Below are 114,384 nucleotides of genomic sequence, written 5' to 3'. Positions count from 1 at the left end.
GCAAGCTAGCCCCCAGCGAGATGGGCGGCGGCACGATCACGGTAACCTCGCTCGGCCCGCTCGGCGGCATCGCCACGACCCCGGTCATCAACCGCCCCGAAGTCGCGATCATCGGCCCCAACAAGATCGTCGAACGCCCGGTCTTCAAGGGTGACGAGGTGATTCGCGCCAAGCTTATGAACCTGTCGATAAGCTGCGACCACCGCGTCGTCGACGGGTGGGACGCGGCAAGCTTCGTGCAAGGGTTGAAGAAGTACCTCGAAACCCCGGTCCTGCTCTTCGCGGACTGAGTCCGGAAACTGATCGCTCTTCCCTCCCTGAAAGGGAGGGGCCGGGGGTGGGTTGGCTGCTGGGCGGACAAGACGCCTGCCAACTGGGCGACCCACCCCAACCCCTCCCTTCCAGGGGGGGCGAAGAAGCTCAGACGATCTCGAACAACCCCGCCGCGCCCATGCCCCCCGCGGTGCACATTGACACCACCACATAGCGCACGCCGCGTTTGCGCCCCTCTATCAGCGCATGCCCGACCAGCCGCGACCCCGTCATCCCGAACGGATGTCCGACCGCGATCGCGCCGCCGTTGACGTTGTACTTCTCCGGATCGATCCCGAGGAAATCGCGACAATAGAGGCACTGCGACGCGAACGCCTCGTTCAGCTCCCACAGCCCGATGTCGCCAACCGACAGCCCCGCGCGGTCGAGCAGTTTCGGTATCGCGAAGATCGGCCCGATGCCCATTTCCGCCGGGCTGCACCCCGCCGCCTGGAACCCGCGATAGATGCCGAGGATGTCCTTGCCCTCCGCCTCCGCGGTCCTGCGGTCCATCAGCAATTGCGCAGAAGCCCCGTCCGACAACTGGCTCGCATTACCCGCGGTCACGTTCGACCCCGGACCCGAGAATTCACCCCCCGGCCACACCGTCTTCAGTCCGCGCAATCCCTCCAGCGTCGTCCCCGCGCGAATGCCCTCGTCCTGCGACAGGGTGACGCTCTCGATCCCGGCATGCGCGCCCTGCTTGTCGTAGAGCGCCTTCTCCACCGTGATCGGCACGATCTCCTCGGCAAACGCCCCACTCGCCAGCCCGGCGGCAGCACGCTGCTGGCTCATCGCGGCGTATTCGTCCTGCGCCTCGCGGCTGATGCCGTATTTCTCCGCGACGATCTCGGCGGTCTCGATCATCGGGATGTACGCCGCCGACTCCTTGGCGATCACGCTCGCATTGACGTAGCGCGGCGCGTCCTTGGTCACCGTGAAGCTGATCGACTCCATCCCGCCGGCCAGCGCCACGTCGGCTTCGTCGCACATGATCGTCCGCGCCGCGAGCGCCACCGCAGTCAGCCCCGATCCGCACTTCCGGTCGAGCGTGAACGCCGGCACCGACTCCGGCAGCCCGCCCGCGAAGATCGCCATCCGCCCGGCATTGCCACCCTGCGTACCATGCTGGTTGCCGACGCCCCAGAACACCTCATCGATCCGCGCCGGATCGATCCCCGCACGCTCGACCACCGCGTTCATCACATGGCCCGCGAGCACCGGCGCCTCGGTCGCGTTGAACGCGCCGCGATACGCTTTGCCGATGGCGGTACGGGCGGTCGAGACGATGGCGGCTTCACGCATGCTGGAACCTTTCGAGGATCGGGTATGTCGATCCTCTAGGCGGTCCGGCGCCTCCGCGAAACCCCCGTTACGGCACCCGCGCCAGCCATCCCCCGGTAAACCCGGCACGGTCGAGCCCGCGGCGGATATGCGGGTTCTTCCGCATCGTGTTCCACACCATGCCGGTCCGCCAGTTCTCGATCATCGCCACGATCGGCCCCTGGTCGATGCCGAGATAGTCGTTGTCGACCCAGCCGACGTCGGGGACGATCCGGCCGTGCTTCAACGGTTCGCCCATCTCGGTGAGCGTCGGGTTGAACGCATCGAAGAACCCGTATTTGCCGTAGATGCCCTTCCCATAGCGATCGTGCATCGCGGTGATCGCCGGGATGACGAGATCGGGCGCGAACACGATCGATCCGACCGCGGCGGTCGGCGCCAACGTGCCGTCGTCGCGCGCGCCGGGGCCGCGTTCCGAATAGCTGAAGAATTCGCGTTGCCGCCCGCCGATCGTCGCCTTGAAATCGCCCGGCCCGTCGCACGCGGTCAGCCCCCAGATGTCCGGTCCATAGCCCGCGAACCCGGCGCCGTTGGTACCGCCGTTGGCGATCGCATAGTCGCGTTGCGCGATCGTCGCGCGCTTGCTGTTCTCGAAATAATCGATGTCCTTGGTCGCGATATACGCGTCGCGGATGCCGCGGAAATCGACCCAGACATGGCTGTACTGGTGGACGAACAGCGGCGGGTAATGGAGATAGGCCGCGCCGTAGCGATCGGTCCAGCTCGGCTCGAACTTCTCGGTCAGCGCGGTCCAGGTCGACGGCGGCAGCGGATGCGTCGGCGAACCCAGCGCGAGGAGGTACATCAGCATCCCCTCGTTGTAGATGTTCCAGTCGCTTGGGATGAACCCGTTCTCGGGATGCCAGCCCATCGACAGGAACGGCGCGCGCGGCGTGATCCAGGTCCAGTCGACCGCGCCGTAGATCTGGTCGGCCAGCGAGCGGATCCGCTGTTCCTCGGGATGATCCGCATCGAACCAGCTTTGCGCGAACAGCATGCCGGCGAGCATCAGCGCGGTATCGATCGTCGACACTTCCGCACGCGCGAACCGCTGGCCCTTGGTGATGCCGAGGAAGTGGTAGAAGAAGCCCTTGTAGCCGCTGTTGCCGGTGGGTTCCGGCCCCATCCGCGCGTTGGCGAAGAACGACAACGTGGCGAGCGTCCGCTTACGCGCCTGTTCGCGCGTGATCCAGCCGTTGACCACGCCGATCGGATACGCGGTAAGCGCGAAGCCTACCGCGGCGATCGACGAGAAAGACGGCGTCGGCCAGCGATCGAGCGCAAGCCCGGTCACCGGATTCGTCGTATCCCAGAAATACAGGAACGCGCGCTCCTGCAGATTGTCGATGAGCGGGTTGGCGGACGGCGCCGGTGCCGGCGTGAAGCCCGTAACCTCTTGAAACGCTTTGACGATCGGTCGTCCGACCGATGTACACCCTGCTGTCAGTCCGCCAAGTGATAGTGCGCCGGTGCCCAGAAACTGCCGTCTGTCGAGCATGGATACTCCTGATCGGGGACCGCCGATGGCGGCAGGCGACCAACATGGCCGCCCGCCGATTAACGCATCAGAAACGATATCCGACCCTGAACTGGAAGCGACGCGGCAGGGTGAGCAGTCCGGTCGGCAGGTTGGTCGGCCCGCCGAAGCTGTAGGTCTCGCCGACGCCGAGGTTGCCCGAATAGCCGGTATAGTTCTTGTTGTTGAAGGCGTTGAGCAGGTCGACCGCGACGTTGATGTTGTGCGTGTCGAACACCTTGATGTTGTTCTGCAGCGTCAGATTGACCTCGCAGAACGCGAACACGCTGCCGAGGCAGTTCTTCGGCCGGTACAGCGATCGGATGGTCTGCTGGTTGATGCTGGTGCCCGCGGACTGGTCGAGCAGCTGGAACGCGGTGCCGCTGCCGAGCGTCGTCAGCGTCGAGAACTGGAACCCGACCGGCAGGTCGACGATCCCCGACAGGACGATCCGGTGGCGCTCGTCCTGATCGGCGATCGGCCGCCAGCCATATTGATCGGGCGTCACCTTATCGAGGCTGAACAGATCGCCGCCGTCCTGCTCCGCCTTCGACAGCGTGTAGGCGAGGTTGAAGCCCCAGCCCGACGACACGGTGTAATCCTTGTCGATCGTCACCAGCAGCGCCTTGTAGCGCGTCCGCAGGCCATCATAACCGATGAGCACGTTGCCGAAGCCGTTCGCGCGGGGGATCGACGTGTCGCAGCATGATCCGTCCGCGTTGCGCGTTGCGAACAGATGCGTGTAGCCGTTCTGCCCGCGGACATACGACCCGGTCACCGAGGCGCGGAAGATCCCGAACTTCTGGCGCAGGCCGAGGCTGAACTGGTCGGTCGACGGCGCCTTCGCGTTGTTCTTGACGGCGAACAGTTCGGGCAGGCCGGTCTGCGCAGTCTGGCGCAGTGCGAGCAGGCCTTCCCGCGTCTGGTAGCTTTCGTTCCACACCGCGGTGGGGTTGCCGTCGCGAGGCTGGCCATCGCGCGAGAAGTAGAAGACGCCGGTCTGGTATTGCAGGCGGAATTGCTCGTCGAGCGTGTTGTTGAAGACGTTGCGGTCGTAATATTTGCCGTAGCCGCCGAACAGGACGGTGCGCTGGTCGTCGTTGAAGTCGTAGCTGAAGCCGACGCGTGGCTGGAACATGTCCTTGCGCGTCGGGCGATCGGTGCCGTCGGTGATATAGTTCGCAGGATCGAAATAATCGGTCTTGGGCAGCGCGTTCAACGTCGCGACCGCCGCGGCGGGCGTGCGATACTTGTTGTTGAACAGGTTGCTCTCATAGTCCCAGCGCAGGCCGAGGTTGAGTTGCAGCTTGCTGGTGATGTCCCAGTCGTCCTGCAGATACACCCCGAGCTGCGAGTTCGACGCGATGATCCGCGGGTTGCCGACGCCGAGTTGCGCGGTCGCCGGAAAGCTGAAATCCAGCCCTCTTTTGGCGTCGTTCTGGAAAAAGTAGTTCGGCTGGACATAGAAGTTCTTGGTGAAGTCGTAATCCTGGAAGGCGAAGCGGATGCCGCCCTTGATCACGTGGTTGTCCAGGCCGTTATACGTCAGGTCGTCGCGTAGCGTGTAGCTCTGCTGGCTGATCCGCTGCGTCGAATCCTTGCCGCCGAAGGTGATGACGCCCTCATATTGGAAGCTCGGATCGTCGGGGTTTAGCGACGACGGGTTATAGACCGTGTCGAGATAGGTCGCGTTGAATTCGTTGACGAAGCTGTCGCCGGTATAGGTCCATTTGTACGTATAGGTGTCGGTCTTGTTGATCTTGTTGACCGCCGCCGAATACGCGATGTTTGCCGAGCCGAAATTGGCGCCGAACCCGGAGATGTCGGTCTCCTGGCGGCGGCTGAACGACAGGTCGAACACCTGGCGCTCGTCGGGCGTGAAGGTCAGCTTGCCGAAGTAGAAATCGCCGCGGTACGGGCTGACATAGGTGCCTTCATACTGGCCGAAGCGCGCGAGGTTTTGCGGTGTCGGGTTGCCGACGGTCACGCTCGATGCGCGATCCTGGTCGTTGCCTTCGTACGCGCCGAAGAAGAACAGCTTGTCCTTGATGATCGGGCCGCCGAGCGAAATGCCGTACTGCTTGCGCTCGAACTTCGGTTTTTCCCGGCCGGCGCGCTGGTCGATGATGTTGGCGGCGGTCAGGCTGCGATCGGTATATTGGCCGAACATCTCGCCGTGGAAATCGTTGGTGCCCGACTTGGTGATCGCGGTGATGATCGCCGAGCCGGCCTGTTCGTATTCGGCCTTGTAGTTCTGCGTCAGGACGCGGAATTCGCCCACCGCAAGCTGTCCGAACGGGTTGCCGCGGCTGTCGGTCTGGCCGGCGATGCCGCCGAGCGTCTGGCTCTTCAGGCTGGTGCCGTCGATGAAGACGTTGACCTGGCTCGCGGGCGAGGCGCCGGCGGTGATGCCCTTGTTGGTCTCGCTGTCGTTGTAGCGGACGCCGGGTGCGAGCGCGGCAAAGGTCAGGAAGTTGCGATCGCCCTGCGGCAGGATGCGGATCTGCGCCTGGCTGACGTTGGTCGCGACTTCGGAGGTCTTGGTCTCGACCAGCTTGCCCGCGGTGACGACGATCTCGCCGCCTTCGTTGGTGCCGCCGGTGGTGGTGCCACCCTCGGCGGTCGCGCCGGCAGCAGGGGCCGCCGCGGTCGGTGCCGCGAGCACCGCGTCGAGCGTCGCGGACTGGCCGACGCCGACCGAGATCCGCTGCGCCGAAATCTTGCCGTCGGGACCGGTGAACGTGATCGTGTAGGTGGCGGGGCGCAGGCCGTTCAGCACATAGCTGCCGGTCGCGCTGGTGGTCGCGCGGAACGTCTGGTTGGTCCCGTCATTGACCGCGACCACGGTCGCGCCGGCGACCGTCGCTCCGGCCGCGTCACGCACCTGGCCGCGGATCGCCGCGGTCGTGGTCTGCGCCGAAGCGGGGGCAACCAATGCAGCCGCGGTGCCGAGTATCGTCGTCGCCGCCAGTGCGGCGCGCAACGCCGTGGCCATCATCGTCTTCATGTCCCAAAGTCCCCTGTTGGGAAGGCGCATCGGGACAGACGGTACGCGCATCGCACCGTCAGGTCGGGCTGTGCGCCGACTGTCGGTATCCTGCGTCGCGATTTCCCGCGCTTCCATGCCCTGATCCACTCCCGCGAACCGCTCCTCATGGAGACGGTCCCGGCGCCGCGCATGTTTGCGTATGCTGCCGGGAGAGGCGGCTTACGCCGCGTTTTGGCCGGCATCCACCCTTAGGCTAGGGGGCGTGGTCATTGCGCGACAAGACGTGTCTTTTCCGCAACAACCCATGTGTTGCAGGGATTTGCCGCTCACCTGTGACTATCAGGACGGTGATCCGTCGCGACGTTTGCTCGCCGAAAGCAGAGAATCCCTTACTTCATAAGGACTAATTCTTCGGCCATCGTCGGATGCAGTGCGACCGTCGCGTCGAAGTCCGCCTTGGTCAGTCCGGCCTTTACCGCCACCGCGGCGGATTGCAGGATTTCCGGGCAGTCGGGCCCGATCATGTGGATACCCACCACCCGGTCGGTCTCGCCGTCGCAGATCATCTTGTACAGCGAGCGCTCGTTGCGGCCCGCCAGCACGTTCTTCATCGGCCGGAAGTCGGACGTGTAGACCTTCACCGATCCCAGCGCCTGCTTGGCCTGCGATTCGGTCATGCCGACGCCGGCCATCGGCGGGTGGCTGAACACCGCGGCGGGGACGTTGGCGTAATCGACCCGGGTCGGCTTGTTGCCGAAGAACGTGTCTGCGAACGCCTGTCCCTCGCGGATCGCGACCGGGGTCAGCTGGATGCGGTTGGTGACGTCGCCGACCGCAAAGATCGAGTCGCAGCTCGACTTGTTGTCTTCGTCGACGATCACCGCGCCCGCTGCGTCCATCTCGACGCCAGCGGTTTCGAGCCCGAGGCCCTTGGTGTTGGGCAAGCGGCCGGTCGCGAACATCACGAGGTCGACGACGATCGGCTCATGGCCCTTCATGCTGACCGTCAGGCAACCGTCCTCGCCCTGCTCGATGCGCTCGAACGCTGCGTTGAAGCGGAAATCGATGCCCTTGCTCATCGAGATCTGGAGCAACCGGTCGCGGATCGATTCGTCATAGCCGCGCAGGATCACATCGGTCCGGTTGACCAGCGTCACGTGCGACCCGAATTGGTGGAAAATCCCGGCGAACTCGTTGGCGATATAGCCCGCGCCGGCGATCAGCACGCGCTTCGGCACGTCGTCGAGGTGGAACACCTCGTTCGAGGTGATGCCGTGTTCCGAGCCGGGGAACTCCGGGGTCAAGGGATGCGCACCGACCGCGATCAGGATTTTCGCCGCGGTCTTGACGGTGCCATCGGCCAGCGTGACTTCGTTGGGCCCGGAGACGACCGCGCGCTGGTGGATGATGTCGACATGGTTGTTCTGGAGCGTCTGCGTGTAGGCGCCGTTGATCCGGTCGACCTCCTCCATCACGTTGTCGCGCAACGTCGGCCAGCTGAACGCGCAATTGTCGGGCACCTGCCAGCCGAACCGCTTGGCGTCCTTCAAATCCTCGGCGAAATGCGCGCCGTAGATCAGCAGCTTCTTCGGCACGCACCCGCGAATGACGCAGGTCCCACCAACCCGGTATTCTTCGGCGACGGCAACGCGTGCACCGTGCGCAGCGGCGACGCGCGACGCACGCGTGCCACCCGAGCCTGCGCCGATGACGAAGAGGTCATAGTCGAATTGGGTATCGGTCACAGGCAGTCCTTGCAGGTCGCGCGGCGCTTCGCGGCTTTGCATGCCATCTGGGGCAGGGCGGATGCGGCGGCAACCCCGCCGCGGCGATCACACTGATCGGCTGGCTCTATCGTTGGCCCGCCTGGCGCATCGGCATCGCATCGATCGTTGCTTCCAGCGCGGCGGCGGGGAAGGGCTTGGCGCTACGCAGTTTCTCGCCGCCGTCCTTGCCGATCAGGACCGCGGTAAAGGTGGCGGGCAGGTGGTATTTGCGGCGAAGCGCTGCGGCTGGGTCGCTTGCTCCTCGGACCGTGTCACCAACAATCTCGACGACAGTGAGGTCGCGGGCGGCGGCGTGGATTTTCCACCCGACGAGGATGCGCCGTTGCTCGGCGAGCGCGGGGTCTCCGGCTGTCGGGGCGGAGACGATCAACACACGCCGCTCCCACTTCATCTGCGTGACGGTGGGGGAGGCGGCGAGCGCGACGGCGAGAAAGACGGGCATAATCGGCAAACGCTCCGATGGTATCGAAACTCCGTCATCCTGGGCTCGACCCAGGATCCAGAGCCACGCCCGATGCCGCGCGTGGCTCTGGATCCCGGATCAAGTCCGGGATGACGACCGTGTTTTACCCAAACGCGCGCTTGATCAGATCGTCCGTCGAAGGATCGAACGTCTGCCCGCCCTTCTCAGCAGCCTTCGCCATTTCCTTCCCCAGCTCAACCCCGAACTGGTCGAACGAATTGATCCCCAGCAACACGCCGTTCACGAACACCCGGTGCTCGTAAAACGCGATCAACGCGCCCAGCGTTCGCGCATCCAGATCGTTCAGCAGCAGCGTTGAAGACGGCCGATCGCCCGAATAGCTCCGCGCCGGATCCTCGACCTGTTTGCCCGCCATCAGCGCAGCCCCCTGCGCGAACGCGTTGAACAACAGCGCCCGGTGATGCTCCTCGGGTAACGTATCGCCCGGCTCGATTACCGCGATGAACTCGACCGGCACGAGATGCGTGCCCTGGTGGAGCAACTGGAACACCGCATGCTGCGCCTCCGTACCGACCCCACCCCAAGTAATCGCCGCCGAAGGACGCCCGAGCGGCTGGCCGTCGACCGTCACCGACTTGCCGTTCGACTCCATCTCGAGCTGCTGGAGATAGCTCGGCAGCAACCGCAACCGCTCGTCATACGCGAACGGCGCGCGCGTCTCGGCATGGCGGATCTGCGTGTAATAGAGGTCGGCGAACGCCGCGAGCGCCGGCGCATTCTCATGGAGCGCCGACAGCCGGAAATGCCGATCCATCTCGGCCGCACCTTCGAGCAGCTCCTCGAACCGATCCCAACCGAGCGCGATCGCCGCCGGAAAACCGATCGTCGACCACAGCGAATAGCGCCCACCGACGCTCTCCGCGAACGGCAGAATTCGCGTCTCGTCGACGCCCCATTCCATCGCCTTCTCGGGCGACGCGGTCAGCGCGATCACGCGGCCATACGGATCCTCGACATTATGCTCGGTCATCCACTGCAACACGCTTTCGGCGTTCATCAGCGTCTCGGTCGTCGTAAAAGTCTTTGAAGCGACCACCAGCAACGTCGCCGCCGGATCGAACTTCGCGAACACGTCCTCCAGCGCCACGCCGTCGACATTGGCGACGATCGCCACGTCGTACCGTTTGTCGTCACGCCCCAGCGCATCGACCAGCAACTGCGGCCCCAGCGCCGACCCACCGATCCCGACGTGCAGGATGTGCCGCACCGGGCCCAGCGCCTCGGCTTCGATCGCATCGATCAGCGTCCGCATGCGCTGGTGGCTCGCCTGCGCGATCGCGACGCTCTCGGGCTTGCCCTCGCCGCGCTCGGCGGTGTGCTCGACCGCGCGGCCCTCGGTGACGTTGACGATTTCGCCCGAGAACAGCGCCTGCCGCTTGCCCGACAGGTCCTGCGCCTTCGCCATTTCCTCGAACGCAGTGACCATGTCCGTCGTCAGGTGAGTCTTCGACCAGTCGAAGTGGATCCCGGCGACGTCGAGGCTCAGCTTCGAGAGGCGCTCCGAGTCCGCCGCGAACAGGTCGGTCAGCTTGGTGGCGGGCAGGGCTTCGATCTTGGACCAGTCGGCGGTCATGCTGCTTCTCCGAATAGACGTGCGCGCCGGTCATGCTGCAAGCGCGAGACCGCGACAACGCTCTTTCGGTGACACGTATCCCGCACACGCTTGACGATAGGCGCAGGTTGAGCAAACCCGCGCACATGGCAAATGACGTTAAGACCAAACCCCAGCGCTCGGAAACCAGCGAAACGTTCCGCTTCCTGCTGAAGCTCGCGGTGGTCGTGCTGATCCTCCGCAGCTTCATCTTCGCGCCGTTCAGCATCCCGTCCGAGTCGATGCTGCCCCGGCTGCTGATCGGCGACTATCTCTTCGTCTCGAAGTGGAACTACGGCTATTCGCGCTGGTCGCTCCCCGCCGGTATCCCGCTGATCCCCGGCCGCATTTTCGGCAGCACGCCGACGCGCGGCGACGTCGTCGTCTTCCGCGCGCCCGAAGTGCTCGACCACGACGTCATCAAGCGCGTCATCGGCCTGCCCGGCGAGACCATCCAGATGCGTCAGGGCATCGTCTACCTCAACGGCAAGGCGATCCCGAAGCAGCGCATCGCCGACTTCACGATCCCGCTGACCGAGAACTTCACCGCCGAGAAATGCGGCGCGCCGTTCGTCGACGTCGTCGCAAACGTCCAAATTTGCCGCTACCCCCGCTTCCGCGAAACCTTGCCGGGCGGCCGCAGCTACGAAGTGCTCGACCAGGCCGAACTGCCCGACCGCGACGACACCGGGCTCTACACGATCCCCGCCGGACACATCTTCGTAATGGGCGACAACCGCGACGACAGCGGCGACAGCCGGTTCCCCGCACCGCAGGGCATGGGCTACGTCCCGCTCGAGAACGTCGAGGGCAAGGCGGTCGTCAACTTCTTCTCGACCGACGGCAATGCCGAATGGCTGAAGCCCTGGACCTGGGTCAGTGCCGCGCGCTGGAGCCGTATTGGGGAAGGCTTTTGAGCGACCTCGCCAGCTGGCTGGCGACGCTCTTCGGCCGCGCACCGACCAACCTCGCCCCCTATGAGCGCGCGCTGACGCACGGCAGCCAGGCCGCGGCGAACTACGAACGACTCGAGTTCCTCGGCGACCGCGTCCTCGGCCTGATCATCGCTGAGTGGCTCTACGAACTGTTCGCGACCGACCCCGAGGGCTCGCTGTCGAAACGCCTCAACGCGCTCGTCACCGGCCCGGTCTGCGCCGACGTCGCCCGAGAACTCGGCGTCCGCACGCACCTCAAGCTCGGCAAGCAGGCCCGCGACGACGGCGCGAGCGACAGCGACAACGTACTCGGCGACGTAATGGAAGCGCTGATCGGCGCCTGGTACCAGGAAGCCGGCCTAGACGCCGCGCGCGCCTTCGTCCGCGGCGCATGGGGGGACCGCGTCCAGGCCGGCGCAAAAGCCCCGCAACATCCCAAATCAGCCCTCCAGGAATGGGCCGCCGCCCACAACCGCAAGCCCCCCGAATACACCATCGTCGAACGCACCGGCCCCGGCCACGCCCCCAAATTCACGATACTGGTGTCAGTCGGCAAACTCGCCGAAGCGACTGCAACCGGCTCCAGCAAACAGGAAGCCGAGACCGCCGCCGCCAAGGCGCTGCTGGAGAAGCTCGGCTGAGAAGAATGGTTTACGCGGAGACGCGGAGCCGCGGAGGCGGTGCGATTGGAACTCTGGCCTTGCCCCGAACGCCTCCGAGCTAATCGGCGCTGCATAATTGCAGACGGCGCGAGCCCCATCCACACCATCTCCGCGGCTCCGCGCCTCCGCGTGAACCAACTTCTCTTTCCTAAACTGTGAACCGCGCGACGACGGGCAGGGCCGCAGTTTGGCGGGAATGACGCGACAGCGTTTTATCTGTATGACCCGCCTCGAATATCCCGATGCCGAAAAGAGCCTAAGTGACCGAACCTACTATCCCTGAAATCTCTGCCCCCAAGCATTGCGGCCTAGTCGCCATCGTCGGCGCGCCGAACGCGGGCAAGTCGACGCTTGTTAACGCGCTCGTCGGCCAGAAGGTCGCGATCGTCAGCCCCAAGGCGCAGACGACGCGCGCGAAACTGATGGGCGTCGCGATCGAGGGCGATACGCAGATCCTGCTCGTCGACACGCCCGGCATCTTCGAGCCCAAACGCCGCTTCGACCGCGCGATGGTCGCCGCCGCCTGGGGTGGCGCGGAGGGCTCCGACATCGTCGCGCTGGTGGTCGATGCCAAGGGCGGTATCGGTGGCAAGGTCACCACGATCGTCGAATCGCTGGTCGGCCGGACCGAGCCGATCTGGCTGATCCTCAACAAGGTCGATCTCGCCGACAAGACCAAGCTGCTGATCCACGCCGAGAAACTCAACGCACTGCTCCCGTTCGCCGAGACGTTCTTCATCAGCGCCGGCACCGGCGACGGCCTCGCCCACTTCAAGACGCAGCTTGCCAAGGCGATGCCAGAAGGTCCGTGGCACTACCCCGAGGACCAGGTCTCCGACTCGACCGAGCGCGCACTGGCATCCGAAGTCACGCGCGAGCAGCTGTACCTCCAGCTCCACGCCGAGCTCCCCTACGCGAGCACGATCGAGACCGAGCAGTATATCGAACGCCAGGACGGCTCGCTGGAGATCCACCAGCAGATCCTCGTCGAACGCCCCACCCAGCGCGCGATCGTGCTCGGCAAGGGCGGCGTCCGCATCAAGGAGATCGGCGCTCGCTCCCGCATCGAACTCGCCTCGATCACCGGCAAGCCCGTCCACTTGTACCTGCACGTAAAGGTCAAACCCGGCTGGGACGAAGACCGCGAAGTCTACCGCGACATGGGCCTCGACTGGGTGGATTAGGGTTCAACACATACCACCCCGGCGAAGGCCGGGGCCCGATTGGGGCACGTTCGTAACCGCGGCCAGCGCACCGTTACTTTGACCTCTCCAATTGGGCCCCGGCCTTCGCCGGGGTGGGAGCCGAGCTGTGTGGCGTAGCGTTTAAATTAAAGAAGGATGTTCCCCCGCGAAGGCGGGGGGGCAGACTGGGCCCCCGCCTTCGCGGGGGAACATCTCGGGTCAGTATTTCGCGATCCGATCCCGCAATAGTAAACCGTTACTTGATCGCCCGGCCGAAACTGCGCCGTTCTCTCGCCCGCGCATGCTATCGTTCTCACGCCCGCTCAGCCGGACGAGGACCACACGATGCTGACTATGATCGATGCGACCTCAGCGATCCGCTACGACCAGCTTCCTCTTTCCCCGGTCGCCTGGGATTTCGGCCTGTTCCAGCTTAGATGGTACGCGCTCAGTTACATCGCGATGATCGCCTTGAGCTGGTGGTACCTGCGGAAAATGCTTCGGCGATCCGGCGCGCCGATGGCCGAACGCCACGTCGACGACCTCGTCTTCTACCTGACGCTCGGGATCATCATCGGCGGCCGCCTTGGCTATTGCCTGTTCTACCGGCCGGAAATCTGGCGCGATCCGCTGGACGTACTGAAACTCTGGCAGGGCGGGATGTCGCTGCATGGCGGGTTCCTCGGCGTGATCGTCAGCCTCATTGTGTTCACCCGCCGCCATCGCCTCTCGCTGCTCCGCGTCTGCGACTATGTCGCGTGCGCGACGCCGTTTGGGCTCGTGCTGGTACGGATCGCCAATTTCGTGAACGGGGAATTATGGGGCCGGCCGAGTTCGCTGCCCTGGGCGGTGATTTTCCCCGGCACGCAGGACGGCATCCCCCGCCACCCCAGCCAGCTATACGAAGCCGCGCTTGAGGGCGGCGTCACCATGATCGTGCTCGCATATCTGTTCTGGCGCACCGACGCGCGGCTCCGTCCGGGGCGGCTGCTCGGCACCGGACTGATCCTCTACGGCACAGCACGGTTCCTGCTCGAGTTCGTCCGCCAGCCCGACGCCGGGCTGGATCACCTTTGGTGGGGTCTGACGATGGGGCAGACGCTCAGCGTGCCAATGATCGTGGCGGGTATCTGGTTCTGGACGCGGTCCTATACGCGATCGTCCGTCAGGCCCGTGCCTGCCTGACTATCGGCCCAGTACCTCGTCCACCCAGGCCGGCACCAGTACGCCCGCCGCACCGATCCGCGTCTGCTCGAAGAACACGCTCCCCATCGAAGGATCGAGGTTCAGCTCCAGCGTCCGCGCACCATGATACGCCGCGGTCTGCACGAACCCCGCCGCCGGATATACCGCGCCCGACGTGCCGATCGACACGAACAGATCGGCCTTCGCCAGCGCCGCCTCGATCCGCTCCATCTGGTACGGCACCTCGCCGAAGAACACGATGTCCGGCCGCAACGCCGCCGCCCCGCACGCGCCGCAAACCGACCCCTCAGGCAACGCCCCGGTCCAAGCCTTACGTGCCCCACAAACGGCACACAGCGCGGACAACAACTCGCCATGCATATGCAGCATCCGCGTCGCCCCCGCCCGCTCATGCAGGTCGTCGACATTCTGCGTGACGATCAGCAGTTCGCCCGCCCAAGCCGCATCCAGCCGCGCCAGCGCGTGGTGCGCGGCGTTAGGCTCGACCCCCGCCAGAGCCGCGCGCCGCAGATCGTAGAACCGGTGCACCAGTTCCGGATCCGCCGCGAGCGCCTCGGGCGTGCACACGTCTTCGACACGGTGCCCCTCCCACAAGCCGCCCGGCCCGCGAAACGTCGCGATCCCGCTCTCCGCCGAGATGCCCGCGCCCGTCAGGACGACGATGTTTCTGATATCCTGCATCGGCCCATTCTAGGCGGGGCAGCGCCGCGCGGAAAGCCGAAGTCGGCCTGCCGCCGCCGAAATCGCCTTCCGGTCGCCCGCACGCCCTGTTCACGCGATGCGACCGATTGCCCCTTTCGGCGGTGAGCCACATCGACCATATCATCATGGCCGTCTGCGAACCGATCGCCGGTGCCGTCTCGGCGCTACGCTTTGATATTGTGAAGGATTTACTGCGATGTTGACGAAAAAGCTGATGCTGCTGGGCGGCGTGATCGCGGTCCTCGGCGGCTGTGGTCAGACGACTTCGACGGACTCGAACACCACGACCGCGAACATCGCCATGGGCAACACCAGCGCCGCGGCGAGCGCGACCCCGGCGGTCAACCGCGTCCGCGGCGTCATCACCGCGATCGGCACCGATGCGCTGACCGTCCAGACCTATGACGGCAAGTCGGCCACCGTGCCGCTCGACGCCAACACCAAGTTCGCCTGGGTGGTGAAGTCCGACCTGTCGACGCTCAAGGACGGCGACTTCATCGGCACCGCGACCACGGGCCCCGACGACGCCCTGCGCGCGGTCGAACTGGTGATCTTCCCCGAGGCGATGCGCGGCACCGGCGAGGGGCATTATCCCTGGGACGTCCCCGGCGCGGTCGCGGCTGCAGGCGGCGGCACGAACGGGTCCAGCGCGATGACCAACGGCACCGTCGACGGGCAGAGCGCGATGACCAACGGCACCGTCGATGGCCAGAGTGCGATGACCAACGGCACCGTCGATGGCCAGAGTGCGATGACCAACGGCACGGTCGCGCAGCAGAGCGGTATGACGAATGGCACGGTCACAGGTGGCGCAGGCAAGCCCGGCGAGACCAAGCTGAACATCTCGTACAAGGGCGGCAAGGCTCAGGTCGTCGTCCCCGTCGGCACGCCGATCGTCCGGTTCGAGCCAGCCGAGCGCACGGTTCTCGCTAAGGGCCAGAAGCTGTTCGCGATCGTCTCGACCGATGCTTCCGGCGCCAAATCGGTTGCGGTCGGCAAGGACGGCCTGACCCCGCCGATGTAATCGCCCCGACGCACTATGCGTCCCGGCAGTGATGCAGGGTTGCTGGCAATGAAAGCGGGCTGGAATGATCGCAGGGTCATTCCAGCCCGCTCTCGTTTCATACGGTAAGTCTGCCGTGTGCGTGTTGCAGCGCGCATCCGGTCATGACCTCGTCCAGACGTTGGCTGCTTTCCCCGCGCGACCGACGACCAAAAAAACGGCCCGGCGGGAGATCCACCGAGCCGCCGAGGGTCCGTCCAGGGAGCTTCACTTCGCCTTGACGTTGCGACTTTGTAATCCAGATCGACGTGATAGGAATACGCTAAAATATTGATCGGCGACGAGGCGCCTTAAAAACAAGACGAGATTTTGGACGGTCAAGTAGAGGGAAAAGACGTTAGCAAACATTGCTTGCGCAACGACTGAAAACTCCCCCGGTATGGGGGGGTAATATTTCAATTCTGCGAAAAGCCAGCGATCGTCTTGCCCCGCTCGCTGACCGATGCGCTTATTGGGCGTTCGTCGTACCATTCGATAGCTCGGCATTGCCCAGATCGGTATCGTTGGCGGTATCGATGCCATCGACCGCAGAGAAGTTCGCATCCGACTCTTCGACCACCGTGTTCGTCTCGACCGAGCTCGTGTTGGCCGTATCGGCAGTCTTGTTGCAGGCAGCGAGGCCAAGGCCGAGGACTGCAAGTATCGGTACGAATGCGATCTTCTTCATGGATAATCTCCGTGTTGATCCAGGCCGAGCGTTGTGTTGCTGTGTGCAACAGGGTGTTTCGGTAGCAAAGGCTACAAGGGACCGACATCGCGCGCAATACCCCATCGACTGGATGGGATATCGAAGAGCCCGCGCGCTTCCTCCGCGTCGCGAACGCCGTTAAGATGCGCGTATATCCGTATCTTAGAGGCGTTGCATGACCGTCATCACCGAAGCCGACCTGATCGAAAGCGTCGCCGACGCACTCCAGTTCATCAGCTACTACCACCCGATGGATTACATCCGCGCACTGGGCGTCGCGTACGAGGCCGAGCAGAGCCCCGCCGCCAAGGATGCGATCGCGCAGATCCTCACCAACAGCCGGATGTGCGCGGAGGGTCACCGCCCGATCTGCCAGGATACCGGGATCGTCACGATCTTCGTCAAATGGGGCCAGGATTGCCGCCTCGACTCGACCCGCTCGCTCCAGGAAGTGATCGATGAGGGCGTGCGGAAGGCGTATCTCAACCCCGAGAACAAGCTGCGTGCGTCGATCCTCGCCGACCCTGCCTTCACCCGTCGCAACACCAAGGACAACACGCCGAGCGTGATGCATGTCGAGATGGTGCCCGGCAACACCGTCTCGATCGACGTCGCGGCGAAGGGCGGCGGCAGCGAGAACAAGTCGAAGTTCAAGATGATGAACCCATCCGACTCGATCGTCGACTGGGTGCTCGAGATGATCCCGCAGATGGGCGCCGGCTGGTGCCCGCCCGGGATGCTCGGCATCGGCATCGGCGGCACCGCGGAAAAGTCGATGATCCTCGCCAAGCAGTCGCTGATGGGCTCGATCGACATGGCGCAGCTGAAGGCACGGGGCCCCAGGAACGACATCGAGGCGCTGCGGATCGAGATCTACGACAAGGTCAACGCGCTCGGCATCGGCGCGCAGGGCTTGGGCGGCTTGTCCACCATCCTCGACGTGAAGATCTTCGACTGGCCGACGCACGCCGCGTCGAAGCCGGTAGCGATGATCCCCAACTGCGCCGCCACCCGCCACGCGCATTTCGTGCTCGACGGCTCGGGCCCGGTGTATCTGGAGGCGCCGAAGCTGGAGGAATGGCCCGACGTCAGCTGGACGCCCGACAAGGCCGCGATCCGGGTCGATCTCGACACGCTGACGCCCGAAGTCGTGCAGACGTGGAAGCATGGCGACCGCCTGCTGCTCAACGGCAAGATGCTGACCGGGCGCGACGCGGCGCACAAGCGGATCAAGGACATGCTCGACGCGGGCGAGCCGCTGCCGGTCGATTTCAAGGGTCGCGTGATCTATTATGTCGGCCCGGTCGATCCGGTCGGCGATGAAGTCGTCGGACCTGCGGGCCCCACCACGGCGACGCGGATGGACAAGTTTACGCGGATGATGCTCGACCAGGGTCTGCTCGCGATGGTCGGCAAGGCGGAGCGCGGCGGCGATGCGACCAAGGCGATCGCGGAGGCCAAGTCGGCGTATCTGATGGCGGTCGGCGGCGCGGCCTATCTGGTCGCGCGCGCGATCAAGGGATCGAAGGTCGTCGGCTTTGCGGATCTCGGCATGGAAGCGATATACGAGTTCGAGGTCAGCGACTTCCCGGTGACCGTCGCGGTCGATTCCGCGGGCGAGAACGTCCACCAGCTCGCGCCTCTGGTCTGGCGCGAGAAGATCGCGCGTGAGGGGTTGCTGACGCCGGCATGACGACCCGCGCACGCAGAAGGGGGCAGGGCCGCGTCCGGTGGGTCGTGGCCATCCTCCTTCTGCTTGCCGTCGCGACTATCTACGCGCCGCAGCTGTTAGCGTTTCCGTATAAGCAGCGGATCGGCACCGGCACCGTCTATGCCGAGCGTCCGATCGATCCGCGTATCGCCAGCGAACTGGCGCACGCGGAAGGGTTGTTGCGCGCCAGCCCGATCTACACCGGGCCGCTCGATCGGTCGCTGTTCCTGACGGACGGCGGCTGGCGGTGGCGCCTTCTGGCGATCCAGTCACCGGGCGCCTTCGCGTTCCGCCGGCCCTTCAGTTCGGCGATCGTCTTCAACCGCAGCGACATCGCCGCGGATCGCGTGACGAACGGTCGTGCGATCGGCGGTATCCGGACGCTGTCCGGGGTGATCACGCACGAGTCGACGCACATCATGATCGCCAACCATGTCGGCGAAGTGCGCAGTGCGATGCTCCCGACCTGGCAGCAGGAGGGGTATGCGGATCATGTCGCGCGCGAGAGCAGCCTGACGGACGCGGACGCCGCGCGCCTTCGCAAGACCGATCCGGCCGCGACGGCACTGGTATATTACGATGCTCGCCGACGGGTGGCGGCGGCGTTGAGCGCCAAGCGCGGATCCGTCGACGCGTTCTTTGCAGGCGGCTGAACGAAGCCGAGTTCGGAACGCACCCCGGCCAGTCCTGTTGGTAATACGACCTTATCGGAGCTCCGTATCATGCCCAAGACCGCAATCGCTCTCGTCGCAGCCTTCGCCCTTGCGACCGCTGCCTCGGCCCAGACCAGCGCACCGGAGTCGGCGTCGACGCAAAACGGTCTTGGCGGTCTGGGTGGACTTGGCGGCCTGGGTGGCCTGCTCGGTGGTGCGTTGCCGAGCGTCGGATCGATCGGTGCCGGGAACGCGGCTGGCCTGCTCGGTTATTGCCTGAAGAACAATCTGCTCGGGCAGGGTGGTGCGCTTGGTGCGCTGACCGGTGGGCGGAATGCACCGCGAGCGGGCAGCACCGCGAAAGCCCCGGCGACCGGCGCGCAATCGATCCTCCAGCGACTGACCGGACGGCAAGATGTGCAGACGTCGCCGGGCTATGCCGCCGGACAAGACGGCGAAGTGCAGGCGCCGAACGGGCAGGCGTTTTCGCTCGACGACCTCGGCGGGCAGGTGAAGACGCGGATGTGCAGCATCGTCCTCAATCGGGCGAAGTCGTTCCTGTAGGGGCAGTTACGGACCAAGGGCGGGGGGCGGCAACACGCGTAGCAGGTCGAGCTGCGTGCATCAGCAGCCCACTCGGTCCCGCCTACGTCCCGTCATCCTGACGAAAGTCAGGATCTAGAGTAACCAAATGCAGCCCTTTGCGACCCTGGATCCTGACTTTCGTCAGGATGACGGCGCAGGGGGAGGGCACACTTGTGACGCTTCGGCTGCTGCAGCGTTGGCCCTATGCACGTTTGATTGCCTCGTCCTCGACCGTAAAGCGGAACACAGGAGATGACCGGTGGGGAGGGAAAGCTAGCACCCGCTCGCCCGTGCCTGCCGATATCGTCAGCTAGGCGCAGTGGGAGCGGCTTCGAAGACGGCGGCATCGTTAGCTCACGCAATGTGGTCGTAAATGGCACCTGGATCGACCACCGCCGCCAACGACCACCCCACAAACGAAAAGAGGCTGCCGGATCGTCTCCCGACGACCCGACAACCTCCTGACATGGTCAGCGGCCGGAGAGCTCCAGCCCGGAGGACCATGCGTACCGCCTATCCTATGGACCACGTGTTGACTGGGAGAGGATACTCCCCACGCGGACCGGCGGACTTAGCGGTGCGTCCCCCGAACGAACCGAACCGAACTCACTGCTGAACCATGAGACATCGGATCACCTCCTTTCGCTTGTTGAAACAACGCGGCCAAGCCTGACCGCAACGCCAATGTGTGCCGACCGCGCCTGCGATACAAGCCTTGTTTTACGGAAGTTTTCGGGCAATCCTGTGCGACTGCCAGTTGGTCGAAATCAGCCGCGGCAATCTTCGGTGACGCGCTCTATCTCGGCCCAGGCGGGCACGACGAGCGGCGGCAGTCCGGGCTGCTGGACGACGAACCGCCCGCGACTGAACCCCATCGCCTCCAGCAACGAATCGTTCGGCATCAGCGCGGCCGCGACATAAGGCGGCGTGCCTCCGGTCGGCTGGACCGACACCGCGCGCGTCATGCTCGACGTGCGGATCGTCAGCGGCGTCGCCATGCTTCCCGCACGCGACAGATAGATTGCGCGTGCTGCCGTGTCGCAACGCAAGGTGAGCGACGCATCGGCATTGGCCGGCCCGAACAGCGCAATCGAACCGCGCGCATCGCGGCGATACACCCACGTCCCCGGCGAATACGGCCAGTCGCGCCAGTCGGCGGCGATCGGTACCGGGCGCGGCGCCGGCGCGGGGGGCCGTGTCACCGTGCGCGGCGGGGGCGGCGGTGCTTCGGCCCGCGGCGGCGGGACGCAACCGGCGATCGACGCGAGCGTCGCCAGGCCGGCGAGTCGCGCCAGGGCGCGGGGGGTGGCAAGCGATCGCAAGCCGACGAGGGAAGGGGACGGGGTGCGCATCGCATCGCTATGCGGCACGCCCGGCGGTCGCTCAAGTACGACGAAGCGCGCTAGCCGGGAACCGCCGCACGGTGATACCGGTTCAGCGACGGAAGAAATCAGGAGAACGTCCATGTCCGATACCGCCGCCCAGACGCCCACCCAGCTGCTCGTCCAGTCGAACATCTCCGGCACGATGAAGGTCGAGAGCCGCGACGGCGACAATGTCGGCTCGGTCCACGCGTTCATGGTCCACAAGGGCACCGGCCGCGTCACGCATGCCGTGCTCAGCCTCGGCGGCTTCCTCGGCATGGGCAAGAGCTTCTACCCGCTGCCATTCTCGCTGCTCCAGTTCGACGCCGTCCGCGACCTCTACGTTGTCACGATCGACAAGCGCGTCCTCGAAGGCGGCCCAAGCTGGGCGAACAACGCACCGGTCTTCGACCAGGCCTATGCGGACCGCGTCGCCAGCTATTACGGGTCGAGCAGCGAGGATCTCGTCGTCGGCTGAGCCCTACGCTACCCTTGGTCGATGCTGAAGATTTCGCCATCGTCGTCGACGATATAGGCCTGACCATCGCTCGCGACGCCGAACGAAACCGGGCGGTCGATCGTGCCTTGATCCGGCGCAAAATCCTCGTTGCGCCGCTCCAGCATCGGCCCCTCGATCGTCCCGACACGGCGCAGTGAATCGGCAGGCGTCGTAAACAGGGCGCCGTTGCGATCGGCGAAAACATAAACGCCCGAGAGCGAGGCGATCGTTGGCGACCCGACGAATCCGCCGACGATCGCTTGGCCGAAGCGCGTGCCGCCGGTGTGCGGATATTGGATCGACGGATCCACGACGTCGGCCGGAGCGGTGCCGCGGACGATCTTGGTCCCTTCCTTGAACGGCCAGCCGAAATTCGTCACGGGTGCGCCGAGCGGTAGGAAGTCGACCTCTTCGGCGACATCCTGTCCGCTGTCGGCGATCAGCAGGCCACCGCTGTAATACGCGCCGCCGTTCGGATTTCGCAGGCCCTTCGCGATCGCCGAAACCAGGAAGAACTGCGGAGAGGCTCCGGCATAGGGATCCGGATTGTTCGTCACGCGAAGGATCTTCCCCAATCGGGACGATGAGTCCTGCGCGGTGCCAGCTGGGTCGCCTGCGCCACCGGCATCGCCCGTAGCGATGATCAGGTTGCCGGCGTCGTACCCTAGCCAACCTCCGCCGGGATATTGAGGCGCGGACACTGCCAGCAGCGGACCGCTGTTATCCGGGACAGTCGGCCCCGCCTGGTTGCGGAGATAGCGCTGAACGATCAGGAACCCGTTGGTGTTCGTGAACATCACGTGGAAGATACCGGTGGTGGCAAACGTCGGCGCAACCGCCAGTGCGATCATCCCGCGGTCGCCGGTTCCGACATTGGCGACCTGATAGAACAACGTCCGCGCACCCGTCTGCGGGTTCAAATCGTAAATCGCGCCGGATCGTTCCACGACCAGCATCCGCGTCGCACTCAGGCTGGCGATCGCGACGGGGTGGATGAAACCGGTCGCGACACGGTGGACGGCGATTCCCTCCTTGCTGTTCGTCACGGTGACCTGGAGTGCGATCGTGCTGGTTGCCTGACCGTCGCTTGCGGTCAGCTGGACCAGATAGACGTTGTTTCCGTCGAGGTCCGTCGGCAGTTCGAAATTCGGCGGTGCCACGAAGCCGAGCTGGCCGGTTCCGTTCAGCGTGAATTTCGCGGCATCCGCGCCGCCGCTGATCGCGTAGGCGACCGGGGCGCCCTCGGGATCGGTTGCAGCAGCCTGATAGACGATGGCCGTCGTATTCTCGACTACGCTCACGGCATTGGCCGATGTGAAGACCGGGGGCGCGTTCACAGGAGCGGGGGGCGGCGTCGGGGCCGTGGGCGGAACGGTCGGCGAACTTGCCGAATCGCTACCGCCACAGGCCGTCAGCAGTAAGGCCGCGATCGGCGCCGTGATCGCGGCAACTGCAGCCCACGGACGCGATGCGCCGCGCGAACGCGCGACGGCTTTGATGGTAGCGATAATCGTTACTCCCCAGAACCCGGCCCCCGCCGGATCAGCCACGCTACCGTGGATCCGCGCGGACGCCAAGGGGCGGGGCGACCGAAGTTCGACCGATTATCGCGACCGCGAGCCCCCCATTCGCATCTTCTGGCTCTTGCCGTAGCGTGTCTTTCGCGTGCCCGGCTTGCCCTCGTTCGACCGCCCCATGACCGGCGCCTTCTGCTGGTCGACCGGCAGGCCCAGTTCCTCGTTCTCCAACTGTCGGATTTCGTCACGCAGACGCCCGGCGGTCTCGAACTCCAGATCCGACGCAGCCTTGCGCATCTGCTTCTCGAGATCCTCGATATACGCGCGCAGGTTGTGGCCGACCATGTGCGGGCGGTCCTCGTCGATCGGGATCGTTACCTGATCCTGAGACGCTACGTGCGCGATGATGTCGCCGATGTTGCGGCGGATCGTCGTCGGGGTAATGCCGTGCTCGGTGTTGTACGCGACCTGCTTCTCGCGGCGGCGCGACGTCTCGTTCATCGCGCGCTCCATCGATCCGGTGACGCGGTCGGCATACAGGATCACGCGGCCGTCGACGTTGCGCGCGGCGCGGCCGATCGTCTGAATCAGCGACGTCTCGGAACGCAGGAAGCCCTCCTTGTCCGCATCGAGGATCGCGACCAGCCCGCATTCGGGAATATCGAGCCCCTCGCGCAACAGGTTGATGCCGATCAGGACGTCGTACACGCCCAGGCGGAGATCTCTGATAAGTTCGATGCGCTCCAGCGTCTCGACGTCGCTGTGCATGTAGCGGACCTTGATCCCCGCCTCGTGCATGTATTCGGTCAGATCCTCCGCCATCCGCTTGGTCAGCGTGGTGACGAGCGTGCGGTAGCCGAGCGCCGTGGTCTTGCCGACCTCGACGATCAGGTCCTGGACCTGTTCCTCGACCGGCTTGATCTCGACCGGCGGATCGATCAGCCCGGTCGGGCGGATGACCTGTTCGGCGAACACGCCGCCGGTCTGTTCCATCTCCCAGCTGCCCGGAGTGGCCGAGACATAGGTCGTCGGCGGGCGCATCGCGTCCCATTCGTTGAAGCGCAGCGGGCGGTTGTCGATCGCGCTCGGCAGGCGGAAGCCGTATTCGGCGAGCGTCAGTTTGCGACGGTGATCGCCGCGCGACATGCCGTTGATCTGGCCGATCGTGACATGGCTCTCGTCGACGAACAGCAACGCGTTGTCGGGGAGATATTCGAACAACGTGGGTGGCGGTTCGCCCGGCATGCGGCCGGTGAGGAAGCGCGAGTAATTCTCGATCCCCGCGCAGGAGCCGGTCGCGGCGATCATCTCAAGGTCGAAGTTCGTCCGCTGCTCAAGCCGCTGCGCCTCCAGCAGCTTGCCCTCAAGCACCAGCTCCTTCAGCCGCTCGGCCAGCTCGTGCTTGATCGCCTCGCCCGCCTGCTTGAGCGTCGGGCCGGGGGTCACGTAATGCGAGTTCGCGTACACGCGCACCGAGTTCAGCGACGCGACCTTCTTGCCGGTCAGCGGATCGAACTCGATGATCTCCTCGATATCGTCGCCGAAGAACGAGATGCGCCACGCGCTGTCCTCGTAATGCGACGGGAAGATCTCCAGCGTGTCGCCCTTCACGCGGAAATTGCCACGCTGGAACGCGGCGTCGTTGCGCTTGTACTGGAGCGCGACGAGCTTCCGCACGATCTCGCGCTGGTCGACCGTCGTGCCCTTCTTCAGGTCGAAGATCATCGCCGAATAGGTCTCGACCGAGCCGATGCCGTACAGGCACGACACCGACGCGACGATGATGACGTCGTCGCGTTCGAGCAGCGCACGGGTGGCGGAATGCCGCATCCGGTCGATCGACTCGTTGGTCGAGGATTCCTTCTCGATGTACGTGTCGGAGCGCGCAACATACGCCTCGGGCTGATAATAATCGTAATAGCTGACGAAATATTCGACCGCGTTTTCGGGGAAGAACGACTTCATCTCGCCGTAGAGCTGAGCGGCCAGGATCTTGTTCGGCGCGAGGATCAGCGCGGGGCGCTGGACGCGGTTGATGACGCTGGCCATCGTGAAGGTCTTGCCTGAGCCGGTGACGCCGAGCAGCACCTGGTCCTTCTCGCCGTCGCCGATCGCGGAGACGAGTTCGGCGATCGCGGTGGGCTGGTCGCCGGCGGGTTCGTATTCGCTGACGAGGTTGAACCGCTTGCCGCCCTCGACCTTGTCGGGGCGCGCGGTCGGGCGGTGCGGGACGAAGCTTTCGCCGGTTTCGGGCTCGGCGAGACTGGTGCGGATCTGAATGGCCATCGAGGGGGAATATGGGGAACATACGGTGAGTCGGCAACGGCCACGGGACCTGTTTGGGCGATGCCAAGTTTAGCTGTTGTTGACCCGTCCGGCTCGCGCCCATAATGCGACCGTTTCGCAAGCCATCGATCCGCCAGCGCCCGCGCGCAGGCCAAGGAATAGACGCATGACCGCCCCGACCGTCGAAGCAACCCGCGCGCCCGCGCTGATCCCCGAGACCCCCGCGTTCCTCAACGCCAAGGTGCTGTGGGTACGTCACTGGAACGAACATCTGTTCAGCTTCGCGATCGAGCGGCCCTCGACCTTCCGTTTCCGCTCGGGCGAGTTCGTGATGATCGGTCTTCCCCAGGAAGGCGGCAAGCCGATCATGCGCGCCTATTCGATCGCTTCCCCGCATTATTCGGAGGAACTGGAGTTCCTGTCGATCAAGGTCGAAGACGGTCCGCTGACCTCGAAGCTCCAGCTGATCCAGCCTGGCGACGAGGTGTATCTCGGCAAGAAGCCGACGGGCACGTTGGTGCTCGACGCGCTGCTGCCGGGGAAGCGGTTGTTCATGTTCTCGACCGGCACCGGCCTCGCGCCGTTCCTCAGCCTGATGCGCGACCCCGACGTCTATGCTGCGTATGAGCAGGTGATCGTCGTGCACAGCGTGCGCCGCGTGAGCGATCTCGCCTATCACGACGAGATGGTCGGGCTGCTCTCGGAGGATCCGCTGATCGCCGACGAGGCGCAGACGCAGTTCCACTACATCCCGACCGTGACGCGCGAGCCGTTCCGCACCACGCGGCGGATCGGCGCGCTGATCGAGGATGCGTCGCTGTTCGGCCACCCGGTCCGCGGCGAGCAGAAGCTCAACCCCGAGACCGACCGCGCGATGCTGTGCGGCTCGACCGAGATGATCAAGGAGTTCGCGGTGATGCTCGAGGCGAATGGCTTCGAGGAGGGCGCGAACTCGAAGCCGGGTACGTTCGTGATCGAGCGCGCTTTCGTCGGGTAATCCACGACCGCAACGCTAGCTGTTCCCCCGCGAACGCGGGGCCCAGGGATTACATCACTGCCGCATGCCGGGAGGGTTCGGGCCTGGACCCCCGCCTTCGCGGGGGAACAGCTAGTTGCGTCCCCGCGTAACCCTCCGATATCGCTCCTTATTCATAAGAGGAGAGACCCATGATCGGTTACGCGACGCTCGGCACCAACGACATCGACTCGGCGCTGGCGTTTTACGACGCGCTGTTCGCGACGGTCGGCGGCAAGCGCCTGATGCAAATGCCCGACGCGCGCCAGTTGACCTTCTACGGCGCGGGCCCCGACAAGCCGATGCTGGTGATCGGCAAGCCCTATGACGGCGCAGCCGCGACCGCGGGCAACGGCACGATGGTCGCGTTGGCAGCGGATTCGCGCGAGCAGGTCGACCAGGTCTACGTCAAGGCGATCGAACTCGGTGGCGCGGACGAAGGCGCTGCCGGCACGCGTGGACCCGAGGAAATGGGCTTCTACGGCGCGTATTTCCGCGATCCGGACGGCAACAAGCTCTGCGTGTTCAAGATGGGGTGAAGCGCGGGCACGATTGACGGAAATGCCACCCCGGCGAAGGCCGGGGCCCAATTGGAAAGGTGGCAGTAACGAGGGGCTGTCTACATTAGCAGCCTTCCCCAATTGGGCCCCGGCCTTCGCCGGGGTGGTTGGATGTGGAGCCGGCGTTACGCTTCTCTCTCGTTGTTCTCCCGCGAAGGCGGGAGCCCAGTCTGGGTCCCCGCCTTCGCGGGGAAACAGGCTTACTTGGTCTCAGGGAATACGCGCCGAACAACTCCGGGGTGACGGAAGAATTAACGGAGTGCGCGAACCTGCGGCGTATCGAGACACTGCAACAAGGCCGCCCGAGCCATCGGCGTTACCGTCGCCGGCTTCACATACTCCGCAACCTCCGTGGGCCGCCCAGTCGCCACCGGCGTGAACCCAGTCTGCCCCGTACACCGCATCGCCGCCGCCAGCAGCTTTGGCGGCGTATCATACCCCTCGAACGACAGCCGGAACGTCCCCCAGTGGATCGGGATCGCGTGCGCCGCGCCGAGCCGGCGATAGACCTCGACCGCATCGACCGGCCCGATATGGCTGCCCGACTCCATCTGCCCGTCGACGAACCGGAACGCGCCGATCGGGATCAGCGCCAGCCGGATCGGCCCCAGCGCCGCCGCTTCGACCGGCCACTGGCCGTCGCCCATCCCGGTATCGCCCGCAAAGAACACGTTCCCGCCCGGCAGCGTCACGACGAAGCTCGACCACAGCGCGCGATTGCGATCGGTAAACCAGCGACTGCCCCAATGATGGTTGCGCGTCACGGTGACCGCGACGCCGGGCTTGATCGCTACCCGCTGCCCCCAGTCGAGCGCGATAGCCTGCGCGCCGGTCTGGCCGATCACGCTGTCGTTGCCCAAGCTCGTGACGATGCGCGGCCGATCGCGCTCCCACAGCCGCTTCAGCGTCGCCTTGTCGAGATGGTCGTAGTGATTGTGGCTGACCAGCACGAGGTCGATCCTGGGCAGCGCATCGAACGCGATCCCCGGCTCGGCGATACGACGCGGACCCGTGCCCAGCGGCCCGGCCTTCTCCGCCCAGACCGGATCGGTGAGGATGTTCAGCCCCTGCGTCTGGATCAGCACGCTCGCATGGCCGACCCACGTCACGACCATCCGCTTGCCCTCGACACGGGCGGGCGGCGCGATGCGGTTCACTGCGACCGATTTCGGCCACGCAGGCCGCCCATCGCTGCCGGTGAAATAGCGCCAGAAGAAGCTCGCGCGACCGCCACCGGCGGGCTGGATCTGCTGCGTGTCGGCGTCGTTGTCGGGATTGGCGAAGTGCGCGCCGTCGAAATGGCCGCTCGCCGGTCCGCGGTAGTAGATGCGGTCGAGGAAGCGTGGGACGATCGTCACCGTCAGCGCGACGATCACGACCGCCAGCAGCACGACGCCCCCGACGATCTTCAACACGAGACGCACGCCATTCCCCTATCCGTTGCTGGTCCGTAACGCATCGTGTCGAGCATCGTTCAGACCGCTTGGCGCAGGCCCGCAACCCCGATAGCCTCGTGCCAAAGGGGATTCGCAAAATGCGTCAGTTTATCATCGGGCTATTGCTCGCGACCGCGCTTCCAATCGTGGCCGAGGCGAAGACCGTCGCCGTCGAGGAGCAGTCGATCGACCAGCTCCAGGCGGATATGACGTCCGGCAAGGCGAGCAGCGTCGACCTCGTCCGCGCCTATCTCGCGCGGATCGCCGCGATGGACCGCAAGGGGCCGACTCTCCGCGCCGTCATCGCGCTCAACCCCGACGCACTGGCGCAGGCCAAGGCGCTCGACGCCGAGCGCAACGCCGGGCGCATCCGCGGGCCGCTCCACGGCGTGCCGGTGCTGATCAAGGACAATGTCGAGACCGCGGATGCGATGCCGACCACTGCGGGCAGCCTCGCGCTGAAGGATAATCTCACGCGTCGGGACGCACCCGTTGTGGCGCAACTCCGCGCCGCGGGGGCGGTGATCCTGGGTAAGACCAACCTCAGCGAATGGGCGAACATCCGCTCGACCCGGTCGATGAGCGGCTGGAGTGCGGTCGGCGGCTTGGTCAAGAATCCCTACGCGCTCGACCGTACCGCGTGCGGATCGTCGAGCGGCTCGGGCGCGGCGGTTGCGGCGAGCTTCGCGGCGGCGGCGATCGGCACGGAGACCGACGGTTCGGTGGTGTGTCCGTCGTCGCTCAACGGACTGGTCGGGCTGAAGCCGACGCTGGGCCTCGTCAGCCGCACGCATGTCGTACCGATCAGCCACAGCCAGGATACGCCGGGGCCGATGGCGCGGAGCGTGCGCGACGTGGCGACGCTGTTCTCGGCGATGATCGCGGCCGATCCTGCCGATGCCGCGACCGCGGGGGCAGGGGCTTACAAGCGCGACTATGCGGCCGGGCTGTCGACCAGCGCGCTGTCGGGCCTGCGCGTCGGCGTGCTCCGGCCGGAGATGACCGCGGACCTTGCCGCGAAATACCAGGCCTCGCTTGATGTGCTGAAGGCTGCGGGCGCCGTGCTGGTCGAGGTGAAGCAACCCAAGCTCGATGGGCTCGGCGAGGCGGAACTCGTCGTGCTCCAGACCGAGTTGAAGGCCGACCTCGACACCTATCTCGCGACCACGCCAGCGGCGGTCGGCACGCGGACGCTCGATCAGGTCATCGCGTTCAACACCGCCAACGCGGGCACGGAGATGCCCTTCTTCGCGCAGGAGACGTTCGAGGCTGCGGCGAAGACCAAGGGGTTGAACGATCCGGCGTACAAAGCAGCGCGCGCCAAATCGCTGCGGCTCGCGGGTGCGGAGGGGATCGACGCGATGCTCAAGGCGGCGGGCGCTACATTACTGGTCGAGCCGACCTACGGCCCCGCGTGGCTGAGCGAGCCTGTGTACGGTGATCAATACGGCGGCCCGAGCTCGAGCGGACTGCCGGCGGTGGCGGGGTATCCGAACCTGACCGTGCCGATGGGGCTGGTCCGCGGTTTGCCGGTCGGGTTGTCGTTCATCGCGACGAAGTATGGCGACGCGGCGGTGCTGGGCGCGGGCTATGCGTACGAGCAGCGGGCGAAAGCACGGGTCGCGCCACGGTATCTGCCGACCGCCGACGTCGGGGCGGGGATGGAGGCTGCTCGCTAGTATGACCCGGCTGGTCTGCTGGCCGCCAGACCGCGCTGCCGCACACGTCCCGTCATCCTGACGAAAGTCAGGATCCAGAGCCAGGAGGTCCGTACTGCGTGACCCTGGATCCTGACTTTCGTCAGGATGACGGCGAACTGGCAGCCCGCTTCGCGAAATTCCACTGCCAGAGCATCAGCAACGGCACGACCACCGTCTCCATCGCCAGCCCGAGCACGTGGCCCTGCGACGGCACGCCTACGGCCAGCAACGAAATCCCGCGCGATACGCCTCCAACGAAGATCAACCCGCCAAGCAACCGAAACCGCGGCCCCTTGCGCTCGATCGCCGGAATGCAGCTCAAAAACCCCAACCCGGTCGCAAAAAAGATCCCCGAGATGTACCGGAAATGGCTGTCCAGATCGCGCGGCACATCGGTCAGATGCCCGAACGGAGCCGGCCCGTGCAGCACGCCTTGCCCACCGACAATCAGCGGCAACAGGCATGCGACCGCGACCACCGCCTGCAATACGCGTTTCTCGATCACAACAGGTCCTTCAGCAATTCAGGCCGGATCCGGAAGGCTCTCAACGACATCCTGACCTCGAAAATGAAGGAGACTAGCGCCGCGATCAGCAGGATCATCGCGAGGATGAAGCACAGCGCGACCGCGGTGCCGAAATGCAGCTTGGCGAGTTCGGCGATGAACAGCAGCGCGATCAGCACGCAGGTCATGATCGCGCTCGATACCGCCAGGAACAGCGCCGCGTTGATGATCGTCATCCGCCGGTCGAGTAACCGCAACTCCCAGCCGTAGCGCGTGCGATCGGCTGCCGAGAAATTGGGGTGCAACTGCTCCAGTTTCCGCGCGCGGTCGATCACGCGCGACAGCCGCCCGGCCAGCACGTTGAGCAACTGGCCGATGCCCGCGAGCATGAACACGGGCGCGAGCGAGAGCTGGATCGTCTGGGCGATCGTCGAAATGGCGGGGATCGTCGGCATGACGGCCACCATGCTGGCGAATGCCGCCGATTGCAAAAGGGGTGATCGCAAAAGAGCATGCAATCGTAACCTTCTGCGAGGTATCGGGAGCTAATGTCCAAGCCGATGCTCCTGGCCGACTTCGTCCGGCTGCCGCCGATCGTGCGCAGCGACGTGGTCGAGGGGCTTGCCGCCGCGATCGACACCGTGGCGGAACGGGGCGCGCCGAGCCATCGCTTCCTCCGCTTCGGCTGGTACGCCGCCGCGCTCGCCGCGTACGGCGGGCAGGCGCGGACATTGGTCGTCGAACAGGACGATTCGCCGGTGCTGACGCTGCCGTTCGTCCCGCGCGGCCCGGCCGCGTTGGGGATCGCGGCGATCCCCGGATGCTACTGGCCGTTCCGCAGCTTCGGCCTCGCGCTCGAACATAGCGATGCCGCGCTGAAGACCGCGCTGTCGACGCTGTCCGCGCATATGAACGGCTTGCGAATCGGTCCGGTGTATGACGATGATTTCGCCGCCACCGCGCTGATCGCCACCGCCCGCGCGAATGGCTGGGTGGTGATCGACCGCCCGATCGGCGAAAGCTGGTCGCTGGATCTCCGCCCGGTCGTCGACGGAAAGCCCTGGCCGCGCCGTTCGACGCTACGCAAGAACCGCTTCCACGAAAAACATCTTGCCGACCATGGCATGCTCGAGTGGCGGTTCCTGTCGGGCGGCGATTGGCCTGCCGCGTTCGAAGCGCTCGGCACGATCGAGGAGAGCAGCTGGATCGCGCATGCAACCGATCGCAAAGGCATGAAATTCGCGCGCGACGGTCATCTCGCCTTCTGGCAGGCCGCCGTCGCCGACCCGGTCCTGGCCGCGATGTTCCGCGCCGCGCTGCTCGGCGTCGATGGCAAGCCCGCCGCGTTCTCGTTCGACATCGATACGGGCGACCTGTTGTACGCGATCGCGAACAGCTACGATCCGCGCTTCGCCAAGCATTCGCCCGGCAAGCTTCTCTACTGGCGCAATATCGCCGCCGCGCTCGCGCGTGGCACGCGCCGGATCGACTGGGGGGCGGGCGACAGCGGCTACAAGCGCGTGATTGGCGCGCGGGTCGACGCCCCGATCCGCGATTGGCTGCTGCTCAGGCCTGGGCTACCCGCGCTCGCCGGTCGCGCCCTCGGCTGGCTCTGGCGCCGCAGCGGGCACCACACCCACCGCTAGCGCCCGCGCGGATCACACCCGCAGGTAGCGATAATACCAGACCTCGTGGCCCTGCCGCCGGGCTTTGCGTTCGTACCGCGTCTCGGGCCAGTCGTCCGGGCGCGTCAGGAAGTCGTGCGGGGTTTTTGCCTGCCATTCGAAATCGCGACGCGCGTTCATGATCATCATCGACCAGCGGCAATAGGTCGGGTCGTCGGTGCCGAGCCGGAACTCCGCGCCCGGCTTGAGCTTGGCGGCGATCGTGTCGAGCGGACCGTGATTGACCATGCGCCGCTTGGCGTGACGCGCCTTCCGCCACGGATCGGGATGGAGCAGGTACAACCGATCGAGGCTCGCGTCGGGCAGGCGCTCGATCACTTCGAGCGCGTCGCCCATGTGCAACCGGACGTTGCTCAGCTCGCCATCGCGGATGTGCGCTAGCGCGCCGACGACACCGTTGAGGAACGGCTCGCAGCCGATGAAGCCGACGTCCGGGTTCATCGCGGCCTGTCCTGCCAGATGCTCGCCCGCACCGAAGCCGATCTCGACGTGAAGAGGGCGGTCTTCGCCGAACAGGGTCATCGCATCGATCGGTCCTTCTTCGGGCACGGACAGGTCGGCGAGCGTTTCCTCGACGAGCGCGGCCTGGCCGAGACGCAGCTTGTGGCCCTGGCGACGGCCATAGAGGCGGCGGATAACAGAAGGATCGTTCATCGCCGCGCGCTCTAGCGGGCGATTGCGCCGGAGCAAAGCATGACGCGAACCGTTGCACGCTCGTAATGGTCGACAACGCTTCCAATTCGCCCGGCGAAGACGTCGAGGACCTCAAGGCCGCGGATGCGCAGGACCTGCACAAGGCCGTGCGCGAGGCAGGTGAGGAGGAACTCGACCGCCCGGTGTCGTCGCTGTTCTTCTCGGGGCTTGCCGCGGGCATGGCGATCTCCAGTTCGCTGATCGCGGAGGGGGCGTTGCATCAGGCACTGCCCAACACGCAGTGGCGGACGATCGTCGTGTCGCTCGGCTATCCGATCGGCTTCCTGGTCGTGATCCTCGGGCGGATGCAGTTGTTCACCGAGAGCACGATCAGCGCGATGCTGCCACTGGTGACGAAGCCATCGGGCTGGGCGCTGAAGCGGACGCTGCGGCTGTGGGGCGTGGTGCTCCTCGCCAATCTGATCGGGACAGCGATTACCGGCGGTGCGATCGCGGCGGGGGTGCTCGGCAACAGCGAATTGCGCGGCGCGATGATCGAGGTGTCGATGCGGATCACCGAGCTTTCGGCCTGGGCGACGTTCGTCAACGCGATTCCCGCCGGGTTCATGATCGCGATCCTCGCCTGGTCGCTGCCCAACGCGCGGCAACAGGCGTTCATGGTGATCTTCGCGATCACCTATGTCGTTGCGATCGGCGGGTTCAGTCATTCGATCGTCGGTTCGGACGAGGCGTTCCTGCTGCTGTTCTCCGGCCATACCGGCGTGTGGCAGACCTTTGCCGAACTGATCCTGCCCGCGGTGCTCGGCAACTTGCTGGGCGGTGCGGGGTTGTTCGCCTTGCTCGCGCATGCACAGGTGCGCGGCGAGATGGACGGACAGGGCGATACGTGATGAGCAAGACCAAGCAAGCCGCAAAGGCCGTCGAGAAGGCGGACCGCGACGCGACGCACAAGGCCGCCGAGCACCGCGACGAACCGCTGGTCAAGGCGACCGGGTTCCTCGCCGAGATCGGCGACCAGCCGCAACTCGTGGCGACCTCGATCGGCACGGTCGTGATCGGGCTGGTTGCGCGCAGGCCGGACGTGATCCGCGGCGGCGTGCGGATGCTGGCGGCGCACGCGGCGGCGACCTTCGTCAAGTCCGCGATCAAGGCGTCGGTCGATCGCACACGCCCTGAAAAGGCGATCGAGGATGGCAAGGCGCGGTTCGAACCGGGCAAAAGCGACGAGCACGAACAGACCTCGTTCCCGTCGGGCCACACCGCCGGCGCGGTGGCGGTCGCGCGTGCGGCGTCGCGCGACATCGACGGGGCCGGGACACCCGCCGCGTTGATCACCGGCGTGGTCGCCGTCGCGCAACCGATCAACGGCAAGCACTATCTGTCCGACCTCGTCGTCGGCGCGGCGGTCGGCTGGATCGCCGAGGCGATGGTCAGCGCGGTGTTTGACCGGGTCGCACCGGTGATCGAAAGCGTCGCCGCGGAAAAGCTGCCTTTGCCCGGCGCTGCGGCTAACGCTTGATTAGCCATACTTTTTTCGCGGATGGCGGCCTCGCGTGGAACCGTTACGAGCCCGTGACGGTTTGCGACCTCAGCACCAGAGGGAAGATACCATGAAGAAAATCGCCATCGCCACGATGATCGCCGCCATCGCACTCCCGCTCGCAGCCTGCGGCGGCAAGGGCGACGACAAGCTCGGCAGCCAGGTCGAGAAGGCCGCGGACAACCGCGCCGATTCGCTCGACGCGGCTGCCGACAACCTCGAGGACCAGGCCAAGGCGGTTCGCAAGGACGGCGAGCGTCAGTCGGACGCGATCGACGATGCAGACGTCAACGCGCAGGCGATGCCGCAGTCGCAGAAGGATGCGCTGGTCAACGGCAGCGAGAAGCTTCGCTGATAGCGCCCGGCGCATAGCTGCGCCGAAAGATGAGCCGTCCCCTGGTGAAGACCGGGGGGCGGCTTTTATTATAGGGTGTCGGCGGATCGCGGTGCGGCGCCAGCAAAGGGGTAGGACATGATCGACAGGCGTCGGCTGGAAACGGGGGGCTTCATCGTCTTCCTGGTGGCGATAACGGTAGCGTTGTGCATCGTCGTCTCGACCTTCGCGGTGGCGTTGCTGTGGAGCGGGCTGGCGGCGATCCTGTTCCAGTCGCTGTACCAGTGGTTGCTCAAGCGCTGGCCAGGTAGGCGCAATCTCGCGGCGGCGATGACGCTGCTGATCATCTTCGTCGCGGTGATCGTGCCGACGCTGATCATCGGCAGCCTGATGATCGACCAGTCCGCCTCGGTCTACGCCAAGCTGCAAAGCGGGCAGATCAACTTCGGCGCGTATTTCCAGCAGATCCACGACGCGTTGCCGCGCCGGATCCAGGGTGCGCTCGACAAGGCCGGGCTCAACAGCTTCGAGCAGGCGCAGTCGCGTGTGTCGACCATCCTCGGCAACAGCGTCCGCTCGATCGCCGGGCAGGCGCTGTCGATCGGTCGCAACGCGGCCGCGTTCGTGCTGTCGTTCGGGATCGGGCTGTACGTGACGTTCTTCCTGTTGCGCGATGGCGACAAGGTGGGGCCGGCGATCCGTCGTGCGCTGCCGCTGGAGCATTCGGTGGCGAAGACGCTGGTCGACAAGTTCGTCGCGGTGGTCCGTGCGACGATCAAGGGATCGGTGATCGTCGGTCTCGCGCAGGGTGCGCTCGGCGCGGTGACGTTCTGGATTGTCGGGGTGCCGGCAGCGCTCCTGTGGGGGCTGTTGATGGCGTTGACGTCGCTGCTGCCGGCGCTGGGCCCCGCGCTCGTCTGGGTCCCGGTCGCGGTCTATCTGCTAGCGACCGGCGCGATCTGGCAGGGCGTGGTGGTCGTCGTCTCGGGCGTCGTGGTGATCGGCCTGGCCGACAATATCCTGCGCCCGATACTGGTCGGGCGGGATACCGGCATCCCGGATTACATCGTGCTGGTGTCGACGCTCGGCGGGATCGAGGCGGTCGGGATCAGCGGCATCGTCGTCGGTCCGTTGGTCGCGGCGCTGTTCCTGACCGCGTGGCAGATCCTCACTGAACAGCGGCATGCTCAGGTTACGGACCGGGTTAGGCCAGAGTAGCGGCTGAGCTTGTCGAAGGAAGGGTCGGCGTTCGTGACGCGTGCTTTGATACGAGCCTGGCCTTCGATAATCCCTCTCCCCTCGGGGAGAGGGAGGGCCCCGCACGGCGAAGCCGGGTGGGAGGGTGAGGCGGAGTGAGGCTCGGACCCTCTTCCCAACGCCCCTCACCCTTCCGTCGCCAAGAGGCTCCTCCCTCCCTCTCCCCGGCGGGGAGAGGGACTAGTAAGGCTCAATTTCCGCGGTGCGAACCACCCTACCGTCATCCTGACGAAAGTCAGGATCCAGAGCCATGATGGGCGCCGCTTGTTACCCTGGATCCTGACTTTCGTCAGGATGATCGAGCGAACAAAAAAGCCTCCCGCGGACCGATCCGCGGGAGGCTTTTTCACATCACCGAAGGTGTCGCTATCAGGCGACGGCAGCCTTCAGCGCGTCGACCAGATCGGTCTTTTCCCACGTGAACGTGTCGCCCACGGGCTCGCGACCGAAGTGGCCGTACGCCGCGGTCTTCTTGTAGATCGGCGCGTTGAGCTTGAGGTGCTCGCGGATGCCCTTGGGCGTCAGGCGAACGAGCTGCGGCAGGACCGCCTCCAGCTTGGCCTCGTCGACCGTGCCGGTGCCGTGCAGGTCGACATACACCGACAGCGGCTCGGCGATGCCGATCGCGTAGCTGAGCTGGATCGTGCAGCGGCGCGCGAGGCCGGCTGCGACCACGTTCTTCGCCAGATAGCGCGAGACGTACGCGGCCGAACGATCGACCTTGGTCGGATCCTTGCCGCTGAACGCGCCGCCGCCATGCGGGGCCGCGCCGCCGTAGGTGTCGACGATGATCTTGCGACCCGTGACGCCGGCGTCGCCGTCGGGGCCGCCGATCTCGAACGCGCCGGTCGGGTTGATGTAGATCTTGGTCGCGTCGGAGATGAAGCCGTCGGGCAGCACGTCCTTGAACACGCCCATCACGTAGTCACGCAGCTCGGCGTACTTTGCCGGATCGGGGTTCGTGCCCTTTTCCGAATAGCCCGGCGCATGCTGCGTCGAGACGACGAGCGCGGTCGCGGCGACCGGCGCTTCGTTCTCGTACGACAGCGTCACCTGGCTCTTTGCGTCGGGCTGCAGGAACGGCGCTACGCCCGAATGGCGATCGGCGGCCATCCGCTCGAGGATCTTGTGGCTGTAATACAGCGTGGCGGGCATCAGGCCGGGGGTCTCGTCGGTGGCGTAGCCGAACATGATGCCTTGGTCGCCGGCGCCCTCGTCCTTGTTGCCGCTCTCGTCGACGCCCATCGCGATTTCCGCGGACTGGGCGTGAAGGTTGTTCTCGAAGCGGAAGGTCTTCCAGTGGAAGCCGGTCTGCTCGTAGCCAATTTCCTTGACGGTATTGCGGACCGCGGCCTCGATCTCCTCGAGCACGCCCGGCGCCCACTCGCCATTCTCGTAGATGCCCTTGCCGCGGATTTCACCGGCGAGAACGACGAGCTGCGTGGTGGTCAGCGTCTCGCAGGCGATCCGCGCCTGCGGGTCCTTGGCGAGGAACAGGTCGACGACGGTATCGCTGATTTGGTCGGCGACCTTGTCGGGATGGCCTTCGGAGACCGATTCGGAGGTGAAGAGAAAGGACTTGCGCATGAAACCTCTTCGCAAAGGCTCGCCGACAGAGGGTCAGTGAGCGACATATAAGGAAAGCTTTATATGACCTTCTAGCGACGCCGACGGCGCACGGCAACCGCGCTTGCAAGCATTAGCGCCGCGACGATCGCCGCCATCGCGTTGCCGACACGCGAGAACAGCGTCGGCGGCAGCGCGGACGGCATCGGTTGCTCGATCGCGCCGGCGGTCTCGTGCGGAACGGTCGCGACGAGGCGCCCATCGGCGGCAATGATCGCCGAGATCCCGGTCGGGGTGGCGCGGAGGATCGGCAGGCCTTCCTCGATCGCGCGCATCCGGGCTTGCGCGAGATGCTGCGGCGGGCCCCATTTGCCGAACCAGGCGTCGTTCGAGGGATTGAACAGGATCCGCGGCCGGTGCGCGCGGTCGACGACCTCGCCCGAGAAGATGATCTCGTAGCAGATCTGGATGCCGATCGCGCCGAAGCCCGGCAGCGTCAAGTTCGCAGGACCCTTGCCCGAGGTGAAGTCGAAGTCGCCGGGGACGAGCCGCGCGAGGCCGAGCGGCTTCAGCAGCCACGGCATCGGGAGGTACTCGCCGTACGGCACGAGGTGGGCCTTGTCGTAGCGACCACGCAACCGCGCCTGTGCGTCGAGCGCGAACACCGAATTGGCCGCGCCCGAAATGCGGTCCTTGCCATCGAACTCGAGCGCGGTGCCGCCGATCAGCAGGATATCGTCCGGGCCGAGCAGCCGCGCCATCCGGCGCCGCAGGTAGAGCGGGCTCGACCAGCCGTAAGCGTAGAAGGGGTAACCGTCTTCGACGTAATCGCGGACGACACCCTCTGGCCAGACGACTAGGCGCGGGGTGGCGCCGCCTTGGCCGCTGAGCTTTTCGAGCGCGGAGAGCACGCGCTCGCCGTCGGATTCATTGCGGTCCTCCTGGCCAATATCCGGCTGAACCACGCGGACCAGCGGCGTGCCGGGGGCAGGGGGCGGTGCATTGGTCCAGAGCGCCGACAGCGCGGCGAGGCCGAGGGCGGGAATGGCGATCGCCGGCAGCGTCCAGCGACGTACGGCGAGCATCAGCAGCGCGCCTGCCGCCAATATGGTCACGCCGGACAACGCGTAGGTGCCGATCCACGCGGACAGTCGCGCGACGCCGATCGCGGGGATCCAGACAACGCTCAGCGGATCCCAGGCATAGCCGGTGAACAGCGTCGCGCGGAGCCACTCGGTCGCGATCCAGGCAGCGGCGAAGATCAGCACGAACGTCGCGTCGGGCGTGCCCGGTCGCCGCGCGATCCTCCAGGCAAGCGCGCCGGCGAGCATCGGGAACACCGCCAGATACAGCGCGAGCCCGACCGCGGCGAAATAGCCGAGCACCGGCGGCATCGCGTCCTGGAAGTCGAACGCATGCTGGACCCAGTTGCTGTTGATCGTGAAATGCCCGAGCCCGAACACCCACCCGCGCCACAGCGCGTTGCGCAAGGTCGGCGCGTCGTGGACAAGCTTCATCCACAGCGCGAACGCGACGAGCGTCAGCGGCCAGAGATCAAGTGGGGCGAACCCGGTCGCGGCAAGCGCACCGAGGACGAGGCAGGCGAGGGCAGGGTAGCGGTTCACGCTTGCGCTATGCCGTGGCGGGGAAGGGGGGGCAATGTTTTCGGTGTGAGGGGGGGGCGGCATGAAGAGCGGCTCCCCCGACCTCTAGCACCACCCCGGCGAAGGCCGGGGCCCAATTGGAAAGGTGTTCGTAACGAAGCGCTCCCCTGCATTAGCAATGTCTCCCAATTGGGCCCCGGCCTTCGCCGGGGTGGTGCGGTATGGTTGGGTGAGGTGTGCCCTTCCCACCTTGTTTCCCCGCGAAGGCGGGGACCCAGACTGGGCTCCCGCCTTCGCGGGGGAACAAGGTAGGGCGGGCTGACGATATTGCGGGTGGGTAAAAGCACCCACGCAATCCGCCGGGTCGACGAACTCTCAACCACGATCTATCTTCCCTGCATGACCCTACGCCCCTTCCACCTCGCCTTCCCGGTCCACGACCTCACAGCAGCTCGCACCTTCTACGGCGCCACGCTCGGCTGTCGCGAAGGGCGTTCCAGCGAGCAGTGGATCGATTTCGACCTGTTTGGCCACCAGATCGTCGCGCACCTCGACCCCTCGGCCAAACCCGTCGCGGTCGAGAACGCGGTCGACGGCCACGCCGTCCCGGTCCCGCACTTCGGCGTCGTCCTCACCATGGACGACTGGACCGCGCTGTCGGAACGCGTCACCGCCGCCGGCGTCCAGTTCGGGATCGCGCCGTACATCCGCTTCAAGGGCCAGCCTGGCGAGCAGGCGACGATGTTCTTTTACGACCCGTCGGGCAACGCGCTGGAGTTCAAGGCGTTCGCCAACGACGACATGATTTTCGCGACTTAAGGAATAGAAATGGGCACTCCCATCACCGTCGACGTCCCCCACCAGCTCGGCAAGGCGGCGGTCCGCGCACGGCTCGACGGCAGCATCGACAAGATCGGCGCGAACATTCCCGGCGGCTCGGTGACCGATCACCGCTGGGACGGCGACACGCTGCACTTCACCGTCAAGGCGATGGGGCAGACGATCGCCAGCGCGGTCACGGTGTTCGAGACCAACGTCCATGCGGTCGTCGACCTGCCCGGGATCCTCGGCCTGTTCGCGAGCAAGGTGCAGGACATGATCCGCAAGGAAGCGCCGAAACTCCTGCGCTGAGATCAGGGAGATCAGGGAGTTCAGGCCGGGGCGCGCCGATACAGGTCGAACGCCGCCTTCGCGCCGACGATAGCCTGCTCGACCCAGGCATCGTCGGCGGGCTCGTCGTCGATAGCGGTAAGCAATGCGCGCCACTCTCCCGACAAATGCTTCGCGCCGAGATAGGCCGAGGGCATCCCGTCGGGCACCGACCGCGACAGCATGATGCCGCCGAGCCGCGAGCCCTCGACCACATACATCGCGCCCCAGCCGGCGGCCGTGGTCGCCGGGACGTCGAACACCATTGGCGCAGGCATGTCTTCACCCAGCGCGGCGAGATCCGCGGCAAGCTCTGTCCCGCGCGACCGAACCGTCGCCAGCCCCGGTATAGCCGCCAGCCAAGCCTCGACCGCGGGCAAGGCCTTGGCGTGCGCGATCAGGAACGCCCGGTAGTCATCCGCATCGGTCAGGTCGTAGCGTCCGAACCCTGCATCGACCGCGTCGTGATCCGCTGCCGTCGCGCTCCGCAATCGCGCAACGGTGGAAACCACATCGGTCAACAGCAGCGTCCCCCACCCTTGCTCCCATACCGCGCCTCCTGCCGATCGCGGAAGAACGCGCGTTCGTCCATCGGCGCGTGATCCGGATGCCGCTCGGCCATGTGCTGGACGTAGGCTGTGTAAGACGGCACGCCGACCATCAGCAGCGCGGTCTCGCGTGCCTTTGCGTAGAGCGCGCGGATCATTCCGCGGCCACCAACTGCGGCGGGACTTCGGTGACAGTCGGCCGGTCGATCTTCAGCGCCGCCAGACACGTACGGATCCCGAAGAACACGATCGACAGCACCACCGCCAGGAACAGCGCGCACAGCCCCGCGTCGATCCGGTCGTTGAGCACGATCCGCTGCATCTCCGCCATCGTCTTCGCCGGCGCGAGCAACTCGCCCCGCGCCGCCGCATCCGCGAACTTCGACGCATGAGCCAGGAAACCAACCTTGGGATCGCTCGCGAACAGCTTCATCAGCCCGGCGGTGATCGTGCACAGGCATAGCCACGCCGCGGGCAGGATCGTCACCCACGCGTACCGCTGGCGCTTCATCCGGAACAGCACCACGGTGGCCAGCACCAGCGCGACTGCCGCGAGCATCTGGTTCGAGATGCCGAACAGCGGCCACAGCGTGTTCACGCCGCCCAAGGGGTCGGTAACGCCCTGGTACAGGAAGAACCCCCAGGCGATCACGCAGAGCGCGGTCGCGATCAGCCCCGGCACGATCGCCGACGCGTTGCGGAACGACGGTACCGCTAGTCCGATCAGGTCCTGCAGCATGAACCTTCCGGCACGCGTCCCCGCATCGACTGCAGTGAGGATGAACAGCGCCTCGAACAGGATCGCGAAGTGATACCAGAACGCCTTCATCGCCTGCCCACCGACGAGGTGGCTGAAGATCTCCGACATCGCCACCGCCAGCGTCGGCGCGCCACCTGTTCGGCTGACGATCGTGGTCTCGCCGACGTCCTTCGCGGTCTGCGCGAGCAGTTCCGGCGTGATCGGGAAGCCCATCGCGGTGACCGCGGTCGCCGCGGAGGCGAAGTCGGTGCCGACCACCGCCGCCGGGCTGTTCATCGCGAAATACACGCCCGGATCGAGGATCGACGCGCCGACCAGCGCCATGATCGCGACGAAACTTTCCATCAGCATCGCGCCGTAACCGATGAACTGCGCATCGCCTTCGCTGGCGATCAGCTTGGGCGTGGTGCCGCTGGCGATCAGCGCGTGGAAGCCCGACACCGCGCCGCATGCGATCGTGATGAACAGGAACGGGAAGAGCCCGCCGGACCAGACCGGGCCGCTACCGTCGATGAACGGCGTCAGCGCGGGCATCCGCAACGGTGGCGCGACGACCGCGATGCCGATCGCGAGCGCGACGATCGCGCCGATCTTGAGGAAGGTCGACAGGTAATCGCGCGGCGCGAGCAGCAGCCACACCGGGAGAACAGATGCGACCGCGCCGTAGCCGACCATCAGCACGCAGAGCTGCACCGGGGTCAGCGTGAACAGCGGTGCGAGCGTCGGCGACGCGGCCACGGTGCCGCCGTAGACGATCGCGGCGAGCAACCCGATGACGCCGAGAACGGAAACTTCGCCGACCTTTCCGGGCCGGATCCAGCGCGTGTAGATTCCCATCAGGAACGCGAGCGGGATCGTCGCGGCGACCGTGAACAGCCCCCACGGACTTCCGGCGAGCGCGCGCACCACGATCAGCGCGAGCACGGCGAGGATGATGACCATGATCGCGAACGCACCGATCAGCGCGATCACGCCGGGGACCGCGCCCATTTCCATGCGGATAAGCTCGCCGAGCGAACGCCCGTCGCGCCGCATCGAGATGAACAGGATCATGAAATCCTGCACCGCGCCGGCGAGCACGACGCCGGCGAGGATCCAGAGCGTGCCGGGGAGATAGCCCATTTGCGCGGCAAGCACCGGGCCGACGAGCGGACCGGCGCCGGCGATGGCGGCGAAGTGGTGACCGAACAGGACATTGCGGTCGGTCGCGACGTAATCGAGGCCGTCGGCGCGGCGGAGCGCTGGCGTGGGCCGGCTCGGGTCGAGCTGCATCACATGCCGCGCGATGTAGCGCGCATAGAAGCGGTACGCGATCAGTTGGACGGAGACGGCTGCGGTGACGATCCACAGCGCGTTGACGTGCTCACCGCGCTCGAACGCGACGACCGCGAGTGCGCAGGCTGCGAGCAGGGCGAGTGCGCCCCAACCGATCTTCTCGCGTAATGTCATTGCGTTCGCCCTCCCGTGCGGTCCGTTCTGCGCGGCATCGCGTATTCGGGCGCGGAGCGCTAGCCTAGATTAAATCGGGTGCCAGCGTTGACGCACCACCCCGGCGGAGGCCGGGGCCCAGTTGGAAAGGTCGAGGTAACGGAGCACGGAGCATCGCCAGTATCGTCTCCCAACTGGGCCCCGGCCTCCGCCGGGGTGGTGGCGTGGTGTGGTTAAGACCTGAACCTCTGCCGAGCCGATCGTCGGCAACCCGAGGTTCGGTATCCGTCGGAACCCTGGCCCGTCCCCATCCCGTCACCCCGGCGGAGGCCGGGGCCCACTGGCCCGCATACTTCGCGAACCGCGAGTATGCGGAACAGTGGATGCCGGAACGAGTCCGGCATGACGGGGGGTGGCGCTCGTCGCGGCCGAATTTCGACGCTCAATCCTCGATGGGGCGATGAAGATGCGGACCGCTCCACAATCGTTCCCCCGCGTCCGCGGGGGGCCCAGCTGAATAACATAGCACTTGATACCCTGGACCCCGGCCTCCGCGAGGGAACAGCTTGGGTGGGCTCTACCCAGCTTCGAAGGCAGACGTAGTGCGCGGCAGCGACCAGCAAACAGCGCCCGTTGCCAGCTCTAGCCCACCAAAATCAAACCTGCGAGTGATGCCCCTTGAGCTCATCGCCGACGATCCGCACCACGTGCAGCACATTCGTCGACCCAGGCGTCCGGAACGGCACGCCCGCCAGTACGATCACCCGGTCGCCGGCCTTCGCCATCCCGTGCCGCAAGGCCATCCGCTTCGACTTCGCGACCATGTCCTCGAACGACTCGACGTCGCGCGTATGCACCGCATGCGTCCCCCACAGCAGCCCGAGCCGCCGCGCGGTCTCCTGGCTCGGCGTGAGCACCAGCAGCGGCACCGAAGGCCGCTCGCGCGCGATCCGGCGTGCGGTCGAGCCCGAGGTGGTGAAGCAGATGATCGCCACCGCCGACACGGTCGCGGCGATGGTCTTCGCGGCCTCGGCGAGCGCATCCGCGGTCGTCGGATCGGGCTTCATCACCGTGAAGTGCATGCGGTCGCCATGCTCGGGATCGGACTCGACCGACACGCCGATCGCATCCATCATCGCCACCGATTCGACCGGCCACGCGCCCGCTGCGCTCTCCGCCGACAGCATGATCGCGTCCGCACCGTCATACACAGCCGTCGCGACATCGGACACTTCCGCGCGCGTCGGCGAAGGCGACGTGATCATCGATTCGAGCATCTGCGTCGCGACTACCACCGGGCGGCCCATCCGGCGCGAGACCTCGACGATGCGTTTCTGCAAGGGCGGCACCTGCTGCGGCGGCAGTTCGACGCCGAGATCGCCGCGCGCGACCATCACGCCATCGCAGGCCTCAACGATCTCCTCGAGCCGCTCGATCGCCGCCGGCTTCTCGATCTTCGCCATCAGCGCCGCCTTGCCGCCGATCAGTTTCCGCGCTTCCCACAGATCTTCCGGGCGCTGCACGAACGAGAGCGCAATCCAGTCGACACCCTGGTCGACCGCGAAGTCGAGATCGCTGCGATCCTTCTCGGTCAGCGCGGCCATCGGCAGCACGACGTCGGGGACGTTCAGCCCCTTGCTGTTCGACAAGGCGCCGCCGACCTCGACCCGCGTCGTGATCTCGCGCGGGCTATGCGACACGACGCGCAGCACGAGCTTGCCGTCGTCGAGCAGCAGGCGCGCGCCCGGCTCGATCGCCGCGAAGATCTCGTCGTGTGGCAGTTCGACACGCGTCGCGTCGCCCGGCGTCGGGTCGCGATCGAGCAGGAAGGTCGAGCCGGTTTCGAGCACGGTCCGGCCGCCGTCGAACTTGCCGACGCGCAGTTTCGGCCCCTGGAGATCGGCGAGGATCGTCGAGGGGCGACCAAATTCCTTCTCTAGCGCGCGAATCGCCTGGATTACGGCGATCTTCGACTGCTGGTCGCCGTGGCTCATGTTGATTCGGAACGCGTCTGCGCCGGTGCGGAACAGCGTCGCGATCATCTCGGGCGTGCTGCTGGCAGGGCCTAGCGTCGCGAGGATGCGGACTTTCCGCGAACGGGGTGCGATGGCCTTGGTCATGCGGTGCGTTATCCTCGGCGTTTCCTGGGGGAGATCTTTGCCGCGATGGGCCTTAAACCCTATCTCCGCGGGATCAACCACGGAGCACAGTAATGAATCCCGAAACCGACTCGCTCGATACGCTCGACGATGCCGTAGCGGCTAAAGCCTTCCGCCGGCTGGTCCGCCATCTCCGACACCGCGAGGACGCGCAGAACGTCGACCTGATGGGTTTGGCCGGTTTCTGCCGCAACTGCCTGTCGGACTGGGTCGAGGAAGCGGGCGGCCTGTCGAAGGATGCGGCACGCGAGACGGTGTACGGAATGCCGTATGCGAAGTGGAAGGCGCACCATCAGGGCGACGCGAGCCCCGAGCAGCTCGAGCGGATGAAGGCGAGCGTGGCAAAGAACGCGGCCAAAAACGGGGCCGTCTGATTCAGGCGATTGAGCCTAACACGGTAAACGCCTAGACGCGGGCCCGCACCCAATTCGGCATGATTCAGGACGTCTCCGGACGACGATCACCGGTGCGGGCTTGTATCTTGATTGGCTTTTGACCGGCGCGTGGGCGCTGGCGAGTGGGGAATTTTCGATGTCTGACGAACGGCAACACGGCATGGGCGGCGGCGCGGTCGCAGCGGACGAACTGCGCCTGCTGATCGAGCGCGCCGAGCGTCTCGAAGAAGAGAAGAAGGGGATCTCGGACGACATCAAGGACGTGATGGCCGAAGCCAAGGGCCGCGGGTACGACCCCAAGGCGATCCGCAAGATCCTGTCGATTCGGAAGAAGAAGAAGGAAGAATATCAGGAGGAGGAGGCGATCCTCGAAGTGTATCTCCAGGCGTTGGGGATGATCTGAGGATTTCTGATCTCGCGCGGTGCCTCCCCCGACATGGTGTCGGGTCGCGAGGGGGCACCGCGTTAACCCGCTCGATGTACCGGTAGAGAATGTTTCTCCCGATCGTCGCGGCGTTAGTCCTGTTCCTGATCATTAACGCGATTACCGTCGCCGCGTTCGCGATCGACAAGCGGCGATCGTCGACCGGCGCATGGCGCATTCCGGAGGCCCGCTTACTATGGTTCGCGGCGCTTGGCGGGAGCCCCGGTGCGTTCTGGGCGCGGGAGCGCTACCGGCACAAGACACGGAAGCAACCGTTCGTTGGCCGGCTCCAGTTGATCGCGATGGTACAAGTCGGTGTCGTCGCAGGTCTCGCCATCGCTTTCGCATTCTAGTTTGGGCAACTTGTATCGTTATTGCTGCACCTGAAGCTTGGGTGTATTGCCGTTATGCAACATTGCATCGGGGGCAGGCATGCGGGTATTTTTGGGAATCGCGGCGGCATTGGTCAGTGCTCCCGTCGCGGCGCAATCGGTCGAGATCGACGCGCACCACCTCGCTCTGCGGGCGGAGGCGTTCGTCCAGGTCCGCAACCGGTTCGACCAGGCGGCGATGATCGAGATGTTGGCGCCCGAATACCAGGAAGTGTCGCCCGTCGGCGAGGTCGATTCCCGCGAGCGCGTGATCGGTTTCTATGCGCCCGACAAGAAGAAGCCCGCGCCGCCGATGACGATCACAGAGACCGTCGCGCGACCGGCGGGGGTGCTCGGCGTCGTCACGATGCGGATCGCCTATGCGGTACCCGGCAAGGACGGCCAGCCACAGTCACGCGCGCTGCGCGCCGGCTTCGTCGCGCGGCGGATCGGCAAGGAGTGGCGTTTCGTGTCGGCACAGTTCACGCCGATCCGCTAGGCTGCTTCCGCCGGCAGCGTCGTCCAGCCTAGCCCCGGGATCGTGATCGAACGCTTGCCGGCCAGATCGGTGCGGCACACGATCAACTCGCGGCTTTCGATATAGCCGATCAGCCGCTTCACCCGGCCGATCGAACTCGTGCCGTACGTGGCTGCGATCCGCGCGTCCGAAGGGCATGGTTCGCCTTCGCGCGCCGCACGCGCGACCAGCAGGAACGCGCCGAGCATGTCGTCGGGCAGCCCGCTCGCCACGTCGAGCGCGGCGGTCCAAGCCTCGTCGGTCATGTCGAAGATGCCGGCGCGTGCGCAACTCAGCCGCCGCACGAAACCTGGCAGGTCGAGCGGCGGCTTGGCGAGACCGCCCATCCGGCACCGCACCTGGAAGTCTTGGAACAGCACAGATGGCGGGCGCAGCGTCGATTCCGGATCCTCGACGATCGCGCGGAACACGTCGGCGTAGACCGCCTCGACCTCGTCGTCGGTCTTCTCGGGCGGCGGCGGTGCGGCGGTGCGAGGCTCGGGCGGGCGGGCGATGCCGTCGAGCAGTTCCTCTGCCGGCACGCGACGCGGGCGCGAATCGAACATCAGGCCGAGTTCGGGCGCGTCGACCACCGGCTCGGACAACAGATCCTGAAGGTCCATCGGCGCGGCGCTGGGGAGGGGGGTGAGCTTCGGGCTGCCACTCCGCGCGGAGGTGGCGACGTCGCCGATCTTCACGGTGATCGGCCGCCGCGACACGGCCGGCCCGAGCGCCATGAACGTGCCGCGCTGGAGATCGCGAATCGCTTCGGCCTGGCGCCGCTCCATGCCGAGCAGATCCGCTGCACGCGCCATGTCGATGTCGAGGAAGGTGCGGCCCATCAGGAAGTTCGACGCTTCCGCAGCGACGTTCTTCGCCAGTTTTGCGAGACGCTGCGTCGCAATCACGCCGGCGAGACCGCGTTTGCGCCCGCGGCACATCAGGTTGGTCATCGCCGCCAGCGACGCACGACGCACCTCTTCCGACACTTCGCCACCGGTAACGGGCGCGAACATCTGCGCTTCGTCGACCACCACCAGCACCGGATACCAATGCTCGCGCGGTGCATCGAACAGGGCCGACAAGAACGACGCCGCGCACCGCATCTGGCCCTCGACCTCGAGCCCTTCGAGGCTGAGCACCGCGGACGTCCGGTGTTCGCGCAACCGCGTCGCGATCCGCGCGATCTCGCGTTCGCTATAGTCGCCTGCCTCGATCACGACGTGACCATGCGGCCCGGCGAGCGTCACGAAGTCACCTTCCGGATCGATCACGATCTGCTGGACATGCCCCGCCGATCGCTCGAGCAGCCGGCGCAGCAGATGCGATTTCCCCGAGCCCGAATTGCCCTGCACCAACAGGCGGGTGGCGAGTAGTTCCTCCAGGTCGACGCCGACGGCAGTACCATTGCCGTCGGTGCCCATATTCACGCTAACCGTCATGCCGCGCGTTTGGCAGGTGCGGGCGTGTGGGAGCAAGGAGTCTTTGTGGCTTGCGTCGCAAGCGGGGCTTTGCGCGCTGGCATAATCTGCAATCCCGGCTAGGGCGCGACTCATGGCTACGAAACAATCCCTGCTCGCCGATCTCTCGCAGCGACTGCTTGGCAAGGCGCCGGGCGATCTTGACGACGAGGAGCGCCGCGTCCTCGCCGGAATCGAGGCGGGCACAACGGTCAGCCGCGACGCCGCCGACGTCTCCGACGAGCGATCGACGTTTGGCGAGCGACTGTCGGACCGGGTCGCGGCGATCGGCGGGTCGTGGGGGTTCATTATCGCCTTCAGCGCGGTGCTGATCGGCTGGATGCTGCTGAATTCGGACATCCTGGCGCATTTCGGGCGCGCGTTCGATCCGTATCCCTACATCTTCCTCAACCTGCTGCTGTCGACGGTCGCGGCGATCCAGGCGCCGGTGATCATGATGAGCCAGAACCGGCAATCGGCAAAGGACCGCCTCGCGGCCAGTCTCGACTACGAGACCAATCTGCGCGCCGAACTCGATATCCTGCGCGTCCACCACAAGATCGATCACCTGGTGCTCGCGCGCCTCGATGCGATCGAGCAGAAGATCGACGCTCTGGCGAAAACGGCCTCACCGTCCTAAAGCCACCGCATCAGGCTATTAGAGGCACCGATGGCAGGCCATTCCAAATACAAGAATATCATGTACCGCAAGGGCGCGCAGGACAAGAAGCGCTCGTCGGCGTTCAGCAAGCTCAGCCGGGAAATCACGGTCGCGGCCAAGATGGGCCTGCCCGACGTCGACATGAACCCGCGCCTGCGCGCGGCGGTCAACGCAGCCAAGGCGGCGTCGCTGCCCAAGGAGAACATCCAGCGCTCGATCGACAAGGCGAGCCGCGGCGATGCCGAGAATTACGAGGAAATCCGCTACGAGGGGTTCGGCCCCGGCGGCGTGTCGCTGATCATCGAGGCGCTGACCGACAACCGCAACCGTACCGCGACCAACGTGCGCGTCGCGGTCGGCAAGAACGGCGGCAATCTGGGCGCGGGCGGTTCTGTCAGCCACGCGTTCGACCGCGTCGGGCTGATCTCGTATCCGGCGAGCGCGGGCGATGCCGACACGGTGTTCGAAGCTGCGCTCGAAGCAGGCGCCGAGGACGTCACGTCGAGCGAGGACGGCCATGAGGTCTGGACCGCGCAGGGCGACCTGCACGAAGTGGCCAAGGCTCTGGAAGCCAAGCTCGGCGAGGCCGAGGGCGCAAAGCTCGCCTGGCGCCCGCAGGTGATGGTCGCAGTCGGTGCGGACGATGCGGCGACGTTGTTCAAGCTGATTGACGCGCTCGACGACGACGACGACGTGCAGACGGTGTGGGGCAATTACGAGATCTCCGACGAGATCATGGAGTCGCTGGGTTGAGATGAAGAAGGTTTGTTCGCGCAGAGGCGCGGAGGCGCGGAGAGTTGTGCTTCGCGGCGACGTCCTCCGCGCCAGCGGCCTCACATTTTTCGGCCGGCCCGGAGAACTGAAAGTCCCGCTGACGCGCGACGATCGCCAAGAACGCACCCTCTCCGCGTCTCCGCGTCTCCGCGCGAACCAACCTTCTCCTTCTACCTACGCATGATCATTCTAGGACTAGACCCCGGCCTCGGCACTACCGGCTGGGGCGTCATCCGCGCCGATGGCAACCGCCTTAGCCATATTGCCAACGGCCAGATCAAGACCGATCCGTCGATGGGGCTCCCCCGCCGCCTCACCGCGCTGTACAATGCGCTGATCGACGTCATCCGCACCGAACGCCCCGACGGCGCGGCGGTCGAGGAGGTGCTCGGCAACACCAACGCGCAGTCGACGCTGAAACTCGGCCAGGCGCGCGGCGTCGTGCTGCTCGCTGCGGCCGGCGCAGGGCTGCATATCGGCGAATACCATCCCTCGACCGTCAAGAAAGGCGTCGTCGGCACCGGCGGCGCGGACAAGAAACAGATCCAGGCGATGATGGCGGTGCTGCTGCCGGGCGCGAAACTCGCCGGACCCGACGCCGCCGACGCGCTGGCAGTAGCGATCACGCACGCGCATCATGTGGCGAGCGCGGCGGCGATGTCGCGACGGAGCGGCTTCGGCATCTGACCTGCCCGTTCCTACCCGAGATGGCAGCGCGGATCCGCGTTCAATTCCCTTCGACCGGGCCGCTGCCTTGCGGGGCAGCGCGTGTTGTATGGATCGTCGCCAAAGTAGCCCGCCCGGTTTAACTTGAATAAAGCTCGCACTGCCGCGTAACGATGGGCTAAGGATCGTGCGGGGTTCGGCCGCCGCGGTTCAATCGCCGTGGTTTTCGGTGCCGAAAAGAAACTTTGCTACGCCGTTCAGGGGGAATGATGCTCGTAGATCACGTGCGCGGGGGCACCAACAGCCCGGCCGTGCCCATCGAGGCCTTTGCGATGCCACCCGGCATGCGGATGCGCTACGACCTTCCCGATCCGGCGCTGGCGGAGTTCGTGACCGGCTACGCGATCTATACCAATGTCGACCGCGCGCCGATGATCAACTGGTATCTGCCTGCACCGGCGATGATCTCCGTGCTCGTCGACGCTGGTCCTCTCGACGTGTCGATCGGCAACCACCGCTTCGGCCCGCTCGATCGCGCGAGCCTCTATGGTCCGACCAGCAGGGCGTTCCGCACCGAGACGCACGGTGGCATCGCCGTCGGTATCGGCTTGAGCGCGCTCGGATGGGCACGGATGACGGTGCGCTCGGCGGGCGATTTCCATAACCGCGTCGTACCGCTCGCCGGCGTGGCGGGGCCCGCCATATCGACCAGATTGGCCGACGGCCTGGACCTGCTGGACGACGACGCCAAGATCAAGCCGCTGCTCGATTCCATCCTTCCCTCGCTGTTCCGGCGACCGCATCCGCGCGAAGACCTGATCCGCGCGTTCGGTGCGCTGACCGTGACCGACGGCGTGATCGAGATGAAGGATGTCGCCGACCGGCTCGATATCCCGACGCACGAACTCAGGCGGATGGCGACGCGCTATTTCGGCATGCCGCCGAAGCTGCTGCTGCGGCGCGCGCGGTTCCTGCGGTCGTTCATCCGGTTGATCACCGATGCGGGGCTGAACGATTATTCGAAGATCGACAGCAGCTATTTCGATGCCTCGCACTTCTTGCGCGATGCCGGCACCTTTCTCGGCACGACGCCGCGGCGGTTCGTCGCATCGGAGACGGTGTTCCTGAAGGCGAGCCTGCGTGCACGCGCTGCGGTCATCGGCGCGCCCACCCAGGCGCTCCACGGTGTGCACAAGCCCGCGCCGTCCACGGCATCGCGTTCCCAGGCCAGCGAACCCGCGGCGAGCCAATTGCGAGGGTGAGGCGATCGAACCGGTCAGGACGGTCGCGTTTTGCCGGGATGACGCGACCGCGGCATTGTTCTACCGCCATCGATCATGATCGCGCATCTCAAAGGACGTCTGGACTCGACCGGTATCGATCATGCGGTGATCGATGTCGGCGGCGTCGGTTATCTGGTCGGCGCCTCAGCGCGGACATTGTCGACGCTCGGCCCGATCGGCGAGGCGGCGACCGTCTTCACCGAGATGCTCGTGTCGGAAGATTCGATCCGCCTCGTCGGGTTTTCGAGCGGGTCCGAACGCGACTGGTTCCGGCTGCTGACCGGCGTCCAGGGCGTCGGCGCACGCGTCGCGCTGGCGATTCTATCCGCGCTCGAACCCAATGATCTGTCGCGCGCGATCGCCAGCGGCGACAAGGCGATGGTCGCGCGCGCCAACGGTGTCGGGCCCAAACTCGCGCAGCGCATCGTCATGGAATTGAAGGACAAGACGGGCGGTATCGTGCTTGGGCCAGGCGGCACCACCGCGGCGCCTGTCGTCGGCGCTGGCGCGGATGCGGTGTCGGCACTGCTCAACCTCGGCTTCCGCCCCGCCGAAGCCTCCAGCGCAGTCGCCGCGGCGGAAGAGGAACTGGGCGCCGACGCCACGCTCGACGCGTTGGTCCGACTGGCGCTGCGCAAGGCGTCGCGGTAGCATTCCCGGTCTGCTGGACGGTTCGGCGAAACAGGACTATATCGGGAACATGGCTCAGCTCAACGTGTCCTTGCCGGCCGATCTTCACGACTATCTGGACACGCGCGCATCGGCAGAGGGGTACGTCGATCCGTCGGACTTTTTGCGGGACCTCGTGCAGCGGGACCGGCAGAATTATGAAGCCGGCGTTGGTCGTGTCCAGGCGCTGATCGACGAGGGGATCGCGTCTGGCGTGGTGGACGGCGAACCCGAAGATCATGTGCGGGCGATCATGGCGGAGATTGCCGAACCACGTGGTTGAGCTCCGCCTTAGCGTCGCGGCGTTACGCGATCTCCGGCAGATCAGGGCAGACGGTATTCGGGATTTCGGCGCTGCGGCGTCGGACGCGCACATGCTCGGGTTGGAGCGGCTGTTCGGGCTATTGCGGCGAAATCCGCTTGCCGGTCAGCGACGGTTCGAGTTCACACAGCCGGTCCGCAGTCTCTCGCTCCGGCCGCATCGCATTCTATACCGGGTCGAGGACGACAAGGTGTCGATCGATCGCATCATTCACCAGGCGCGCGACGTGCCGCGTACGTTCCGGAAAGATCAGTGACAGACGACCGCATCCTGACCGCCGCCAAGCGCCCCGAAGACATAGACGCTGCGCTGCGCCCTAAAACGCTCGACGAATTCGTCGGGCAGAAGGCCGCGCGCGAGAATCTGCGCATCTTCATCCAGGCGGCGAAATCGCGCGGCGATGCGCTCGATCACGTGCTGTTCTTCGGCCCGCCGGGGCTCGGCAAGACGACGCTCGCGCAGATCGTCGCGCGCGAGATGGGGGTGGGGTTCCGCGCCACTTCGGGGCCGGTCATCGCCAAGTCGGGCGATCTCGCCGCGCTGCTGACCAATCTCGAGGATGGCGACGTGCTGTTCATCGACGAGATCCACCGGTTGCAGCCCGCGGTCGAGGAGGTGCTGTATCCGGCGATGGAGGACCGCGCGCTCGATCTGATGATCGGCGAGGGGCCGAGCGCGAGATCAGTTCGCATCGACCTGCCGCGGTTCACGCTGATTGGCGCGACTACGCGGCAGGGCCTGCTGACGACGCCGTTGAGGGATCGCTTCGGGATTCCGGTGCGACTGCAATTCTACACCGTCGAGGAACTCGAGCGCGTCGTCACGCGCGCTGCCGGGCTCCTCGGTCTAGGCATCGCCAAGGACGGCGCGATGGAAATCGCGCGCCGGGCCCGCGGTACGCCGCGCATCGCCGGGCGATTGCTGCGAAGGGTGCGCGATTTCGCCAATGTCGCTGGGCATGAGACGGTCGACGCGAGGGCGGCGGATGCGGCGCTGAACCGGCTGGAGGTCGATTCGCTGGGTCTCGACGCAATGGATCGGCGTTATCTGATGATGATCGCCGACATCTATCGCGGTGGCCCGGTCGGCGTGGAGACTCTCGCCGCAGGGCTCAGCGAGCCGCGCGACACGATCGAGGAAGTGATCGAGCCGTATCTGATCCAGCTCGGCCTGATCGCGCGCACCGCTCGCGGGCGGTTCCTGAACGCGGGCGGCTGGAAGCACCTGGGCCTCAACCCGCCAACCGGCAGCCAGGACGGCCTGTTCGACACCTGACTTCTCACCCCTCCCTGGAAGGGAGGGCAGGGGGTGGGTCGCCTTCCGCATATTCAGGTCTCTACGACCCAAGCAGGCCGACCCACCCCCAACTCCTCCCTTCAAGGGAGGGGAGAAATCGAAATTCACGGACTTGTAAGAATCCACACCCAGAGATCGATCGAACTTGGCCGCAACACTGCTTTTGTTGCGTGGCACCCAAGCGCTTCATCTGATAGCCAACCCGTATGCCCCTTTCGGCCGCCGCCTCCGCCCGCGAAATCCTCACCAGCCTTCACGACGTGATGGCGTCGCGCACGTCCGCGCAAGCCAAGCTCAATTCGGTCGTCGGCATCATCGCCACCGCGATCGATAGCGAGGTGTGCTCGATCTATCTCCTGCGCGAAGGCGTGCTCGAACTGTTCGCGACGCGTGGCCTCGATCAGGCTGCGGTTCACGTCACCAAACTGGCGATGGGCGAGGGGTTGGTCGGGACGATCGCCGAGGACATCGAGGTGCTCAACCTCGACGAAGCTGCCAGCCACCCCGATTTCGCCTACAAGCCCGAGACCGGCGAGGACCGCTTCCACAGCTTTGCCGGCGTGCCGATCATCCGCCGCGAGCGCTCGGTGGGTGTGCTGGCCGTCCAGCACACCGACCGTCGCAAATATGCGGACGTCGAGATCGAGGCGTTGCAGACGGTCGCGATGGTGCTGTCCGAACTGATCGCCAACGCCGGGCTGATCGATACCACCGCCGGCGGCGCGGACCGGCCGCAGTCGACCGCGGCGATGCGCATTCCCGGCCAGAAGCTCGTCGACGGCATGGGCGCGGGCTACGCGGTCTATCACCAGCCGCGCATCCATATCGAGCACACCGTCGCCGAGGATACCGACGCCGAGCGCCACCGCGTCTACGCCGCGTTCGACAAGATGCGCGAAGGCATCGACCGGATGACGCGCGATGCCGAATTCGGTGTCGGCGGCGAGCATGTCGAAGTGCTCCAGACCTACAAGATGTTCGCCTATGACGAGGGTTGGGCGCGGCGCATCAACGAGGCGATCGACTCCGGCCTGACCGCAGAGGCGGCGATCGAACGCGTCCAGCAACGCACCCGCCAGCGCATGCGCCAGATCGACGATCCGCTGCTCGCCGACCGGATGCACGATCTGGAGGACCTGTCGAACCGGCTGCTCCGCATCGTCTCGGGCCAGATGGGCACCGCGGCGCAGATGGGCCTTCGCCAGGACACCATTCTGATCGCGCGCAACCTAGGGCCGGCGGAATTGCTCGAATACGACAAGCGGCGACTGAAAGGCGTGATCCTCGAGGAAGGGTCGCTCACCGCGCACGTCACGATCGTCGCGCGCGCGATGGGCGTACCCGTGCTCGGCCGCGTCCGCGACATCCGGCGGTTGGTCGCAGAGGGCGACATGCTGTTGCTCGACAGCGCGGAAAGCAACGTCTTCGCGCGGCCGTCGGCGGCGATGGAGGAGGCGTTCGAGGCGCGGCTCGCGATGCGCCAGAAGCGCAAGGCGGCGTTCGCGGCGCTACGCGACGTGCCCCCGATCACCAAGGACGGCCACCGGCTGACGCTGATGGTCAACGCAGGCCTGCGCGACGACGTGGCCGCGCTCGACATTACCGGCGCCGACGGCATCGGCCTTTTCCGCACCGAGTTCCAGTTCCTCGTCTCCGCGACGCTGCCGCAGCGCGAGCGCCAGCAGCGGCTCTACCGCGAAGTTCTCGACGCGGCGGGCGATCGTCCGGTGATCTTCCGCACCGTCGATATCGGCGGCGATAAGGCGCTGCCGTATCTCAACAAGCACGATGCGGACGAGGAGAATCCGGCGATGGGCTGGCGCGCGCTGCGTCTCGGCCTGGAGCGTGACGGGTTGATGAAGGTGCAGGCCCGCGCGCTCCTGGAAGCCGCCGCCGGTCGCACGCTCAACGTGATGTTCCCGATGGTCAGCGAGCCGTGGGAGTTCGACGAGGCGCGCGCGCTGTTCGAGGCGCAACGTCACTGGCTGGAGGGCCGCGGCCGAAAGATGCCGCTCGCGATCCGCTACGGTGCGATGCTCGAGGTGCCGGCGCTCGCCGAGATGCTCGACATCCTGCTGCCGAACATCGATTTCCTGTCGATCGGCACCAACGACCTGACGCAGTTCCTGTTCGCTGCCGATCGCGCGAACCCCAAGCTCGCCGAGCGCTACGACTGGCTCAGCCCGTCGATCCTGCGCTTCATCGCCCGGCTGGTCGCGCCGGTGCGTGCAGCGGGTGTCGATCTTGCGGTCTGCGGCGAGATGGGCGGGTTGCCGCTGGAAGCGATGGCATTGATCGGTCTCGGGATCGAGCGGCTGTCGATCACGCCGGCCGCGGTCGGCCCGATCAAGGCGATGACGCGGTCGCTTGATCGGTCGGCGTTGGCGCCGGTCATGACAGCGCTGCTCGCCAACCCGCCGCGTGACATGCGCGCCGCGCTGACCGCGTGGGCGGTGGAAAACGGCGTCGAACTCACCTGAACCGCGTTTGCCTGCCGGCTGCGCGTTGACAGGACACGGACCGTCGTAGAAACGGAAACCATAGCGGGCGACGCTTTGAGAGCCCGGTTTCGGAGATAAGAATGGACGAGGTCGAACCCGGCCAGAACGCTGTGCCCGCTCAGACCGAGCGTGCTGGCGACATTCTTCGTACCGCACGCGAGGCGCAGGGCCTGAGTGTGGCCGATATCGCGACGCGGACCCGCGTACCGCTCCGCCATCTCGAAGCGATCGAGGCGTCGGACTACAGCGTGTTGCCGTCGTCGACCTATGCGGTCGGTTTCGCCCGCGCGTATGCACGGGCGGTCGGCGTCGACGAGGTGCCGATTGCGCAGCAGGTCCGCGAGGACGTCGCCAAGCTCGGTCGCCGGACGCCCGAATACGAACCGTATGAGATGACCGACCCGTCGCGCGTGCCCTCGCGCGGGATCACGATCGTCGCGCTCGGGATCGCGATCGCCGTCCTTGTGCTGGTCGGCCTCTGGTACGGCACCGACATGTTCCGCGGATCGCGGACGTCGCCCGCCGACGTATCTGTCGCACAGGTTCCGGCAGCGCCGGTGGCGAAGACCGCGCAGTCGGTGCCCGCCGCGCCGACCCCGGCCAACGGGCAGGTGACGCTGACCGCATCGGACGAGGTCTGGATGCGGGTCTACGACGCCGATAACAAGACGCTGTACCTGGGGACGATGAAGCCGGGCGAGAAGTTCGATGTACCGCGCGACGCGAAGGACCCGAAGATCAACATCGGTCGTGCCGACAAGCTGGCGGTGACGCTCAATGGCGCCGCGGCGCCCGCGCTTGGTACCGGCGAGCGTGCGATCAAGGACGTCCCCGTCGGTGCGACGGCGATCGCCGCGCGGATCGCGGGAACACCCGAGCCACAGGCCACGCCAACGGCCTCGTCCGCGACCACCGAGCGGTTGCGCTCACGTCGCCCGAATACGCCCCGCCGTCCGCTCAGCGAAACGCAGCGCGCGAACATCGACTCGGCCGAGATCCCTGCGCGGGCGACCACGAATCCGTGAGCAGCGGCAGGCATCGCCAGGGTCTTAAGGCTGGCGACAGGAGGGGTAGTGTAGCTATACCCGGACGATTAACCAATTCACCGGGGGGCGTGGCCCATGCGTAAGTCAATTCTGGTCGGCGTCTGCCTCGCGGCTCTGTTGCCGGCGACCGCGCAGGCGCAGAACGTCGAAGGCCGCGTCGGCAAGCTCGAGAGCGAGATGCGCGCGGTGCAGCGCAAGGTGTTTCCCGGTGGCGCAGGCCAGATGCTCCAGCCCGAAGTCCGTGCGCCGCAAGGCGAACAGGGCCCCGGTCCGGGCTCGCCCGCGAACAGCGCGATCATCGACGTGACGCAGCGCGTCACCTCGCTCGAACAGCAGATGACCTCGCTCACCGAGCAGATCGAGCAGAACCAGAACCGCGTGCGCCAGTTGCAGGATGCGTTCGACAGCTATCGGCGCACCAACGACGCGCGGCTGAAGGCACTCGAAACCGGCCCCGCGCCGATCGCGGCGGGCGGTCCGATCGAGCCTGACGACGCGTCGAACGGCGGTCCTTCGCGCCCGACGCCGCGGCCCGATACGGCGGCCAAGCCGGGTACCGCTACGCCGGCACCGACCAAGGTCTCGGTCGAGAAGCCGTCCACCGGCGACGCTGCGGAAGACGACTATATGTACGGCTATCGCCTGTGGGCGGCCAAGCAATACCCGCAGGCCGAGGCGCAGTTGAAGAAGGTCGTCGCGGACTATCCCAAGAGCAAGCGCGCCAGCTATGCGCAGAATCTGCTCGGCCGGTCGTATCTCGACGAGGGCAAGCCGAGCCTCGCGTCGATGGCGTTCTACGACAATTACAAGAAGATGCCCGACGGCGAACGCGCGCCCGACAGCCTGCTGTATCTGGGGCAGGCGCTGACCAAGCTGAACAAGCCTGCCGATGCGTGCAAGGTGTATGACGAACTGAACGACGTCTACGGCGCCAAGATGGCCGCGGCGATGAAGGGGCAGGTCGCTGCCGGACGCAGCGCGGCGAAGTGCAAGTAAGCGATTTATTCATGCTCGTGCGTGATCCCTTGTTCGTGACTTCACGTCGCACACCAGCACCACCCCGGCGGAGGCCGGGGCCCAATTGGGAAGGCCAGCGTAATGGCGGGCTGCGCCTAGTCATCGCTGTCCCCCAATTGGGCCCCGGCCTCCGCCGGGGTGGTAGACTTTTTACGATGATGATGCGCACCGCATGACCGAAGAAGGCCGTCGCTTCGCCGCCGACTTCGCGCGGCTCGCCAGCGACATCGCCAACCCGCTGTTCGCGGTATCCGGCGGGCCAGACAGCATGGCGATGCTCACGCTCGCGCACGAATCGCTTCCCCCCGGCTTCACGGTCGCCAGCATCGACCACCGCCTCCGCCCCGAGGCGGTCGAGGAATCCGCGATGGTCGCCGCGTATTGCGCGACGCTCGGCATTTCTCACGCCACGCTCGCGCCGAGCGAACCGATCACCGGTGCCAGCATCCAGGCGCAAGCCCGCACCACGCGCTATGCGCTGCTGACGGAGCACGCCCGCGCGATCGGGGCGGGGGCTCTCGTGACCGGGCACCACGCCGACGATCAGGCCGAGACCTTCCTGATGCGGGCGGCGCGCGGTTCGGGTCTCGCCGGTCTCGCCGGTGTGCGGGCGCGCACCCACGTCAACGGCGTGATCGTGATTCGTCCGTTGCTTGACTGGCGCCGCGCCGAACTCCGCGCGATCGTCCGTCGTGCCGAGGTGCCGTTCCTCGACGATCCCTCGAACCATGATGACCGCCATGATCGTACGCGGTTCCGCCGGCTGCTCGGCGAGAACGAATGGCTCGGCACGCCGAATCTCGCCCGCGCGGCGGCCGCGCTGGCCGAGACCGACACCGATGTCCGCGCGATGGTCGACTGGATCTGGACCGAACGCGCCAAGGTCGGCGGCGGCGAGGTGAAGCTCGCTGTCGAGAATCTGCCCCGCGAAATTCTCCGCCGTCTCGCCCGTCGCGCGATCGGCACGGTCCGCGCCGAGGCGGGCATCGTCGCGCCGGAATGGACCGAGGCCGCCAACATCGAAAAGCTGCTCGACTCGCTCACGACCGGCAAGCGCACGACTCAGGCCGGCATCATCGCCAGCGTCCGCGGTGATGTCTGGCGGTTCCGCGAAGCGCCGCCCCGCCGCGTTCTCGACTGACCCGCGTTCCTGACTGCCGGCTTTCCTGCCCAAGCCAGAGCCTCTATGTCCGGTGACGTGACCGCCCGTTCACACTGATCAACGCAAGTCGCGCGTTGTTCCATTGCCATTAACCTGTGCGCGCTTATCTTGTGCGCTGAAAGGTATCGTGCACCCATGAACGACAACGAGAACCGCGGGCAGAAGCCCCAGGGCCCCGGCAACGGCGGTCCTGACAATGGCGGCGGCGGCAATCCTTGGATGAAGAGCCTGTTGATCTGGGTCGGCATCCTGCTCGCGCTGGCGCTGTTCGTGACCATGTTCGACGGCCGTACGGCGACGTCGGGCGGCAACACGATCGCGTATTCGGCGTTCCTCGACAAGGTCGACGAGGGCACCGTCAAGGACGTCAACATTTCGCGCGACATGATCTCGGGTACGTTGTCGTCGGGCGAGAAGTTCAAGTCTTACCCCATCCAGGACTCGACGCTCGTGCCGAAGCTGCGCGAGAAGGGCGTTGCGATCAGCGCGAAGCCTGAAGAGGGTCCGTCGATGCTGGCGCTGCTGCTGTATCAGTCGCTGCCGTTCCTGCTGTTCCTCGGCATCGCGTTCTTCGTGCTGAAGCAGATGCAGAAGAACTCGGGCTCGGGCGCTATGGGCTTCGGCAAGAGCCGCGCGAAGATGCTGACGCAGAAGGAAGGCAAGGTTACCTTCCAGGATGTCGCGGGCATCGATGAGGCTCGCGAAGAGCTCGAGGAGATCGTCGAGTTCCTCAAGGATCCGACCAAGTTCGCACGCCTCGGGGGCAAGATCCCCAAGGGCGCGCTGCTGGTCGGCTCGCCGGGTACCGGCAAGACGCTGCTCGCCCGCGCCATTGCAGGTGAGGCCGGCGTGCCGTTCTTCACGATCTCGGGCTCGGATTTCGTCGAGATGTTCGTTGGCGTCGGCGCGAGCCGTGTCCGCGACATGTTCGAGCAGGCCAAGAAGTCCGCACCGTGCATCGTCTTCATCGATGAAATCGATGCTGTGGGTCGTCATCGCGGCGCCGGTCTCGGCAATGGTAACGACGAGCGCGAGCAGACGCTGAACCAGCTGCTGGTCGAGATGGACGGCTTCGAGGCGAACGAAGGCATCATCATCATCGCCGCGACCAACCGTCCCGACGTGCTCGATCCGGCGCTGCTGCGTCCGGGCCGCTTCGATCGCCAGGTCACCGTGCCGCGGCCGGATATCGAGGGTCGCATCAAGATCCTCGAAGTCCACATGAAGAAGGTGCCGTTGGCGCCCGACGTCGACGCTCGCGTCATCGCTCGCGGTACGCCCGGCTTCTCCGGTGCGGATCTCGCCAACCTCGTCAACGAGGCTGCGCTGCACGCGGCGCGCAAGGGCAAGCGTCTGGTGGCGATGGCCGAGTTCGAGGAGGCCAAGGACAAGGTCATGATGGGCGCAGAGCGTCGCAGCATGGTCATGACCGACGACGAGAAGCGGATGACCGCGTATCACGAGGCCGGCCACGCCGTCGTCGCGATGCACGAGGCCGCGTCGGATCCGATCCACAAGGCGACGATCATCCCGCGCGGTCGTGCGCTGGGTATGGTGATGCGTCTGCCCGAGCGCGACTCGTACAGCTATCACCGCGACAAGATGTACGCGAACCTCGCGGTCTCGATGGGGGGCCGCGTCGCCGAGGAAGTCATCTTCGGCTACGACAAGGTCTCGAGCGGCGCCTCGGGCGACATCCAGTACGCCACGGGCCTCGCGCGCGACATGGTCACGCGCTGGGGCATGTCGGACAAGGTCGGTCCGCTCGAGTATGGCGAACCCGAGGGCGAGTCGTTTCTGGGTTACTCGTCGAGCCGGCCGTCGCGTATGTCGAACCAGACCGCGCAGTTGATCGATGACGAGATCAAGCGGATCGTCGAAGGCGGTCTCGACCGCGCCAAGCAGGTGCTGAGCGATCATGTCGATCAGCTTCACACGGTGGCTGGCGCGCTGCTCGAGTTCGAGACGCTGACTGGCGACGAGATCAAGCAGTTGATTGCCGGTGAGGATATCGATCGTCCGGATCCGGGCGCGAAGGCATCCACCGTGCCGCGTGCGGGGACTTCGATCCCCAAGACGCGTCGCCCGAACGGTCCGTTCGGTACGCCGTCGCCGCTTGGAGCCTGATCGGTTCGTCGCGGATCGGTTCATCGAGGCGTAAGCCGTTGATGTGTATGGGCAGTCTTTCCCCGGAAAGGCTGCCCATGTCGTATCTGCCCAAATCATTTCCCGTGGCTCTGATCGCCGCCGCGACGATCGTCGGGGCCGCCGTCCCGGCAAATGCGGCGATGACCGTCCAGACCTTTCTTGCACGCGCCAATGCGCTACGCGATCAGGGACCAATGGCGTTGATGTCGCCCGACCTGCCGGTGCTCAAGGCGGAAGCCAAGGCAGCGACCACGCAGTTGAAGGCGGATCGCGCCGCGCGCGCCGCCGCGGGCAAACCGCCGATCGCCTGTGTGCCGGAGGGCGAGAGCGTCGGCATCATGGACATGCTCGACGGTCTGTCGCAGCTCCCCGCCGCCGATCAGAAGCGTCCGCTCAAGGACGGGTATGCGCGGGTGCTGGCGAAGCGGTTCCCCTGCAACTGAGGCGCCGGGCGCGCTGCCGTGTTGATAACCGACGAGTCCGGTCATACCGTCGGTCGATGTCTTGCTCGCCTTGGCTTTCCAGCATCTGCTTCTGCTCGCCCGAGGTTTGACCCACGTCGGCATTCTCGGCGGGTCGTTTAACCCCGCCCACCGCGGCCACCGCGGCATCACGCTCGCGGCGATCGACGCGCTCGCGCTCGACGAGGCGTGGTGGCTGGTGTCCCCCGGCAACCCGCTCAAGGATGCGGCCAACGACATGGCGCCGCTCCCCGCGCGCTTCGCCTCGGCGCGACGGATGGCCCGCCGCGCGCCGATCCGCGCGACCGACATCGAGGCGCGGCTGCACACCCGCTACACGCTCGACACGATCCGCAAGCTCAAGCGGCGCTACCCGAAAATCCGCTTCATCTGGTTGATGGGGGCGGACAATCTCGCGGACTTCCACCGCTGGAAGAACTGGCGCCAGATCGCCCGCGAGGTTCCGATTGCGGTAATCGCGCGTCCGGGATATGACGGGCGCGCCCTCGCGGCCCCCGCGATGGGTTGGCTGCGGCGCTTCCAACGGCGCACAGACCATGCGAAGAGCTGGACGACGTGGAGATTGCCGGCCCTCGTGCTGTTGCGCTTCCGACCCGACCCGACCTCCGCAACCGGCCTGCGTGCCAAAAATCCCGACTGGGTTCAGCACGTTGCTGGTCCGGTAGTCTTACCCAGGAGCTGACTTGGCCACTTCCCCTACTGCCCCTCGCGCGACCGACCCCGAAGAGGTTGAGGCGCTGCATCGCCTGATCCTCGCGTCGCTCGACGACGACCAGGCGGTCGAGACCATCTCGATCCCGCTCGCGGGCAAGACCAGCATCGCCGACTACATGGTGATCGCCAGCGGTCGTTCGACCCGCCAGGTCGCCTCGATGGCGCAGAAGCTGGCCGAACGGATCAAGGCCGAGTTCAAGCGCCCGGTGAAGATCGAAGGCCTGCCGACCGCCGATTGGGTGCTGATCGACGCGACCGACGTCATCGTCCACCTGTTCCGCCCCGAAGTCCGCAGCTTCTACAATCTCGAGCGGATGTGGGCGTTTGGCGACGCACCGACTCCGCCGCCGGTGCCGACCTTCGCCGACGAAGACTAGACTTCCGAGACGGCGGCGGTGCTGCTCCACATCGTCGCCCGTGGTCGGATCGGGCGATCGCCCGAGGCCGACCTCGTCGACCGCTATCTGAAGCGGATCGTCTGGCCGACCAAGGTCAGCGAGCTCCCCGACACCGGCGGCAAGATCCCGCTCGTCGGCGAGCAGACCAAACGCATCCTGCTCGACGAGAAAGGCGAGACGCTGTCGTCGACGCAGTTCGCGCAAAAGCTCGAGCGGTGGCGTGACGACGGCGTGCGCGAGGCACGGTTCATGATCGGCGCCGCCGACGGCTTCGACGATGCAGCGCGCGACGAGGCGGACCTGCTCTTTTCGTTCGGCCGCGCGACCTGGCCGCATCTGCTCGCCCGCGCGATGCTCGCCGAACAACTCTTCCGCGCCACCAGCATCCTTGCCAACCACCCGTATCACCGCGAAGGGTGATGCATGAGGATGGGGAGGGTGGTCGTCGCAGCGCTGCTGGTCGTGGCGGGCGGCGTAAGCGCACAGACTAAAGCGCCGGAACTGGCGACCGAGCAGCAACGCCTGCTCGCCGCCAAGCGTGACGCCGTGATCGCCACCGCGCGGGCTGCCAAGCTCGCCGCTGCCGCCACGCAGGAGCGCAACGCCGCCGACAAGGCGCGCCGTGAAGAACAGGCGCTCGCTGCGCGCGTGACCGCCGCCGAAGCGAACCTAGCCACCGCAAGTGCGCGCGTAACGCTGGTCGAGCGCCTGCTATCCGATCAGCGCGCCAAGCTCGGCCGCGCGCAAGCCCCTGTCGCCCGGCTCCTCGCAGCGTTGGAATCCCTCGCCCGCCGCCCGACGATCGTCGCAGTCGCGCAGCCGGGATCGGTCGACGACCTCGTCCACGTCCGCGCGGTGCTCGGCAGCGCGCTCCCCGTCGTCCGCCAGCGCACCGAAGCCGTCCGCACCGAACTCGCCGAGACGCGGCGTTTGCAAGCCAGCGCCACGCTCGCTGCCAAGGCGCTCGCCGACGGCCGCGCACGGCTGGAGAACGATCGCATCGCGCTGGCCACCTTGGAAGCACGCCACCGCCAGCGCAGCCAGTCGCTCGGCCGCGGTGCGCTCAGCGAGTCCGATCGCGCGCTGGCGCTTGGCGAACGCGCACGCGATCTCGTCGATGGGATGGCCGCCACCACCAACGCCAAGGCGACCGCAGCCAGCCTGATCGCGCTCGCCGGCCCGATCCCCCGCCCGGTCGCGCCCGGCACCACGCCCCCGTCGCCACCGCGCGGCGTGTACCGTGCGCCGGTAGCGGGCAGGCTCGTCACCGGCTTCGACGAGGTTTCGGAGTCCGGCGTCCGATCGCGCGGCCTGACCTTCGCCACCGCCCCCCGCGCCCGCGTCGTCGCACCCGCGGCCGGCACGGTCCGCTACGCGCGTCGTTTCCGCGACTACGGCACGATCGTCATCATCGACCACGCCGATGGCTGGACCAGCCTCGTCACCGGCCTCGCCGCGACCACCGCCAAGCCCGGCGACCGCATCGCCATGGGCGCGCCGCTCGGCGCCGCTCCCGGCGAAGACCCGCGCATCACCGTCGAACTCCGCCGCCGGGGGCGGCCGGTCGATGTGGCGTCACTGATAGGGCCGCGCTGATCGGCTAAGCTAGGTCAGCGCCTGACTTCGTGGTCGAAATTCGCCAAAACTACCCCGTCACCCCGGACCGGTTCCGGGTCCACCGTTCCGCGAACCCGAGTCTCTCGATCGTGCGAAGCCGTGGATGCCGGAACGAGCCCGGCATGACGGAGCATCGTGTGTACGTGCCGCCCCGAACGTCACCCCCGCAGTCAGCCGCCATTAACCCCGGGCCCGCTTTGCTCCGCGCGTTGCCGCCAGCGTTCCGCTACGCTACGCCGTCACGACCGTACGACACGTCTTTTCTCAGGTTGCAGGACCATCGATGCCTCGTCCTATACTGCGTACCCCGTTCCTTGCCGCGACCGCGATCGTCGGCGCGCTGACGCTGATCCCATTGGCCACCTCGGCGATGGCCGCGGTCGATACCGACACGTACCGCGAGTTCGACCAGTTCCTCGACGTGTTCAACCGCGTGAAGGCGGATTACGTCGACAAGGTCGATGACAAGACGCTGATCAAGGGCGCGATCCAGGGCATGCTCGCCAGCCTCGATCCGCACAGCTCGTATGTCGACGCGCTCGACTACGAGAACCTCCGGATCATGACCGAAGGCAATTACGGCGGTCTCGGCCTGACCGTCCAGATGGAGGACGGCGCGATCAAGGTCGTCTCCCCGCAGGAAGACTCCCCCGCCGCCCGCGCGGGTGTAAAGTCCGGCGATTACATCACGCATATCGACGGCAAGCTGATCTACGGCGATTCGCTCGACGAGGCGGTCGGCAAGATGCGCGGCAAGCCCGGCAGCAAGATCACGCTCGGCCTCGTCCGCCCGGGCCGCGACAAGCCGCTCGACGTGACGATGATGCGCGAGATCATCGTCCAGAAGCCGGTGAAGTGGGAAGTCCGCGGCGACGTCGGCTATATCAACATCAACACCTTCAGCGAGAACACCGGCGCCGACACCCGGGCGGCGATCATGGCGATCGACAAATCGCTCGGCCATCGCCCGCTCGGCTATGTCGTCGACCTTCGCGAGAATGGCGGCGGCTTGCTGACGCAGGCGATCGAAGTCAGCGACGCGTTCCTCGATCACGGCGAGATCGTCTCGCAGCGCGGTCGCGAGAAGACCGATATCGAGCGCTATTATGCCAAGCCCGGCGACGACGCGCACGGCCTGCCCGTCGTCGTCCTCACCGATCCCGGTACCGCCTCCGCCTCCGAGATCGTCGCCGGCGCGCTCCAGGATCACCACCGCGCATTGATCATGGGCGAGCGCAGCTTCGGCAAGGGCTCGGTCCAGACCGTGCTACCGCTCGGGCCGCAGACCGCGCTCCGCCTGACGACCGCGCGCTATTTCACGCCGTCCGGCCGGTCGGTGCAGGAGGGCGGGATCGAGCCCGACATCAAGGTGCCACAGCTCACCGATCCCGACTACAAGTCGCGCCCTGTGTTCCGCGAGGCGGACCTGCGGAAACACCTGATCAACGAGGTGAAGGCCGACAACGCGGTGCTGGAGGAAGATACAAAGACCGACCCCCGCTTCTCGCAGACGCCCGAGCAGTTGAAGAAGCAGGGCATCGACGATTTCCAGCTCTATTACGCGCTGAAGACCGTCGCGCGTCTCGGCGGGCCGACCCAGGTTGCCGCCGCGACCAAGCCGCGCCCGATCAAGCCTGATGCAGACGCTGCCAAGGCCGCCACCAAGTGAGCGTGCGTCGCGGGTTGGGCATGACCAAGAACGAAGAGATTGCGCGCGCCATCGCGCTCCTGCTGCCGGCGTTCCTGCTGCTCGGTGCGCTCGGCTCGCAATATCTCGGCGGTCTGTATCCGTGCGAGATGTGCCATTGGCAGCGTTGGCCGCATTATTCCGCAGTGCTGGTCGCGGGGGCGACGTTCTTCGTTCCAGGGCGCTCGTTGCGCGCATCGCTGGTGATCATCGCCGGGGTGCTGATCGGGCTGAGCGGGCTGATCGGCGTCGCCCATGCCGGCGTCGAATATCATTGGTGGAACGGCTTCACCGCCTGCACCACGACCGTCTCGATGGCCGGCACGACCGCGGCCGAACGTCTCGCCGCGATCATGAACGCGCCGATGGTGCGCTGTGATTCGCCGCAATGGAAGCTGCTCGGCATTTCGCTTGCCGGGTTCAACGCGATCTTTTCCCTCGTCGGTGCGTTCACCATATTCGCACTCATGAGGAAGACGAGATGAGCGGCTGGAAGCCAGGAGACGCCAAGCGGGCGACGGATTCGATGATCCGCGTCGACCAGGCCGGCGAATACGGCGCGATCCGCATCTATGCGGGCCAGCTTGCCGTGCTCGGCGATCGTCATCCGGCATCGCGCTCGATCCATCACATGGCGCAGCAGGAAGAGCGCCACCGCGCGTTCTTCGACAAGATGATCGTCGAGCGCCGCGTGCGCCCGACGGTGTTGCAGCCAATCTGGAAAGTCGCCGGCTTCGCGCTCGGCGCCGTTACGGCCGCGATCAGCCCGCGGGCTGCGATGGCGTGCACCGCCGCGGTCGAGACCGAGATCGACAAGCATTACGAGGAACAGCTCGTTCAGCTTGGCGCCAGCGATCCCGAGCTATCTGCAGCCATCCTCGATTTCCAGGCCGAGGAACTCGAGCACAAGGCGACAGCGATTGCGGCCGGGGCCGAGGAGACACCGGGGTATCCGGTGCTGAGCGCGGCGATCCGGCTCGGTTGCAAGGTCGCGATCGCTACCGCCAAGCGGATCTGAGATGCGACGTTCGAGATGAGAATACGGATTGTGGGAGTGATGCGTATGAAAATGCTTTTTGCGGCGGCGTTGCTCGTCGCCGGACCTGCGGTGGCGCAAACGTCCCAACCCGCGCGCCGCGCGCCGCCGACGCTCGCGCAGTTGCCCGCCAAAGCGCCGACCCTCGCCCCGGCATTGCCCGGCGCTACCGGCAAGCCGAACACGATCTCGGCCCCCGGCGAAGTTTCGCGCAGCGCTCCCGTCAACGGCGTGCTGACCCTGTTCGGCAACGAACGCTGCCCGACCAACCAGAACGGCGAAGAGATCGTCGTCTGCGTCCGCCGCAGCGCGCAGGAGCAATACCGCGTCCCCAAGGAGCTCCGCGAGTTCGTCGTCACGCCCGAGAATGCCAGCTGGGCGACCAAGGCTCAGGGCACGATGGACGCCGGGTCGGGCGTGAACACCATCGGCAGCTGCTCCGCGGTCGGCGCAGGCGGCGCCACTGGCTGCTTCGGCCAGCGGGTGCGGGAATCACGTCTGGAAAACAAGACGCGGGCTGCGGAAGTCCCGGTCCTCCCATAAGAAATTCGAGAAACAGTTCTTCTACTCACCCCTCCCTGAAAGGGGGGGGCAGGGGGTGGGTCGGGTTCCGCAAGCGGCTCAGTTAGTGGCACCAGCAGGCCGACCCACCCCCAACCCCTCCCTTCCAGGGAGGGGAGCACGGTTTGATCCCGGCGACCCCGCCAGCACGCGCCACCCAGAAATTGCCCCTTGGCTTCCGCGCTGCGCACCCCGTACCGTCCCCATGGGACATACAAGGGGGCACGAATGGCACTAACACTCGGACAACGAAAAACCCGTCTGCGACCGATCGCTGCCGACGGTTACGAAAAGCTTCTCGCCTACGCCGCAATCCTCCTCCTCGCCGCCGTCGTGACCGCGCTGATCCGCGGCCGCCCGCACTGGCCGGAGGTCCCGACGATCGTCTGGTTCCACCTCGCCACCATCCTCGTCGCGCTCGCGCTGACCCCCATCATGCTCCTGCGCAAACGCGGCGACCGTCCGCACCGCGCCCTCGGCACGATCTGGGTCGTCGCGATGTTCGCCACCGCGCTCGCCTCGTTCGGCATCCGGACCAGTACCGGCGGCTTCGGTATCATCCACCTCCTGTCGATCTTTACGCTCGTCCAGGTCCCGATCATCTGGTGGTCGGCCCGCGCGCACGACCTTGCACGGCACCGCACCAGCGTGCGCGGGATGGTCACCGGCGCGCTGCTCATCGCGGGCGTATTCACCTTCCCGTTCGGGCGCATGCTCGGGACATGGCTGTTCGCCTGACACCCGTGCGCGCTGTTCCCGACGTAACTGTCCTACAGGCAGAGGGGGTGGCATGATGCGCGAATGACGTCGGCAACCATCCGAAGCGCGTTCGCTAAAACCGCCCCCTACGGTGCGCCGGGTGCCGACGAAAATGCTGCACCAGCGTCTGCACTTTCTGCACTTCGGTTGAGCGCGCTCCTTGCGCGGTGCCGGACTCGCGTTGTTTATCAGCGAGTTAAGCCAATTTTGAGCGATGTCGCGGTTTTCGATCGTGAGAGCCCATCGCAAGGAGCAACGGCATGACCGAATCGCTGAGCATCGCCTTCCTGCTATTTCCGAACGTGACCCAGCTCGACCTGACCGGCCCCGCGCAGGTCCTCTCGCGGCTCGGCAACGCCCGGCTCGATCTCGTCTGGAAGACGCTCGATCCGGTGCCGACCGACGCCGGCTTCTCGATCCTGCCGACCGCGACCTTCAATGATGTCCCGCGCGCCGACATCCTGTGTGTCCCAGGCGGGTTCGGAATCAACGACGTGATCGCCGACGACGAAGCGATGGCGTGGGTCCAGGCGGTCGGGGCGGAGGCGACCTGGGTGACGAGCGTCTGCACCGGATCGCTGATCCTCGGCGCGGCCGGTTTGCTCGAAGGGTATCGCGCCGGATGCCATTGGGCGCAGCGCGAGATGCTGCCACTGTTCGGCGCGATCCCTGTCGATGCGCGCACCGTGGTCGACCGCAACCGCGTGACCGGCGGCGGCGTCACCGCGGGGATCGACTTCGCACTGAGGCTGACGGCGATGATCCGCGGCGAGGCGCATGCCAAGGCGGTCCAGCTGAGCCTCGAATATGATCCAGCGCCGCCGTTCGACAGCGGCTCGCCCGCAAAGGCCGAAGCCGATATCCTCGAGGCGGTGAAGCGGCGAACCGCGCAGCTTGTGCCAACGCGCGACGCCGATCTGCGCGCGCTGGCGAAACGCCGCGGTTACCCCCGAGAGACTTAAGGGTGACGATTCAACCCGCGCACCCGGTGCCAGATGTAGAAGCCGGCGAGCGCGATCAGGGCGACGCCGATCAGCAGGTCGGCGCTGTGGAACGCTGCCTTCACGCGCGGATCGCTGTCCCACTTGTCGCCGAGCTTCATGCCGACCCAGGCAAGCCCGAAGCACCACGGCCATGACCCGACGAAGGTGTAGACGTGGAACGGCACCAGCTTCATCCGCGCGACGCCGGCAGGGAAGGCGATGAACGAGCGGATGACGGGGAGCAGGCGACCGATCAGCACCGCGATTGAGCCCCATCGGGCGAAGAACCGGTCGGCGGCATCGAGCTCACCCGGACCGATCAGCAGGTATTTGCCCCAGCGCTCGGCCATCGGCCGCCCGCCACGCTTGCCGATCTCGTACGCAACGATCGAGCCGAGGTTGCACCCGATCGCGCCTGCGGTTGCGGCGAGATACAGGTCGAATCGCCCGGTCGAGACGAGGTAGCCGGCGAACGGCATGATGATTTCGGACGGCAGCGGGATGCACGCGCTCTCGATCGCCATGAGCAGCGCGATGCCGACATAGCCACCCGAAGAGATGACGCCGATCGTGAAGGTGGCCAGCACGGCCAGGATCTTTTCGAACATGGCTCGGTCGATTGCGCGAACCTGGCGCGGAAGGGAAGAGCCAATCGGAACCGCCGGCCGTGTCGTGCGCTGTTTGCGGCATGACAGATCTTACACTCAACGACGGCCGCACGATGCCCCAGCTTGGCATGGGCACGTGGCAGATCCCCGACAGCCAGGCCGCGGCAATCGTCCGCGCCGGGCTCGATATCGGCTTCCGGCTGGTCGACACCGCCGCGATCTACGAGAACGAGCGTGGCGTCGGCGACGGCTACAAGGGCTCGGACGCGTTCCTGACGACCAAGCTCTGGAACGACCGGCAGGGTGACGCCGAAGCGGCGATGGACGAGAGCCTTGCTCTGCTCGGTGTCGAATCGGTCGACCTGTACCTGATGCATTGGCCGGTGCCAAAGCAGGACAAGTATGTAGAAGCCTGGAAGGCGATGATCGCGCTGCGCGATGCCGGGAAGGCCATGTCGATCGGCGTCTCGAACTTTCTCCCCGAGCATATCGATGCGATCGTCGCTGCGACCGGCGTGCTGCCGGCGGTCAACCAGATCGAACTCCACCCGAATTTCCAGCAGCGCGAACAGCGCGCGTATCATGAAGCGCATGGCATCGTGTCGCAGAGCTGGAGCCCGTTGGGTCAGGGCAAGACGCTGTTGCAGGACGGCGCGATCGTGCGGATAGCGGACAAGCATGGTCGAAGTGCGGCGCAGGTCATCCTCGCGTGGCATTTGGCGAATGGCTTCTCGGTAATCCCGAAGGCTTCGGATGCCGAGCATCTCGCGGACAATTTCGCGTCGCTGGATCTGACGCTGGATGACGAGGACATGGCTGCGATCGAAGCGCTCGACGATCCTGCGGGCCGGCTGGGACCAGAACCGAACGCGATGTGATCCTCCCCGGTACGGGGAGGGGGACCAGCGTAGCTGGTGGAGGGGGGACAACCCAGAGCGTATCGTGCATGGAGAACCCCCTCCACCCCGCCGCTGCACGTCGCGGTCCCCCTCCCCGTGCCGGAGAGGATTAGTTGATCCGACCGCCTACCGTCCGCAGATCGTCTACGAACCGCGCATATTCTTCTGCCGCCTGAGCGGGGTCCGGTAATCGCAGCAGATAGCTCGGATGCACCGTGATCCAGGCCTCCCCACCATCGGGTAGCTGCAATGCCCGGCCACGCTCGCGCCCGATCGTCATTACCTTGCCGAACAGCGACCGCGCCGCCGTCGCGCCGAGCGCCACCGTTACCTTAGGCTTAATCAGCATTTGTTCTTGTTCGATCCACCAGCGGCAGGCGTCGATCTCGCCGGCGCCGGGCTTGGCGTGGATGCGTCGTTTGCCGCGTTGTTCGAATTTGAAGTGTTTTACTGCGTTGGTGACGTAGGCGCGCGAGCGGTCGACTCCCGCCTCTGCCATCGCCTTGTCGAACATCTGGCCGGCGGGGCCGACGAATGGGCGTCCGGCGATATCCTCCTGGTCGCCAGGTTGCTCGCCAACGAACATCAGTGGGGCGTCGACTGGGCCTTCGCCGAACACGGTTTGCGTCGCTGGCTTGTAGAGCGGGCAGCGGGTGCAGCCGGCGGCCTCGTCGCGTAGCGCTTCCCATGCGATCAGGCTGTTGCCGCCGACCGTGTCGCGCGCTTTCGCAATCATTCCGCTCTCCCGTGCCTGTGCCGCTGCCAGCAGGCCCGGCACCAGCGCGGTTTCGGGCATGTTCTTCCAGTATTTTTTCGGCATCTCCTTCAGCATCGCGCCGATCTTGACGCGCGCCGGGTTGAAGATGCTGGCGTAATAGGTCTTCCAGACTTCCTCGGTCGGGTCGCCGTCGGGGGCATCCGACTTGCTCGCGCCGGGGCCTTCGCTGAGCGCCTTGCCGTCCCAGTGGATCGAGACTTCGGGCGTCAGGATCGACCAGCGCATGCTGGCGAAGCGGTTGACGAAGAACGCAGCGTTGGCGCGGACGATGTGGTGGTCGGGTTCGAACCACGCGACGAAGCGCGTTCCGCCGTCTTCCTCGACTTCGCGGAAACGGAGGAAGGCGCGCATCTTGTGGATGTCGCGGCGGACGTCCTTGGCGATCCGGTCGAGCCTGCGGACGAGTGGGTCGGCGCGGTCTTCAATCAGTTTGGGTTCGCGGCGGAGGCGGAAAAGCAGCGTGTAGAGCAGGGCGAACCGTTCTGGGTCGCTGCCGAGGATGGCGCTGCGGGCCAGGTCAATGAAGGCGCGTGGGACGGAGAATGCGCCTGGGGGTGGGGCGGGGGCCGGATCGGCTACGGTTGCAAACAGGTCGACCGGTTCGTCGCCGACTTGCCAGACGACGTCGTCGGGGGGAACATCCTCGGCAATCAGGCCACGCGCGGCGTCGCGCCAGCCGTCGAAGTCGTCGGGTTCGGACAGGGTTACGACGCGCATAATCCTCCCCGTGCCGGGGAGGAATGCAACGGCGTCACGCGAACATTTCCATTTGCTTGGGTTTCGGGGCGACGATGGGGCGGAGTTCGGCTCTGTCTGCCAGAACCACCGGGCGCCAATCCTCGGCGATGATGAAGGGGCGGAGCTTGGCGACTGACACGGTCAAGCGGGCGATGTCGGCGAGGTGCAGGCGGCGCCAGCGGCGGCTGGTGAGGATACCGTTGACGGCTTTCACGCCCAGTCCGGGGACGCGAAGGAGCATTTCGCGTGGGGCGCGGTTGACGTCTACCGGGAAAGAGCCGCGAAATTTGAGCGCCCAAGCGAGCTTGGGGTCGATGTCGAGCGGCAGCATGCCAGTCGCGTCGTCGGCGGCGGCGACCACTTCGTGAGGCTGGAATCCGTAGAAGCGCATCAACCAGTCGGACTGGTACAGACGGTGCTCGCGCATCAAGGGCGGGCGTTGCAGCGGCAGGACGGCGCTCGCATCAGGGATGGGGCTGAACGCGGAATAATAGACGCGGCGCAGGCCGAAGCGGTCGTACAGGGTCGACGCCTTCCGGACGATGTCGCCGTCGGTCGCGGCGTCTGCACCGACGATCATCTGGGTCGACTGGCCGGCGGGGGCAAACTTCGGCGCGGACTTGTACTTGGCCTTGGCGTCCTTGCCGTCGATGATCGAAGCCTTCACCTCCGCCATCGCGGTCTCGATGCGGACGCCGTCCTTTTCCGGGGCGAGACGCTTCAGGCCGTTTGCCGTCGGGAGTTCGACGTTGATCGAGACGCGGTCCGCGTACAGCCCGGCCTGGTGGACGAGTTCGGGATCGGCGTCGGGGATCGTCTTGAGGTGGATGTAGCCGCGGAAATGATGGTCCTCGCGCAACGACCGCGCGACCTCGACCATCTGCTCCATCGTGTAGTTCGACGACGCGATGATGCCCGACGAGAGGAACAGGCCTTCGATGTAGTTGCGCTTGTAGAAGGCGATGGTGAGATCGACGACTTCCTTCGCCGTGAAGCGGGCGCGGCGAACGTTCGAGCTCTTGCGGTTGATGCAGTAATGGCAGTCGAAGATGCAGCTGTTGGTCAGCAGGATCTTGAGCAGCGAGATGCAGCGGCCGTCGGGCGCATAGGCGTGGCAGATGCCCATGCCTTCAGTCGAGCCGAGCCCCTTGCCGTCCTTCGAATTGCGCTTGGTCGTGCCCGACGATGCGCACGATGCGTCGTATTTGGCTGCATCGGCGAGGATCTCGAGCTTTTCACGGGTGTCGAGTTGGGCCATTCGTTCGTCTTACGTTCCGCGAAAAGGGGTGTCGAGTGATGGAGATCAACTTGTTGCTATGTCGCTGATGCGGGGCGGTTCTCGGTCACGGGGGCAGAGTGAAGTATAGAAAGTACAGACGCTGGGAGCGTTTTTGCAGGTGCAATTTCGTGGGTAGGAAAGTCTCGCGATCTCGGCGTCGGAACGCTGTCAGGATCTGGGCGTGTAGGACAGCGATCAGTCAGTCGAACACGTAGCGGATCAGGTCGACCATGCCGCCGAGGCTTACGGGCAGGAGCAGCAACAGGAAGAGATAGACGAAGATCAGGCGGGTGAGCGCCTTCTCGTGACGATACACGGGCTTGCGCGGAGGCAGGTCCTCCTTGCGCGGCCAGATGCTGGATTCGTCGAGGAACATCGAAGGTCAACGTTGCGAACGGGGATTGTCTCCCTACGCCGTTGCAATGAGTCCGGTCGCGGCTTGCAGGTCGACAGAGACGAGCCGGCTGACACCGCGTTCGATCATCGTTACGCCGAACAGGCGGTGCATGCGGCTCATCGTGACGGCGTTGTGCGTGACGACGAGGTAGCGCGTGTCGGTGTCGCGCGACATGCGGTCGAGCAGATCGCAGAAGCGCTCGATATTGGCGTCGTCGAGCGGGGCGTCGACCTCGTCGAGGACGCAGATCGGCGCAGGATTGGTGAGAAACAGGCCGAAGATCAGCGCGACCGCGGTCAGCGCTTGCTCGCCGCCGGATAGCAGCGTGAGCGACTGGAGGCGTTTGCCGGGCGGTTGCGCCATGATCTCGAGACCGGCTTCGAGCGGATCATCGGAATCGATCAGTTCGAGGTGCGCGGCGCCGCCGTCGAAGAGCGTGGTGAAGAGGCGCTGGAAATGGCCGTTGACCGCTTCGAATGCGGCGAGCAGGCGTTGGCGGCCTTCGCGGTTGAGCGTGCCGATCGAGCCGCGCAGCCGGTTGACGGCCTGCCCGAGTTCGTCGCGCTCGACCGCGTTGCCGCGTGCGGACTCTTCGAGTTCGGCGAGTTCGGTTTCGGCGACGAGGTTGACCGGGCCGATCCGCTCGCGGTCGGTGGTGAGGCGGTCGTGCGTGGCGGACTCGTCGGCTGGCGCGCGGACGTCGGCGACCGCGAAGCCGAGACGTTCGGGGAGCACCGGGGCGGGGCATTGGAAGCGCTCGCCCGAAAGGCGGCCGAGATCGAGGCGGCGCGCTTCGTGGTTTTCGACGCGCGCGATCGCGCCGGCGCGGGCTTCGCGCGCGACGGCGAGCGCTTCGGTGGCGGCGCGGTGGGCGTCGTCGGCGGTGCGGGCGGTGGTCTCCGCAGTGCGTTCGGTGGCGAGGAGCGCGTCGGCGGTTGTGCGCGCGTCTTGGTGTTCGGCGTCGAGCGTCTCGATTTCAGCGTCGAGGGCGGCGGGGCGAGCGGCGATCGCGGCTAGGTCGGTGCCGAGCGTGGTTTCGCGCGTGTCCATGGCGGCGATGCGCTTGGCGGCTTCACCGGCGCGCGCGCGCCAGCTTCGGGTGTCGGCCTGGGCGGCGGACAGGCGTTCGCGGTGGGTGGCGATGCTGCGGTCGAGCGTGGTGCGATCGGCGCGGGCCTGCGCGACGGCGGCGCGGGCACGTTCAGCGTCGTACTGGAGCGCGGCGACCTGACGCGCGTTGGCGGTGCCGTCGGGGACGGCGGCCATCGCGGCTTCGGCGCGGGTGCGGTCGGCGTGCGCGTCGGCGACGTCGTCGGCGATGCGGTGCGCGCGGACGTCGAGGTCTGCGCGCTGGGTGACGAGGCGTTCGAGCGCGGCGGCGGCGCGGTCTTCCTGACGGAGGACGTCGCGCGCGGCGGTTTCGGCGCGTTGCAGGGCGGCGCGGGCGGTCTGTGACTGGCCTCTAGCCTGGGCGATCCGCTCGTCGATTGCGGCGCGGGTTCGTTCGGCGTCGTCCAGCGCTTTGGCCGCGGCGGGGCGGGCGGCCTGGAGCGCGGCGAGGCGGTTGCGGCGGACGAGGCGTTCGGCGGCGGCCGCGCCGGTGCCGGTCGCGGTGAAGCCGTCCCAGCGGCGGAGGTGGCCGTCTCGGGTGACGATGCGCTGACCGGCGGCGAGGTGTTGCTGGCCGTCGGTGTCGACGACGAAGACCTGCGCGAGTCTGCGGGCGAGGGCGGGGGGCGCGTCGACATGCTCTGCCAGCGGTTCGGCGTCGGCGGGCGGGCCGGGGTCGTCTTCACGGGGCTTGGCGCCTGCCCATGCGTCTAGGTTGGTGTCTAGATCGTCGCCGAGCGCGGCGGCGAGCGCGCGTTCGTAGCCCGTGCTGGCCGAGACATGGTCGAGCAGCCGATCGCGGCCGCTGCGCTGCGTTGCCTTGGTGAGTGCGGTCACTTCGCTGTCGATCGCGGCGAGGTCTGCGCGGGCGCTGGCACGGGTGGTTTCGGCGGCGTCCCGCGCGCTGGTCGCGGCGGCTTCGTCGGTGTCTGCCTGGGTGATGGCCTGACGAGCGGACTCTGCGGCGGCGGTCGCGGTACGTCGGGCTTCGGCGGCGGTTTCGCGCTCTGCGGCTAGCGGCGCGGGGTCGCCGAGGGCGCGGAGGGCGGCGGCGATCTGCGCAGCGTCACGATCGGCGCGGTCGGCGCGGGTGCGGGCGGCGGCGAGGGCTGCGCTGGCGACGCGGACTTCGGCGGCGTCGCGGGCTTGCGTGGCGAGCGCCTGGGCCAGCGCGACCTCGGCGTCACGGGCGCTGCGTTCGGTTTCGGCGAGTGCGGCGTCGAGATCGGGGATCGCGGCGGTGGCATCGGCGATCGCGGTGTCGAGCGTCTTGGCCTCGTCGGCGAGGCGGGCGAGCGCGGCGGCGGCGTCGCTGGCGAGCGATCCTTCGCGGGCGCGGTCGTCGGCGATGCGGGCGCGGGCGTCGGTGAGGTCGGCGATCCTGCGTTCGACGCTGGCCTTCTCGGTTTTGAGCGCGGCGAGGCGGTGGGCGAGATCGCCGACCAGGTCGCGCGCGGCGAGCGCTGCGGTGCGGGCGGTGGAGACGGCTTCGATCGCGCTATGCTGGTTGGCGGCAGCTGCGCGTTCGGCTTCGGTGGTGGCGTGGACGCGGGTTTCGGCGGCGGCGGCTTCGGCTTTGGCAGCGTCGGCTGCGGTGGCGGCTTCGCGCCATCGGGCGAACACTGTGCGCGCTTCGGCGACGCGGATCTGCGCGGAGATGAGGCGGTAGCGTTCGGCGGCGCGGGCCTGGCGTTTCAGTGTGGCGGCGCGGGAGTCCTGGTCGGCAATGATCTCGTCGAGCTTGGCAAGATTGGCTTCGGTGGCGCGAAGTTTCCCCTCGGCGTCTTTCCGCCGGACGTGGAGGCCAGCGATTCCGGCGGCTTCCTCGAGCATCGCGCGGCGGTCGGCAGGCTTGGCGGCGATGACCGCGCCGATCTTGCCCTGGCTGACGAGCGCGGGCGAGTGCGCGCCGGTGGCGGCGTCGGCGAAGAGCAGGCCGACGTCCTTTGCGCGGACGTCGCGGCCGTCGATCCGGTAGGCGGAGCCGGCGCCGCGTTCGATCCGGCGGACGATCTCGCGCTCGTCACCTGCTATTTCCGCGAGGATCGAGACTTCGGCGAAATCGCGCGGGGGGCGGGTGGCGGTGCCGGCGAAGATGACGTCTTCCATGCCGGCGCCGCGCAGGGATTTCGCGCTCGCCTCGCCCATCGTCCAGCGGAGGGCTTCGAGGAGGTTGGATTTACCGCAGCCGTTCGGGCCGACGACGCCGGTGAGGCCGGGTTCGATGCGGAGATCGGCGGGGTCGACGAAGCTCTTGAAACCGGTGATGCGGAGGCGCTTGATCTGCATTCTTGGCGCCCCCCGACGGTTGTGATTTTACGCCGAACCGTAAAGCTTGGGTCCCCGCGAAGGCGGGGACCCAGACTGGGCTCCCGCCTTCGCGGGAGAACAAGGGGGCGGGCTGCCCGTGGGCACGCTTACCGCCCTTGCCACCACCCCGGCGAAGGCCGGGGCCCAATTGGAGAGGTCGCGGTAACGAAGCGCTGATCTCCGTTAGCAACGTCCCCCAATTGGGCCCCGGCCTTCGCCGGGGTGGTAGTTACTGGTGGGGGTAGCTTACGCCCCAGCCGCCTTCAACGCCTTCTCCATCTGGTCCCAGCTCACGACCTGGTCGAGCTTCTTGTCGTTGATCAGGAACGTCGGCGTGCCCGTGACCGTCCCGGCCTGCATCGCGTTCTCGGTCGGCTTGGCCATCACTTCGAGCTGCTTCTGATCCGCGAGGCATGCGCGCGCCTTCGCTTCCGGGATCCCGCGCTGCTTGACGAAATCGATCGCGCCCATCTGTTCGGCGAGCTTGGTCGCGACGACCGTCGGCGGCTGGTTGGCGAGTGCCTTTTGCTGGTCGGGGGTCATCGCCTGGAGCTTGTCGAGGAAGGCGATCTGGTTGCCGTACATCTGCTCGAGGATCGGGAAGAACGGCGCGACGCCGCCGCACTGGCCGAGCAAAGTCAGCGCGACGTCGGGCGCGCCGTGGACGAGGAAGTCGCGGAATTCGAAGCTCACCTTCCCGGTCGAGACGTATTTCTCGGTCAGCGGCTTGTACGCCTCACGGCCGAACGCGCCGCAGGTCGGGCACGAGCGCGCGCCGTATTCGACGAGCTTGATCGGCGCGTTCGGGTTGCCCATCAGGTAACCCTCGGGGGTCTTCACGACCGTCTCGGTCCAGTTCTGGCCGGCGGGGGCTGCGGCGGCGGCAACCGGCGCGGCGGCGGGCTGGTCGACGTTACCGGTCGAATCGTTCTTCGAGCAGGCGGCGAGCGCGAGCGGCAGGACGGCGAGCGTGGTCAGGAACTTCATCGGGTTACTCCAGTGGATCACGTGAATTAACGGGCGCCTGCCTTGCGGAGCGCGGGTTCGAGCTGTTCCCAGCCGACATGCGGGACGAGTCTGCCGTTGAGGTAGAAGGTCGGCGTCGAGTCGATCTCCTTCGGCGCGTCGGCGGTCAGTTTGACGATGCGGTCGATCTCGGGCTGGTTGGCGAAGCATGCGTTGATCGCCGCGTCCGAGAGCCCGCGCGCCTTTACGAACGCGGTCAGGCCGGAGCCGTCGGCGTTGGCACGGATCTGTGCCGCCGCCGGGTACATATTGAGGCGGGCGGCGTTACCCTGCTGGTATTCGATGCCGCGCTCGAGCCATTGCGGTTGCGCGGCGAAGATCGCGGACGAGGTGGCCGAGAAGCCTTTCGGGCCGGTGCAGCGGGCAAGGATCGCTGCTGCAAGGTCGAGCCGGTCGCGGATGAAGCTGCGGACTTCGAGGCTGGTCGAGCCGGATGCGATCATCTGGCGCTTCAATACCGGTTCGGACTTTACCGAGAAGTCGGCGCAGTGCGAGCAGGTGTAGCTCGCATACTCCACCAGCTTCACGCGCGCGGCGGGGTTGCCGATCAGGTACGCGCCCGACGGAAGAATGCGCGCGGTTTGTGACCAGTCGCGCTTGGGCGCGGCACCGGTCAGCAGGAAGAGGGCTAAGACGGCAAGGAGGACGCGCATCAGGTGATCCTGGGAAGGCCGTGCGTCGAGGCGACGCCGGCGGCGAGGGATTCGAGGACGGCGCGCAGTTCCGGATCGGCGATGCCCTTCAGGCTGATACCGAGATCGACGGGGACCGGGCGGATCGAAGGCGGCGCCTTGCGGGGGACGGGGGCGGCGACTTCGCCCTGGCGGATCGCGACCTTCACGATGGCTGCGTACCCGAAGAAACGGTTCACGCGCTCGATGATCTCGGGCGCGATGTGCTGCATCATCGGGGCGTGCGCGCCGCGGACGGTGAGGGTCAGGACGCCGTCCTGCTTCTTGCCGACCGGGAAGCGGATCGATTCGGGAATGCTCGCGCCCGCCAGTTTCGCGCCGACGATCTCGGGCCAGCGGCTGACGATCGACGACTGGACGAAGCCGAATCGCCGGAATGCCGCGCCGCCGATCGCGGGCAACAGCTCGGCGACCGCGCGCGATCGGTTCTCGCGCGGGGCGTCGGGATCGGTCCTGCCTTTAATGCGCTTCGTCGCCGGCTTGGGCGTCGCAGATTTAGGCACGGAAACGGGCGGCTTGCTCATCCGCAATCCCATGCCATAGGCGACGCGTGAACGCCAAGCGCTCTTCGGTCTCCGGGGCCCTGCTCGACTGGTATGACGCGCATCGTCGCGACCTGCCGTGGCGCGCGAAGCCGGGAGAGGCGGTCGATCCGTACCGGGTGTGGCTGTCCGAGGTGATGTTGCAGCAGACGACGGTGGCCGCGGTGACGCCGCGGTTCCTCGCGTGGACCGCGCGGTGGCCGGATTTCGCGAGCTTGGCGGCGGCGGACGATGCCGATGTGATGGCGGCCTGGGCGGGGCTTGGCTATTATGCTCGGGCGCGCAATCTGGTGAAGGCGGCGAAGGCCGTGGTCGCCGAGCATGGCGGCGTGTTTCCGGGGACCGAGGTGGAGCTGCGCGCGCTGCCGGGGCTCGGCGCTTATACGGCCGCGGCGGTGGCGGCGATCGCGTTTGGCGAGCGGGCGGTGGTGGTCGACGCGAATGTCGAGCGAGTGGTTGCGCGGCTGTTTGCGATTCAGACGTCCTTGCCGGCGGCGCGGCCTGCGATTCGGGTCGCGGCGGACTCGATCACGCCGGATGCTCGGGCGGGCGATTTCGCACAGGCGATGATGGATCTGGGGTCGGGGATCTGTACGACGCGCGCGCCGAAATGTTTGCTGTGTCCGATCCGCGCGTTTTGCGAGGGTTTCGCTCAGGGCGCGCCGGAGCGGTTGCCGGTGAAGGCGAAGAAGGCGGCCAAGCCTCAGCGGTACGGGACGATCTTCTGGCTGGAGCGCGACGGGCAGGTGTTGCTGGTGCGGCGGCCGGACAAGGGTCTGCTGGGCGGGATGCGCGCGTTTCCGACCGGGCCTTGGGGCGCGGCTTCACCCGGTTTCGAGGACGCGCCGGCGCAGGCGGACTGGCGGATGCTGGACGAGAACGTGGCGCACGGATTTACCCATTTCGATCTGCAACTGACGCTTGCGGTGGCGACGGTCGAGGCGCATCAACCGCGCGTTCCAACGGCAAGCGAATGGTGGCCGATCGACGAGCTGGATACCGCCGGGCTTCCGACCGTTTTCGCCAAAGCCGGCAAAGCCATACGGAGAGCTGCATGAAACTGGTGCACTGGATTTCGACGGGCGGCCTCGCCGCATTGGCTGCCGCCACGGCCTATGCCCAGCAGGCGCAGCCGCGTCCGCAGGTGAGCCCGCAGGCTCGGCCAACGCCCCGGATGACGATTCCGGTCAACGCGCTGCTGCCCGCGACTACCGCGTTGTTCGATGGCTATGTCGCGCAGAACAAGATGCCGGGAGTCGTCGGCGCATTCGGTGTGGGCGAAGGCCCGACCTTGTTTCCCTCTGCCGGAAAGATCAGCGACGATCCGAACGCACCCGCCGCCGGCCCCGATTCGCTGTGGCGCGTCTATTCGATGTCCAAGCCGATCACGGGCATGTCGGCGATGATGCTGGTCGAGGACGGCAAGCTCAACCTCGACGACCCGGTCAGCAAATATATACCGGCGTTCAAGGACATGAAGGTCGCGACCAGCCCCGATACGTCGCTCGCCACGCGCCCGGCGACGCGGCCGATCACGATCCGCAACCTGCTGACGCATACCGCCGGGCTCGGCTACACGATCGTCACCAAGGGGCCGCTGCTCAAGGAATATGAGCGGCTCGGGATCCTGCCGCTGTCGGTCAGCGCGGCGATGGAAGAGAAGATGCGGCCCGTCCGGCCGAAATCGCTCGAGGAGTTCGCGAACCGCGTCGCGACGCTGCCGCTGATCGCGGACCCCGGCACCAAGTGGAGCTATTCGATCGGGCTCGACGTGATGGGCCGCGTGATCGAGGTCGCGTCGGGCATGAGCTTCGAACGGTTCGTGCAGACGCGACTGTTCGATCCGCTGAAGATGAAGTCCAGCTTCTGGCAGGTGCCGCAGCGCGAGGTCGGGCGGCTCGCGACCAACTACGCGTTCATCGGCGATACGCGGACGCCGCTCGATCCGGCGGCGACGTCGGTGTTCCTGCAGAAGCCGAGCTTCCCGTATGGTGGCGCTGGCCTGGTGATGTCGGCGCGTGACTACGACCGGTTCCTGCACATGATCCAGGACGGCGGCGCGCTCGACGGCGTGCGCGTGATGAAGCCCGAGACGATCGCGCTGGCGACGTCGAATCTGTTGCCGGCGGGCGTCGTGTTCGGCGGAGTTGGTGGCGGTACCGGGGGGACGCAGGGGAGCAACATGGGCTTTGGCGCGGGCGGTTCCGTGGTGCTGACCACGACGCCGAACGGTCCGGGCAAGGGCACCTATGCCTGGGGCGGCGCGGCGGGGACGATAGCCTGGGTCGATCCGTCGAAGCATTCGCGCGGCAACGTGATGGTCAATTACTTCCCGGCGGACCGGATACCGCTCCGCCAGCAGGTGGTCGCGGCGCTGCTCCAGGATGCGGCGAGGTTGCGCCGATGAGCGTGATGGACGCACCTGGGTTCACCGGTGGGACGCTCGACCGGTCCGATGCTTTGCGGCACGATCCCGAAGGGCTGGCGGCGGCGCAGCGCGATTGGCGGGCGCGGTTGCTGGTGCTCGACGGGCTGCTGCCGGGCACGACCGACGACGGACACCTGGCCTGGACGTCGATGGCGGACATGCCCGACGATGCCGAGCCTATCCTGCTTGGGCTCGACGAGAGCGGGCGGCCGCATTTCGCGGCGCTGCTGGCGGGCATGCGCGTCGACAATGCGCCGGCGATGCGGTCGCCTGCGCTGATGGCGGTGCTCGCCGCGCTCGCGCCGGGTGAGGCGGCGACGTACGCTGGCGCGCGCAGTGTCATCGACTGGCATGTCCGGCACGGCTTCTGCGCGAAGTGCGGTTCGCCGACCGAGATGTTCCGGGCGGGGTGGGCGCGGAAGTGCCCGAACTGCGGGACCGAGCATTTCCCGCGCGTCGATCCGGTCGTCATCATGATCGCCGAGCATGACGGGCGTGCGCTGCTCGGGCGCGGCAAGGGGTGGCCGGCGGGGCGGTATTCCGCGCTGGCCGGTTTCGTCGAGCCGGCCGAGTCGATCGAGGAAGCGGTCGCGCGTGAGATCCTTGAGGAGTCGGGTGTGCGGGTCGGCAAGGTGCGGTATGTTGCGAGCCAGCCCTGGCCGTTTCCGTCTTCGCTGATGATGGCATGCGTCGCGGAGGCAGAGGACGATGCGATCACGCTCGATGTGAACGAGCTCGAGGATGCGATGTGGGTGCCGCGCGAGATGGTGCGCGCGGTGTTGCGCGGGGAGGAGGGGCCGTTCGTGGCGCCGCCGCCTTATGCGATTGCGTATACGCTGCTGAAGGAATGGGCGGGGGAGTAGGGCCGGCCGCTTCTAACGCCACATGTCCCCCTCCCTGGAAGGTAGGGGGTGGGTTGGCCGGTTTTAGCAACGACGTGCGCACATGCGGAAACCGACCCACCCCCGTCCCCTCCCTTTCAGGGAGGGGGGAATCCGCTGGCTTAAGCGGCGATCTTCAGCTCCTGCATCACGTCGGCCGTGATCGACAAACTCCGCTTGCGGGCCTCGTGGTCGTAGATCGCGCTGGTCACCATGACCTCGTCGACGCCGGTCCGCTCGACGAACGCCGCGATGCCGCGCGCGACCTTGGCCGGGCTGCCGACCGCCGAGCATTGCAGGACGTGGTCGAGGATCTGGTTGCCCTGCGCGCCGAGCGACTCGCGGTAGCCGGCGAGGGGTGGCTTCATCTGGCCGGGGTTGCCGGTGCGCAACGCCACGAACGACTGCTGCTGCGATGTGGCGAGCAGTTCGGCTTCCGCGTCGGTCTCGGCTGCGAACACGTTGAAGCCGGCCATGACGTGCGGCTTGGCAAGCCGCGCCGAGGGGCGGAAGTCGCGGCGGTAGATTGCCAGTGCGGCATCCAGCGCATCGGGCGCGAAGTGCGAGGCGAACGCGTAGGGCAGGCCCAGCGCCGCCGCCAGCTGTGCGCCGAACGTGCTGGAGCCGAGGATCCACATCTCGACGTCCGCGCCGGCGCCCGGGGTCGCGACGATGCCGGTCTGGCCGTCGTTGGCGAAGTAGCTCTGGAGCTCCATCACGTCCTGCGGGAAGGCGTTGGCGTCGGTCTCGAGCGTGCGGCGCATCGCCCGCGCGACGCGCTGGTCCGAACCCGGCGCGCGGCCGAGGCCAAGATCGATACGGCCGGGGAACAGCGCGTCGAGCGTGCCGAACTGCTCGGCGATCGTCAGCGGCGCGTGGTTGGGAAGCATGATGCCACCCGAGCCTACGCGGATGGTCTTCGTGGCGGCGGCGATGTGCGCGATCACGACGGCGGTCGCGGCCGACGCGATGCCCGTCATGCCGTGATGTTCGGCGACCCAGTAGCGCTGGAACCCGACGCTCTCGGCGTGCCGCGCGAGGTCGGCCGCGTTGGCGAGCGATTGGGAGACGGTGCCGCCTTCGATGACGGGAACCAGATCGAGCAGGGAATAGCGTGTCATGCGGCAGAGATAGGTACCGAGCGGTAGCTTATCCAGCCCCGCCGGTCTCTCACGTTCGTCATCCTGACGTTCGTCAGGATGACGGATTGGGGGGCGGGGGGATCAGAACCCCAGGCTGTAGCGCATCGCCATGCCATAGTCGTTCGGGAGCGCGGCGAAGTTGCCGGGGTCGCGGCGGAAGAACAGGTTGGTGTCGAGGCCGCCGCCGAACGCGGGGACGCCGTAGCGCATCTCGACATCGAGTTCGCGGCCTTGCGGGGCGAGGTTGAGGCGTTGCGTGGTCCAGTCGGTGACGGTGTTGCTGGCGTAGTCGAAATAGGTCGGGAGCCCGAGGTCGATCCCGCCGCGCGCCACACGCAACGGTTGTGCGACGCGGAGACCGAGCGTGTCGTGGCCGAACACGCCGTCCTTGCCGATGTCGGCCGCGAAGGCGTTGGTGCGGACGAGGCCGTCGCCGCTGAGACCGCCGCGCACCGCTGCGCGGGTCCAGCCCTGGCGCATCGATCCGCCGATGCTCCAGCCGCTACCCGCATCGAACCGCGCCTTGGTATCGACGAACCACGTTGCCGCGCGGGTCGCGCCGAGCGCCGCGTCGAATCGCGCGCCGAGGACGGTATCCCGCTCGTCCATGCGCGTCGCGGCCACCATCGTCGACAGCGCGCCGAAGCGGCGGTCGACGGTCAACGAGGCGCGGTTGTAGCCCGAGCGTTGCCAGCGGTCGCGCAGGCGGAGGTCGCCGTCGCGCTGCGTCAGGACGTCGCCATTCTCGATTCCGGCGGTGAAGCCGAACCCGCCGACGCTCTGCCGCATCGCGCTCGAGGCTTTCGTGTTGCTATCGAAGCCAAGGCCGCCGGTGTTGGCGATCAGGAAGGCGGGTTCGGACTGGCCGGAGAGCTGTGCGCTAAGCGCGCCCGAGCCTTGTGCGAAGGCGAACCCGAACGACAGCGTGCTGCCGAGTTTCTGCGTCACCATCCCGGCGATCGCGCGCGCGCTGGTCGCGTCGGCGGTGGAGAGCGAGGTGCGATCGAGCGCGATGTCGCCGTTGGCCCGTGGCGCGAGCGTCATCGAGACGGTCATGCCGCCTTGCGCCAGTGCGACGGTGCGGAATCGCGATTGGAGCGCGCCGCCCAGTGAGCGGTCGGGGCTGCGACGCGCGATCGTCTTGGCGAGGTCGATTGCGAACGCGCGGCTGTAGCCGTCGAGGATCACCGCGCCGAGTTCGCCCTGCGCGGCGTCACCCATCGGCGCGGACAGGGTGGCGTTGCCGGTCGTCGAGACGACCGTCTTCGAGCCGGCGACCGACATCGCGCCGAGCGGCTGGAACGCGCGCGTCAGGTCGAGGACGCCGTTGCCGTAGACCGCATCGACGCCCGGCGCGCCGGCATCGCGTGCGCTCTTGAACAGGATGTCGACGATCTGCGCGCCGGTGAGGTTGGGGAAGGCCTGCGCCAGCAACGCGACCGCGCCGGAGATTTGTGGCGCGGCGAACGAGGTGCCCGACCAGATATAGGCGGTATCGGTCGCGTCGGGCGCGCGGACGCCTTCGCCGACCGCGGTCAGGAAATGTGCGGCGCCGCTGCCGGCCTTGTCGCTGAAGGTCGAGATACCGTCCGCGGATCCGACCGAACCGGCGATGATGACCTGATTGCGGCCCTGCACTTCGCCGGCGACATTGGTGAAGGGATCGGGATTGACCGAGCCGTCGTTGCCCGCCGCGATCACGACGACGAGCCCGGCGGCGGTCGCGCGGCCGATCGCATCCTTTAGGCTTTGCGGCATTTCGGAGCCGCCGAGCGAGATGTTGACGACCTTCGCGCCCGCCGTCCGGGCCGCGTCGAGCCCCTTGGTGATCGCATCGGTGCCGAACTTGCAGCCCGAATCCTTGTCGTCCTTGCTGGCAGTGGCGCAGGTGCCGGGGCGGTCGGCGCGCAGCACGATCAGCGTCGCGTCGAACGCCACACCGTGCGAGCCTGCGCCGTTCCGCCGGCCTGCGAGCGTGAAGGCGACCGCGGTGCCGTGGCCGCCTTCGTCGTCGATCGTGCTGTTGCCGGCAACGTCCTGCGACGCTGACGAGACGCGGGTGCCGAATTCCTGGCTTTGCAGGTCGATGCCGCTGTCGATGACGCCGACGTTGATGCCCTTGCCGGTGGCTCCGACGTTATACGCGGCGAGCGCGTTCATCGAGACCGCACCGACGGTCGCGCGGTATTCGGCGGTATCGTTGCCGGATGGAGTCGGCGTGGGAGCAGGCGTCGGGGCGGGTGTTGGTGTTGGCGTTGGCGTCGGAACTGGCGTGGGTGTTGGGGTGGGCGCTGCCGGAGGAGCCGGCGTGCTGTTGATGCCGCCGCTGCCCCCACCGCCACAGGCGGCGACGAGAAGTCCCGTCGCTATGGTCGCGGACCGCAGTAGGCCAGCCTTTATGCGTCGCATGAATCTCACCCCTTATTCCCCATCAAGCTATTGGAATGAAAAGCGTTACTCGATCGTAAACACCAGCGCAGGAGATCACCGTGCGGCGGGCCCTGGCTTGCCCCGTCACCGCGTGATGCCTAGAGGTTCGCGCGATGCTTGCCCGCCTAAACCATGTCCGCAACTGGATCTTCGATCTCGACAACACGCTGTACCCGGCGAGCGCGGACCTGTTCGCGCAGGTCGATGCGCGGATGACCGGGTTCATCCAGGATCTGCTGGGGTTGGAGCATGACGAGGCGCGGCGCGTGCAGAAGGGGTATTTCCACAATCACGGCACGACGCTGTCGGGGTTGATGGCCGAACATCACGTCGATCCGCACGCGTTCCTGGCGCATGTCCACGATATCGAGATGGACGTGATCGAGCATGACGCGCCGCTGGTCGCCGCGATCGCCAAGCTGCCGGGGCGCAAGCTCGTCTTCACCAATGGCGACACGCCGTATGCGGCGCGGATTCTGGAGCGTCTCGGGTTGAGCGAGAGCTTCGAGGCGATCCACGACATCCACGCGATGAACCTGATGCCGAAGCCGCATGCGTCGGCCTATGCCGGGTTCTGCGCGGCGTTCGACATCGATCCGCGGGAGTCGCTGTTCGCGGACGACATGGCGCGCAACCTGGCGCCGGCCAAGGCGATCGGGATGACCACCGTGTGGATCGACAACGGCTCCGAGCAGTCGCCCGACGCGGCGCGCGATCACATCGATTTTACCGTGCCGGTGCTTGCGCCGTGGCTCGAAACCATCCTGGAGACATCATGACCTTGCAGACCATCATCGACGCCGCCTGGGACGATCGCGCGAACCTCGGACTCGATACCAAGGGCGAAGTGCGCGACGCCGTCGAGTCCGCGCTGGCGATGCTGGACGCAGGGACCGCGCGCGTTGCCGAGCCGACGGCTGACGGCTGGCAGGTCAACCAGTGGCTGAAGAAGGCGGTGCTGCTGTCGTTCCGGCTCAACGACAACGTCGTGATCGACGGCGGTTCGGCGGGGTCCCCGGGGTTCGACAAGGTGCCGTCGAAGTTCTCGAGCTGGGGCGAGGCGGAGTTCCGCTCGGCGGGTATCCGCGTCGTGCCGGGTGCGGTCGCGCGACGCGGGAGCTTCATCGCCAAGGGTGCGATCCTGATGCCGAGCTTCGTCAATATCGGCGCGTATGTCGGCGAGGGGACGATGGTCGACGCCTGGGCGACGGTCGGGTCGTGCGCGCAGATCGGCAAGAACGTCCATCTGTCGGGCGGTGCTGGCATCGGCGGCGTGCTCGAGCCGTTGCAGGCGGATCCCGTCATCATCGGCGATGGCGCGTTCATCGGCGCGCGCGCGGAAGTGGCCGAGGGCGTCCGCGTCGGCGAGGGCGCGGTGCTGTCGATGGGCGTGTATCTGGGCGCGTCGACCAAGATCATCGACCGCGCGACCGGCGAAGTGTTCAAGGGCGAAGTGCCGCCGTACGCGGTGGTCGTGCCGGGCTCGATCGGCGGCGGGGACGGGAAACCGGCCTTGTATTGCGCCGTGATTGTCAAACGGGTCGACGCGCAAACCCGCTCCAAGACCAGCATCAACGACCTGCTCAGGGACTGATCGGGTCGACAATGCTGCGACTGCTGCCTATCCCCGCCGAAACATTCCGAGGAGAAATATTTTGACCGCTGCCGCAAGCCAGGTTCTCGACCGCGTCCTCGTCCTCGAAATGGTCCGCGTGACCGAGGCCGCAGCGATCGCCGCCTCCACGCTCGTCGGGCGCGGTGACGAGAAGGCGGCGGATGCGGCCGCGGTCGAGGCTATGCGCGAGGCGCTCAACTCGCTGTACATGGACGGCACCGTCGTGATCGGCGAGGGCGAGCGCGACGAGGCTCCGATGCTGTTCATCGGCGAGAAGGTCGGCTCCGCGATCGGCAAGGGTCCGAAGATCGACATCGCGCTCGATCCGCTCGAAGGCACGACGATCTGCGCGACCGCGGGGCCGAACAGCCTCGCCGTGCTGGCGATCGCCGAGGAGGGCGGGCTGCTCAACGCGCCCGACGTCTACATGGACAAGATCGCGGTCGGGCCGGGCTATCCCGAGGGCATCATCGATCTCGACAAGACCCCGACCGAGAACATCAATGCCGTGGCCGCCGCAAAGGGCGTGCCGGCGCGCGACCTGATCGTGTGCGTGCTCGACCGGCCGCGTCACGAGGCGCTGATCGCCGAGCTCCGGAAAGTCGGCTGCGGGATCATGCTGATCGGTGACGGCGACGTCGCCGGCGTGATCGCGACGTCGGATCCCGAGACGACCGTCGACGTGTACATGGGCTCCGGCGGCGCGCCCGAGGGCGTGCTGGCGTGCGCGGCGCTGCGCTGCGTCGGCGGGCAGTTCAAGGGCCGGCTGCTGTTCCGCAACGACGACGAGCGTGGGCGCGCTGCGAAGTGGGGGATCACCGATCTCGACAAGCAGTATGACCTGTCCGAGCTGGCGAAGGGCGACTGTATCTTCGCGGCGACCGGCGTTACCGATGGGTCGTTGTTGGCTGGCGTGAAGCGGAAGAAGGGCAAGATGACCACCGAGAGCGTGGTGATGCGGGCGTCGTCGGGGACGGTGCGTTGGGTCAAGGGCGAGCATCGGACTGACTGATTTGGGCGACGCTCCCGGTCAGAAAGGAAGCACCACCCCGGCGAAGGCCGGGGCCCAATTGGAAAGGTCGCAGTAACGGAGCGTTGCCCTTCGTCAGCAACGTTCCCCAACTGGGCCCCGGCCTTCGCCGGGGTGGTGCCTTCGATTTAGCTCAGAGCGCTCCCAAAGAATGTTTCCCCGCGAAGGCGGGGACCCAGACTGGGCTCCCGCCTTCGCGGGAGAACAAGGGCGACTGAACTTACGCTACCGACGTGGTCAGCCTCCACCCGATCAGTTCTTCATCCGCCAGCCGGTTTTGAAGATCCACGCGATCGCGATCAGGCATGCCGCCAGGAAACCGGCCGTAACCGCCAAGCTCACCCCGACCGCGACATCGCCGACCCCGAAGAAGCTCCAGCGGAAACCGCTCACCAGGTAGACGACCGGGTTGAACAGGCTGAACGTGCGCCACGGCTGGGGCAGCATGTCGATCGAGTAGAACGCGCCGCCCAGGAACGTCAGCGGCGTGATCAGCAGCGCGGGGACGAAGTTCAGCTGCTCGAAGCCGTTGGCCCAGACGCCGATGATGAACCCGAACAGGCTGAACGCGACCGCGGTGAGGATCAGGAACGCGATCATCGCGAACGGATGCTCGATCCGGAGCGGCACGAAAAACGACGCGGTCGCGAGGATGATCAGCCCGAGGATCACCGACTTGGTGGTCGCCGCGCCGACATAGCCGATCACCATCTCCATCGCCGAGACGGGCGCCGACAACAGCTCGTAGATCGTGCCGGTGAACTTCGGGAAGTAGATGCCGATCGACGCGTTCGAGATGCTCTGCGTGAGCAGCGACAGCATGATCAGGCCGGGGACGATGAAGCTGCCGTAGCCGACGCCGCCGACTTGTTGCATGCGACTGCCGATCGCGCCGCCAAAGACGATGAAATACAGCGAGGTGGTGAGGACGGGCGTGACCAGGCTCTGCCACAGGGTGCGCAGCGCGCGCGCCATTTCGAAGCGATAGATCGCCCAGATGCCGTGGGTATTCATGCGCGTTCTCCGACGAGATCGACGAAGATGTCTTCGAGGCTCGATTTGCTGGTTTCGAGGTCCTTGAAGCCGATGCCGAGTTCGCTGAGTTTGCGCAGCAGCGACGGGATGCCGGTGTGGTCGGCCTGTGCGTCGAACACGTAGCGGAGGCGCTTGCCGTCGTCTTCCAGCGACAGGTCCCACTCTGCGAGGTCGGCGGGAATCGTCGTCATCGGGTCCTGAAGCGCGATGTCGAGTTCGCGCTTGCCGAGCTTCTTCATCAGCGATGCCTTGTCGTCGACGAGGAGCAACTTGCCCTTGTTGATGACGCCGACGCGGTCGGCCATTTCCTCGGCCTCCTCGATGTAATGCGTCGTCAGGATGATCGTCGTGCCGCCTTCGCGCAGGCGGTGGACGAGCTTCCACATGTCGCGACGCAGCGCCACGTCGACGCCCGCGGTGGGCTCGTCGAGGAACAGGATTTCGGGTTCGTGCGCGAGCGCTTTCGCGATCAGCACGCGGCGCTTCATCCCGCCCGAAAGTTCGCGGATCTTCGCGTCGCGCTTGTCCCAGAGCGAGAGGTCGCGGAGCACCTGTTCGATGTACGCGCTGTGGCCCGAGCGGCCGAACAGGCGGCGGCTGAAGGTGACGGTGGCGAGTACCGTCTCGAACATGTCGACGTTGAGTTCCTGCGGGACGAGGCCGATGCGGCTGCGCGCCTGCTTATAGTCGCGGATCGCGTCGTAGCCGGCAACCTTGATCGTGCCGGCGGACGGCGTGACGATGCCGCAGATGATGCTGATGAGCGTCGTCTTGCCGGCGCCGTTGGGGCCGAGGAGGGCGAAGATCTCGCCTTTCTGGATGTCGAGGTCGACGGGGTGGAGGGCTGTGGTGCCGCTCTTGTAGGTTTTCGTGACGCCCGCGATGGACAGGATCGGTTCGGTCATTGGCACCCCTTTTTGTGAGGGGAAGATGGGGGTGGCACGTGCCTATTGATAGGGGGCGGGCTGCCCAAATCCCGTCATCCTGGGCTCGACCCAGGATCCAGAGCCATGCGCGTTCCGATTGTGGCTCTGGATCCTGACTTTCGTCAGGATGACGGGAGTGGGTGGGATTAGCCCGCTCGCGCTGCAGCTACCGCTTTCTCGAGGTCTTCGAGCGGCAACGCGCCGGACAGGACCCGGTCGCCGACCACCCAGCTTGGCGTGCCGGTCATGCCGAGTTTGGCGGCGGTTTCCATGTTCTTGGCGATCTCGGCGTCGGCGGTCTTGGTGAAGCTCGCTTGCGTCGTGTCGACCCCGGCTTTGCCCGCAGCCGCGGCGATCGAGGCGTCACTGACCGGGCCGCCGGCGTAGAGCGCGTCGTGGAAGGTGGCGAACTTGCCCTGTTGTGCGGCGGCAAGACTCGCGCGCGCGGCGATGCGGCTTTCGGCGCTGAGGATCGGGAGTTCGCGGAAGACCACGCGGACCTTGGGGTCGGCGGCGATCAGCTTGGCGATCATCGGCAGGCTCGCGCGGCAGTATCCGCAATTATAGTCGAAATACTCGACGAGCGTGACGTCACCCTTGGGGTTGCCGGCCCAGGCGCTGCCGAACGGGGTGACGATCGCGTCGCGGTTGGCGGTGACGGTCTTGCCGGACTCGCGGTCGCGGAGTTTCTCCATTGCTTCGGGGAGGATTTCGGGGTGCGCGAGGACGTAGTCGTGGACGATGGATTCGACCTGCGCGCGCTCGACGCCGCCGCCCTGGCGGTCAAAGCCCCAGACCGCGAGGCCTCCGATGACGGCGCCGGCAATAGCGATCGCCGGGAATGTAAGTTTGCTCATTTGCGGCGCTTATACTGCTTGGGATTGTCGTCCATCTCGTTCTGCGCGGCCATCGCGATATCCTGTGCGCGGATCCAGTCGGTGGTGTTCGCCGGGATGTTCGCCAGCGCATACTGCGCGCTCGCCGAGGCGGTCCGCATGTCGCCGCCCATGCTGGCGCGCTCGGCGGTGGCGAGCGCGGCGCGCGCGGTATCGCCGGTCAGTTCGTAGACGGTGCCGAGCTGCATCCAGGCGAACGGGTTCTGGTCGTCGCGGCCGACTGCGGTGCGCAGGACCCTGGTGGCCTCGGGGTAGTTCGCCTTGTTCTCGGTCGCGATCAGCGCGTGGCCGAAGGTCGTGGCGATTAGCGGGTTGTTGCGAGAACCCTCCGTGGCTTCGCGTAGAGGGACCAGCGACTCGGTCGGCTTGCCCGCTTCGAGCAAAATCTGACCCTTGATCTCGAGGAAATACGGGTCGGTGGGCTCGGCCTTCACCAGTGCGTTGGCCTCGGCGTCTGCTTTGTCGGGGTAGCCGGCTTTGTGATACGCGTAGGCGCGGGCGTAGTGGGCGTAGATCGACTGGTTCGAGGGCGGGTAGGCTTGCAGCGTCTGATCGGCGGGCATGACGTAGCCGGCGAGTTTGGCCTTCACGCGGCGGAAGCGTTCTTCCAGCGCGGCGTCGGGTTTGTTGGCCCAGGCGGGCGAGGCTTGCAGGTCGGCGGTGAGCGTCGCGACGCGCTCGCCCGAGAGCGGGTGCGACTGCATGAAGGGATCGATGTTGGCGGTGCCGAAGCGATATTCCTGCTGCTGCAATTTCTTGAAGAAGCTCAGCATGCCGCGGCCTGAGACGTTGGCCTCGCGGAGGAATTTCGCGCCGGTCGCGTCGGCGGTGGATTCCTGGACGCGGCTGAACGAGAGATAGCTGCCCATCGCCGCCTGCTGGCCCGCCGCCATGATGCCGGCGCCTGCTTCGCCGCTGCCGGCCGCCATCGCGGCTAGGCCGAGGACCATCGAGAGCAGGTACATGCCCATTGCCGGCTTGGTGCCGCGGTCGGCGAGGACGACGTGGCCGTCGGCGATGTGGCCGAGCTCGTGCGCGATGACGCCCTGGACTTCGTTGGCGTTGTCGGCAGCCTGGATCAGGCCCGAGTGGACGTAGACGGTCTGGCCGCCGGCGACGAAGGCGTTGATCGACTCGTCGTTGATGAGGACGACCTTCACGTCGCGCGTCGAGAGCCCGGCCGCCTTGATCAGCGGGTTGGACATCTCCGCGAACATGGTTTCGGTCTCGGCGTCGCGGAGGATCGACTGGGCCTGGAGGGGCGTCGTCCAGAGGAGGAGGGCGGTGGCTGCGGCGGCTACGAAGCGCTTCATTTTACGGGGTATCGTCGATTGGGGGCGGGGGGGCAATGGTCGTGCGGTCGGGCGTGCGATGGAGTGAAGTATAGGAAGTGCAGACGCTGGGAGCTGTTTTGCGGTTGGTGGGAGTGTGGCATTGGGGGAGGGGAGCAGGGTTTGGGGGTGTAGGACAGGGGTTTGCGGGGGGTGTTGGGTCGCTGGGGGGCGTGGTGCTCGTTTCTCTCCGACCGTCATTCCAGCGGAAGCTGGGATCTCATGGTTTGGCGGGTGTCGCGTGCCACGTGGGATACCCCAGCTTTCGCTGGGGTGACGGGTTTTGGTTTGGGGTGTGGGTTGCGGTTTGGAGTGGCATGAGGACGCGTTCGAGACGGTGCCGCGGAATAGCTACCACCCCGGCGAAGGCCGGGGCCCAATTGGGGGACCGGGCTAACTGAGGGTGGCGCTTCGTTATTGCCACCTTTCCAATTGGGCCCCGGCCTTCGCCGGGGTGGTGGTGGGTGGGGGGAATTCGGCGTGCCTCACTACGGGGCTGGAACACAAACCCCGGGCTGCCCCCGTGGCTTGTTCACCCGCGAAGGCGGGTGCCCAGTCTGGGTCCCCGCCTTCGCGGGGATACAAGCTTTTTGCCGTTCGCCGTTACCACGGGAAGCTTTGGATGGTGACGGATAGCGTGCGGTCTCACGCCCCTCCCGCCCCCTACAAACGAAAACGGGCGCGGCCTTTCGGTCGCGCCCGTTTCCTTCGTCACGGCGTCCGGCGTTAGCCGAAGGTGCGCTGCCACCAGCCGCGGCGGGGGGCGCCGTCGGGGTCGTCGTTGGCGCCGTCGTCGGTACGGGGGGGCGCGACGTCCTGGGGCTGGACTTCGGCCTTGGGCGGGGTGGTCGCGATCGGCTCGGCGAGGGGTTCGCTGGTCGGGGCGGCATCGCCGGCGTCGACCACCGCTGCTTTCCGCGGGCGACCGCGGGGCTTGGCGACCTTGGGGGGCGCTTCCTCGACTACCGGGGCTTCGACCACCGCGTCCGACGCCTTGCGACGCGCACGCTTGGGCTTGGGCGCCGACGCTTCGATGGTCTCGGCGGGCGTTGCGCTCACCTCGTCCATCGTGGCCTCTGCGACCGCTTCGCGACGGCGACGACCGGGCTTCGGTGCAGCCGGCTCGGCAGCGACGGGCTCCGGAGCGATCGGCGCCGGAACCACTGGCTCCGGTGCAACCGTCTCGGCGTCCGCCTCGACCGCGCGTGGCTTGCGGCCACGGCGAGCCTTGGGGGCTGCATCGGCGACCGCCTCGGCGATGTTCGCCGCTGCGGCTGCCGCACGGGCACGCGGACGACGGCGCATCTTCGGACCCTCGGCGACTTCCGCCACCGGGGCTTCCTCGACGACCGGCTCGAACGCTGGCTCGTAAGGCGGCTCGGCATAGGTCGACTCGACCGGCTCGTACGCTTCCGCTTCTGGAGCCTCGGCGATCAGCTGGGCATCGTCGACGCTGCTGACGGCGACCGACTGGCCGTTCTCGGCGCCCTGCTCGTTGCGGCGACCGCCACGACGTCCCCGACGACCGCGACGACGACGACCTTCGCCCTCTGCGCCATTGGCCTGCTCGGATGGCGCACCAGCCGAGACCATTTCGCCACCGCCGACTTCGACGATGTCGCCCTCGACCTCGTCGATTTCCTCGACGTTGGTGTCGGCGTCCTCGAACGTACCGTCCTCGTTGACGCCCTCTGCTGCACCTTCCTCACCGGGACGTGCACGACCGCGACGACCGCGGCGACGACGACGCTTCTTGCCGCCTTCACCGTCCGCATCGCGAGCCTCACGGGGCGCACGCTGCTCGCCGTTACCTTCGCGACCGCCCTCACGACGACGCGGCTGCTCGGCTTCGGCCTCCTCGACTTCCTCTTCCTCGATCTCTTCCTCGATCTCCTCGGGGAGGTCGTCCTCGTCTTCCTCGATGATCTGCACGAACTTCGGCGCATGCGCGGGCGGCGGGCCGCTGGCCTCGACCGTCATGTGCGCGCCTTCCTCGTCCTGGCCGGGGATGATCTCGACGATCACGCCGTAGCGATCCTCGATCTCGGCGATGTCGGCACGCTTGCGGTTGAGGATGTAGACCGCCGCTTCCTGGCTCGCGCGCAGGGTGAGCAGCGAACCGCGACCGCGTGCGGCCTCGTCCTCGATCAGGCGGAGTGCCGAGATGCCCGACGACGATGCGGTGCGGACCAGGCCGGTGCCCTCGCAATGCGGGCAGGCGCGGGTCGACGCTTCGAGCACGCCGGTGCGGAGGCGCTGGCGGCTCATTTCCATCAGGCCGAACGACGAGATGCGACCGATCTGGATGCGCGCGCGATCGTTCTTGAGCGCCTCCTTCATCGCCTTCTCGACCTTACGGACGTTGGAATTGTTATCCATGTCGATGAAGTCGATGACGACGAGCCCGGCCATGTCGCGCAGGCGGAGCTGGCGGCCGATTTCCTGGGCGGCCTCGAGGTTGGTCGCGGTCGCGGTCTGTTCGATCGAATGCTCGCGCGTCGAGCGGCCCGAGTTGATGTCGATCGAGACGAGTGCCTCGGTCGGGTTGATGACGAGGTAGCCGCCCGACTTCAGCTGGACGACGGGGTGGTACATCGCGGCAAGCTGATCCTCGACGCCGGCGCGCTGAAACAGCGGCACGGGATCGGCGTAATGCTTGATGCGCCGCGCGTGCGTCGGCATCAGCAGGCGCATGAACTCGCGCGCCTGGCGATAGCCGTCCTCGCCCTCGACGATGACCTCTTCGATTTCCTTGTTGTAGATGTCGCGGATCGCGCGCTTGATCAGGTCGCTGTCGCCGTAGACGAGCGCGGGGGCCGACGCCTTGAGCGTGGCTTCGCGGATGCCGTCCCACAGGCGGGCGAGGTAATCGAAGTCGCGCTTGATCTCGACTTTCGAGCGCTGGAGGCCCGCGGTGCGGACGATGCAGCCCATCGAGGGCGGCAGCTGCATGTCGGCCATGATCGTCTTGAGGCGCTTGCGATCGCCTGCGTTGCTGATCTTGCGCGAGATTCCGCCGCCGTGCGACGTGTTCGGCATCAGCACGCAGTAGCGACCGGCGAGGCTCAGGTACGTGGTCAGCGCCGCGCCCTTGTTGCCGCGCTCCTCCTTGACGACCTGGACGAGCAGCACCTGGCGGCGATGGATCACGTCCTGGATCTTGTAGCGGCGGCGCAGGTTCATGCGACGCTCGCGCAAGTCCTCGACCGCGGCATCGTCGGCGCTCGGCTTGCGTTTCCGTCGCGGGGCTTCGCCAGACTCGCTGCCTTCGAGTTCTTCTGCGACGTCGGGGTCTACACCGCCATCGTCCTCGAAGCGCTCAATGTCGTCCTCGTCGTCACCCTCTTCGTCGTCCGAGTCGTAGTCGGCGCGAAGGGCTGCTTCCTCGGCGGCGTGCTCTGCTTCCTCACGGAGCAGCGCGTCGCGATCTTCCTTGGGGATCTGGTAGTAATCGGGGTGGATTTCGCTGAACGCGAGGAAACCGTGGCGATTGCCGCCGTAATCGATGAACGCCGCCTGGAGCGACGGCTCGACCCGCGTGACCTTGGCGAGGTAGATATTGCCCTTGAGCTGCTTGCGTTCGGCACTCTCGAAATCGAATTCCTCGATCCGGTTACCCTTGACGACTGCGATCCGGGTCTCTTCCCGGTGGCGTGCGTCGATCAGCATGCGCGTTGTCATTATAGATTCTCCGCGCGCGCGCCGGGCCTGTCGGCAGCCGTCGCGCGCTTGATGGTGGTGCGGTCGGGCACGGACGCCCGGACTCGCGGATGGTATGCGAAACTGCCTCTGCGCGAAGTGCATGCCGCGGGAACTCTCCCTGCGGCGCCCGCACGACCGCGAGTCCGTCGGCGAAGGCCGGTCGGAGTGCGGGGCGGGGGGAATGCGTCATTCGAGCGTCAACCTGAATTGCCGCGCCGGCGAGAATCCGCTGGCGGGCGTCGAGACCGGCGCGTCGCTGGTAAAATCCAGGCGACACACGGCTGTACGACACGACTAGCACTGCATACCCGATCTCGCAACTGGCCCCGGAACCGTCGCTTTCGTGGGCGTTTCGGCTCGAATTAGGGGCGGGGGGACGCAGACTTGCCGGGGCGGCAGAGCCTTGCCGGCAAATACATGGCAAACGGCAAATTAACCGCACTGCGCAACCGCGTCTTGTGATGCGAGGCGCTATCGCTCGCTCACAGAGATCGGATGTATCGATCAAAGGGGTGTAGCATGGGTTTTCGCTGGACCGGCGGCAGGACCGCACGGCAAGGACGCGAGGTGTTGACGGTCATCGCCCTCATCGCCGGCTGGCTGGCGAGCGTCCCCGCCTGGGCGGCGACCGTGCAGAGCGTCGCGATCAGGGACGGGCGGATCGTCATCCGCTTCGACGAGGCGGTCGGCGATGCCGCCAGCCGCGTGCTGACCGGCCCGCGCCAGATCGCGGTCGACGTGTCGGGCGCGTCTCCGGGCCGCGAGGTTGCCGGGCGCGGGCTGGTGACCGGCGTCACGCAGATGCGCAGCGGGCGGTCGGGGATGCGGATGGTGTTCGATCTGGCCGAGCCGGCGATCGTCACCGATGGCGGGTTCGACTCCGATGGGCGCGAGCTGACGCTGGCGTTGCGCACGGTCGATTACGACCAGTTCGCGGAAGCGGGGATCGCCGGGCCGCTGAATTTCTTCCCGTTCAATTTCGGCGCAGGCTCGCGGCCCAAGTACAAGGTGTCGGTGCCGGTGCCGCCCAAGGCGCGGGGTATGAAACTGCCGCGCGTGCAGGGCGACGATACGCGACCGCTCGTGGTGATCGATGCGGGGCACGGCGGTGTCGATCCGGGCGCGATCGGGCCGAACGGGCTGCGCGAAAAGGACGTGACGCTGAAGGTCGCCAAGGCGATCCGCGACGAATTGCTGGCGTCTGGGCGCGTGCGCGTGGCGCTGACGCGGAACGACGACCGCTATCTGATCTTGCGCGAGCGGTATGGGGTTGCTCGGCGGCTCAAGGGTGACCTGTTCATCTCGATCCACTGTGACAGCACTGGGTCGGAGAACGCGACCGGGGCGACGGCGTACACGTTGTCGGAGGTGGCGTCGGACAAGGAGGCGGCGCGGCTGGCGGCGCGCGAGAACAAGGCGGACGTGATCTCCGGCGTGAACCTCGGCGAGGCGCCCGCGGACGTGTCGTCGATCCTGATCGACCTGACGCAGCGCGAGACGATGAATGCGTCGGCGACCTTCGCGCGGTTGCTTGGGCGTGAGGCCAGGCCGTTGATGCCGTTGAAGGCAAACTTCCACCGGATGGCGTCGCTGATGGTGCTGAAGGCGCCCGACATGCCGTCGATCCTGTTCGAGACTGGGTATATCTCGAACCCGCAGGATGCGGCGTTCCTGGATAGCGAAGAGGGGCGGCACCGGATCGCGGAGAGCGTCACGCGGGCGGTCGAGGTCCATTTCGCGCGGCGGATGGCGGCGCGGTAGGTTCGGGGAGGGGGGGGCTCGCTCCTCCTTGTTCTCCCGCGAAGACGGGAGCCTAGTCTGGACTCCCGCCTTCGCAGGAGAACTGGCTAGTTACGGTCGATACTGTTTCCTCTGATCGCACATCATGCCACAAGTCGCCCAAATTGCTTTGAGGCTGACGACATGACCGACGCGACGCGGGGCGTAACCGACACGGGCCCCGAGACCAGCATGCGCGAGCTTACGTTTCGCGGGATCGTGCTCGGCGGGATCATCACGCTGCTGTTCACCGCGGCGAACGTCTATCTCGGGCTCAAGATCGGGCTGACGTTCGCGACGTCGATCCCCGCCGCGGTGATCTCGATGGCGGTGCTGCGGTTGTTCAAGGATTCGACGATCCTCGAGAACAACATCGTCCAGACGATCGCGTCCGCCGCGGGCACGCTCGCCGCGATCATCTTCGTGTTGCCCGGCCTCGTGATGATCGGCTGGTGGCAGGGCTTTCCGTTCTTCACCACCGCGGCGATCACGATGTTCGGCGGCGTGCTCGGCGTGCTGTTCTCGGTACCGCTGCGCCGTGCGCTCGTCGTCGACACGGTGCTGCCGTATCCGGAGGGCCGCGCCGCGGCGGAGGTGCTGAAGGTCGGCGCGGGTAGTCGCGAGGGCGGCGAGGAGAGCGCGCGCGGGCTGGGCATCATCGTCGCCAACGCGGTCGTCTCGGCCGGGTTTGCGATCCTGACGCAGACCAAGCTCGCCGCCGCGGAGGCCGCGACGTGGTTCCGCGTCGGCGCGGGCGCGACCGGGATTTCGGGCGGGCTGTCGTTCGCCTTGCTCGGCGCGGGGCATCTGGTCGGTATCTCGGTCGGCATGGCGATGTTCGCGGGCGTGGTGATCGGCTGGTGGATCCTGCTGCCGATCCTGACCTCGGGCGGCAGCGTCACCGGCACCACCGAGGTGATCGCCAACACCGTGTTCCGCTCGGACGTCCGCTTCTTTGGCGCGGGCGTGATCGGCGTTGCGGCGATCTGGACGTTGTTGAAGATCGCCGGGCCGGTCGTGGGCGGCGTGCGCTCGGCGTTGGCGGCCTCTGCGGCCAAGCGCGGCGGCGAAGTGCTGGCTTTGGAGGAGCGCGACATTCCGATCGGGGTTGTCGGGATCGGGTCGCTGGTAATGCTGGTGCCGATCGGCATCCTGCTCTGGACGGTGTTGCAGGGCGGGCCGCTCGAGGCTTCGGCGATCGGGCTGATCGCGGGGAGCCTCGTGTTCATCCTCGTCATCGGCCTCGTGATTGCGGCGGTCTGCGGGTACATGGCGGGGCTGATCGGCGCGTCGAACTCGCCGGTGTCGGGGATCGGCATCCTCGCCATCCTCGCGGCGTCGATCCTGCTGGTGTCGTGGTTCGGTCGCGCGGTCGAGCCGGGCACGACGCAGGCCTTGGTCGCCTACGGGCTGATCGTGACGGGCATCGTGTTCGGGATCGCGACGATCTCGAACGACAACCTGCAGGATCTGAAGACGGGCCAGCTGGTTGGTGCAACGCCGTGGAAGCAGCAGGTCGCGTTGTTGATCGGCGTGGTGTTCGGGTCGATCGTGGTGCCGCCGGTGCTGAACCTGCTCGGGAGCACGCTCGGGTTTGCCGGTGCGCCGGGGGCGGGGCCGAATGCGCTGGCGGCGCCTCAGGCGGCGTTGATCTCGGCGCTCGCGAAGGGCGTGCTGGGGGGGAACCTCAACTGGGCGATGATCGGGTATGGGGCGCTAACGGGCGTTTTGGTGATCGCGGTCGACGAGTTGCTTGGCAAGGCGGGGAAGCTGCGGTTGCCGCCTTTGGGCGTTGGGCTCGGCGTGTATCTGCCGATGTCGGTGACGTTGCCGGTTACGATCGGGGCGGTCGTGGGGTTTGCGTATGATCGCTGGGCGGACCGGGCTCGCGATCCCGAGCTTGCCAAGCGGATGGGTGTGCTGACCGCGACGGGGATGATCGTCGGGGAGTCGCTGTGGGGCGTCGGCTTTGCGGGGATCGTGTATCTGACCAACAAGGAAACGCCGTTGGCGTTGGTTGGGGACGGGTTTGCGAGCGTGGCGCTGATTGGCGGAACGCTGCTGTTCGCGGTGCTGACCTGGGTGATGTACCGGCGGACTATGGCGGCTTCGCGGTAACGCACGTGCCCTCACCCTTCCCACCCGGCAAGCGCCGGGCGGGCCCCTTCCCTCTCCCCGAGGGGAGAGGGGTAGGTAAGCGTGTTTCCCCGCGAAGGCGGGGATCCAGACTGGGCTCCCCGCCTTCGCGGGAGAACAAGAAGTTAGAGGGGCACTTGGTCGTCTGCACCACCCCGGCGGAGGCCGGGGCCCAATTGGAAAGCTGGGAGTAACGGAGCGCAGTTCGCCGTTATCTGCGTCCCCCAATTGGGCCCCGGCCTTCGCCGGGGTGGTGCTTACGCGGGGGTGGCGGCTTAGTGCCAGGGTAGTGCTTACGCAGGGGAGAAGGATGGCGTCCGTGGGACGCCCCCGTCACTTCATCGCAGCAAGCATGTCCTTGATCGGCACGAACGCGAAGCCCACCGAGCTGTCCGCGATGCCGTACGGCATGAAGATCGTGTCGCCATGCTTCAACGCACCGCAGCTGTAGACGACGTTGGGCACATAGCCCTCGCGATCCTGGTCCTTAGCCGCCAAAATCGGCTGGCTCGTCCGGCCGATCACCTTCGACGGATCGTCCTTGTCGAGCAGCACCGCGCCGATCGAATACTTCCGCATCGCACCGACGCCGTGCGTCAGTAGCAGCCAGCCCTCGTCGAGCTCGATCGGCGGGCCGCAATTGCCGATCTGCACCAGCTCCCACGGATATTCGGGCGTCAGGATCTTCTCGCCGTCGTCCCAATCGGTCAGCGTGTCGGACTTGAGCAGGAACAGATTCTCGCCGTCCTGCCGGCCGATCATCATGTACTGGCCGTTCACCTTCCGCGGGAACAGCGCCATACCCTTGTTGCGCGCCGCGGGGCCGGTCATCGGCACGAGGTCGAACGCGCGGAAATCGCGGGTGCGCATCAGTTCGGACTGGATCACCGAGCCATTATACGCAGTGTACGTGCCGATCCACTCGTAATCGCCGTCCTCGTGCTGGAAGCGGACGATGCGGAGATCCTCGAGGCCCTTCGACTGCGCCTGCGTGATCGGGAAGATCACCGTGCCGCTCAGCGTGCTGTCGCGGTGGCGATAGACGGTGACGGGGCCGATCGGCATCTCGTCCTCGCCGCTGCCGACCGCGTCGGTCGCGGTCGCGAACGGCGGTTCCGGCGCGAGCTTCATCTGGTTTTCGCAGGTGATGATGCCCTCGCGGAACGCGACCGACGAGATGTGACCCTCGCCGACGGCCCGCAGCGACATGAGGATGCGCATCGAGCCCGGCGGCATGCCCGACTGATCGAAATGCGGCACCGCGCTGGGGTTCATCAGCGCGGCGGCGGCATAGCTGTATTCGTGGCAGAAATACGCGCCGATCAGCTGGCGCTTCTCGTCGCCGATCTCCGCGCCGTTCAGCCCGAGCATGTCCTCGATCTGGTCGTAGCGCGTCATGAACACGCGCCGCGTCTGCCAATGGCGTGCCTCGAAATCCTTCAGCACGACCTCGAGCTGCGCACGCGCCTGTGCGGGCGACATTTCCAGCACTTCGCCGACGAGCCGCTCGGTGCGGCTCGGTGCGCCGCCATGACCGCCCCAGGCGATATGGAACGGCCGCACGACGACGCGCGAAGGGTCCGCGTGCAGCCGCAGCTGGTGGTTGAACAGATCCATCGTAGCAGTGCCCCGCGTCGTTCCACTCAGCGCACCGTCGCCTGTCAGGCTGTCTCTAGCGTGGCTAGGCGACGACGCGCGCCGCTCCTGCCACGCTTTGCGCTGCCTTTGATACCCCTGAAATGGCACAACTTGCGAGTTGGAGCGCCAAAATCGACTCGGCGCCCTGGTTTCGGTTGAGCCCGGTCGGCATCAAACCGTCATAGCAACCGCCATCCGCGACGCTCGCGAGCGGCAGGTCGAGGTCGTTGACGCCGAGGAACCAGCCGTAGGCACGCAACGCCTCGTCACGCCAGCGCACGTCGCCGGTGGCGTCATACGCCGCAGCGCACGCATCGACGGTCGCCTGCGCCTCGAGCGGCTGCTGGTCGAACTGCAACGGCTCGGCATAGGGGCGGTTGAAGCTCTCCGACCCGACCGCGCGGAAGCGGCCCTCCGGCGAGGTCTGCTTGGCGACGATCCAGTCGAGCGTGGCGAGGCCACAATCGATCAGGTCCTGACGGCCGAGCGCCTGGCCTGCACGGATCAGCGCCTGTGGAAGGCGCGTATTGTCGTAGGCGAGCACGATCTCGAACCACTGCCACTCGGGACGGCGCGCCTTGGCGAGCAGGTCGAGATGGACCTTGGGGAAGGCTTCGAGGATCGACAGCGACAGCTGGTGACCGGGCTTGGCCTCCAGCATCGCCGCCGCGCCAAGCATCGCGAACGCCTGCGCGCGCAAAGAGCCGAGTTCGAGCGCCATCGACGCGGTGGAATCGAACATTGCCGTCGCCCAGTCGCGGTGCTTGGCGGCCTGCGCATCGCGCGCGGTGACGCCGAGCGACCAGAGCGTGCGGCCGTTCGAATCTTCCGAGCCCGAATCCTCGCACCAGGTGCGATCGAAGTTCATGAAGTTGCGGAACCGGCGCGTGTCCGGGTTCCAGGCGTATTGCACGAACGACGCGTAGATCGTCATCCACTTGTCGCGGGTGACGTCGTCGAGATCGGGCAGTGCGCTCATCAGCATCAGCGCGCGGCAGTTATCGTCGATGCAATAGCCGTGGCGACGATCGGGGATCGAATAGATCGAGTGCTGGAGCATGCCGGTCGAATCGCTCATCCGCTCGACCGCGGCGAAATCAGGCGTCAGCTGCTTCAGCGGGGCTGGCACCTTGGCGAGGCGAAAAGGGCGCGCCGCCACGATCGCACGGATCTCCGTCATCATCGCCTCGGCGAGCTTCGGCCAGATCATCGTGCGGCCGCGCGCATAGGCACGCTCGGCCAGACGATTGCGATCGCGGTCGTTCGACATCAGCGCATCGATCTCGCGCGCGAACGCATCGACGTCACCGAACGGGACGAGCACGCCGTGGCCATCCGCGAGGATCTCGGTCGCATGCACGTACGGCGTCGAGATGACGGGCTTGCCGACGCCGATCGCGTAGCTGAGCGTGCCCGACGTGATCTGCGCGGGGTTGGTGTACGGCGTCACATAGACGTCCGACGCCTGGAGATAATCGAGCAGCTCGCCATGCTCGAGGAAGGCATCGACGAACGAGACGTTGTCGGCGACCCCCTTCTCGGCGGCGAGCGCCTTCAGCTTGTCGCGGTACTTCTCGCCCTCGTACGCGACGAGGTTCGGGTGGGTCGCGCCAAGCACGACGTACAGCAGGTCGGGATGCTTCGCGATCACCGCGGGGAGCGCGTTGATGACCGTCTCGATCCCCTTGTTGGGGGCGAGCAGGCCGAACGTCAGCATGACCTTCCGCCCTTCCCAGCCGAACTTGCCCTTCAGCACGGCGGGATCGAGCAGGTCGCGATCGGGCACGCCGTGCGGGATCATGACGATCTGGCGCGAATTGGCACCGTAGACGCGCTGGAGAATGTCGCGGCCACGTTCGGCCATGACGATCACGCGAGCGGCGCGACGCAGCAGCCCTTCGAGTACGCGGCGCTCATCGGCGTTGGGCTTTTCGAGGATGGTGTGCAGCGTGACGATGACCGGCAGCGTGGTGCGATCGAGCAGCGCGAGGATGTGCTCGCCGGCCGGGCCACCGAAGATGCCGTATTCGTGCTGAAGCCAGATCGCCTGCGCACCGCTGGCCTCGATCTTCCGCGCGGTGTCGATATAGGCCGACAGATCGGGCTCGGGGATCGTGCCGGTGACTTCGGCGGGGTAGTCGTATTTGCCGGGATGATCGTCCATCGCGTAGACGTCGACGGCGATCTCGGGGAAGCGCGCGCGCATGGCCGTGAAAACGTCGGTCGTGAAGGTGGCGATCCCGCACTGTCTCGGCAGGAAATTACCGATCAGCGCCAGTCGCGCGATATTCCCACCGTCCGCCGGTTTCACCATACCCTGTCCCTCGTTTGAGCGCGCACTTCTGGGAGAACCCGGTCGCGCATCCATTTGAACGGTTCAGGTAGCATAAAGTTTCATCACATACTGCAGTGCAGCACGGGAATAATATCAATCTAAATCAAATCGATATTTCGCGTCGTCGACTTGGGCCCTCATCCACGACCGCGATAGGGGGCGACTCCCTGGTCCGGCAACCACAGGTCTTGCGGCGGTGCACTCGATTGCCAGAACACGTCGATCGGGATTCCACCGCGCGGATACCAGTAACCGCCGATGCGCAGCCACACCGGTTTCATCTCGTCGAACAGGCGCTCGCCGATGCCGACGGTGCAGTCTTCGTGGAAACCCGCATGGTTGCGGAAGCTGCTCAGGAAGAGTTTCAGCGACTTCGACTCGACGATCGTCTCGCCGGGGACGTAGTCGATAACGAGGTGTGCGAAGTCGGGCTGGCCGGTGACGGGGCACAGCGACGTGAATTCGGGCGCCGCGAACCGTACTAGATACGTGCGGCCCGGTCGCGGGTTCGGAACATAATCGAGCACGGCCTCTTCTGGACAGGCGGGGAGGGCGCTGTTCTGGCCGAGATGCAATGGGTTCTGGGGAGCGGTCATGTGCCGCCATGTAGGATGCGATGACGCGCAAGAAAACCACACTCGTACCGATCCTCGGCGACCAGCTGACGATCGACATCGCCTCGCTGCGGGACTGTGATCCCGAAACCACGATCGTGCTGATGATGGAGGTCGACGAGGAGACGACCTACGTCCGTCACCACAAGCGCAAGATCGCGTATATCCTGTCGGCGATGCGGCACCATGCCGAGGCGCTGCGCGAGGCCGGGTGGACGGTCGAATACACACAGCTCGACGACCCCGACAATGCGGGCAGCTTCACCGGCGAGATCGCGCGCGCTATCGAGCGGCTTGACCCCGAGCGGATCGTCGTCACCGAGGGCGGCGAGTGGCGCGTGATGGCGATGCTCGAAAGCTGGGAGACGCTGTTCGGCATCCCCGTCGAGATCCGCAGCGACGACCGCTTCCTCGCCAGCCATGCCGATTTCGAGACCTGGGCCGCCGAGCGCAAGTCGCTGACGATGGAGTGGTTCTACCGCCAGATGCGGACGCGCACCGGACTGTTGATGACCGCCGGCAAGCCCGAGGGCGATCGCTGGAACTTCGACAAGGAGAACCGGAAGCCCGCCAAGAACGACCTGCTGATGCCGCGCCCGCTGGTGTTCGCGCCGGACGCGATCACGCAGGATGTGCTGGCGCTGGTGGCGGAAAGGTTCGCGGATCACCCGGGGAGCCTCGATGGCTTCGAGTACGCCGTGACTGCCGCAGATGCCGAGCGGCAGGCGGCGAACTTCTTCAAGCACGCGCTGGCGCAATTCGGTGACTACGAGGATGCGATGCTCACCGGCGAGCGGCATCTGTGGCACTCGATCCTGTCGCCGTACATCAATTCGGGGCTGCTCGATCCGCTCGACCTTTGCCGGCGGGCTGATGCGGAATATCGCGCCAGGCGCGCACCGCTGAACGCGGTCGAGGGGTATATTCGTCAGATCATCGGCTGGCGCGAATATATGCGCGGGATCTACTGGCGCGAGGGGCCGGACTATGTCGAGCGCAACTTCCTCGATCACCACCGCGAACTCCCCGGCTGGTACTGGACCGGCGAGACCGACATGCACTGCCTGCGCGAGGCGATCGGCCAGACGCTGGAGACCGCGCACGCGCACCATATCCAGCGGCTGATGGTCACGGGCAATTTCGCGCTGCTGATCGGCGCGGACCCGGCCAAGGTGCATCAATGGTATCTGGAAGTGTATGTCGACGCCTACGAGTGGGTCGAACTGCCCAACACGCTGGGGATGAGCCAGTTCGGCGATGGCGGGCTGCTCGGGTCGAAGCCGTATATTTCGTCGGGCGCGTATATCGACCGGATGTCCGATTACTGCGGGACCTGCCGGTATAACGTGAAGCAGCGGATCGGGCCCGATGCGTGTCCGTTCAACGCGCTGTACTGGGATTTCCTCGCGCGGCACGAGGACAAGCTGGGGCGCAACAACCGGCTGGCGATGCCGTATCGCAACTGGGCGAAACAGTCCGAGGCGGACCGCGAGGCGACGCGGGCGCAGGCGGCCGGGTTCCTCGCCTCCCTCGACGCGAGCGGCCCGGCTGGCTACTGACCGATCGAGCACAAGGAGCGGCATATGGACGCGTTGGTAAGCACCGAATGGCTGGCGAACGAACTGGGCGCGGCATCAGGAGGGGGCGATCTGCGGATCGTCGACGCGACCTATGCCGAGGGCCGCGATGCGGCGGCGGAGTATGAGGCGGCGCATATTCCGGGCGCGGTGTTCATGAACCTCAGCGAGTTGCGGGATACCGACAGCGACCTGCCGAATACGCTCCCGTCGGCGGAGAAGTTCGCGAGCCGGATGCAGACGCTGGGGCTCGGCGATGGCAGCCGGATCGTGCTGTACGACAGCTCGCCCTGGCACACGGCGGCGCGCGCGTGGTGGTTGCTGCGGCTGTTCGGCGCGCACAACGTGGCGATCCTCGATGGTGGGCTTGCCAAATGGCAGGCCGAGGGGCGGGAGATCGCGACGGGCAAAGAGACGCCGCGGCATCGCCACTTCACGACCTGGGCGGACCTGAAGGGCGTGCGCGATCTGGATCAGATGAAGGCGAACGTCGAGAGCGGCGCGGAGCAGGTGCTCGACGCGCGGTCCGCGTCGCGCTTCACCGGCGCGGAGGAAGATCCGCGGCCGGGCACCGCGCCGGGGCATATTCCGGGCTCGAAGAACCTGCCGCAGGGCGCGGTGTTCAACGCGGATGGCACGTGGAAGACCGGCGACGCGCTGAAAGCCGAGTTCGACAAGGCGGGCATCGACCTGGCGAAGCCGATCGTGATGACCTGCGGCTCGGGCATCACCGCGTCGGTGCTCGCGTTCGGCGCGCATCTGCTCGGCAACGACGCGGCGCTGTACGACGGCAGCTGGTCAGAATGGGGCGGCGATCCCGAGACACCCAAGGCGACAGGCACAGCATGAGCGATACGAACAAGCCGGTCGGCGACGCGACCAAGGTCGTCCTCGCCGGCCGTCGCAAGGAGTGGACGCAGGGCATCGTCAGCCCGCCGGTCTGGCGCGCCTCGACGATTCTCTACGATTCGGTCGGCCATCTCCCCGAAAGCGCCACGCGCGATACGCATCACCGGCTGTTCTACGGGCGCAAGGGCACGCCGACGCAGTGGAGCCTTGCCGACGCGCTGACTTCGCTCGAGCCCGGCGCGGAGGGGACGTTCCTCTATTGCTCGGGCGTCGCGGCGATCGCGGCGGCTCTGCTGTCGGTGCTGTCCCCCGGCGACGAACTGCTGCTGGTCGACAGCGCCTACGACCCGACGCGCGGGATGGCGGGTGGCTTGCTCAAGCGGTTCGGGATCACGACGCGCTATTACGACCCGATGATCGGCGCGGGCATCGCCGACCTGATGGGCGAGAACACGCGGGCCATATTTATGGAAAGTCCCGGATCGCTGAGCTTCGAGGTGCAGGACGTCCCCGCGATCGTCGCCGCCGCGAAGGCGAGGGGTGTGACCACCCTGCTCGACAACACCTGGGCCACCCCGCTGTTCTTCCCCGCGATCGAGCGCGGCGTCGACCTGACGATCCTTGCCGGCACCAAGTACGTCGTCGGCCATTCGGACGTCATGCTCGGCTCGGTCACCGCAGCGCCCGGCCATTTCAAGAAACTGCGCGAGACGAGTTTCCAGCTCGGCCAGGTCGCCAGCCCCGACGATTGCTGGCTCGGCAGCCGTGGTCTCCGCACGATGGCGGTCCGCCTCGCGCAGCATCAGTCGAGCGCGCTGACCATCGCCAAGTGGCTGCAATCGCGCCCGGAAGTCGCGCAGGTCCTCCACCCGGCGCTCCCCGACTGCCCCGGCCACGACCTGTTCGTCCGCGACTTCAAGGGCTCCAGCGGCCTCTTCTCGTTCGTCCTCAACGGCGGAGACGAAACCTCCCGCGCTGCGCTGATCGACGCGCTGCAGCTGTTCGGCATAGGCTATAGCTGGGGCGGCTTCGAGAGCCTCGCCATCCCCGCCGACCCGCACCGCTACCGCAGCGTCACCAAGCGCGACGCCGCAGGCCCGATGGTCCGCCTCCAGATCGGCCTCGAAGACCCGGCAGACCTGATCGCCGATCTCGAAGCCGGGCTCGCTGCGTTCTCTGCCGCAAAGGTCTAGACGATTTCCGATCGAGGCGTGTCCGCGCGGGAGATCGACGCACCCATCTTCGGCACGGCGTTCCAGGCCGAGCTGGACGCGCTGTTTCGCTGGCGCCGCGACGTCCGGCGGTTTCGGCGCGATGCGTTGCCGGGCGGGCTGCTCGACCGGTTGCTAGAGACGGCGAGCGCCGCCCCATCGGTCGGACTCAGTCAGCCGTGGCGGTTCGTCACGGTCGACGACCCTGCACGCCGCGCCGCGGTCCGCGCCGATTTCGAGGCGTGCAATGCAGCGGCGTTGGCGACGCAGGACGAAACGCGGGCGGCCAATTACGCGCGGCTCAAGCTCGCGGGGCTCGAACAGGCGCCGTGTCATGTCGCGGTGTTCGTCGAACCCGATCCAGCGCAGGGCCACGGCCTCGGCCGCCGGACCATGCCCGAGAGCGTCGCGTATTCCGCCGTCATCGCGGTCCACACGCTCTGGTTGGCGGCGCGCGCACACGGGATCGGCCTCGGCTGGGTCTCGATCCTCGACCCGTCGCGTATCCGCGAGATTCTGGACGTGCCCGAGACGTGGCAGCTCGTCGCGTATCTCTGCATCGGATCTCCGGAGATCGACGCGGTCACCCCGGAACTGGAGCGCGAAGGCTGGGAAAAACGGCGTTCGATCAGCATAGTGGCGCGCTGAGACGTACCTGCGGCCGGCGCCGACTACGCGGCGACACTGTGGCGCATGCGCAACATGCGTGCTGTCAAAGCCCGATTGTACGCAAGATTCGCTTGTGCGCTGCACCATGCGCTGTCATCCCGATGTCATCGTCGGAAAGACCGCGCTGGGGTTCGGCCCCTAAAGATGCGGCGTCCGCGGATGCAGGGCGGACATCGACTTCCGGTATCGAAAGGGAAACGATGCGCTTCACCACACTTCTTCTCGGCGGCATTGCTTTGGCTGCCGCAACGCCCGCGTTCGCGCAGGACGACACCGCGCCTCCCAAGGAGGTTACGGTCACGGGTTCGGTCGGTCTCGTCAGCGACTATCGCTTCCGCGGCGTGTCGCAGTCGGACGAGAACCTCGCCGTCCAGGGCGGCATCACGATCGCGCACAAGAGCGGCGTCTATATCGGGACCTGGGCGTCGAACCTGTCCGGCTGGGGCACGTTCGGCGGCGCCAACATGGAGCTCGACCTGATCGCAGGCTACAAGGTGCCGGTCGGCGGCGGCGCGATCGACGTCGGTGCGACCTGGTACATGTATCCGGGCGGCTTCGACAACACCGACTTCATCGAGCCCTATGCCAAGCTGTCGGGCACCGCCGGGCCGGTCGCGCTTCTCGCGGGCGTCGCCTATGCGCCCAAGCAGCAGGCACTGGGGCCGTGGTATACCAACGGCACGTCGGCCGCGAACGGCGTGTACGACCGCGTCAACGCCAAGGACGACAACCTCTATCTGTGGGGCGACGTCAGCAGCGGGATCCCGACCACCGGCGTGACCGTGAAGGCGCATGTCGGCTATTCGCGCGGCAACAAGGGCCTCGGGCCGTTCGCGACCAGCGTGTCGCCGACCGGCGAGTATTGGGACTGGCTGCTGGGTGCGGATTACGTGATCCCGACGACGCCGCTCACGCTGGGGGTCGCGTATGTCGACACCGATATCTCGAAGCGCGAATCGGCGTATCTCCAGCCGAGCTTCAGCCGTGGCCAGGACGGCACCGGTTCGATCGCCGGCGGCAAGGTCCTGGTATCGCTGACCGCGGCGTTCTGATCGCTCTGAGGAGAGGTCTCCCCTGAACCTTGTTTCCCTGCGAAGACGGGGATCCAGTCTGGGCTCCCGCCTTCGCGGGAGAACAAGGCGGGTAGAGGTTCCGCAATACCAAGACCGTCATCCTGGGCTTGACCCAGGATCCAGAGCCGCAGGCGTTCCGCTCATGGCTCTGGATCCTGACGTTCGTCAGGATGACGGGAGTGGGGCGGTGGACCAAGAACGGCAGATACGAAAAAGGGCGGCCCCGCGAGGAGTCGCCCTTTTTCGTACGACGGGAAAACCCCGATCAGTTTGCCTTGGCGCGCGCGTCCTGGCCGTCGCCTTCAGGGGCGGCGACGATGTCGCGGGTCGTGCTGCCCTTGTCGACGACGGTCGTGTCGGGATCGCCCGCGCTGGAGCGGATGCCGGGATCGTCCGAATCGGCGCCGGCATCGTTCAGCACGCCGGTCTCCGCAGGGCTGCGCGCGGCGGTGCCGCCGAACAGCGCGTCGAGCGTCTGCGCGTTGGCCGCGGTATCCTGCGGGCGGGCGGCGCCGGGCTGCGGCGGCACCAGCGCGAAGTCGGGCGGGATGACCAGCGGCGCCTGGCGCGCGACCGCGAACTCGTCGGGACGCGCACGATCGAGGCTCTTGCTTGTCGCACAGCCGGACAGGAGGACGACGGCGCTCGCCAAGGCGACGACGGGCCCGGCGGCCAGGGGTACGAACTTACGCATGGGAATTCTCCACAGGGGGCTTCTCGCGCACGAGGAGCGCCCGAACAAGCAGGACGAGCACGCCGACAGTAATCGCTGCATCGGCGACATTGAAGACCAAAAACGGACGCCACTCGCCGATATGCAGGTCGGCGAAATCGACGACGTAGCCGAGCCGGATCCGGTCGAGGATATTGCCGATCGCGCCGCCGAGCACGAAGCCCAGCGCCACCTGGTCGGCGGGGTTCTTCTCGCGCGTCATCCACACCGCGACGCCGACCGCGATCGCGCCGGTCAGCAGCACTAGCGCCCAGCGGGTCAGGTGACCGTCGGCGGGAAGCAGCCCGAGCGAGATGCCGATGTTGGGGACGAAGCGCAGGTCGAAGAACGACGTGATCGTCTGCGAATCGCCGAGCGAATCGATCCCGAGCGGCTTGGTCACCGCCCATTTGCTGAGCTGGTCGGCTAGGAAGAGCGCGATCGCCGCGCCGAACCCGGCTTTTGGCAGGTTACGCATCGACCACTACCTCGTCGCATCGGTTGCAAAGCTCGCCGTCGACGCTCACCTCGGGAAGGTGGCGCCAGCAGCGGCCGCATTTGTGGAAGTCGGTGCGCGTCACGGTGACCGCGTCGCCCGGCGTGACCTTGGCGACGATGAAGGCTTCGGCCAGTTCCGCAGCTTCAGTCGGTGCGAGAGGCGACATCGATTTGATCGTGACCTCTGCCTCCAAACTCGAACGCACGGTCTTTTCGCGACGCATGGGTTCGATCGCTTCAGTAACCGTTTCGCGAAGTGCACGGATCTGCGTCCACTTCTTCCCGACCTCGATGCCATCCTCCACCTCGGGCAGCGACGGCCATTCGAGGTAGTGCACCGAGCTGTCGTCGTTGGGGAAGCGCGACTGCCACACTTCCTCGGCGGTGAAACAAAGCACCGGCGCGGCGTAGCGGACGAGCGCGTGGAACAGCACGTCGAGGACGGTGCGGTACGACCGACGCTTGATGTCCCTCGGCGCGTCGCAATAGAGCGAGTCCTTGCGGATATCGAAGAAGAACGCGGACAGGTCCTCGTTCGCGAAGTCGGTCAGCAGACGCGTGTAGCGGTTGAACTCATAGGCTTCCGCCGCTTGGCGCAGTTCGGTGTCGATCATGCCGAGGCGGTGGAGCACGTAGCGCTCGAGCTCGGGCATGTCGGATACAGCGACGCGCTCCGACTCGTCGAAGTCTTCGAGTGCGCCGAGCATGTAGCGGAACGTGTTGCGCAGCTTCCGGTACGCGTCGGAGGCGGTGGCGAGCACTTCCTTGCCGATCTTCACGTCGTCGAAATAGTCGGTCGAGGCGACCCACATGCGCAGGATGTCGGCGCCGGACTCGCCGATGATCTTGAGCGGATCGACGACGTTGCCGAGCGACTTCGACATCTTGCGGCCTTGGCCGTCGAGCGCGAAGCCGTGCGTCAGGACCGCGTCGTAGGGCGCGCGACCGCGCGTGCCGCAGCTTTCGAGCAGCGACGACTGGAACCAGCCGCGATGTTGGTCCGAGCCTTCGAGATACAGGTTCGCGCGCGTGCCTTCGCCGTAGCGTGCTTCGACCGTGAAGACGTGTGTGCAGCCGGAGTCGAACCAGACGTCGAGGATGTCCTTCACGACCTCATAGTCGGCGAGGTCGTAGTCGGGGCCGAGCAACGCCTGGTGGCGGTCGGCGTACCATGCATCCGCGCCGTTCTCGCGGAAGGCTGCGACGATGCGCGCATTGACGGCGGGATCGTTGAGGTACTGGCCGGTGGCGCGGTTCACGAACAGCGCGATCGGCACGCCCCAGGCGCGCTGGCGCGAGATGACCCAATCGGGACGGCCCTGCACCATCGACGTGATCCGGTTTTCCGCACGCGCGGGGATCCAGGTGGTGGCGGCGATCGCATCGAGCGCGATCTCGCGGAGAGTGGCGCCGTTGCCTGGCTCCCTCTCCCCGTCGGGGAGAGGGCTGGGCTGAGGGGCTGTTCCGGACGCAGCATTGCTGGGCTGCCCCTCACCCCGACCCTCTCCCCGGAGGGGAGAGGGAGCAGAAGCAGAGTCCATCGGGATGAACCATTGCGGGGTCGCGCGGAA

105 protein-coding genes (2 of these 105 cut by a window edge) are annotated in these 114,384 nt (G+C 66.5%); 62 read left to right on the top strand and 43 right to left on the bottom strand.

Going from position 1 to position 114,384, the window contains the following annotated elements; genetic code table 11:
- On the top strand, positions 1–290 hold the 3' end of the coding sequence (locus C8J44_RS10115) for a dihydrolipoamide acetyltransferase family protein (protein WP_121904374.1). Its footprint begins 1,069 nt before the window's first position; only the last 290 of its 1,359 coding nucleotides appear in the window; its start codon lies beyond the left edge, outside the window; the stop codon is at positions 288–290.
- 130 nt (positions 291–420) lie between these two features.
- Here C8J44_RS10115 and C8J44_RS10110 read toward each other — a convergent pair whose 3' ends face one another.
- The 6 genes from C8J44_RS10110 to pgi all read right to left on the bottom strand — a co-directional run bounded on the left by C8J44_RS10110 (position 421) and on the right by pgi (position 10,005).
- Positions 421–1,617, bottom strand: a complete 1,197-nt coding sequence (locus C8J44_RS10110; protein ID WP_121904373.1) for a thiolase family protein — start codon at positions 1,615–1,617, stop codon at positions 421–423.
- Between the two features lie 67 nt (positions 1,618–1,684).
- The gene (locus tag C8J44_RS10105) at positions 1,685–3,154 is read right to left on the bottom strand and encodes a glucoamylase family protein (RefSeq protein ID WP_121904372.1); all 1,470 of its coding nucleotides are present in this window, start codon (positions 3,152–3,154) and stop codon (positions 1,685–1,687) included.
- A gap of 67 nt (positions 3,155–3,221) precedes the next feature.
- On the bottom strand, positions 3,222–6,179 hold the full coding sequence (locus tag C8J44_RS10100; protein ID WP_121904371.1) for a TonB-dependent receptor domain-containing protein: 2,958 nt from the start codon (positions 6,177–6,179) through the stop codon (positions 3,222–3,224).
- Positions 6,180–6,550: 371 nt separating this feature from the next.
- Positions 6,551–7,906: a glutathione-disulfide reductase gene (gene gorA, locus C8J44_RS10095; protein ID WP_404969196.1), complete on the bottom strand. Its 1,356-nt coding sequence runs from the start codon at positions 7,904–7,906 to the stop codon at positions 6,551–6,553.
- 106 nt (positions 7,907–8,012) lie between these two features.
- On the bottom strand, positions 8,013–8,390 hold the full coding sequence (locus tag C8J44_RS10090; RefSeq protein WP_121904369.1) for a DUF4174 domain-containing protein: 378 nt from the start codon (positions 8,388–8,390) through the stop codon (positions 8,013–8,015).
- Between the two features lie 124 nt (positions 8,391–8,514).
- Positions 8,515–10,005 (bottom strand): glucose-6-phosphate isomerase, encoded by a 1,491-nt coding sequence (gene pgi, locus C8J44_RS10085; protein ID WP_121904368.1) that lies wholly within the window; start codon positions 10,003–10,005, stop codon positions 8,515–8,517.
- Between the two features lie 125 nt (positions 10,006–10,130).
- On the opposite strand from pgi, the gene lepB reads away from it, so the two are divergent.
- The 4 genes from lepB to lgt all read left to right on the top strand — a co-directional run bounded on the left by lepB (position 10,131) and on the right by lgt (position 13,989).
- Positions 10,131–10,940 carry a signal peptidase I gene (gene lepB / locus C8J44_RS10080; protein ID WP_121904367.1) on the top strand — a complete coding sequence of 270 codons (810 nt, stop codon included), beginning with the start codon at positions 10,131–10,133 and terminating at the stop codon, positions 10,938–10,940.
- Positions 10,895–11,599: a ribonuclease III gene (gene rnc, locus C8J44_RS10075; RefSeq protein WP_259466829.1), complete on the top strand. Its 705-nt coding sequence runs from the start codon at positions 10,895–10,897 to the stop codon at positions 11,597–11,599. The genes lepB and rnc overlap by 46 nt, the downstream gene beginning before the upstream one ends.
- 281 nt (positions 11,600–11,880) lie before the next feature.
- Positions 11,881–12,804: a GTPase Era gene (gene era, locus C8J44_RS10070; protein WP_259466798.1), complete on the top strand. Its 924-nt coding sequence runs from the start codon at positions 11,881–11,883 to the stop codon at positions 12,802–12,804.
- Between the two features lie 345 nt (positions 12,805–13,149).
- A complete protein-coding gene (gene lgt, locus C8J44_RS10065) occupies positions 13,150–13,989 on the top strand; it encodes a prolipoprotein diacylglyceryl transferase (protein ID WP_121904365.1) in 840 nt (279 codons plus the stop codon).
- Here lgt and C8J44_RS10060 read toward each other — a convergent pair whose 3' ends face one another.
- Positions 13,990–14,691 carry an NAD-dependent deacylase gene (locus C8J44_RS10060; protein WP_121904364.1) on the bottom strand — a complete coding sequence of 234 codons (702 nt, stop codon included), beginning with the start codon at positions 14,689–14,691 and terminating at the stop codon, positions 13,990–13,992.
- A gap of 217 nt (positions 14,692–14,908) precedes the next feature.
- Here C8J44_RS10060 and C8J44_RS10055 point away from each other — a divergent pair, with 217 nt between their 5' ends.
- On the top strand, positions 14,909–15,736 hold the full coding sequence (locus tag C8J44_RS10055) for a hypothetical protein (protein ID WP_183128751.1): 828 nt from the start codon (positions 14,909–14,911) through the stop codon (positions 15,734–15,736).
- 487 nt (positions 15,737–16,223) lie between these two features.
- Here C8J44_RS10055 and C8J44_RS10050 read toward each other — a convergent pair whose 3' ends face one another.
- Positions 16,224–16,442, bottom strand: a complete 219-nt coding sequence (locus C8J44_RS10050; protein ID WP_121904363.1) for a hypothetical protein — start codon at positions 16,440–16,442, stop codon at positions 16,224–16,226.
- 196 nt (positions 16,443–16,638) lie between these two features.
- Here C8J44_RS10050 and C8J44_RS10045 point away from each other — a divergent pair, with 196 nt between their 5' ends.
- The 3 genes from C8J44_RS10045 to C8J44_RS10035 all read left to right on the top strand — a co-directional run bounded on the left by C8J44_RS10045 (position 16,639) and on the right by C8J44_RS10035 (position 19,391).
- Entirely contained in the window at positions 16,639–18,156 is a 1,518-nt protein-coding gene (locus tag C8J44_RS10045) for a fumarate hydratase (RefSeq protein WP_121904362.1), read from the top strand.
- Between the two features lie 44 nt (positions 18,157–18,200).
- Entirely contained in the window at positions 18,201–18,827 is a 627-nt protein-coding gene (locus tag C8J44_RS10040; RefSeq protein ID WP_147453168.1) for a hypothetical protein, read from the top strand.
- Positions 18,828–18,896: 69 nt separating this feature from the next.
- Positions 18,897–19,391 (top strand): DUF2501 domain-containing protein, encoded by a 495-nt coding sequence (locus tag C8J44_RS10035; protein ID WP_121904360.1) that lies wholly within the window; start codon positions 18,897–18,899, stop codon positions 19,389–19,391.
- 788 nt (positions 19,392–20,179) lie between these two features.
- On the opposite strand, the gene C8J44_RS10030 is transcribed toward C8J44_RS10035, so the two are convergent.
- Positions 20,180–20,764 (bottom strand): hypothetical protein, encoded by a 585-nt coding sequence (locus C8J44_RS10030; protein WP_259466797.1) that lies wholly within the window; start codon positions 20,762–20,764, stop codon positions 20,180–20,182.
- Positions 20,765–20,876: 112 nt separating this feature from the next.
- Here C8J44_RS10030 and C8J44_RS10025 point away from each other — a divergent pair, with 112 nt between their 5' ends.
- Entirely contained in the window at positions 20,877–21,254 is a 378-nt protein-coding gene (locus tag C8J44_RS10025) for a PRC-barrel domain-containing protein (protein ID WP_056051762.1), read from the top strand.
- An 8-nt stretch (positions 21,255–21,262) separates the two neighbouring features.
- Here C8J44_RS10025 and C8J44_RS10020 read toward each other — a convergent pair whose 3' ends face one another.
- On the bottom strand, positions 21,263–22,576 hold the full coding sequence (locus tag C8J44_RS10020) for a PQQ-dependent sugar dehydrogenase (RefSeq protein WP_147453167.1): 1,314 nt from the start codon (positions 22,574–22,576) through the stop codon (positions 21,263–21,265).
- A gap of 303 nt (positions 22,577–22,879) precedes the next feature.
- The gene (gene uvrB / locus C8J44_RS10015; protein ID WP_121904358.1) at positions 22,880–25,078 is read right to left on the bottom strand and encodes an excinuclease ABC subunit UvrB; all 2,199 of its coding nucleotides are present in this window, start codon (positions 25,076–25,078) and stop codon (positions 22,880–22,882) included.
- 166 nt (positions 25,079–25,244) lie between these two features.
- Between uvrB and C8J44_RS10010 the strand changes: the two genes are divergently transcribed.
- Positions 25,245–26,075, top strand: a complete 831-nt coding sequence (locus C8J44_RS10010; protein WP_060526489.1) for a ferredoxin--NADP reductase — start codon at positions 25,245–25,247, stop codon at positions 26,073–26,075.
- A gap of 170 nt (positions 26,076–26,245) precedes the next feature.
- The gene (locus tag C8J44_RS10005; protein ID WP_121904357.1) at positions 26,246–26,632 is read left to right on the top strand and encodes a VOC family protein; all 387 of its coding nucleotides are present in this window, start codon (positions 26,246–26,248) and stop codon (positions 26,630–26,632) included.
- 272 nt (positions 26,633–26,904) lie between these two features.
- On the opposite strand, the gene C8J44_RS10000 is transcribed toward C8J44_RS10005, so the two are convergent.
- Entirely contained in the window at positions 26,905–28,068 is a 1,164-nt protein-coding gene (locus C8J44_RS10000) for an MBL fold metallo-hydrolase (protein ID WP_121904692.1), read from the bottom strand.
- Positions 28,069–28,187: 119 nt separating this feature from the next.
- Between C8J44_RS10000 and C8J44_RS09995 the strand changes: the two genes are divergently transcribed.
- A complete protein-coding gene (locus C8J44_RS09995) occupies positions 28,188–29,768 on the top strand; it encodes an amidase (RefSeq protein WP_121904356.1) in 1,581 nt (526 codons plus the stop codon).
- Between the two features lie 121 nt (positions 29,769–29,889).
- On the opposite strand, the gene C8J44_RS09990 is transcribed toward C8J44_RS09995, so the two are convergent.
- Entirely contained in the window at positions 29,890–30,294 is a 405-nt protein-coding gene (locus C8J44_RS09990; RefSeq protein ID WP_121904355.1) for a DUF4345 domain-containing protein, read from the bottom strand.
- Positions 30,291–30,749: a DUF2721 domain-containing protein gene (locus C8J44_RS09985; protein WP_056053043.1), complete on the bottom strand. Its 459-nt coding sequence runs from the start codon at positions 30,747–30,749 to the stop codon at positions 30,291–30,293. Before C8J44_RS09985 ends, C8J44_RS09990 begins: the two co-directional genes overlap by 4 nt.
- Before the next feature lie 93 nt (positions 30,750–30,842).
- Between C8J44_RS09985 and C8J44_RS09980 the strand changes: the two genes are divergently transcribed.
- On the top strand, positions 30,843–31,940 hold the full coding sequence (locus C8J44_RS09980; RefSeq protein ID WP_121904354.1) for a GNAT family N-acetyltransferase: 1,098 nt from the start codon (positions 30,843–30,845) through the stop codon (positions 31,938–31,940).
- A 12-nt stretch (positions 31,941–31,952) separates the two neighbouring features.
- On the opposite strand, the gene trmB is transcribed toward C8J44_RS09980, so the two are convergent.
- The gene (trmB, locus tag C8J44_RS09975) at positions 31,953–32,633 is read right to left on the bottom strand and encodes a tRNA (guanosine(46)-N7)-methyltransferase TrmB (RefSeq protein WP_121904353.1); all 681 of its coding nucleotides are present in this window, start codon (positions 32,631–32,633) and stop codon (positions 31,953–31,955) included.
- Between the two features lie 65 nt (positions 32,634–32,698).
- Between trmB and C8J44_RS09970 the strand changes: the two genes are divergently transcribed.
- The 4 genes from C8J44_RS09970 (at position 32,699) to C8J44_RS09955 (ending at position 35,725) form a co-directional block, all read left to right on the top strand.
- On the top strand, positions 32,699–33,523 hold the full coding sequence (locus C8J44_RS09970) for a formate/nitrite transporter family protein (protein WP_121904352.1): 825 nt from the start codon (positions 32,699–32,701) through the stop codon (positions 33,521–33,523).
- Positions 33,523–34,152 carry a phosphatase PAP2 family protein gene (locus C8J44_RS09965; RefSeq protein WP_121904351.1) on the top strand — a complete coding sequence of 210 codons (630 nt, stop codon included), beginning with the start codon at positions 33,523–33,525 and terminating at the stop codon, positions 34,150–34,152. Before C8J44_RS09970 ends, C8J44_RS09965 begins: the two co-directional genes overlap by 1 nt.
- A gap of 91 nt (positions 34,153–34,243) precedes the next feature.
- On the top strand, positions 34,244–34,528 hold the full coding sequence (locus tag C8J44_RS09960) for a hypothetical protein (RefSeq protein WP_121904350.1): 285 nt from the start codon (positions 34,244–34,246) through the stop codon (positions 34,526–34,528).
- Positions 34,529–34,645: 117 nt separating this feature from the next.
- Positions 34,646–35,725, top strand: a complete 1,080-nt coding sequence (locus C8J44_RS09955) for an AI-2E family transporter (protein WP_121904349.1) — start codon at positions 34,646–34,648, stop codon at positions 35,723–35,725.
- A 408-nt stretch (positions 35,726–36,133) separates the two neighbouring features.
- Here C8J44_RS09955 and metK read toward each other — a convergent pair whose 3' ends face one another.
- Positions 36,134–37,351, bottom strand: coding sequence for a methionine adenosyltransferase (metK, locus tag C8J44_RS09950; RefSeq protein WP_121884259.1), 1,218 nt, complete (start codon positions 37,349–37,351; stop codon positions 36,134–36,136).
- A 71-nt stretch (positions 37,352–37,422) separates the two neighbouring features.
- Positions 37,423–38,955 (bottom strand): apolipoprotein N-acyltransferase, encoded by a 1,533-nt coding sequence (gene lnt, locus C8J44_RS09945; RefSeq protein ID WP_183128750.1) that lies wholly within the window; start codon positions 38,953–38,955, stop codon positions 37,423–37,425.
- A gap of 378 nt (positions 38,956–39,333) precedes the next feature.
- Between lnt and C8J44_RS09940 the strand changes: the two genes are divergently transcribed.
- Entirely contained in the window at positions 39,334–39,753 is a 420-nt protein-coding gene (locus tag C8J44_RS09940) for a VOC family protein (RefSeq protein WP_121904347.1), read from the top strand.
- Between the two features lie 9 nt (positions 39,754–39,762).
- Complete coding sequence (locus C8J44_RS09935) at positions 39,763–40,065, top strand: polyhydroxyalkanoic acid system family protein (protein WP_056051730.1); 303 nt, start codon at positions 39,763–39,765, stop codon at positions 40,063–40,065.
- A gap of 20 nt (positions 40,066–40,085) precedes the next feature.
- On the opposite strand, the gene C8J44_RS09930 is transcribed toward C8J44_RS09935, so the two are convergent.
- From C8J44_RS09930 to pyk, 4 genes are all read right to left on the bottom strand, one after another.
- Complete coding sequence (locus C8J44_RS09930; protein ID WP_259466828.1) at positions 40,086–40,595, bottom strand: biliverdin-producing heme oxygenase; 510 nt, start codon at positions 40,593–40,595, stop codon at positions 40,086–40,088.
- Between the two features lie 5 nt (positions 40,596–40,600).
- Positions 40,601–40,789 carry a YbdD/YjiX family protein gene (locus tag C8J44_RS09925; RefSeq protein WP_121904345.1) on the bottom strand — a complete coding sequence of 63 codons (189 nt, stop codon included), beginning with the start codon at positions 40,787–40,789 and terminating at the stop codon, positions 40,601–40,603.
- Entirely contained in the window at positions 40,786–42,840 is a 2,055-nt protein-coding gene (locus C8J44_RS09920; protein WP_060526505.1) for a carbon starvation CstA family protein, read from the bottom strand. Before C8J44_RS09920 ends, C8J44_RS09925 begins: the two co-directional genes overlap by 4 nt.
- Positions 42,841–43,475: 635 nt before the next feature.
- Positions 43,476–44,939, bottom strand: coding sequence for a pyruvate kinase (gene pyk / locus C8J44_RS09915; RefSeq protein WP_060526506.1), 1,464 nt, complete (start codon positions 44,937–44,939; stop codon positions 43,476–43,478).
- Positions 44,940–45,031: 92 nt separating this feature from the next.
- Here pyk and C8J44_RS09910 point away from each other — a divergent pair, with 92 nt between their 5' ends.
- From C8J44_RS09910 to C8J44_RS09895, 4 genes are all read left to right on the top strand, one after another.
- Complete coding sequence (locus C8J44_RS09910; protein ID WP_121904344.1) at positions 45,032–45,352, top strand: DUF1244 domain-containing protein; 321 nt, start codon at positions 45,032–45,034, stop codon at positions 45,350–45,352.
- Positions 45,353–45,533: 181 nt separating this feature from the next.
- On the top strand, positions 45,534–45,776 hold the full coding sequence (locus tag C8J44_RS09905; RefSeq protein WP_197942503.1) for a DUF2312 domain-containing protein: 243 nt from the start codon (positions 45,534–45,536) through the stop codon (positions 45,774–45,776).
- An 89-nt stretch (positions 45,777–45,865) separates the two neighbouring features.
- Complete coding sequence (locus C8J44_RS09900; RefSeq protein WP_121904343.1) at positions 45,866–46,150, top strand: DUF1294 domain-containing protein; 285 nt, start codon at positions 45,866–45,868, stop codon at positions 46,148–46,150.
- A gap of 79 nt (positions 46,151–46,229) precedes the next feature.
- Positions 46,230–46,667 (top strand): nuclear transport factor 2 family protein, encoded by a 438-nt coding sequence (locus C8J44_RS09895; RefSeq protein WP_121904342.1) that lies wholly within the window; start codon positions 46,230–46,232, stop codon positions 46,665–46,667.
- On the opposite strand, the gene C8J44_RS09890 is transcribed toward C8J44_RS09895, so the two are convergent.
- Positions 46,664–48,127 (bottom strand): ATP-binding protein, encoded by a 1,464-nt coding sequence (locus C8J44_RS09890; protein WP_121904341.1) that lies wholly within the window; start codon positions 48,125–48,127, stop codon positions 46,664–46,666. The genes C8J44_RS09895 and C8J44_RS09890 overlap by 4 nt on opposite strands.
- Positions 48,128–48,239: 112 nt before the next feature.
- Between C8J44_RS09890 and C8J44_RS09885 the strand changes: the two genes are divergently transcribed.
- The 24 genes from C8J44_RS09885 (at position 48,240) to C8J44_RS09770 (ending at position 69,906) form a co-directional block, all read left to right on the top strand.
- Positions 48,240–48,785, top strand: a complete 546-nt coding sequence (locus C8J44_RS09885; protein WP_107963176.1) for a DUF1003 domain-containing protein — start codon at positions 48,240–48,242, stop codon at positions 48,783–48,785.
- A 30-nt stretch (positions 48,786–48,815) separates the two neighbouring features.
- Complete coding sequence (locus tag C8J44_RS09880; RefSeq protein WP_056477859.1) at positions 48,816–49,559, top strand: YebC/PmpR family DNA-binding transcriptional regulator; 744 nt, start codon at positions 48,816–48,818, stop codon at positions 49,557–49,559.
- Positions 49,560–49,760: 201 nt separating this feature from the next.
- Complete coding sequence (gene ruvC / locus C8J44_RS09875; protein ID WP_121904340.1) at positions 49,761–50,267, top strand: crossover junction endodeoxyribonuclease RuvC; 507 nt, start codon at positions 49,761–49,763, stop codon at positions 50,265–50,267.
- A 248-nt stretch (positions 50,268–50,515) separates the two neighbouring features.
- Positions 50,516–51,508 carry a hypothetical protein gene (locus C8J44_RS09870; RefSeq protein WP_133030232.1) on the top strand — a complete coding sequence of 331 codons (993 nt, stop codon included), beginning with the start codon at positions 50,516–50,518 and terminating at the stop codon, positions 51,506–51,508.
- 75 nt (positions 51,509–51,583) lie between these two features.
- Positions 51,584–52,180, top strand: coding sequence for a Holliday junction branch migration protein RuvA (gene ruvA / locus C8J44_RS09865; protein ID WP_121904339.1), 597 nt, complete (start codon positions 51,584–51,586; stop codon positions 52,178–52,180).
- A 49-nt stretch (positions 52,181–52,229) separates the two neighbouring features.
- Positions 52,230–52,481, top strand: coding sequence for a type II toxin-antitoxin system ParD family antitoxin (locus C8J44_RS09860; RefSeq protein WP_121904338.1), 252 nt, complete (start codon positions 52,230–52,232; stop codon positions 52,479–52,481).
- On the top strand, positions 52,474–52,776 hold the full coding sequence (locus C8J44_RS09855) for a type II toxin-antitoxin system RelE/ParE family toxin (protein WP_060526515.1): 303 nt from the start codon (positions 52,474–52,476) through the stop codon (positions 52,774–52,776). The genes C8J44_RS09860 and C8J44_RS09855 overlap by 8 nt, the downstream gene beginning before the upstream one ends.
- Positions 52,773–53,795, top strand: coding sequence for a Holliday junction branch migration DNA helicase RuvB (gene ruvB / locus C8J44_RS09850; protein WP_121884274.1), 1,023 nt, complete (start codon positions 52,773–52,775; stop codon positions 53,793–53,795). The genes C8J44_RS09855 and ruvB overlap by 4 nt, the downstream gene beginning before the upstream one ends.
- 227 nt (positions 53,796–54,022) lie before the next feature.
- Complete coding sequence (gene ptsP, locus C8J44_RS09845; protein ID WP_121904336.1) at positions 54,023–56,296, top strand: phosphoenolpyruvate--protein phosphotransferase; 2,274 nt, start codon at positions 54,023–54,025, stop codon at positions 56,294–56,296.
- A 101-nt stretch (positions 56,297–56,397) separates the two neighbouring features.
- Entirely contained in the window at positions 56,398–57,342 is a 945-nt protein-coding gene (locus C8J44_RS09840) for a helix-turn-helix domain-containing protein (RefSeq protein WP_121904335.1), read from the top strand.
- A gap of 96 nt (positions 57,343–57,438) precedes the next feature.
- Complete coding sequence (locus tag C8J44_RS09835) at positions 57,439–58,359, top strand: tetratricopeptide repeat protein (protein WP_121884277.1); 921 nt, start codon at positions 57,439–57,441, stop codon at positions 58,357–58,359.
- A 193-nt stretch (positions 58,360–58,552) separates the two neighbouring features.
- A complete protein-coding gene (gene tilS / locus C8J44_RS09830; RefSeq protein ID WP_121904334.1) occupies positions 58,553–59,521 on the top strand; it encodes a tRNA lysidine(34) synthetase TilS in 969 nt (322 codons plus the stop codon).
- A gap of 156 nt (positions 59,522–59,677) precedes the next feature.
- Positions 59,678–61,669: an ATP-dependent zinc metalloprotease FtsH gene (gene ftsH / locus C8J44_RS09825; RefSeq protein WP_056051689.1), complete on the top strand. Its 1,992-nt coding sequence runs from the start codon at positions 59,678–59,680 to the stop codon at positions 61,667–61,669.
- 104 nt (positions 61,670–61,773) lie between these two features.
- Positions 61,774–62,133 (top strand): hypothetical protein, encoded by a 360-nt coding sequence (locus C8J44_RS09820; RefSeq protein WP_235529816.1) that lies wholly within the window; start codon positions 61,774–61,776, stop codon positions 62,131–62,133.
- Between the two features lie 70 nt (positions 62,134–62,203).
- Positions 62,204–62,854, top strand: a complete 651-nt coding sequence (locus C8J44_RS09815) for a nicotinate-nucleotide adenylyltransferase (protein ID WP_404969195.1) — start codon at positions 62,204–62,206, stop codon at positions 62,852–62,854.
- A gap of 1 nt (position 62,855) precedes the next feature.
- Positions 62,856–63,263, top strand: a complete 408-nt coding sequence (gene rsfS, locus C8J44_RS09810) for a ribosome silencing factor (protein WP_121904333.1) — start codon at positions 62,856–62,858, stop codon at positions 63,261–63,263.
- Positions 63,264–63,281: 18 nt separating this feature from the next.
- Positions 63,282–63,704, top strand: a complete 423-nt coding sequence (locus C8J44_RS09805) for a 23S rRNA (pseudouridine(1915)-N(3))-methyltransferase RlmH (protein WP_060526522.1) — start codon at positions 63,282–63,284, stop codon at positions 63,702–63,704.
- A gap of 3 nt (positions 63,705–63,707) precedes the next feature.
- Entirely contained in the window at positions 63,708–64,880 is a 1,173-nt protein-coding gene (locus C8J44_RS09800; RefSeq protein ID WP_121904332.1) for a murein hydrolase activator EnvC, read from the top strand.
- A 304-nt stretch (positions 64,881–65,184) separates the two neighbouring features.
- Entirely contained in the window at positions 65,185–66,570 is a 1,386-nt protein-coding gene (locus tag C8J44_RS09795) for a S41 family peptidase (protein WP_121904331.1), read from the top strand.
- 20 nt (positions 66,571–66,590) lie between these two features.
- Complete coding sequence (locus tag C8J44_RS09790; RefSeq protein WP_121904690.1) at positions 66,591–67,073, top strand: disulfide bond formation protein B; 483 nt, start codon at positions 66,591–66,593, stop codon at positions 67,071–67,073.
- Positions 67,070–67,606: a demethoxyubiquinone hydroxylase family protein gene (locus C8J44_RS09785; protein ID WP_056061210.1), complete on the top strand. Its 537-nt coding sequence runs from the start codon at positions 67,070–67,072 to the stop codon at positions 67,604–67,606. Before C8J44_RS09790 ends, C8J44_RS09785 begins: the two co-directional genes overlap by 4 nt.
- A gap of 45 nt (positions 67,607–67,651) precedes the next feature.
- Positions 67,652–68,167: a hypothetical protein gene (locus tag C8J44_RS09780; protein WP_060526525.1), complete on the top strand. Its 516-nt coding sequence runs from the start codon at positions 67,652–67,654 to the stop codon at positions 68,165–68,167.
- Between the two features lie 246 nt (positions 68,168–68,413).
- Positions 68,414–68,923, top strand: a complete 510-nt coding sequence (locus C8J44_RS09775) for a DUF2306 domain-containing protein (protein ID WP_121904330.1) — start codon at positions 68,414–68,416, stop codon at positions 68,921–68,923.
- A gap of 281 nt (positions 68,924–69,204) precedes the next feature.
- The gene (locus C8J44_RS09770; RefSeq protein WP_121904329.1) at positions 69,205–69,906 is read left to right on the top strand and encodes a DJ-1/PfpI family protein; all 702 of its coding nucleotides are present in this window, start codon (positions 69,205–69,207) and stop codon (positions 69,904–69,906) included.
- Here C8J44_RS09770 and C8J44_RS09765 read toward each other — a convergent pair.
- Positions 69,903–70,535, bottom strand: coding sequence for a DedA family protein (locus tag C8J44_RS09765; RefSeq protein ID WP_121904328.1), 633 nt, complete (start codon positions 70,533–70,535; stop codon positions 69,903–69,905). The genes C8J44_RS09770 and C8J44_RS09765 overlap by 4 nt on opposite strands.
- Before the next feature lie 80 nt (positions 70,536–70,615).
- On the opposite strand from C8J44_RS09765, the gene C8J44_RS09760 reads away from it, so the two are divergent.
- A complete protein-coding gene (locus C8J44_RS09760) occupies positions 70,616–71,413 on the top strand; it encodes an aldo/keto reductase (RefSeq protein WP_121904327.1) in 798 nt (265 codons plus the stop codon).
- A gap of 130 nt (positions 71,414–71,543) precedes the next feature.
- Here C8J44_RS09760 and C8J44_RS09755 read toward each other — a convergent pair whose 3' ends face one another.
- The 7 genes from C8J44_RS09755 to C8J44_RS09730 form a co-directional block, all read right to left on the bottom strand.
- A complete protein-coding gene (locus C8J44_RS09755; RefSeq protein WP_121904326.1) occupies positions 71,544–72,929 on the bottom strand; it encodes a UdgX family uracil-DNA binding protein in 1,386 nt (461 codons plus the stop codon).
- A gap of 34 nt (positions 72,930–72,963) precedes the next feature.
- Entirely contained in the window at positions 72,964–74,208 is a 1,245-nt protein-coding gene (locus C8J44_RS09750) for a putative DNA modification/repair radical SAM protein (protein ID WP_121904325.1), read from the bottom strand.
- 220 nt (positions 74,209–74,428) lie between these two features.
- A complete protein-coding gene (locus tag C8J44_RS18470; protein WP_168371622.1) occupies positions 74,429–74,605 on the bottom strand; it encodes a hypothetical protein in 177 nt (58 codons plus the stop codon).
- 33 nt (positions 74,606–74,638) lie between these two features.
- Positions 74,639–78,025 carry a chromosome segregation SMC family protein gene (locus C8J44_RS09745; protein ID WP_121904324.1) on the bottom strand — a complete coding sequence of 1,129 codons (3,387 nt, stop codon included), beginning with the start codon at positions 78,023–78,025 and terminating at the stop codon, positions 74,639–74,641.
- A 267-nt stretch (positions 78,026–78,292) separates the two neighbouring features.
- Positions 78,293–79,033, bottom strand: coding sequence for a thioredoxin domain-containing protein (locus C8J44_RS09740; protein WP_056051660.1), 741 nt, complete (start codon positions 79,031–79,033; stop codon positions 78,293–78,295).
- A gap of 26 nt (positions 79,034–79,059) precedes the next feature.
- Positions 79,060–79,725 carry a thioredoxin domain-containing protein gene (locus C8J44_RS09735; RefSeq protein ID WP_121904323.1) on the bottom strand — a complete coding sequence of 222 codons (666 nt, stop codon included), beginning with the start codon at positions 79,723–79,725 and terminating at the stop codon, positions 79,060–79,062.
- Positions 79,725–80,288, bottom strand: coding sequence for a DUF721 domain-containing protein (locus tag C8J44_RS09730; RefSeq protein WP_121904322.1), 564 nt, complete (start codon positions 80,286–80,288; stop codon positions 79,725–79,727). The genes C8J44_RS09735 and C8J44_RS09730 overlap by 1 nt, the downstream gene beginning before the upstream one ends.
- Positions 80,289–80,314: 26 nt before the next feature.
- Here C8J44_RS09730 and C8J44_RS09725 point away from each other — a divergent pair, with 26 nt between their 5' ends.
- Genes C8J44_RS09725 through nudC form a run of 3 tightly spaced genes read left to right on the top strand, consistent with a single transcriptional unit; the run spans position 80,315 to position 83,597 of the window.
- Positions 80,315–81,364 carry an A/G-specific adenine glycosylase gene (locus C8J44_RS09725; RefSeq protein WP_404969194.1) on the top strand — a complete coding sequence of 350 codons (1,050 nt, stop codon included), beginning with the start codon at positions 80,315–80,317 and terminating at the stop codon, positions 81,362–81,364.
- Entirely contained in the window at positions 81,361–82,713 is a 1,353-nt protein-coding gene (locus C8J44_RS09720; protein WP_121904321.1) for a serine hydrolase, read from the top strand. The genes C8J44_RS09725 and C8J44_RS09720 overlap by 4 nt, the downstream gene beginning before the upstream one ends.
- A gap of 5 nt (positions 82,714–82,718) precedes the next feature.
- Positions 82,719–83,597: an NAD(+) diphosphatase gene (nudC, locus tag C8J44_RS09715; RefSeq protein WP_121904688.1), complete on the top strand. Its 879-nt coding sequence runs from the start codon at positions 82,719–82,721 to the stop codon at positions 83,595–83,597.
- 140 nt (positions 83,598–83,737) lie between these two features.
- Here nudC and C8J44_RS09710 read toward each other — a convergent pair whose 3' ends face one another.
- The gene (locus C8J44_RS09710; RefSeq protein ID WP_093398758.1) at positions 83,738–84,736 is read right to left on the bottom strand and encodes an LLM class flavin-dependent oxidoreductase; all 999 of its coding nucleotides are present in this window, start codon (positions 84,734–84,736) and stop codon (positions 83,738–83,740) included.
- A 102-nt stretch (positions 84,737–84,838) separates the two neighbouring features.
- Positions 84,839–86,917 (bottom strand): S8 family peptidase, encoded by a 2,079-nt coding sequence (locus C8J44_RS09705; RefSeq protein ID WP_259466796.1) that lies wholly within the window; start codon positions 86,915–86,917, stop codon positions 84,839–84,841.
- Positions 86,918–87,300: 383 nt separating this feature from the next.
- On the opposite strand from C8J44_RS09705, the gene C8J44_RS09700 reads away from it, so the two are divergent.
- From C8J44_RS09700 to glpX, 3 genes are all read left to right on the top strand, one after another.
- The gene (locus C8J44_RS09700; protein WP_121904319.1) at positions 87,301–87,966 is read left to right on the top strand and encodes a pyrimidine 5'-nucleotidase; all 666 of its coding nucleotides are present in this window, start codon (positions 87,301–87,303) and stop codon (positions 87,964–87,966) included.
- Positions 87,963–88,781: a 2,3,4,5-tetrahydropyridine-2,6-dicarboxylate N-succinyltransferase gene (gene dapD, locus C8J44_RS09695; RefSeq protein ID WP_121904318.1), complete on the top strand. Its 819-nt coding sequence runs from the start codon at positions 87,963–87,965 to the stop codon at positions 88,779–88,781. Before C8J44_RS09700 ends, dapD begins: the two co-directional genes overlap by 4 nt.
- Positions 88,782–88,842: 61 nt before the next feature.
- Positions 88,843–89,814 (top strand): class II fructose-bisphosphatase, encoded by a 972-nt coding sequence (gene glpX / locus C8J44_RS09690; RefSeq protein ID WP_107963207.1) that lies wholly within the window; start codon positions 88,843–88,845, stop codon positions 89,812–89,814.
- Positions 89,815–90,084: 270 nt separating this feature from the next.
- Here the strand turns inward: glpX and C8J44_RS09685 are convergent, their stop codons facing one another.
- The 5 genes from C8J44_RS09685 to C8J44_RS09665 form a co-directional block, all read right to left on the bottom strand.
- Positions 90,085–90,846: an ABC transporter permease gene (locus C8J44_RS09685; protein WP_060526780.1), complete on the bottom strand. Its 762-nt coding sequence runs from the start codon at positions 90,844–90,846 to the stop codon at positions 90,085–90,087.
- Positions 90,843–91,772 (bottom strand): ABC transporter ATP-binding protein, encoded by a 930-nt coding sequence (locus C8J44_RS09680; RefSeq protein ID WP_121904317.1) that lies wholly within the window; start codon positions 91,770–91,772, stop codon positions 90,843–90,845. The genes C8J44_RS09685 and C8J44_RS09680 overlap by 4 nt, the downstream gene beginning before the upstream one ends.
- Before the next feature lie 167 nt (positions 91,773–91,939).
- Entirely contained in the window at positions 91,940–92,650 is a 711-nt protein-coding gene (locus C8J44_RS09675; RefSeq protein ID WP_121904316.1) for a DsbA family protein, read from the bottom strand.
- Positions 92,647–94,002, bottom strand: a complete 1,356-nt coding sequence (locus C8J44_RS09670; protein WP_056051639.1) for a M48 family metalloprotease — start codon at positions 94,000–94,002, stop codon at positions 92,647–92,649. Before C8J44_RS09670 ends, C8J44_RS09675 begins: the two co-directional genes overlap by 4 nt.
- Positions 94,003–94,746: 744 nt before the next feature.
- Positions 94,747–97,701 carry a ribonuclease E/G gene (locus tag C8J44_RS09665; RefSeq protein WP_259466795.1) on the bottom strand — a complete coding sequence of 985 codons (2,955 nt, stop codon included), beginning with the start codon at positions 97,699–97,701 and terminating at the stop codon, positions 94,747–94,749.
- Between the two features lie 540 nt (positions 97,702–98,241).
- Here C8J44_RS09665 and C8J44_RS09660 point away from each other — a divergent pair.
- On the top strand, positions 98,242–99,483 hold the full coding sequence (locus C8J44_RS09660; protein WP_121904314.1) for an N-acetylmuramoyl-L-alanine amidase: 1,242 nt from the start codon (positions 98,242–98,244) through the stop codon (positions 99,481–99,483).
- Between the two features lie 162 nt (positions 99,484–99,645).
- A complete protein-coding gene (locus tag C8J44_RS09655) occupies positions 99,646–101,619 on the top strand; it encodes an OPT family oligopeptide transporter (protein WP_259466794.1) in 1,974 nt (657 codons plus the stop codon).
- A gap of 351 nt (positions 101,620–101,970) precedes the next feature.
- Here C8J44_RS09655 and C8J44_RS09650 read toward each other — a convergent pair whose 3' ends face one another.
- The 3 genes from C8J44_RS09650 to queF all read right to left on the bottom strand — a co-directional run bounded on the left by C8J44_RS09650 (position 101,971) and on the right by queF (position 106,206).
- Positions 101,971–103,254 carry a glycoside hydrolase family 130 protein gene (locus tag C8J44_RS09650; protein WP_056051630.1) on the bottom strand — a complete coding sequence of 428 codons (1,284 nt, stop codon included), beginning with the start codon at positions 103,252–103,254 and terminating at the stop codon, positions 101,971–101,973.
- A gap of 64 nt (positions 103,255–103,318) precedes the next feature.
- The gene (locus C8J44_RS09645; protein WP_121904313.1) at positions 103,319–105,589 is read right to left on the bottom strand and encodes a glycosyltransferase family 4 protein; all 2,271 of its coding nucleotides are present in this window, start codon (positions 105,587–105,589) and stop codon (positions 103,319–103,321) included.
- Positions 105,590–105,747: 158 nt separating this feature from the next.
- On the bottom strand, positions 105,748–106,206 hold the full coding sequence (gene queF / locus C8J44_RS09640; protein WP_121904312.1) for a preQ(1) synthase: 459 nt from the start codon (positions 106,204–106,206) through the stop codon (positions 105,748–105,750).
- 20 nt (positions 106,207–106,226) lie between these two features.
- Between queF and C8J44_RS09635 the strand changes: the two genes are divergently transcribed.
- From C8J44_RS09635 to C8J44_RS09615, 5 genes are all read left to right on the top strand, one after another.
- A complete protein-coding gene (locus C8J44_RS09635) occupies positions 106,227–107,783 on the top strand; it encodes a cryptochrome/photolyase family protein (RefSeq protein WP_121904311.1) in 1,557 nt (518 codons plus the stop codon).
- Between the two features lie 24 nt (positions 107,784–107,807).
- Complete coding sequence (locus tag C8J44_RS09630) at positions 107,808–108,650, top strand: sulfurtransferase (RefSeq protein ID WP_121904310.1); 843 nt, start codon at positions 107,808–107,810, stop codon at positions 108,648–108,650.
- Positions 108,647–109,843 carry a cystathionine beta-lyase gene (gene metC / locus C8J44_RS09625; RefSeq protein ID WP_121904309.1) on the top strand — a complete coding sequence of 399 codons (1,197 nt, stop codon included), beginning with the start codon at positions 108,647–108,649 and terminating at the stop codon, positions 109,841–109,843. The genes C8J44_RS09630 and metC overlap by 4 nt, the downstream gene beginning before the upstream one ends.
- 18 nt (positions 109,844–109,861) lie before the next feature.
- Complete coding sequence (gene bluB / locus C8J44_RS09620) at positions 109,862–110,509, top strand: 5,6-dimethylbenzimidazole synthase (protein WP_259466793.1); 648 nt, start codon at positions 109,862–109,864, stop codon at positions 110,507–110,509.
- A gap of 221 nt (positions 110,510–110,730) precedes the next feature.
- The gene (locus C8J44_RS09615) at positions 110,731–111,582 is read left to right on the top strand and encodes a TorF family putative porin (protein WP_056051616.1); all 852 of its coding nucleotides are present in this window, start codon (positions 110,731–110,733) and stop codon (positions 111,580–111,582) included.
- Positions 111,583–111,868: 286 nt separating this feature from the next.
- Here C8J44_RS09615 and C8J44_RS09610 read toward each other — a convergent pair whose 3' ends face one another.
- The 3 genes in view from C8J44_RS09610 to ileS are tightly spaced (each overlapping or abutting the next) and all read right to left on the bottom strand, a layout consistent with a single transcriptional unit that may run on beyond the window.
- Positions 111,869–112,297: a DUF3035 domain-containing protein gene (locus C8J44_RS09610; RefSeq protein WP_056051615.1), complete on the bottom strand. Its 429-nt coding sequence runs from the start codon at positions 112,295–112,297 to the stop codon at positions 111,869–111,871.
- Entirely contained in the window at positions 112,290–112,793 is a 504-nt protein-coding gene (lspA, locus tag C8J44_RS09605) for a signal peptidase II (protein WP_121904308.1), read from the bottom strand. The genes C8J44_RS09610 and lspA overlap by 8 nt, the downstream gene beginning before the upstream one ends.
- Positions 112,786–114,384, bottom strand: the 3' portion of a protein-coding gene (gene ileS, locus C8J44_RS09600) for an isoleucine--tRNA ligase (RefSeq protein WP_121904307.1). It continues 1,332 nt past the right edge of the window; the window shows 1,599 of its 2,931 coding nt (coding positions 1,333–2,931); its start codon lies beyond the right edge, outside the window; its stop codon occupies positions 112,786–112,788. The genes lspA and ileS overlap by 8 nt, the downstream gene beginning before the upstream one ends.

The organism is Sphingomonas sp. PP-CE-3A-406 (genome assembly GCF_003688625.1).
GTDB lineage: Bacteria > Pseudomonadota > Alphaproteobacteria > Sphingomonadales > Sphingomonadaceae > Sphingomonas.
Note: the sequence above shows the minus strand (reverse complement) of the source record. Positions and strands in the feature narration are given on the sequence as shown.

Bases quoted from the DNA above. Each gene is read 5' to 3' on its own strand.
- C8J44_RS10110 (WP_121904373.1), bottom strand. From the start codon at position 1,617: ATGCGTGAAGCCGCCATCGTCTCGACCGCCCGTACCGCCATCGGCAAA.
- C8J44_RS10105 (WP_121904372.1), bottom strand. From the start codon at position 3,154: ATGCTCGACAGACGGCAGTTTCTGGGCACCGGCGCACTATCACTTGGC.
- C8J44_RS10100 (WP_121904371.1), bottom strand. From the start codon at position 6,179: ATGAAGACGATGATGGCCACGGCGTTGCGCGCCGCACTGGCGGCGACG.
- C8J44_RS10090 (WP_121904369.1), bottom strand. From the start codon at position 8,390: ATGCCCGTCTTTCTCGCCGTCGCGCTCGCCGCCTCCCCCACCGTCACG.
- pgi (WP_121904368.1), bottom strand. From the start codon at position 10,005: ATGACCGCCGACTGGTCCAAGATCGAAGCCCTGCCCGCCACCAAGCTG.
- lepB (WP_121904367.1), top strand. From the start codon at position 10,131: ATGGCAAATGACGTTAAGACCAAACCCCAGCGCTCGGAAACCAGCGAA.
- lgt (WP_121904365.1), top strand. From the start codon at position 13,150: ATGCTGACTATGATCGATGCGACCTCAGCGATCCGCTACGACCAGCTT.
- C8J44_RS10060 (WP_121904364.1), bottom strand. From the start codon at position 14,691: ATGCAGGATATCAGAAACATCGTCGTCCTGACGGGCGCGGGCATCTCG.
- C8J44_RS10055 (WP_183128751.1), top strand. From the start codon at position 14,909: ATGTTGACGAAAAAGCTGATGCTGCTGGGCGGCGTGATCGCGGTCCTC.
- C8J44_RS10050 (WP_121904363.1), bottom strand. From the start codon at position 16,442: ATGAAGAAGATCGCATTCGTACCGATACTTGCAGTCCTCGGCCTTGGC.
- C8J44_RS10045 (WP_121904362.1), top strand. From the start codon at position 16,639: ATGACCGTCATCACCGAAGCCGACCTGATCGAAAGCGTCGCCGACGCA.
- C8J44_RS10035 (WP_121904360.1), top strand. From the start codon at position 18,897: ATGCCCAAGACCGCAATCGCTCTCGTCGCAGCCTTCGCCCTTGCGACC.
- C8J44_RS10030 (WP_259466797.1), bottom strand. From the start codon at position 20,764: ATGCGCACCCCGTCCCCTTCCCTCGTCGGCTTGCGATCGCTTGCCACC.
- C8J44_RS10025 (WP_056051762.1), top strand. From the start codon at position 20,877: ATGTCCGATACCGCCGCCCAGACGCCCACCCAGCTGCTCGTCCAGTCG.
- uvrB (WP_121904358.1), bottom strand. From the start codon at position 25,078: ATGGCCATTCAGATCCGCACCAGTCTCGCCGAGCCCGAAACCGGCGAA.
- C8J44_RS10010 (WP_060526489.1), top strand. From the start codon at position 25,245: ATGACCGCCCCGACCGTCGAAGCAACCCGCGCGCCCGCGCTGATCCCC.
- C8J44_RS10005 (WP_121904357.1), top strand. From the start codon at position 26,246: ATGATCGGTTACGCGACGCTCGGCACCAACGACATCGACTCGGCGCTG.
- C8J44_RS09995 (WP_121904356.1), top strand. From the start codon at position 28,188: ATGCGTCAGTTTATCATCGGGCTATTGCTCGCGACCGCGCTTCCAATC.
- C8J44_RS09985 (WP_056053043.1), bottom strand. From the start codon at position 30,749: ATGCCGACGATCCCCGCCATTTCGACGATCGCCCAGACGATCCAGCTC.
- C8J44_RS09980 (WP_121904354.1), top strand. From the start codon at position 30,843: ATGTCCAAGCCGATGCTCCTGGCCGACTTCGTCCGGCTGCCGCCGATC.
- trmB (WP_121904353.1), bottom strand. From the start codon at position 32,633: ATGAACGATCCTTCTGTTATCCGCCGCCTCTATGGCCGTCGCCAGGGC.
- C8J44_RS09970 (WP_121904352.1), top strand. From the start codon at position 32,699: ATGGTCGACAACGCTTCCAATTCGCCCGGCGAAGACGTCGAGGACCTC.
- C8J44_RS09965 (WP_121904351.1), top strand. From the start codon at position 33,523: ATGAGCAAGACCAAGCAAGCCGCAAAGGCCGTCGAGAAGGCGGACCGC.
- C8J44_RS09960 (WP_121904350.1), top strand. From the start codon at position 34,244: ATGAAGAAAATCGCCATCGCCACGATGATCGCCGCCATCGCACTCCCG.
- C8J44_RS09955 (WP_121904349.1), top strand. From the start codon at position 34,646: ATGATCGACAGGCGTCGGCTGGAAACGGGGGGCTTCATCGTCTTCCTG.
- metK (WP_121884259.1), bottom strand. From the start codon at position 37,351: ATGCGCAAGTCCTTTCTCTTCACCTCCGAATCGGTCTCCGAAGGCCAT.
- C8J44_RS09940 (WP_121904347.1), top strand. From the start codon at position 39,334: ATGACCCTACGCCCCTTCCACCTCGCCTTCCCGGTCCACGACCTCACA.
- C8J44_RS09935 (WP_056051730.1), top strand. From the start codon at position 39,763: ATGGGCACTCCCATCACCGTCGACGTCCCCCACCAGCTCGGCAAGGCG.
- C8J44_RS09925 (WP_121904345.1), bottom strand. From the start codon at position 40,789: ATGATCCGCGCGCTCTACGCAAAGGCACGCGAGACCGCGCTGCTGATG.
- C8J44_RS09920 (WP_060526505.1), bottom strand. From the start codon at position 42,840: ATGACATTACGCGAGAAGATCGGTTGGGGCGCACTCGCCCTGCTCGCA.
- pyk (WP_060526506.1), bottom strand. From the start codon at position 44,939: ATGACCAAGGCCATCGCACCCCGTTCGCGGAAAGTCCGCATCCTCGCG.
- C8J44_RS09910 (WP_121904344.1), top strand. From the start codon at position 45,032: ATGAATCCCGAAACCGACTCGCTCGATACGCTCGACGATGCCGTAGCG.
- C8J44_RS09905 (WP_197942503.1), top strand. From the start codon at position 45,534: ATGGGCGGCGGCGCGGTCGCAGCGGACGAACTGCGCCTGCTGATCGAG.
- C8J44_RS09900 (WP_121904343.1), top strand. From the start codon at position 45,866: ATGTTTCTCCCGATCGTCGCGGCGTTAGTCCTGTTCCTGATCATTAAC.
- C8J44_RS09895 (WP_121904342.1), top strand. From the start codon at position 46,230: ATGCGGGTATTTTTGGGAATCGCGGCGGCATTGGTCAGTGCTCCCGTC.
- C8J44_RS09890 (WP_121904341.1), bottom strand. From the start codon at position 48,127: ATGACGGTTAGCGTGAATATGGGCACCGACGGCAATGGTACTGCCGTC.
- C8J44_RS09885 (WP_107963176.1), top strand. From the start codon at position 48,240: ATGGCTACGAAACAATCCCTGCTCGCCGATCTCTCGCAGCGACTGCTT.
- C8J44_RS09880 (WP_056477859.1), top strand. From the start codon at position 48,816: ATGGCAGGCCATTCCAAATACAAGAATATCATGTACCGCAAGGGCGCG.
- ruvC (WP_121904340.1), top strand. From the start codon at position 49,761: ATGATCATTCTAGGACTAGACCCCGGCCTCGGCACTACCGGCTGGGGC.
- C8J44_RS09870 (WP_133030232.1), top strand. From the start codon at position 50,516: ATGCTCGTAGATCACGTGCGCGGGGGCACCAACAGCCCGGCCGTGCCC.
- ruvA (WP_121904339.1), top strand. From the start codon at position 51,584: ATGATCGCGCATCTCAAAGGACGTCTGGACTCGACCGGTATCGATCAT.
- C8J44_RS09860 (WP_121904338.1), top strand. From the start codon at position 52,230: ATGGCTCAGCTCAACGTGTCCTTGCCGGCCGATCTTCACGACTATCTG.
- ptsP (WP_121904336.1), top strand. From the start codon at position 54,023: ATGCCCCTTTCGGCCGCCGCCTCCGCCCGCGAAATCCTCACCAGCCTT.
- C8J44_RS09840 (WP_121904335.1), top strand. From the start codon at position 56,398: ATGGACGAGGTCGAACCCGGCCAGAACGCTGTGCCCGCTCAGACCGAG.
- C8J44_RS09835 (WP_121884277.1), top strand. From the start codon at position 57,439: ATGCGTAAGTCAATTCTGGTCGGCGTCTGCCTCGCGGCTCTGTTGCCG.
- tilS (WP_121904334.1), top strand. From the start codon at position 58,553: ATGACCGAAGAAGGCCGTCGCTTCGCCGCCGACTTCGCGCGGCTCGCC.
- ftsH (WP_056051689.1), top strand. From the start codon at position 59,678: ATGAACGACAACGAGAACCGCGGGCAGAAGCCCCAGGGCCCCGGCAAC.
- C8J44_RS09800 (WP_121904332.1), top strand. From the start codon at position 63,708: ATGAGGATGGGGAGGGTGGTCGTCGCAGCGCTGCTGGTCGTGGCGGGC.
- C8J44_RS09795 (WP_121904331.1), top strand. From the start codon at position 65,185: ATGCCTCGTCCTATACTGCGTACCCCGTTCCTTGCCGCGACCGCGATC.
- C8J44_RS09790 (WP_121904690.1), top strand. From the start codon at position 66,591: ATGACCAAGAACGAAGAGATTGCGCGCGCCATCGCGCTCCTGCTGCCG.
- C8J44_RS09785 (WP_056061210.1), top strand. From the start codon at position 67,070: ATGAGCGGCTGGAAGCCAGGAGACGCCAAGCGGGCGACGGATTCGATG.
- C8J44_RS09780 (WP_060526525.1), top strand. From the start codon at position 67,652: ATGAAAATGCTTTTTGCGGCGGCGTTGCTCGTCGCCGGACCTGCGGTG.
- C8J44_RS09775 (WP_121904330.1), top strand. From the start codon at position 68,414: ATGGCACTAACACTCGGACAACGAAAAACCCGTCTGCGACCGATCGCT.
- C8J44_RS09770 (WP_121904329.1), top strand. From the start codon at position 69,205: ATGACCGAATCGCTGAGCATCGCCTTCCTGCTATTTCCGAACGTGACC.
- C8J44_RS09765 (WP_121904328.1), bottom strand. From the start codon at position 70,535: ATGTTCGAAAAGATCCTGGCCGTGCTGGCCACCTTCACGATCGGCGTC.
- C8J44_RS09760 (WP_121904327.1), top strand. From the start codon at position 70,616: ATGACAGATCTTACACTCAACGACGGCCGCACGATGCCCCAGCTTGGC.
- C8J44_RS09755 (WP_121904326.1), bottom strand. From the start codon at position 72,929: ATGCGCGTCGTAACCCTGTCCGAACCCGACGACTTCGACGGCTGGCGC.
- C8J44_RS09750 (WP_121904325.1), bottom strand. From the start codon at position 74,208: ATGGCCCAACTCGACACCCGTGAAAAGCTCGAGATCCTCGCCGATGCA.
- C8J44_RS18470 (WP_168371622.1), bottom strand. From the start codon at position 74,605: ATGTTCCTCGACGAATCCAGCATCTGGCCGCGCAAGGAGGACCTGCCT.
- C8J44_RS09745 (WP_121904324.1), bottom strand. From the start codon at position 78,025: ATGCAGATCAAGCGCCTCCGCATCACCGGTTTCAAGAGCTTCGTCGAC.
- C8J44_RS09740 (WP_056051660.1), bottom strand. From the start codon at position 79,033: ATGAAGTTCCTGACCACGCTCGCCGTCCTGCCGCTCGCGCTCGCCGCC.
- C8J44_RS09735 (WP_121904323.1), bottom strand. From the start codon at position 79,725: ATGCGCGTCCTCCTTGCCGTCTTAGCCCTCTTCCTGCTGACCGGTGCC.
- C8J44_RS09730 (WP_121904322.1), bottom strand. From the start codon at position 80,288: ATGAGCAAGCCGCCCGTTTCCGTGCCTAAATCTGCGACGCCCAAGCCG.
- C8J44_RS09720 (WP_121904321.1), top strand. From the start codon at position 81,361: ATGAAACTGGTGCACTGGATTTCGACGGGCGGCCTCGCCGCATTGGCT.
- nudC (WP_121904688.1), top strand. From the start codon at position 82,719: ATGGACGCACCTGGGTTCACCGGTGGGACGCTCGACCGGTCCGATGCT.
- C8J44_RS09710 (WP_093398758.1), bottom strand. From the start codon at position 84,736: ATGACACGCTATTCCCTGCTCGATCTGGTTCCCGTCATCGAAGGCGGC.
- C8J44_RS09705 (WP_259466796.1), bottom strand. From the start codon at position 86,917: ATGAACGCGCTCGCCGCGTATAACGTCGGAGCCACCGGCAAGGGCATC.
- C8J44_RS09700 (WP_121904319.1), top strand. From the start codon at position 87,301: ATGCTTGCCCGCCTAAACCATGTCCGCAACTGGATCTTCGATCTCGAC.
- dapD (WP_121904318.1), top strand. From the start codon at position 87,963: ATGACCTTGCAGACCATCATCGACGCCGCCTGGGACGATCGCGCGAAC.
- C8J44_RS09685 (WP_060526780.1), bottom strand. From the start codon at position 90,846: ATGAATACCCACGGCATCTGGGCGATCTATCGCTTCGAAATGGCGCGC.
- C8J44_RS09680 (WP_121904317.1), bottom strand. From the start codon at position 91,772: ATGACCGAACCGATCCTGTCCATCGCGGGCGTCACGAAAACCTACAAG.
- C8J44_RS09675 (WP_121904316.1), bottom strand. From the start codon at position 92,650: ATGAGCAAACTTACATTCCCGGCGATCGCTATTGCCGGCGCCGTCATC.
- C8J44_RS09670 (WP_056051639.1), bottom strand. From the start codon at position 94,002: ATGAAGCGCTTCGTAGCCGCCGCAGCCACCGCCCTCCTCCTCTGGACG.
- C8J44_RS09665 (WP_259466795.1), bottom strand. From the start codon at position 97,701: ATGACAACGCGCATGCTGATCGACGCACGCCACCGGGAAGAGACCCGG.
- C8J44_RS09660 (WP_121904314.1), top strand. From the start codon at position 98,242: ATGGGTTTTCGCTGGACCGGCGGCAGGACCGCACGGCAAGGACGCGAG.
- C8J44_RS09655 (WP_259466794.1), top strand. From the start codon at position 99,646: ATGACCGACGCGACGCGGGGCGTAACCGACACGGGCCCCGAGACCAGC.
- C8J44_RS09650 (WP_056051630.1), bottom strand. From the start codon at position 103,254: ATGGATCTGTTCAACCACCAGCTGCGGCTGCACGCGGACCCTTCGCGC.
- C8J44_RS09645 (WP_121904313.1), bottom strand. From the start codon at position 105,589: ATGGTGAAACCGGCGGACGGTGGGAATATCGCGCGACTGGCGCTGATC.
- queF (WP_121904312.1), bottom strand. From the start codon at position 106,206: ATGACCGCTCCCCAGAACCCATTGCATCTCGGCCAGAACAGCGCCCTC.
- C8J44_RS09635 (WP_121904311.1), top strand. From the start codon at position 106,227: ATGACGCGCAAGAAAACCACACTCGTACCGATCCTCGGCGACCAGCTG.
- C8J44_RS09630 (WP_121904310.1), top strand. From the start codon at position 107,808: ATGGACGCGTTGGTAAGCACCGAATGGCTGGCGAACGAACTGGGCGCG.
- metC (WP_121904309.1), top strand. From the start codon at position 108,647: ATGAGCGATACGAACAAGCCGGTCGGCGACGCGACCAAGGTCGTCCTC.
- C8J44_RS09615 (WP_056051616.1), top strand. From the start codon at position 110,731: ATGCGCTTCACCACACTTCTTCTCGGCGGCATTGCTTTGGCTGCCGCA.
- C8J44_RS09610 (WP_056051615.1), bottom strand. From the start codon at position 112,297: ATGCGTAAGTTCGTACCCCTGGCCGCCGGGCCCGTCGTCGCCTTGGCG.
- lspA (WP_121904308.1), bottom strand. From the start codon at position 112,793: ATGCGTAACCTGCCAAAAGCCGGGTTCGGCGCGGCGATCGCGCTCTTC.